The sequence below is a fragment of the Flavobacterium gawalongense genome, from assembly GCF_007097265.1.
Lineage (GTDB): Bacteria > Bacteroidota > Bacteroidia > Flavobacteriales > Flavobacteriaceae > Flavobacterium > Flavobacterium gawalongense.
The window spans coordinates 115,344-230,686 of record NZ_VJZP01000001.1 but is presented as its reverse complement, the minus strand read 5'-3'; the positions used below and the strand labels follow the sequence as shown (position 1 = coordinate 230,686).

99 protein-coding genes and 7 pseudogenes (2 of these 106 cut by a window edge) are annotated in these 115,343 nt (G+C 33.8%); 92 read left to right on the top strand and 14 right to left on the bottom strand.

Annotated features, from left to right (window positions below; genetic code table 11):
• From FNW38_RS01065 to FNW38_RS00925, 29 genes and pseudogenes are all read left to right on the top strand, one after another.
• Positions 1 to 249 carry the 3' end of an acyltransferase family protein gene (locus tag FNW38_RS01065; RefSeq protein WP_144064372.1) on the top strand. The gene continues 738 nt to the left of window position 1, outside the view, so only the last 249 of its 987 coding nucleotides appear in the window; its start codon lies beyond the left edge, outside the window; its stop codon occupies positions 247 to 249.
• Entirely contained in the window at positions 246 to 1,841 is a 1,596-nt protein-coding gene (locus FNW38_RS01060) for a glycosyltransferase family 39 protein (RefSeq protein ID WP_144064373.1), read from the top strand. Before FNW38_RS01065 ends, FNW38_RS01060 begins: the two co-directional genes overlap by 4 nt.
• On the top strand, positions 1,823 to 2,536 hold the full coding sequence (locus FNW38_RS01055) for a glycosyltransferase family 2 protein (protein WP_144064374.1): 714 nt from the start codon (positions 1,823 to 1,825) through the stop codon (positions 2,534 to 2,536). Before FNW38_RS01060 ends, FNW38_RS01055 begins: the two co-directional genes overlap by 19 nt.
• Positions 2,537 to 3,124 carry a PI-PLC domain-containing protein gene (locus FNW38_RS01050; protein ID WP_144064375.1) on the top strand — a complete coding sequence of 196 codons (588 nt, stop codon included), beginning with the start codon at positions 2,537 to 2,539 and terminating at the stop codon, positions 3,122 to 3,124.
• A 230-nt stretch (positions 3,125 to 3,354) separates the two neighbouring features.
• Positions 3,355 to 4,467 carry a GDP-mannose 4,6-dehydratase gene (gene gmd / locus FNW38_RS01045; RefSeq protein ID WP_144064376.1) on the top strand — a complete coding sequence of 371 codons (1,113 nt, stop codon included), beginning with the start codon at positions 3,355 to 3,357 and terminating at the stop codon, positions 4,465 to 4,467.
• Positions 4,468 to 4,672: 205 nt separating this feature from the next.
• Positions 4,673 to 5,503, top strand: a complete 831-nt coding sequence (locus FNW38_RS01040) for a BRO-N domain-containing protein (protein WP_144064377.1) — start codon at positions 4,673 to 4,675, stop codon at positions 5,501 to 5,503.
• Positions 5,504 to 5,530: 27 nt separating this feature from the next.
• Entirely contained in the window at positions 5,531 to 6,463 is a 933-nt protein-coding gene (gene fcl / locus FNW38_RS01035) for a GDP-L-fucose synthase (RefSeq protein ID WP_144064378.1), read from the top strand.
• Positions 6,464 to 6,521: 58 nt separating this feature from the next.
• On the top strand, positions 6,522 to 7,070 hold the full coding sequence (rfbC, locus tag FNW38_RS01030) for a dTDP-4-dehydrorhamnose 3,5-epimerase (protein WP_144064379.1): 549 nt from the start codon (positions 6,522 to 6,524) through the stop codon (positions 7,068 to 7,070).
• Between the two features lie 387 nt (positions 7,071 to 7,457).
• Positions 7,458 to 8,654: an ATP-binding protein gene (locus FNW38_RS01025; protein ID WP_144064380.1), complete on the top strand. Its 1,197-nt coding sequence runs from the start codon at positions 7,458 to 7,460 to the stop codon at positions 8,652 to 8,654.
• A 431-nt stretch (positions 8,655 to 9,085) separates the two neighbouring features.
• Positions 9,086 to 9,940, top strand: coding sequence for a dTDP-4-dehydrorhamnose reductase (rfbD, locus tag FNW38_RS01020; protein ID WP_144064381.1), 855 nt, complete (start codon positions 9,086 to 9,088; stop codon positions 9,938 to 9,940).
• 581 nt (positions 9,941 to 10,521) lie between these two features.
• Complete coding sequence (gene rfbB, locus FNW38_RS01015; protein WP_144064382.1) at positions 10,522 to 11,571, top strand: dTDP-glucose 4,6-dehydratase; 1,050 nt, start codon at positions 10,522 to 10,524, stop codon at positions 11,569 to 11,571.
• A 24-nt stretch (positions 11,572 to 11,595) separates the two neighbouring features.
• Positions 11,596 to 11,994, top strand: coding sequence for a GxxExxY protein (locus tag FNW38_RS01010; RefSeq protein ID WP_143385712.1), 399 nt, complete (start codon positions 11,596 to 11,598; stop codon positions 11,992 to 11,994).
• Positions 11,995 to 12,014: 20 nt separating this feature from the next.
• Positions 12,015 to 12,884, top strand: coding sequence for a glucose-1-phosphate thymidylyltransferase RfbA (gene rfbA / locus FNW38_RS01005; protein WP_144064383.1), 870 nt, complete (start codon positions 12,015 to 12,017; stop codon positions 12,882 to 12,884).
• A gap of 104 nt (positions 12,885 to 12,988) precedes the next feature.
• Positions 12,989 to 13,942 carry an MraY family glycosyltransferase gene (locus FNW38_RS01000; RefSeq protein ID WP_144064384.1) on the top strand — a complete coding sequence of 318 codons (954 nt, stop codon included), beginning with the start codon at positions 12,989 to 12,991 and terminating at the stop codon, positions 13,940 to 13,942.
• Positions 13,943 to 14,451: 509 nt separating this feature from the next.
• Complete coding sequence (locus FNW38_RS00995; RefSeq protein WP_144064385.1) at positions 14,452 to 15,027, top strand: sugar transferase; 576 nt, start codon at positions 14,452 to 14,454, stop codon at positions 15,025 to 15,027.
• Between the two features lie 439 nt (positions 15,028 to 15,466).
• Entirely contained in the window at positions 15,467 to 16,621 is a 1,155-nt protein-coding gene (locus tag FNW38_RS00990) for a DegT/DnrJ/EryC1/StrS family aminotransferase (protein ID WP_144064386.1), read from the top strand.
• Between the two features lie 133 nt (positions 16,622 to 16,754).
• Positions 16,755 to 18,722 carry a polysaccharide biosynthesis protein gene (locus tag FNW38_RS00985; protein ID WP_144064387.1) on the top strand — a complete coding sequence of 656 codons (1,968 nt, stop codon included), beginning with the start codon at positions 16,755 to 16,757 and terminating at the stop codon, positions 18,720 to 18,722.
• A gap of 542 nt (positions 18,723 to 19,264) precedes the next feature.
• Positions 19,265 to 19,638, top strand: a pseudogene (locus FNW38_RS00980) (transposase); the annotation flags it as partial.
• A gap of 70 nt (positions 19,639 to 19,708) precedes the next feature.
• Entirely contained in the window at positions 19,709 to 20,938 is a 1,230-nt protein-coding gene (locus FNW38_RS00975; RefSeq protein WP_144064388.1) for a DUF4856 domain-containing protein, read from the top strand.
• Between the two features lie 204 nt (positions 20,939 to 21,142).
• Positions 21,143 to 22,258 carry an imelysin family protein gene (locus FNW38_RS00970; protein ID WP_144064389.1) on the top strand — a complete coding sequence of 372 codons (1,116 nt, stop codon included), beginning with the start codon at positions 21,143 to 21,145 and terminating at the stop codon, positions 22,256 to 22,258.
• Between the two features lie 2 nt (positions 22,259 to 22,260).
• Complete coding sequence (locus FNW38_RS00965; RefSeq protein WP_144064390.1) at positions 22,261 to 23,628, top strand: HTTM domain-containing protein; 1,368 nt, start codon at positions 22,261 to 22,263, stop codon at positions 23,626 to 23,628.
• Positions 23,609 to 26,044, top strand: coding sequence for a TonB-dependent receptor domain-containing protein (locus tag FNW38_RS00960; RefSeq protein ID WP_144064454.1), 2,436 nt, complete (start codon positions 23,609 to 23,611; stop codon positions 26,042 to 26,044). Before FNW38_RS00965 ends, FNW38_RS00960 begins: the two co-directional genes overlap by 20 nt.
• Before the next feature lie 529 nt (positions 26,045 to 26,573).
• Entirely contained in the window at positions 26,574 to 28,262 is a 1,689-nt protein-coding gene (locus FNW38_RS00955) for a DUF6377 domain-containing protein (protein ID WP_144064391.1), read from the top strand.
• Between the two features lie 218 nt (positions 28,263 to 28,480).
• Entirely contained in the window at positions 28,481 to 31,504 is a 3,024-nt protein-coding gene (locus FNW38_RS00950; protein WP_144064392.1) for a SusC/RagA family TonB-linked outer membrane protein, read from the top strand.
• Between the two features lie 12 nt (positions 31,505 to 31,516).
• Positions 31,517 to 32,998, top strand: coding sequence for a RagB/SusD family nutrient uptake outer membrane protein (locus FNW38_RS00945; protein WP_143385722.1), 1,482 nt, complete (start codon positions 31,517 to 31,519; stop codon positions 32,996 to 32,998).
• 11 nt (positions 32,999 to 33,009) lie between these two features.
• Complete coding sequence (locus FNW38_RS00940) at positions 33,010 to 34,485, top strand: SusE domain-containing protein (protein ID WP_143385723.1); 1,476 nt, start codon at positions 33,010 to 33,012, stop codon at positions 34,483 to 34,485.
• A gap of 64 nt (positions 34,486 to 34,549) precedes the next feature.
• On the top strand, positions 34,550 to 36,310 hold the full coding sequence (locus FNW38_RS00935; protein WP_185963059.1) for an endo-dextranase: 1,761 nt from the start codon (positions 34,550 to 34,552) through the stop codon (positions 36,308 to 36,310).
• A gap of 355 nt (positions 36,311 to 36,665) precedes the next feature.
• A complete protein-coding gene (locus tag FNW38_RS00930; RefSeq protein WP_144064394.1) occupies positions 36,666 to 39,326 on the top strand; it encodes an alpha-L-rhamnosidase-related protein in 2,661 nt (886 codons plus the stop codon).
• A 171-nt stretch (positions 39,327 to 39,497) separates the two neighbouring features.
• Positions 39,498 to 42,014: a glycoside hydrolase family 31 protein gene (locus FNW38_RS00925; protein WP_144064395.1), complete on the top strand. Its 2,517-nt coding sequence runs from the start codon at positions 39,498 to 39,500 to the stop codon at positions 42,012 to 42,014.
• 222 nt (positions 42,015 to 42,236) lie between these two features.
• On the opposite strand, the gene FNW38_RS00920 is transcribed toward FNW38_RS00925, so the two are convergent.
• The 3 genes and pseudogenes from FNW38_RS00920 to FNW38_RS00915 form a co-directional block, all read right to left on the bottom strand.
• Positions 42,237 to 42,977, bottom strand: coding sequence for a tyrosine-protein phosphatase (locus FNW38_RS00920; RefSeq protein WP_143385727.1), 741 nt, complete (start codon positions 42,975 to 42,977; stop codon positions 42,237 to 42,239).
• A 115-nt stretch (positions 42,978 to 43,092) separates the two neighbouring features.
• Positions 43,093 to 43,282 (bottom strand): annotated as a pseudogene (locus FNW38_RS17580) (hypothetical protein); the annotation flags it as partial.
• A 57-nt stretch (positions 43,283 to 43,339) separates the two neighbouring features.
• A complete protein-coding gene (locus FNW38_RS00915; RefSeq protein ID WP_144064396.1) occupies positions 43,340 to 43,858 on the bottom strand; it encodes a nuclear transport factor 2 family protein in 519 nt (172 codons plus the stop codon).
• A 182-nt stretch (positions 43,859 to 44,040) separates the two neighbouring features.
• Between FNW38_RS00915 and FNW38_RS00910 the strand changes: the two genes are divergently transcribed.
• The 5 genes from FNW38_RS00910 to FNW38_RS00890 all read left to right on the top strand — a co-directional run bounded on the left by FNW38_RS00910 (position 44,041) and on the right by FNW38_RS00890 (position 47,646).
• The gene (locus tag FNW38_RS00910; RefSeq protein WP_143385729.1) at positions 44,041 to 44,946 is read left to right on the top strand and encodes a helix-turn-helix domain-containing protein; all 906 of its coding nucleotides are present in this window, start codon (positions 44,041 to 44,043) and stop codon (positions 44,944 to 44,946) included.
• Positions 44,947 to 45,264: 318 nt separating this feature from the next.
• Entirely contained in the window at positions 45,265 to 45,777 is a 513-nt protein-coding gene (locus FNW38_RS00905; RefSeq protein ID WP_143385730.1) for a hypothetical protein, read from the top strand.
• 341 nt (positions 45,778 to 46,118) lie between these two features.
• Positions 46,119 to 46,337, top strand: coding sequence for a helix-turn-helix domain-containing protein (locus tag FNW38_RS00900; RefSeq protein ID WP_143385731.1), 219 nt, complete (start codon positions 46,119 to 46,121; stop codon positions 46,335 to 46,337).
• Positions 46,334 to 46,663 (top strand): HipA N-terminal domain-containing protein, encoded by a 330-nt coding sequence (locus tag FNW38_RS00895; RefSeq protein WP_144064397.1) that lies wholly within the window; start codon positions 46,334 to 46,336, stop codon positions 46,661 to 46,663. The genes FNW38_RS00900 and FNW38_RS00895 overlap by 4 nt, the downstream gene beginning before the upstream one ends.
• Complete coding sequence (locus tag FNW38_RS00890) at positions 46,660 to 47,646, top strand: type II toxin-antitoxin system HipA family toxin (protein ID WP_144064398.1); 987 nt, start codon at positions 46,660 to 46,662, stop codon at positions 47,644 to 47,646. Before FNW38_RS00895 ends, FNW38_RS00890 begins: the two co-directional genes overlap by 4 nt.
• Positions 47,647 to 47,799: 153 nt before the next feature.
• Here FNW38_RS00890 and FNW38_RS17670 read toward each other — a convergent pair.
• Positions 47,800 to 47,933, bottom strand: a pseudogene (locus FNW38_RS17670) (histone H1); the annotation flags it as partial.
• Positions 47,934 to 48,131: 198 nt separating this feature from the next.
• On the opposite strand from FNW38_RS17670, the gene FNW38_RS17870 reads away from it, so the two are divergent.
• The 7 genes from FNW38_RS17870 (at position 48,132) to FNW38_RS00855 (ending at position 54,894) form a co-directional block, all read left to right on the top strand.
• Complete coding sequence (locus FNW38_RS17870) at positions 48,132 to 48,257, top strand: hypothetical protein (protein ID WP_262710381.1); 126 nt, start codon at positions 48,132 to 48,134, stop codon at positions 48,255 to 48,257.
• Positions 48,258 to 48,691: 434 nt separating this feature from the next.
• Positions 48,692 to 49,285 carry a dihydrofolate reductase family protein gene (locus FNW38_RS00880; protein ID WP_144064399.1) on the top strand — a complete coding sequence of 198 codons (594 nt, stop codon included), beginning with the start codon at positions 48,692 to 48,694 and terminating at the stop codon, positions 49,283 to 49,285.
• Positions 49,286 to 49,329: 44 nt separating this feature from the next.
• Entirely contained in the window at positions 49,330 to 49,851 is a 522-nt protein-coding gene (locus tag FNW38_RS00875) for a VOC family protein (protein WP_143385735.1), read from the top strand.
• 224 nt (positions 49,852 to 50,075) lie between these two features.
• On the top strand, positions 50,076 to 50,516 hold the full coding sequence (locus FNW38_RS00870) for a VOC family protein (protein WP_144064400.1): 441 nt from the start codon (positions 50,076 to 50,078) through the stop codon (positions 50,514 to 50,516).
• Between the two features lie 25 nt (positions 50,517 to 50,541).
• The gene (locus tag FNW38_RS00865; protein WP_143385737.1) at positions 50,542 to 50,991 is read left to right on the top strand and encodes an SRPBCC family protein; all 450 of its coding nucleotides are present in this window, start codon (positions 50,542 to 50,544) and stop codon (positions 50,989 to 50,991) included.
• Between the two features lie 552 nt (positions 50,992 to 51,543).
• On the top strand, positions 51,544 to 53,703 hold the full coding sequence (locus FNW38_RS00860; RefSeq protein WP_143385738.1) for a TonB-dependent receptor: 2,160 nt from the start codon (positions 51,544 to 51,546) through the stop codon (positions 53,701 to 53,703).
• Between the two features lie 9 nt (positions 53,704 to 53,712).
• Positions 53,713 to 54,894: an MFS transporter gene (locus tag FNW38_RS00855; RefSeq protein WP_144064401.1), complete on the top strand. Its 1,182-nt coding sequence runs from the start codon at positions 53,713 to 53,715 to the stop codon at positions 54,892 to 54,894.
• Between the two features lie 167 nt (positions 54,895 to 55,061).
• On the opposite strand, the gene FNW38_RS00845 is transcribed toward FNW38_RS00855, so the two are convergent.
• The gene (locus FNW38_RS00845) at positions 55,062 to 55,655 is read right to left on the bottom strand and encodes a TetR/AcrR family transcriptional regulator (protein WP_235890121.1); all 594 of its coding nucleotides are present in this window, start codon (positions 55,653 to 55,655) and stop codon (positions 55,062 to 55,064) included.
• Positions 55,656 to 55,909: 254 nt separating this feature from the next.
• Here FNW38_RS00845 and FNW38_RS00840 point away from each other — a divergent pair, with 254 nt between their 5' ends.
• From FNW38_RS00840 to FNW38_RS00780, 13 genes are all read left to right on the top strand, one after another.
• A complete protein-coding gene (locus tag FNW38_RS00840) occupies positions 55,910 to 57,463 on the top strand; it encodes a SulP family inorganic anion transporter (protein ID WP_143385741.1) in 1,554 nt (517 codons plus the stop codon).
• A gap of 36 nt (positions 57,464 to 57,499) precedes the next feature.
• Positions 57,500 to 58,144, top strand: a complete 645-nt coding sequence (locus tag FNW38_RS00835; protein ID WP_143385742.1) for a carbonic anhydrase family protein — start codon at positions 57,500 to 57,502, stop codon at positions 58,142 to 58,144.
• A gap of 30 nt (positions 58,145 to 58,174) precedes the next feature.
• Positions 58,175 to 59,011 carry a DUF6671 family protein gene (locus FNW38_RS00830; RefSeq protein WP_143385743.1) on the top strand — a complete coding sequence of 279 codons (837 nt, stop codon included), beginning with the start codon at positions 58,175 to 58,177 and terminating at the stop codon, positions 59,009 to 59,011.
• A gap of 8 nt (positions 59,012 to 59,019) precedes the next feature.
• Entirely contained in the window at positions 59,020 to 59,979 is a 960-nt protein-coding gene (locus FNW38_RS00825; RefSeq protein ID WP_143385744.1) for an L-threonylcarbamoyladenylate synthase, read from the top strand.
• A gap of 3 nt (positions 59,980 to 59,982) precedes the next feature.
• Positions 59,983 to 60,168: a sodium-dependent bicarbonate transport family permease gene (locus tag FNW38_RS00820; RefSeq protein ID WP_143385745.1), complete on the top strand. Its 186-nt coding sequence runs from the start codon at positions 59,983 to 59,985 to the stop codon at positions 60,166 to 60,168.
• Positions 60,169 to 60,319: 151 nt separating this feature from the next.
• A complete protein-coding gene (locus tag FNW38_RS00815) occupies positions 60,320 to 61,978 on the top strand; it encodes a peptidase domain-containing ABC transporter (RefSeq protein WP_143385746.1) in 1,659 nt (552 codons plus the stop codon).
• Positions 61,979 to 61,983: 5 nt separating this feature from the next.
• Positions 61,984 to 63,333, top strand: coding sequence for an HlyD family secretion protein (locus FNW38_RS00810; RefSeq protein WP_144064402.1), 1,350 nt, complete (start codon positions 61,984 to 61,986; stop codon positions 63,331 to 63,333).
• Complete coding sequence (locus FNW38_RS00805; protein ID WP_144064403.1) at positions 63,333 to 64,721, top strand: TolC family protein; 1,389 nt, start codon at positions 63,333 to 63,335, stop codon at positions 64,719 to 64,721. The genes FNW38_RS00810 and FNW38_RS00805 overlap by 1 nt, the downstream gene beginning before the upstream one ends.
• Positions 64,722 to 64,742: 21 nt before the next feature.
• Positions 64,743 to 65,552: a DUF2490 domain-containing protein gene (locus FNW38_RS00800; protein ID WP_144064404.1), complete on the top strand. Its 810-nt coding sequence runs from the start codon at positions 64,743 to 64,745 to the stop codon at positions 65,550 to 65,552.
• A 127-nt stretch (positions 65,553 to 65,679) separates the two neighbouring features.
• On the top strand, positions 65,680 to 67,026 hold the full coding sequence (locus FNW38_RS00795; protein WP_144064405.1) for a dihydroorotase: 1,347 nt from the start codon (positions 65,680 to 65,682) through the stop codon (positions 67,024 to 67,026).
• 10 nt (positions 67,027 to 67,036) lie between these two features.
• Positions 67,037 to 67,660 (top strand): dethiobiotin synthase, encoded by a 624-nt coding sequence (gene bioD, locus FNW38_RS00790; protein WP_218043818.1) that lies wholly within the window; start codon positions 67,037 to 67,039, stop codon positions 67,658 to 67,660.
• A gap of 354 nt (positions 67,661 to 68,014) precedes the next feature.
• Complete coding sequence (locus FNW38_RS00785) at positions 68,015 to 68,914, top strand: TerC family protein (RefSeq protein ID WP_235890120.1); 900 nt, start codon at positions 68,015 to 68,017, stop codon at positions 68,912 to 68,914.
• A 188-nt stretch (positions 68,915 to 69,102) separates the two neighbouring features.
• The gene (locus tag FNW38_RS00780; RefSeq protein WP_144064408.1) at positions 69,103 to 69,936 is read left to right on the top strand and encodes a universal stress protein; all 834 of its coding nucleotides are present in this window, start codon (positions 69,103 to 69,105) and stop codon (positions 69,934 to 69,936) included.
• 128 nt (positions 69,937 to 70,064) lie between these two features.
• On the opposite strand, the gene FNW38_RS00775 is transcribed toward FNW38_RS00780, so the two are convergent.
• From FNW38_RS00775 to FNW38_RS00760, 4 genes and pseudogenes are all read right to left on the bottom strand, one after another.
• Entirely contained in the window at positions 70,065 to 70,259 is a 195-nt protein-coding gene (locus FNW38_RS00775) for a TonB-dependent receptor (RefSeq protein ID WP_317129703.1), read from the bottom strand.
• Positions 70,260 to 70,392: 133 nt separating this feature from the next.
• Positions 70,393 to 70,908, bottom strand: coding sequence for a ferritin (locus tag FNW38_RS00770; protein WP_143385754.1), 516 nt, complete (start codon positions 70,906 to 70,908; stop codon positions 70,393 to 70,395).
• 381 nt (positions 70,909 to 71,289) lie between these two features.
• Positions 71,290 to 71,622: a DUF6686 family protein gene (locus FNW38_RS00765; RefSeq protein WP_143385755.1), complete on the bottom strand. Its 333-nt coding sequence runs from the start codon at positions 71,620 to 71,622 to the stop codon at positions 71,290 to 71,292.
• Between the two features lie 12 nt (positions 71,623 to 71,634).
• Positions 71,635 to 72,538 (bottom strand): annotated as a pseudogene (locus FNW38_RS00760) (DUF6607 family protein).
• Between the two features lie 617 nt (positions 72,539 to 73,155).
• Here FNW38_RS00760 and FNW38_RS00755 point away from each other — a divergent pair.
• The 3 genes from FNW38_RS00755 to FNW38_RS00745 are packed head-to-tail and all read left to right on the top strand — an operon-like array spanning position 73,156 to position 75,056.
• Positions 73,156 to 73,521: a c-type cytochrome gene (locus tag FNW38_RS00755; protein ID WP_143385756.1), complete on the top strand. Its 366-nt coding sequence runs from the start codon at positions 73,156 to 73,158 to the stop codon at positions 73,519 to 73,521.
• Between the two features lie 27 nt (positions 73,522 to 73,548).
• Complete coding sequence (locus FNW38_RS00750; protein WP_143385757.1) at positions 73,549 to 74,103, top strand: YceI family protein; 555 nt, start codon at positions 73,549 to 73,551, stop codon at positions 74,101 to 74,103.
• 5 nt (positions 74,104 to 74,108) lie between these two features.
• Positions 74,109 to 75,056, top strand: a complete 948-nt coding sequence (locus tag FNW38_RS00745; protein WP_218043816.1) for a DUF5777 family beta-barrel protein — start codon at positions 74,109 to 74,111, stop codon at positions 75,054 to 75,056.
• 606 nt (positions 75,057 to 75,662) lie between these two features.
• Here the strand turns inward: FNW38_RS00745 and FNW38_RS00735 are convergent.
• From FNW38_RS00735 to FNW38_RS00725, 3 genes are all read right to left on the bottom strand, one after another.
• Positions 75,663 to 75,986, bottom strand: coding sequence for a transposase (locus FNW38_RS00735; protein WP_218043817.1), 324 nt, complete (start codon positions 75,984 to 75,986; stop codon positions 75,663 to 75,665).
• A gap of 34 nt (positions 75,987 to 76,020) precedes the next feature.
• Positions 76,021 to 77,229, bottom strand: a complete 1,209-nt coding sequence (locus FNW38_RS00730) for a DUF4856 domain-containing protein (protein WP_143385760.1) — start codon at positions 77,227 to 77,229, stop codon at positions 76,021 to 76,023.
• Between the two features lie 162 nt (positions 77,230 to 77,391).
• Positions 77,392 to 78,354: a sterol desaturase family protein gene (locus tag FNW38_RS00725; protein WP_144064410.1), complete on the bottom strand. Its 963-nt coding sequence runs from the start codon at positions 78,352 to 78,354 to the stop codon at positions 77,392 to 77,394.
• Positions 78,355 to 78,635: 281 nt separating this feature from the next.
• Here FNW38_RS00725 and FNW38_RS00720 point away from each other — a divergent pair, with 281 nt between their 5' ends.
• The gene (locus FNW38_RS00720; RefSeq protein WP_143385763.1) at positions 78,636 to 79,799 is read left to right on the top strand and encodes an imelysin family protein; all 1,164 of its coding nucleotides are present in this window, start codon (positions 78,636 to 78,638) and stop codon (positions 79,797 to 79,799) included.
• Between the two features lie 67 nt (positions 79,800 to 79,866).
• Positions 79,867 to 81,261, top strand: coding sequence for a di-heme oxidoreductase family protein (locus FNW38_RS00715; protein WP_143385764.1), 1,395 nt, complete (start codon positions 79,867 to 79,869; stop codon positions 81,259 to 81,261).
• A gap of 404 nt (positions 81,262 to 81,665) precedes the next feature.
• Here the strand turns inward: FNW38_RS00715 and FNW38_RS18035 are convergent.
• Together FNW38_RS18035 and FNW38_RS00700 are read right to left on the bottom strand one after the other, a co-directional pair.
• Positions 81,666 to 81,749 (bottom strand): annotated as a pseudogene (locus tag FNW38_RS18035) (tyrosine-type recombinase/integrase); the annotation flags it as partial.
• 85 nt (positions 81,750 to 81,834) lie between these two features.
• The gene (locus FNW38_RS00700; RefSeq protein ID WP_143385765.1) at positions 81,835 to 83,796 is read right to left on the bottom strand and encodes an aconitate hydratase; all 1,962 of its coding nucleotides are present in this window, start codon (positions 83,794 to 83,796) and stop codon (positions 81,835 to 81,837) included.
• Between the two features lie 709 nt (positions 83,797 to 84,505).
• On the opposite strand from FNW38_RS00700, the gene FNW38_RS00695 reads away from it, so the two are divergent.
• The 33 genes and pseudogenes from FNW38_RS00695 to FNW38_RS00535 all read left to right on the top strand — a co-directional run.
• Positions 84,506 to 85,375, top strand: a complete 870-nt coding sequence (locus FNW38_RS00695; protein ID WP_143385766.1) for an ABC transporter permease — start codon at positions 84,506 to 84,508, stop codon at positions 85,373 to 85,375.
• A gap of 318 nt (positions 85,376 to 85,693) precedes the next feature.
• A complete protein-coding gene (locus tag FNW38_RS00690) occupies positions 85,694 to 87,061 on the top strand; it encodes an ATP-binding protein (RefSeq protein WP_218043684.1) in 1,368 nt (455 codons plus the stop codon).
• A 283-nt stretch (positions 87,062 to 87,344) separates the two neighbouring features.
• Entirely contained in the window at positions 87,345 to 87,704 is a 360-nt protein-coding gene (locus FNW38_RS00685) for a DUF1016 N-terminal domain-containing protein (RefSeq protein WP_143385767.1), read from the top strand.
• A gap of 79 nt (positions 87,705 to 87,783) precedes the next feature.
• Positions 87,784 to 88,020 carry a hypothetical protein gene (locus tag FNW38_RS00680; RefSeq protein ID WP_143385768.1) on the top strand — a complete coding sequence of 79 codons (237 nt, stop codon included), beginning with the start codon at positions 87,784 to 87,786 and terminating at the stop codon, positions 88,018 to 88,020.
• Between the two features lie 379 nt (positions 88,021 to 88,399).
• Positions 88,400 to 88,627, top strand: a complete 228-nt coding sequence (locus FNW38_RS00675; protein WP_143385769.1) for a hypothetical protein — start codon at positions 88,400 to 88,402, stop codon at positions 88,625 to 88,627.
• Between the two features lie 143 nt (positions 88,628 to 88,770).
• Positions 88,771 to 89,011, top strand: a pseudogene (locus tag FNW38_RS17655) (ABC transporter ATP-binding protein); the annotation flags it as partial.
• Positions 89,012 to 89,139: 128 nt separating this feature from the next.
• Positions 89,140 to 89,433: pseudogene (locus FNW38_RS00665) on the top strand (BRO family protein); the annotation flags it as partial.
• 48 nt (positions 89,434 to 89,481) lie between these two features.
• Positions 89,482 to 89,712, top strand: a complete 231-nt coding sequence (locus FNW38_RS00660) for a hypothetical protein (RefSeq protein ID WP_143385770.1) — start codon at positions 89,482 to 89,484, stop codon at positions 89,710 to 89,712.
• A 3-nt stretch (positions 89,713 to 89,715) separates the two neighbouring features.
• Entirely contained in the window at positions 89,716 to 90,555 is an 840-nt protein-coding gene (locus FNW38_RS00655) for a BRO family protein (protein ID WP_143385771.1), read from the top strand.
• Positions 90,556 to 90,813: 258 nt separating this feature from the next.
• Positions 90,814 to 92,040: an ABC transporter ATP-binding protein gene (locus tag FNW38_RS17650; RefSeq protein ID WP_235890119.1), complete on the top strand. Its 1,227-nt coding sequence runs from the start codon at positions 90,814 to 90,816 to the stop codon at positions 92,038 to 92,040.
• Positions 92,006 to 92,743 (top strand): class I SAM-dependent methyltransferase, encoded by a 738-nt coding sequence (locus FNW38_RS00645; RefSeq protein ID WP_144064411.1) that lies wholly within the window; start codon positions 92,006 to 92,008, stop codon positions 92,741 to 92,743. The genes FNW38_RS17650 and FNW38_RS00645 overlap by 35 nt, the downstream gene beginning before the upstream one ends.
• Positions 92,744 to 92,777: 34 nt before the next feature.
• Positions 92,778 to 93,848, top strand: coding sequence for a glycosyltransferase family 4 protein (locus FNW38_RS00640; protein WP_185963058.1), 1,071 nt, complete (start codon positions 92,778 to 92,780; stop codon positions 93,846 to 93,848).
• Positions 93,849 to 93,858: 10 nt separating this feature from the next.
• A complete protein-coding gene (locus tag FNW38_RS00635; protein WP_235890118.1) occupies positions 93,859 to 94,650 on the top strand; it encodes a glycosyltransferase family 2 protein in 792 nt (263 codons plus the stop codon).
• 333 nt (positions 94,651 to 94,983) lie between these two features.
• Positions 94,984 to 95,751 (top strand): hypothetical protein, encoded by a 768-nt coding sequence (locus FNW38_RS00630; protein WP_185963057.1) that lies wholly within the window; start codon positions 94,984 to 94,986, stop codon positions 95,749 to 95,751.
• Positions 95,748 to 96,608, top strand: a complete 861-nt coding sequence (locus FNW38_RS00625) for a hypothetical protein (protein ID WP_144064414.1) — start codon at positions 95,748 to 95,750, stop codon at positions 96,606 to 96,608. Before FNW38_RS00630 ends, FNW38_RS00625 begins: the two co-directional genes overlap by 4 nt.
• Positions 96,608 to 97,519, top strand: a complete 912-nt coding sequence (locus FNW38_RS00620; RefSeq protein ID WP_144064415.1) for a glycosyltransferase family 2 protein — start codon at positions 96,608 to 96,610, stop codon at positions 97,517 to 97,519. Before FNW38_RS00625 ends, FNW38_RS00620 begins: the two co-directional genes overlap by 1 nt.
• Positions 97,516 to 98,748: a glycosyltransferase family protein gene (locus FNW38_RS00615; protein WP_144064416.1), complete on the top strand. Its 1,233-nt coding sequence runs from the start codon at positions 97,516 to 97,518 to the stop codon at positions 98,746 to 98,748. The genes FNW38_RS00620 and FNW38_RS00615 overlap by 4 nt, the downstream gene beginning before the upstream one ends.
• Before the next feature lie 14 nt (positions 98,749 to 98,762).
• Complete coding sequence (locus FNW38_RS00610; RefSeq protein WP_144064417.1) at positions 98,763 to 99,434, top strand: FkbM family methyltransferase; 672 nt, start codon at positions 98,763 to 98,765, stop codon at positions 99,432 to 99,434.
• Between the two features lie 78 nt (positions 99,435 to 99,512).
• Positions 99,513 to 100,469, top strand: a complete 957-nt coding sequence (locus FNW38_RS00605) for an IS1595 family transposase (RefSeq protein ID WP_144064418.1) — start codon at positions 99,513 to 99,515, stop codon at positions 100,467 to 100,469.
• Between the two features lie 28 nt (positions 100,470 to 100,497).
• Positions 100,498 to 101,496 carry a glycosyltransferase family A protein gene (locus tag FNW38_RS00600; RefSeq protein ID WP_144064419.1) on the top strand — a complete coding sequence of 333 codons (999 nt, stop codon included), beginning with the start codon at positions 100,498 to 100,500 and terminating at the stop codon, positions 101,494 to 101,496.
• Between the two features lie 3 nt (positions 101,497 to 101,499).
• Positions 101,500 to 102,420: a glycosyltransferase gene (locus tag FNW38_RS00595; protein WP_144064420.1), complete on the top strand. Its 921-nt coding sequence runs from the start codon at positions 101,500 to 101,502 to the stop codon at positions 102,418 to 102,420.
• Position 102,421: 1 nt separating this feature from the next.
• A complete protein-coding gene (locus tag FNW38_RS00590; protein ID WP_185963056.1) occupies positions 102,422 to 103,072 on the top strand; it encodes a methyltransferase domain-containing protein in 651 nt (216 codons plus the stop codon).
• Positions 103,073 to 103,303: 231 nt separating this feature from the next.
• Positions 103,304 to 103,972: an acylneuraminate cytidylyltransferase family protein gene (locus tag FNW38_RS00585; RefSeq protein WP_144064422.1), complete on the top strand. Its 669-nt coding sequence runs from the start codon at positions 103,304 to 103,306 to the stop codon at positions 103,970 to 103,972.
• 4 nt (positions 103,973 to 103,976) lie between these two features.
• Positions 103,977 to 105,017, top strand: coding sequence for an N-acetylneuraminate synthase family protein (locus FNW38_RS00580; RefSeq protein WP_144064423.1), 1,041 nt, complete (start codon positions 103,977 to 103,979; stop codon positions 105,015 to 105,017).
• A 36-nt stretch (positions 105,018 to 105,053) separates the two neighbouring features.
• On the top strand, positions 105,054 to 106,175 hold the full coding sequence (gene neuC, locus FNW38_RS00575; RefSeq protein ID WP_144064424.1) for a UDP-N-acetylglucosamine 2-epimerase: 1,122 nt from the start codon (positions 105,054 to 105,056) through the stop codon (positions 106,173 to 106,175).
• Positions 106,175 to 107,572 (top strand): hypothetical protein, encoded by a 1,398-nt coding sequence (locus FNW38_RS00570; RefSeq protein WP_144064425.1) that lies wholly within the window; start codon positions 106,175 to 106,177, stop codon positions 107,570 to 107,572. Before neuC ends, FNW38_RS00570 begins: the two co-directional genes overlap by 1 nt.
• On the top strand, positions 107,565 to 108,653 hold the full coding sequence (locus tag FNW38_RS00565) for a glycosyltransferase family 4 protein (RefSeq protein ID WP_235890117.1): 1,089 nt from the start codon (positions 107,565 to 107,567) through the stop codon (positions 108,651 to 108,653). The genes FNW38_RS00570 and FNW38_RS00565 overlap by 8 nt, the downstream gene beginning before the upstream one ends.
• A gap of 31 nt (positions 108,654 to 108,684) precedes the next feature.
• A complete protein-coding gene (locus FNW38_RS00560) occupies positions 108,685 to 110,118 on the top strand; it encodes an MBOAT family O-acyltransferase (RefSeq protein WP_144064426.1) in 1,434 nt (477 codons plus the stop codon).
• Positions 110,118 to 110,996: a hypothetical protein gene (locus tag FNW38_RS00555; RefSeq protein ID WP_144064427.1), complete on the top strand. Its 879-nt coding sequence runs from the start codon at positions 110,118 to 110,120 to the stop codon at positions 110,994 to 110,996. The genes FNW38_RS00560 and FNW38_RS00555 overlap by 1 nt, the downstream gene beginning before the upstream one ends.
• Positions 110,997 to 110,999: 3 nt before the next feature.
• Positions 111,000 to 112,160: a glycosyltransferase family 4 protein gene (locus FNW38_RS00550; RefSeq protein WP_144064428.1), complete on the top strand. Its 1,161-nt coding sequence runs from the start codon at positions 111,000 to 111,002 to the stop codon at positions 112,158 to 112,160.
• A gap of 179 nt (positions 112,161 to 112,339) precedes the next feature.
• Positions 112,340 to 113,881, top strand: coding sequence for a glycosyltransferase family 2 protein (locus FNW38_RS00545; RefSeq protein WP_144064429.1), 1,542 nt, complete (start codon positions 112,340 to 112,342; stop codon positions 113,879 to 113,881).
• Between the two features lie 6 nt (positions 113,882 to 113,887).
• On the top strand, positions 113,888 to 114,889 hold the full coding sequence (locus FNW38_RS00540; RefSeq protein WP_143385794.1) for a glycosyltransferase family 2 protein: 1,002 nt from the start codon (positions 113,888 to 113,890) through the stop codon (positions 114,887 to 114,889).
• Positions 114,889 to 115,343: the 5' portion of a glycosyltransferase gene (locus tag FNW38_RS00535; RefSeq protein ID WP_143385795.1), read on the top strand. The gene runs 679 nt beyond the window's last position; only the first 455 of its 1,134 coding nucleotides appear in the window; the start codon lies at positions 114,889 to 114,891; its stop codon lies off the right edge, out of view. Before FNW38_RS00540 ends, FNW38_RS00535 begins: the two co-directional genes overlap by 1 nt.

Below are 115,343 nucleotides of genomic sequence, written 5' to 3'. Positions count from 1 at the left end.
TTTATTTTATTTTTAAAAATAAAATCTAATCATATGCTTGCATTTATTGGCACATACTCTTTTCCAATTTTCTTAATGCACTTAATGATTTTATACCGATTACCCATGTTATTTAAATTTGATAATTTAGTTTCAAATTTGTTGTTTATGGTAATAACTTTTATACTGTCAATTACAGTTCCTATTGTTGTATCAAGAGTTTTAATGAGAATAAGTGACAAGTTCAAATATATAGGTCTAGTCAAATGAAAAAAATAGTACCAATAACATGCTTGTTAATAATAGTATTTCTTGTTTTGGCATTCATAAATTATAGATATTTAAATATAGGTTTCTTAAGTATTTATAGCATCGATGAATATGCTTTTCATGGTAGCTTGCTAAATATGTATGAAGGGTTAATAGCACATGACATTAAAAAGCTGTTCTCTTTTGGTTTTTATAGTTATGGTTTTGGATTTTTCTTTTTAAATCTTTTAGCAACTGCTCCTTTTATTGCAACAGATAATATTGAAATGAGTATTTATATTCCAAGAATAATCACTTCTCTTTTTGCCGTTGGTTCTTTTGGATTTATTTATAAGATAGCTAGACTGTACGTTGATAAATACTCTTCTGTTTTAATTTCTTTAGTTGTATTGACAATGCCTGGATTTTGGAAAAATGCTATGTGGTTTCATCCTGATTGGATGATGACATTTTTCATTATTTTATCTATATATCTGTTTGGAAAAGATGATTGGAATTTTAAAAAATATTTCTGGTGGGCGAGTATAGCTTTAGGCTTTGCATTCGCAACAAAGATACAAGCTATAACATTTTTACCTTTTGTTTTTATATACGTTTTTTATGATAATTTCAAGTTTAAGAACTTTGATGCGGTAAAATTTAAAATTAAGATGTTAACTAAGTTTGTGGCTTTATTAATCGCCACATTTATAATTTCTAATCCGTATTTGATTCACCCAGCTGGATTGAGAGCTTTTGCAAAGAGCTTTGTTTTAAACATGAAATCGAACGCTACGAATCATGGCCTAGACGTTAAAGTAACTATTGGAGATAAAATCGCTAATGCGATTGATTCATACTACTTAAACACTTTTCTTTTCCTTTTTCTTTTTTTCTTTTCAATTTTTGTTTTTCTTTTAATTTTTAATAAAGAAAAGAGAAAATCAATATTAAATGTGATAGGCGCGTATTTTATAATAAATATTTTCTATTTGTTTTTAATGGTAAATAAAGATTGGCAACATTATTATTTGACTGTATTTATTGTTGCCCCATTACTTTTATTGGTTTTTGTTGATAAATTATCTAAATATAAATACTATTTGATCAGTGGAATAATTTTATTGCAAATAGGAACCCATTTATTAGAATATAAAAAGATATTTACTACCGGTTATCATCCGGAATATGAGATGACAGTTGCCAAACAAAATGAAATGAGCAATATAATAATAAATGATTTAAAATTTGTAATACATAAAAAATCAAATATATTGATAAGCCCATATCAGCCTTTTGATTATAGAAGCTTGGGATTAAATTATAATAATATTAGTATTATCTATGGTCCTATTTCAAAAGAAATGTTCGATTTAGATTCTTTTTTGAAAATATCCAAATCCAATGATCAATCAAAATTTAAACAAATTGATTTTATTATATTATCTAAGAATGATGTCTATTTTGTTAAAGAAAAATTGAAAAAAAGAGTTGATATTGATGGGTATAAAAAAGCGGTCAAAATAATCGAAAATTTTGATAAAAGGGGTGATTTGGGTTATGAAAAATTTTCAGAAAATAAATACTTTTATATATGGAGACAGAAAAAATAAAACTATCAATAATAGTACCTTGTTATAATGAGGAAAAAAATATACCTCTAATTTTAGAAAAATTTAATGAAGTTATAAAAACAGACGATATTGAAGTTGTTTTAGTAGATAATGGTTCAACGGATAAAAGTGAAAAAGTTTTTAATAGACTAGTTCCTAATTATTTTTTTGCAAAAGTTGTAAAAGTAGAAGTAAACCAGGGATATGGTTTTGGTATCTCTTCAGGGCTCAAAGAAGCAAGGGGTGAGTTTATAGGTTACACTCATGCTGATATGCAAACAGACCCAACAGACGTAGTAAAAGCATTTGAAATTGTCGTAAAACAGATTAATCCTAAAAATTGCTATGTAAAAGGTGACAGAAAGGGGAGGACGTTTTTTGATCAATTTTTTACAATAGGGATGAGTACATTTGAGACTATGTATTTGCGAACTCCACTATGGGACATCAATGCACAACCAAATATATTTCATAGAAGTTTTTTTGAGAGTTTAAATAATATTCCAAAAGACTTTTCTCTTGATTTGTATTTACTCTATATGGCAAAAAAAAGAGGTCTTGAACTTGTCCGATTCGAGGTGGTTTTTCCTCCTCGAATTCATGGTCAATCAAGTTGGAATAAAGGATTTGCTTCAAAATGGAAGTTTATCAAAAGAACAATTGATTTTAGTACAAAGTTAAAAAAAGAGCTGTAAATGGAATTTATTGCACACAGAATTAATACAGTAGAGGAGTTGAAAAATGTCCCGAATGTATACGGTGTTGAAATTGATTTAAGAGATTTTGGAAATAGGTTAATACTTCAGCATGATCCATTTAAAGATGGGGAAGATTTTGAAGAATATCTTAAACACTATAATCATGGGACCATGATATTAAATATTAAAAGTGAAAGAATCGAGTACAAAGTTTTGGAGTTGATTCAACAATATAATATTAAAAAATATTTTTTTCTTGACAGCTCATTTCCGATGATATATCAGCTTTCAGGACAGGGTGATAAAAACATTGCTTTAAGATTTTCTGAGTTTGAAGGAATGGATACAATTTTAAATATGAAAGGAAAAATTGAATGGATATGGGTAGATTGTTTTACATACTTGCCAATTGACAACAATATTTTTCGTATTTTAAAAGAAAATGGGTTTAAGCTATGTCTAGTTTCTCCGGAACTTCAGCAACAAAATGAAAAAATTGAAGAGTATAAAAAATATTTAAATAATCATGGAATCCTATTTGATGCCATTTGTACCAAAACTTATAATATTCGAAAATGGGAATAGATATTTAAGTAGTAGTGCACAAGATAATATGCCATTGGGAACACAAAGGTATGACCTAATTTACCATAAATATCTGAAGGTTTACAAACTGTTATCAGAGAATTATTTGATAAGCATTTCTCGTTGAGAAAGAGGAGGGGCTGTTAAAGACTTTTTGCTCGTTTAGAATATTGAAATAACCATAAAAAATCATAAGAACCAATTAAAATTATCATATTAAAATCATAAGCATGAAAATAGCCCTTATTACAGGAATTACAGGTCAAGATGGAGCGTATCTGGCAGATTTATTATTGAAAAAAGGATATGAAGTTCACGGGATAAAACGCCGTAGTTCGTTATTTAATACAGATCGTATCGATCATTTGTATCAAGATCCACATGAAAAAAACGTGCGTTTCAAATTGCATTACGGAGATTTGAGTGATTCTACGAATTTAATTCGTATAATTCAAGAAGTAAAACCAGATGAAATTTACAATTTAGGAGCGATGAGTCATGTAAAAGTGAGTTTTGATACTCCAGAATATACCGCTAATGCGGATGGTATTGGTACCTTACGTTTGTTGGAGGCGATGCGAATCCTAGGTTTGACAAAAAAGACGAAGATTTATCAAGCTTCGACTTCAGAATTGTATGGTTTGGTTCAAGCTGTACCACAATCGGAAACTACACCTTTTTACCCTCGTTCGCCTTATGCGGTTGCCAAAATGTACGCCTATTGGATTACGGTGAATTATAGGGAAGCTTATGGTATGTTTGCTTGTAATGGGATTTTATTTAATCATGAAAGTCCGTTACGTGGGGAAACTTTTGTAACTCGAAAAATTACCAGAGCGGTATCTAAAATGGCATTAGGATTACAAGATAATTTGTTTCTAGGAAACCTGGATGCACGCCGTGACTGGGGACATGCCAAAGATTATGTTGAAGCGATGTGGTTGATTTTGCAACAAGAGGAACCGGAAGATTATGTGATTGCTACTGGCGTTACTACTACTGTTCGTGATTTTGTGCGTATGTCTTTTTCTGAGGTTGGTATTGCTGTTGAATTCAAAGGAGAAGGAGTGGATGAAAAAGGATATGTGGTTTCTTGCTCCAATCCTGATTATCAAATTGAAATAGGAAAAGAAGTAGTGGCAGTAGATCCTAAATATTTCCGTCCTACCGAAGTCGATTTGTTAATTGGTGATCCAACCAAATCCAATACTAAATTAGGATGGAAGCCTAAATATGATTTGCCTATGTTAGTCAAAGAAATGATGGCATCGGATGTGGAGCATTTCCAAAAAGAAAAAATGCTTAAAGAGGCGGGTTATTTTATTAAGAATCAGTTTGAGTAAATAGGAGAAAGTGTTCAGTGATCAGTTTTCGAGTGATCAGTCACAGTTTTCAAGTTTGGCTTGTCATTGCTTCGAAAGTTTGTATCGATAACTATCAGTAATCGGGGGCGTAAAGAAATTCATACTAATCATAGTAGAATCATAATAGTAAACCAATATATTTGACCATCATACTTTGTAAATGTAAAATTTTAAATTTTCGGTTATGACAAAACGCCAAGCATTGCAGTTGTTTGAAGACAAAAAAGTAAGGACTCTTTGGGATGCAGAACAAGAAAAATGGTATTTCTCAATTGTGGATGCTATTGAGGTTTTGACTGGTAGTTCTATTCCCAAAAGGTATTGGTCGGATTTAAAAAAGAAACTTTCTAAAGAGGGAAGTCAGTTGTACGATACTATCGTACAACTGAAAATGAAATCTTCGGATGGGAAATATTATAAAACAGATGTTGCGGATACCGAACAACTTTTTAGGCTGATACAATCCATACCTTCGCCAAAGGCGGAACCGTTCAAACTTTGGCTGGCACAAATAGCTTCGGAACGCTTGGACGAGATGCAAGATCCAGAATTAACTATCGACCGTGCGTTAGAGCAATATTTGCAATTAGGGTATTCTGAAAATTGGATTAATCAGCGGCTGAAAAGTATTGAAATACGCAAAGAACTGACTGATGAGTGGAAAAGCAGAGGATTAAAAGAAGGAATGCAATTTGCCACACTGACCGATATCATTTCCAAGGCATGGTCAGATAAAACTACTAAAGAGTATAAAATTTTGAAGGGATTGAAAAAAGAAAACCTGAGAGATAATATGACTAATACGGAATTGATTTTGAATATGCTTGCGGAGGCTTCTACTAAAGATATTTCGCAAGCCGTAAATCCAGAAACGTTTGAGGAAAGTAAAAAAGTCGCTCAACAAGGAGGTAATGTTGCCAAAGTGGCTCTCCAAGAATTGGAAGCTAGAACAGGTAAAAAAGTTGTAACAGGATTGAATGCAAAAGAGGTTTTGCAAGATAAAAATAAAAAATAGAAATTTTAAAGATATAGTTCAACAGACATGAACAAACAAGATAAAATATATATAGCGGGTCATCGGGGTATGGTGGGTTCTGCTATTTTGAGAGCTTTGCAGGCTGAGGGATATACCAATTTTGTGTTGCGTACTTCCTCAGAATTGGATTTACGGAATCAACAGGCAGTTGCTGACTTTTTTGCACAGGAAAAACCGGATTACGTGTTTTTGGCAGCTGCTAAGGTTGGGGGAATTATAGCTAACAATACTTATAGAGCGGATTTTATTTACGAGAATTTGATGATTCAGAATAATGTGATTCATCAAGCCTATGTCAATAACGTTAAGAAATTGATGTTCCTTGGTTCTTCCTGTATTTATCCAAAGTTAGCGCCACAGCCGCTGAAAGAAGATTATTTATTAACGGGAGTTTTAGAACCTACCAATGAACCGTATGCGATTGCTAAGATTGCAGGTATTAAGATGTGTGATGCCTATCGGGATCAGTATGGGTGTAATTTTATATCGGTCATGCCAACGAATTTATATGGCCCGAATGATAATTATGATCTTACTACTTCTCATGTTTTGCCTGCGATGTTACGCAAGTTTATCATGGCCAAGCGTAATGGGGATGCATCCGTAACCATTTGGGGAACGGGAAGTCCGAAAAGAGAATTTCTACATGCCGATGATTTAGCGGAAGCCTGCTTGTTTTTAATGGAAAATTACAATGAAGCGGGATTGGTTAATATTGGAATCGGAGAAGATATTTCTATTTTGGATTTGGCTCGATTAGTTAAAGAAGTGGTGGGTTTTGAAGGGGATATCGTAACAGATACTTCTAAACCAGACGGAACTCCCCGTAAATTGATGGATGTTTCTAAACTGAATGGATTGGGTTGGAAGGCTAAAATTTCTTTAGCTGAAGGGATCCAAAAAGTGTATGATGAAATAAGAGATACAGCTTGGGAATAGCAATTTAAAATCATTTTCGAATTGAATAAATTATAAATCTTGAAAAGATATAATTAATATGACTATTGAAAAAACAGCAATAGAAGATTTGGTCATCATCAACCCCACCGTATTTGAAGATTCGCGTGGGTATTTTTTTGAGGCTTACAATCAGGCGAAATTCCTTGAGAATGGGATAAACTATTCATTTATACAGGACAATCAGTCTTTTTCCAAACGAGGGGTGATTCGTGGCTTGCATTTGCAAATCAATCCTTTTGCACAGGCGAAATTGGTTCGGGTCTTGGAAGGGGAAATCCTGGATGTGGCTGTTGATTTGCGTAAAGATTCGCCAACTTACGGGCAGCATGTAAGTGTTATTTTGAGTGCTGAAAACAAAAAACAGTTAATGGTGCCCCATGGTTTTGCTCATGGTTTCTCGGTTTTGAGTGAAACTGCCTCGGTGCTATATAAAGTAGATCAATTGTATCATAAAGAGAGTGAAAGAGGGTTTCGTTACGATGACCCTACTTTGGCGATTGACTGGCGGGTGCATCCGGATGAGGTCATTGTATCGGAGAAGGATTTGATATTGCCGGGGTTTGATGAAATAGACTGGGAGTTTTAGATTTCAGAATTTAGAATTTAGATTTTAGAGTTTGTCTATTGGGGTGTATAAAATAATTCGAATATTGTATAGTGTATAATGAATTTTCAAGTGTTTTTGTACTCTATATCATGATGTCTGATTAAGTTCAAAGGCAAAATTTATTTTGTATTATTTTCTCGCAAAGGAGCAAAGACGCAAAGCGTAGTGTTATTTTTCTTTGTGTCTTTGAGACTTTGCGGCAATATTATTTGATTTCTTAGTGGTAAAACGAACCTGAATAGTCATGCTTTGTTAGATAGATTGAACAATAATTTATTATTTTGTATTGTTGATAGAACAAAATAAAGTTTTTTTGTATTGCCTGCCGAACAAAAATAAGTATTTTTGTATTGTAAACAAAACAATATGGAAGAGTTAGTTGAGAAATTTCGTTTTAAATTAAGTCTTACTTCAACGGATTTCGTTAGGAGTTTGGGGAGTGATATTAATTGGAACGCAAGATTAATAGGGGTTAAAGGGGCAAGAGGTGTTGGAAAAACAACAATGCTCTTGCAGCATATTAAAATGAATCTGACGAAGGTGTTAGATAAGACATTGTATGTGTCTTTGGATTCAATTTGGTTTAGCAATAACACACTGGTCGATTTAGCGGATGATTTTGTAAAAAAAGGAGGTGAGTATCTTTTCTTAGATGAGGTACATAGATATGAGAACTGGTCGCAGGAGTTGAAAAATATCTATGATGATTACCCGATGCTAAAAGTCGTGTTTACAGGGTCTTCTTTGTTGCAAATATTGAACGCTAGAGCTGATTTGAGTCGCAGGGCTATTACTTATACCATGCAAGGGCTTTCGTTTCGTGAATATCTTAGTATTGAAACTGGACAACATTTTGATAAATTGACTTTAGAGTCTATTTTGAGTAATCACTCAAAAGAATCGACTTTGATTAATGCCAAGGTAAAACCATTGCAATATTTTGATACTTATCTCAAGCAGGGGTACTACCCTTTTTATAAAGAAGAATTAGATTTGTACGTGCCTCGTTTGGAAGAGGTTATTAATATGATGCTTGAAATTGAGTTGCCTTTGTTGCGAGGTTTGGATTTGGCTTATGTTCATAAAATAAAGCAATTGTTGCTTATTATTTCCGAATCGGTACCTTTTATCCCTAATGTGAGTAAATTGAGTGAAAAAATTGGAATTGCCAGGAGTACTTTGCTTTTGTATTTTCATTATTTGGCTGAAATTGGTCTTACTATCAACTTGTTTAAAGAGTCGGGTGGTATTAGTAAACTACAGAAACCGCTTAAAGTGTATTTGGAAAACTCAAATTTGATGTATGCTTTAACTTCGAGTGCTGCTAATACTGGAAATATAAGAGAAACATTTTTCGCAAATCAGCTCGGGTATACCCATAAAATCATGTATTCTGACAAAGGTGATTTTTTGATAAATGAGAAGTATGTTTTCGAAATAGGCGGAAAGGATAAATCCAGAAAACAAATTGAAGGTATTGAAAATTCCTTTATCGCCTCAGACGATATTGAGTATGGCTTTCAGAACAAAATCCCATTATGGTTGTTTGGCTTTTTATATTAATTATGATGACTGTCCGCTAAGCGGACTAAATTTACTAAAGAGAAATATTTTTAAAAAAGTTAGCCACGAATTACACTAATTTTCACCAATTTTTTAAAAATTAAAATAGAAATTCGGGGTAATTCGTGTAATTCGTGGCTGGAATAATTGATTGGTATTAGTTACGGACAGTCATATTAATTATTACTTTCTGTAGTCAGGGATTTTTAATTTAATCGCAAAGTTCACAAAGGTGGCGCAAAGAACGCAAAGGTTTTTGATTGTGAGTTGTCTTTTGATGGTTATCGGTTATTAGTTTTATGTAGTTTATTCACTAATCCCATTCCACTGTTCATCTCGAGCGAAGTAGAGAGACACTTCTTAAAAATATTCCTTCTTAAGCTTAAAATAAACCTTGCGATTTAGTGTTTCGAGGGGGAAAAATAAAAAAAATGAAAAAAATATTAGTAACAGGAGCTACCGGACAATTGGGTTCGGAATTGAAAGTGTTGTCCCGTACTTATTCTCAATTTGAATGGATATTTGCGGATAGAACAAAAGTTTCACTGGATGATTTGGAGGTTTTACAGAACCAGTTGGAGGCGATTCATCCTAATATTATTTTAAATTGTGGTGCTTATACTGCTGTAGATAAAGCAGAAACGGAACAAGAATTAGCAGACATTGTTAATCATTTGGCTGTTGTCCTTATTGCTCAATATGCCAAAGATAATTCAGCGAAATTAATCCATATTTCTACTGATTATGTTTTTGATGGGACATCGTCTGTTGCCTTAACTGAGGAAGCAAAAACACAACCTGTTAATGTGTATGGCGCCAGTAAAAGAGCGGGGGAGCTGGCTTGTTTAGAAGCAAATCCTGATGCTATTATCATTAGAACGTCATGGGTTTATTCTAGTTTTGGAAACAATTTTGTAAAAACCATGCAACGATTGATGCAGGAAAGACAAAGTATCAGTGTGGTCAATGATCAGATTGGTTCGCCTACTTATGCCGCCGATTTAGCCCAAGCTATGATGACTATCGTTACAGCACCAGAGTGGATTCCTGGGATCTACAATTATTCGAATGAAGGGGAAATTAGCTGGTATGAATTTGCGTTAGCGATTAAAGAAATTGGAGGGTATACTTGTGAAGTGAACGGTATTCCTTCATCGGCTTATCCAACACCTGCAAAGCGTCCTGCCTTTTCTTTATTGGATAAAAGTAAAATTAAGCGGGTGTATGGGGTTAGTGTTCCGGATTATACCGAAAGTTTGAAAAAATGTTTCGAGTTACTTACATAAATACCAATGCTAAGTCTAATGAACTCGTACTTGGTCTATTTTTTTTAACAGCTGTGATAACTTTACACTAATATCATCAAATGGATATTTTTCTTTAAAAACAAAAAAACACACCCCTAACCCCTCTCAAGAGGGGAATTCGACCCTGCTAACATTAAACCTTCAGTTGTTTTTTATGTAAATAAGTCGAAAAATGTTTAAATGATATAATTTTCGTTTTGCCCCGTCCCTAAAGGATGAAATTAAAAAAGGGAACATACAATTTTCGTTTTACCCCGTCCCTAAAGGGCAATGTCATTAAGTTAAGGAATAATCTCCATGATTTTGTCATTCCGACGAAGGAGGAATCTCAACAAACGTGAGCAACAAACAGAGATTCCTCCTTCGTCGGAATGACAAATAAACTCTTAACTTAATGACATTGCCCTAAAGGGAACCGAAAATCCAGAACTTGTATTTTATATAAGATAAGCGTCTTCTGTAATTTATTTTTTGCCCCCTTTAGGGTTTTGGGGCAAACAAAAAATGAATTTCGTGAGTTCGTTAATAAATAAAATAAATCGAATCTAAAAATCTAAAAAATGAAAAAAATAGTAATCACTGGTGGCGCTGGTTTTATTGGATCCCACGTAGTAAGACGTTTCGTAAACAAGTATCCACAGTATCAAATTTTTAATTTGGATGCGCTTACGTATGCCGGGAATCTCGAAAATATTGTTGATATAGAAGCAGCCCCTAATTATACTTTTATCAAAGGGGATATCGTTAATGCCCCATTTATTGACCAATTGTTTGCGGAACATCAATTTGATGGTGTTTTGCATTTAGCTGCGGAATCTCATGTGGATCGTTCCATAACCGACCCGTTATCCTTTGTGAAAACGAATGTGATAGGAACCGTGAATTTATTGAATGCGGCTAAGGCTACTTGGCAAGGGAATTATGAAGGGAAACGTTTTTACCACATCAGTACTGATGAGGTTTATGGTAGCTTAGGTGCCGAAGGATTGTTTACAGAGACCACTGCCTATGATCCTAATTCCCCTTACTCGGCTTCAAAAGCCAGTTCCGATCATTTTGTTAGGGCTTATGGCGAAACGTATGGTTTGCCTTATGTGTTGACCAATTGTTCCAATAATTACGGCCCTTATCATTTTCCTGAGAAATTGATTCCTTTGTTTATCAATAATATCATCCAAAATAAACCTTTACCCGTTTATGGTGATGGGAAATACACCCGTGATTGGCTTTTTGTGGAAGATCATGCGGTAGCTATTGATTTGGTATTTCACGAGGGCAAAAACCATGACACTTATAATATTGGTGGTTTTAATGAATGGCAAAATATTGATTTGGTGAAATTGCTTTGCAAAATAATGGATGAAAAATTAGGAAGAGCATCAGGAGCCTCTGAGCAATTGATTGCTTATGTAAAAGACCGTCCAGGACATGATTTACGCTATGCCATTGATGCCAGTAAGATCAATAGAGAATTGGGATGGAAGCCTTCCGTTACTTTTGAGCAAGGATTGGAAAGAACCGTAAATTGGTATTTGGAAAATCAAACGTGGCTGAATAATATTACTTCGGGAGCCTATGCTTCGTATTACGAGAAGCAATATGCAAATTAACTCGAATTAATTCGAATTTCACTAATGGATGCTACGAATAAAATACTTTACAAAGAAGAAAGCTTTGCTATAATTGGCGCTTGTATGAAAGTGCATCGGTCATTAGGAGCAGGGTTCTTGGAGGCGGTCTACGAGGAAGCATTGGAAAAAGAATTTCAAATTCAAAAAATTCCCTTTAAAAGACAAGTAAAGTTGTCGTTATATTACGATAAACAGCTTATGAAAAAACAATATAGAGCAGATTTTGTTTGTTATGATAGTATTATTATCGAAATAAAAGCTGTCTCACAAATACCTGTCACATTTTATACGCAGTTGACCAATTATTTAAAATGTACAAATCTGGAATTGGGTATGTTGATTAATTTCGGCACACCCTCATTAACTTATAAAAGAATGATTAATTTGAAAAATTCGAATTAATTCGTAAAATGAGTACAATTATGAAAGGAATTATATTAGCTGGAGGTTCAGGAACCCGTTTGCATCCGTTAACACTTGCCATGAGCAAACAAATGATGCCTGTTTATGACAAACCCATGATTTATTATCCGTTATCCACTTTGATGATGGCGGGTATTAATGAAATATTAATTATTTCTACTCCTCATGATTTGCCTAATTTCAAGAAATTATTAGGAGACGGAACGGCAATAGGTTGTCAATTCAGTTATGCAGAACAAGCTATCCCTAATGGATTAGCGCAAGCTTTTGTTATTGGAGAAGAATTTATCGGAAAAGATAGCGTAGCCTTGGTTTTAGGGGATAATATTTTCTTTGGTTCTAATATGGATGAGTTGTTGCAATCCAATACCAATCCTGAAGGTGGAGTTGTGTTTGCTTATCACGTTTCAGATCCGGAGCGCTATGGTGTGGTTGAGTTTGATGCAGCTTTTAAAGCACTTTCCATTGAAGAAAAGCCAGTAGAACCGAAATCCAATTATGCGGTACCCGGTTTGTATTTTTATGATAATTCGGTGGTGGAAATTGCTAAAAATATCAAGCCCAGTGCTCGTGGGGAATACGAAATCACCGATGTGAACAAAGTATATCTGGAAAAAGGTGCTTTGAAAGTGGGTATTTTAAGCAGAGGTACCGCTTGGTTGGATACCGGAACTTTTAATAGCCTGATGCAGGCGGGACAATTTGTTCAGGTTCTTGAAGAACGTCAAGGGCTGAAAGTAGGTTGTATCGAAGAGATTGCCTGGCGACAGGGTTTTATCACTGACCAACAACTAAACGAACTGGCAGAGCCTTTAAAGAAATCGGGTTACGGAGAGTATCTTTTGGGATTGCTGAGGCATAAGTTGTAGGTTTTAGTGTTCAGTGTTCAGTATTCAGTGATCAGGTGATCAGTTTTTAGTTTCAGGTTTCTGATTTCAAACGGAATTTTAGATAATAATATATAGTTTAAAATATGGTATACATTGCATTAATTATTTTATTGGTTGCGATTGAGCTTCTTTATTTCAAAATTGCAGATAAGTACAATATTATCGATAAGCCCAATAACAGATCGTCCCATACTTCCATCACTTTAAGAGGAGGCGGGATTATTTTTCCAATAGCGATTAGTATCGCTTTTTTTTTGGGATATGTTTCTTGGGCAGTAACCCTCGCAGTGGTATTGGTCGCGGTTGTTAGTTTTATAGATGATATTAAACCGTTGTCCCAGTTGCCCCGATTTGTATCACATGTTATAGCTGTCGGTTTGGTTTTTTATGAGTTAAGCTTGTTTACAGAACCTTTGTGGTTGCTCCCTATTGTATTTGTATTACTGATCGGTTGGGTAAACGCTTTTAATTTTATGGACGGCATTAATGGAATAACCGTTTTATACGCCTTAACGGCTATCGTTAGTTTTTCTTTTTTACCTATCAACAAAGCCAGTTTGCCATTACTAATTACTATGGGATTGTCTTGTTTTGCTTTTGGGCTGTTTAATGTTCGGAAAAAAGCAAAAACCTTTGCGGGTGATGTTGGCAGTATCAGTATGGCTCTTTTTTTAGGCTATTTTATGATTAAGACTATTATTGATTCGGGACAACTCGGGTATATTCTTTTCTTTTCCGTTTATGGGATTGATGCCATTATCACGATCATAAATAGATTACTTAAAAAAGAAAATATATTTCAGCCGCACCGTAGCCATTTGTACCAATATCTAGCCAATGAAATGGGCTATTCTCATATTTTGGTTGCCTTTATTTATGCCGGATTTCAATTGGGAATAAACGGATTCGTTATTTATATGGCTACCAAAGGATATTTAACCCTGTTCTTTATCGGTGGATTTTTAGTACTATTGACCTTTATTTATTTACTGGTCCGAAAGTTTGTTACTCGTAAATTGGTCCTGAAGAATTTGTAATTCGGTTTTTGCTTGGGTTACGGTATTGTTTTTTATGATTATCTGCATTGTTACCCAAGCCGCTTTTTATTATTTCGATAGTATGCAAGATTGTTTTTTAGTCCCGAATGGTGGGAGGTTCAAATATCTCTTTCGAGTTACTTACATAAATACCAATGCTAAGTCTAATGAACTCGTACTTGGTCTATTTTTTTTAACAGCTGTGATAACTTTACACTAATATCATCAAATGGATATTTTTCTTTAAAAACAAAAAACACACCCCTAACCCCTCTCAAGAGGGGAATTCGACCCTGCTAACATTAAACCTTCAGTTGTTTTTTATGTAAATAAGTCGATATCTCTTAAACGTTTTTAATCTCTCGCAAAGGCGCTAAGCCGCAAAGCTATTCGTACGCTGAACCTTGCGTCTTCGCACCTTTGCGAGAAAAATGGAATATATAAAATCCCTTGCTAGGTAAACTACGGATAAGCATATTTTTTTTTAGGAATTTAAGACTTCGAAAGGTATGGCAAAGCGATTTTTTGATATTATTTTCTCCCTCTTCGCACTTCTCTTATTTTTTTGGGTTATATTGATTTCTTGGCTGCTGGCCGTTATAGATACGCATACTAATGGAATCTTCATCCAAGAGCGTATAGGTCAATTTGGTGCACCATTCAAAATTTATAAACTCCGAACGATTCAAGTTTCATCGTCTTCAGGCAGCGCCCGTATTTCCAAAATAGGCAGGCTACTTCGTAGCTATAAATTAGACGAGTTGCCTCAACTCTTTACTATTTTAAAAGGGGAAATGAGTATAGTAGGCCCAAGACCAGATTTGCCGGGTTCTTATGATTTGTTAGAAGGTGAAAATCGTAAAATATTAGAATTGAAACCTGGATTAACCAGTTTAGCTTCCATAAAATATAGCAAAGAGGGATATTTGTTAGAAAAGCAGACATCACCTACTATTTACAACGACAGTGTTATTTTTTCGGATAAAGTACAGATGAATTTAGACTATTACTATCATCGAAGTTTTTGGGGAGATATCATCATTATTTTGAAAACGATTTGGTTTGTTTTTTTTAGAAAAAAATAGTGCAATTAGTATTATAACCCGTTAGTTAGAATTAGTTTTTGATGATAATTTTCGTCAATTCGAGTGATTTTCTCCCGAAGCCTCGGGAAGAAAATTATATCGAGAATTAGAAAATTATTATTAAAAACGGTTCTCGATACACGTCACTTCGAGTGCGAAGCGTATCGAGAAGTTTTGTTCCGTTTTACTCCACAAAAAAACACTACCATTGACGTTTTTATTAAAATACGGATTATAACCACCCCGCCCTTCGGACACCCCTCCAAAGGAGGGGAATTATTGACCTCATTCTCAAAACGTCATTTTATATTGCTTTTTTTAGAATAAAAATTATACCTCGAACTGACGTTTTGAATAATTGCACCCAACTAGCAACCGGAATCTTGGAGTATTTTTTTCTTAATTTAGCAGAATACAATTTTCACAGTTTTTTTAGAAGATGCATAAAAACAAAATTTGGCTTTCGGCTCCTCACATGGGAGGCAGTGAACTGAAATACGTACAAGAAGCATTTGATTCGAATTGGATTGCTCCGGTCGGTTCAAACATAGATTGTTTTGAACACCATTTAGAAGCCTATTTAGGTTCGCGTCATGTTGCCGTTTTAAATTCTGGTACGGCAGCCATTCATTTGGGATTAATCCTTTTAGGAGTTCAGGCAGGAGATACCGTAATTTGTCAGAGTATGACTTTTTCAGCCTCCGCCAATCCTATTTTATATTTGGGCGCAACTCCGGTGTTTATCGACAGTGAACCAGAAACATGGAATTTATGTCCTATTGCACTTGAAGAAGCTATTGTAGACACGATTGCAAAAGGCGCAACCCCAAAAGTAATACTCACCGTTCATTTGTATGGGGTTCCGTATAAAATTGATGAGATAAGAGCGGTGGCCGATAAATATTCTATTCCTATTCTTGAAGACAGTGCCGAAGCTTTGGGAAGCAGCTACAAGGGACAACAATGCGGTACGTTTGGTGATGTTGGAATTTTCTCTTTTAATGGGAGTAAGATCATAACTACTTCTGGAGGAGGGGCGATTGTGACTCATTCGAAAGCACTAAAAGACAGGGCTATTTTTTTGGCGACACAAGCCAGGGATATTGCACCACATTATCAGCATAGTGAAATAGGATACAATTATAGAATGAGTAATATCTGTGCGGGTATAGGACGGGGACAAATGGAAGTTTTGGACTATCATATTGGTTTGAGAAGAAACGTGCATGCGTTTTATGTCGAATTATTTGCAGCTATCGAAGGGGTCACCGTTTTTAAAGTGCCTAATGCTACTTATTTTTCTAATTATTGGTTGAGTACCATTCTAATAAATCCTCTGGAAACCAATGGGATTACGAGAGAAACTTTAAGATTGGCATTAGAAGCAGCAAATATTGAATCCCGGCCTTTGTGGAAACCCATGCACTTACAGCCTGTTTTTGAAAAACATCCTTATTATGGCAACCATATTGCCGAGACCCTTTTTAATAATGGGCTTTGTTTACCATCAGGTTCCAATATGACTCCTGAAGATTGTAATAGAATAAAATCCGTTATCTTAAAATTATTTGGAAAAAAAAGAGGTTATTTCTAAAAAAAGATGAGATAAATTCAGTTTTGTTGTTTAATTGCTTTTAAAACGAAATTGGATTGATTTGTTTCCTTTTATCCATTAATTAATTGTTATTTTTGTTTTCATAATAACAGGAATCTTTAAAAATATTATTTTGAGTGATACTAATACTTCTGGCTCATCGCCTATAAACTCTAATTTTTTTTCAAGAGAAAACTTGAAATTTAATATTCATAATTTGAGCTATCTGCCCAGATGGATTATTATTATGATAGATTTTTCGGTTTTAGTGCTGTCGTTTTTTTTTACGATTCTAATATTTAAAGGAACAGGATTAGACTATATCATTACTCCATACAGCTTTAGATTCATAGTGTCTCTTTTTGGCGTAAATATCTTCTTTTTCTGGTTGTTTAGAACGTATTCCGGAATTATCAGACATTCTTCCTATATTGATGCGGTTAAGCTTTTGTTTTCGCAAATGGCTGTCCTTATTCTGTTTCTTTTTTTTAATTTTGGTTATGAGTTGTTGTATGGACAGAAAGCGTTTTTAAATACGGCTTTTTTTATCAATATAGTGCTTTCCTTTTGTGGGCTATTTTTATATCGCGTTGTCATAAAACAAACTTTCGAATTTTATTTTTCAGAACAAGGGACGAATAAATTAATTAGAACCATTATTTATGGTACGGATGCCAATGCCATATCGGTTGCGAATGCTTTAAAATTTGAGACACCTACCCGATTTAAAATTGTTGGTTTTGTGGATAAAAACAACCAAAATGCAACTAAACGGATGTTGGATTTACCAATATTAATTAAAAAGAAAAAACTACCGCCATTAATGCGTTCCGTTAATGCCCATGCAGTTATTATTGCCGATAAAAGCTTGTCCAAAGAGGAGCAATTAATTATTGTAGACCAATGTTTAGAATTTAATTATACCGTATATACCGTGCCATTGATTTCTGATTGGGAGAATCAAAAAGAGATTTCCCAAAAAGTAAAGAGCATCCAAATTGAAGATTTACTGGAAAGAAAACCTATTGTATTAGACAGTAAATTGATTTCTAAGCAGCTTAAAGATAAAACCATTTTGATTACCGGTGCTGCAGGATCTATTGGAAGCGAAATTGTACGCCAGGTATTAATTTTCAATCCTAAAACAGTAATTATTTTAGATCAGGCCGAAACACCATTGCATCATATGTGTTTAGAAATGAAAAATTTAGGTTCTTATTCGGAAATACATACCGTTATTGCCGACGTAAGAAATAAAGAAGCTATGGATAAGGTTTTTAAACTCCATCAACCTCAAGTGGTTTTTCATGCCGCAGCCTATAAACACGTGCCTCTAATGGAGGAAAATCCTTCTCAGGCAATTCTTACCAATGTGGAGGGGACTAAGAATCTTGCCGATTTGTCTTGCTTGTATAAGGTTAGAAAATTTGTGATGGTATCTACTGACAAAGCAGTGAACCCAAGTAATGTCATGGGAGCCAGTAAGAGAATAGCCGAAAAATATGTGCAATCCCTGCAATTAAAAAATAATAATGAAGAGGAAAAAAATGCTACAAAATTTATTACCACTCGTTTTGGAAATGTTTTAGGTTCCAATGGTTCTGTAGTCCCTTTGTTTACCAAACAAATAGCTAATGGAGGACCGGTCACGATTACACATCCTGATATCATTCGGTATTTTATGACCATACCGGAAGCCTGTCAATTGGTTTTGGAAGCGGGAGCTATGGGGAATGGCGGGGAAATTTATATTTTTGATATGGGGAAACCCGTTAAAATTATTGATTTGGCCAGAAAGATGATTAAGCTAGCCGGGTTTATTCCGGATAAAGATATCAAAATACAGATTGTCGGATTAAGACCGGGGGAGAAGTTATACGAAGAATTACTTAATGATACTTCCAAGACTTTGCCTACCCACCATGAAAAAATTATGATTTCAGAAGAAATTCTGGACGAATTTGAAACCCTGAATACGGATATTGAGGAACTTATAAGAGGTGCAAATCACTTTGAAAATGACCATATTGTAATGAGAATGAAACAAATTGTACCGGAGTTCAAAAGTATGAATTCCACTTTTGAATTATTAGATAAGTAACATAGCTTTTAAAGCGTTGTATAAAAAAAGGTTGCAAAGTACTATTCTTTGTAACCTTTTTTATTTAAAATAGGATTGGTACAGCCAAAAAGGTATCGAGTTCTCGATACCATTTTTAAAGCTTTATGTTTTATTCTTCAAAATACTTTAAGTTTAGCTTTAAAAATCACTCGAACTGACGTTGAGGATGTCGAACTGACCCTTCGATAAAAATTTAGGGCAGGCTATTGTGGTATTGAGAAGATTTGTGTGCATAACGTTCTCGATACAATTTTATAAAAATGCTGTCGCTATTGGGTATTCCGGTCCAAACTGGGCCTATCGTCTGGACATAAGTCTAAAAATAAACACGAATTTCACGAATTGCCACGAATTCATTCGTTGAAATTAATTACACGAACAGTTTGATTCACCGAGTAAAAAAATCCATGTAAATCGGTATAATCAGTACAATCTGTGGGCTAATATTTATGCTTTATAAATGTACAAACGACGAAAATTGTATTCGAAATGATTTTAGTCCGCATTACGGATAGTCATAAAATATAAAACAACAAATGTCTAATTGGGTGCTACTTGGAGACAGAGGCTATTTGTCAGAATCAATTCAACTTATTCCAAACTGTAAATATAAAACTAGAAACACCAAAAAGAAAGAATCAAAAAAATTATAAGCCACAACCATATATCTTTAGAAAATCAAGAAAAAGAATTGAAACATTCTTCTCACAATTATGTGATCAGTTCTTAATCAGAAGAAATTATGCTAAAACTTTTGAAGGTTTTAAAACAAGAATTTTTATCAAAAATAACAGCATTAACATTGGTTCAATATGTAAGTAAATTTATTTTTGATGGACCAATAAATCAAATAATTTATTACCATCAACAGATTATTCATAATAAATCTAAATAAAACACTTGTTTTTTTATAATCTTTTTATATGTTTGCAAAAATTATTTTAATTCAATCTAAATTAACTGAAATGAACTTTAAAAAATTATCTCTTTCCGCATTACCAATTTTATTATTAGCACTTACTTCTTGTTCAAATGACGATGCTGCAGTCGAAGAAACTTTTAATTATACTGTTCCGGCAACTTACACATTCGAAAGAAACGCGGTAACTTCTGTAGATTATTCAGGGCAATCAAGTCGTTTATTAATGCTTGATGAAATGGGGAACTATTTTAAAACAGCAGCAACAAACGGAACAGTGGCTGATGATGCATTTTTGTCTGAAATGTATACAAATACGAACAACCGTTTTACAGGTACAGGTTTAAATACATCAGGGAAACAATTAAAAGATAAAACGGCTGCTTCAAAAGATTATTTTTCTCTATATCTAGGTGGTGGTTCAACTGCTGAACAAGTAAGCGTTCGTGCTTTATTTGAAACCCAATTCGATAATGCTAAAGCTGCCAGTCAAGGTGCGACTGCTGCTGCAGGCGTTGCCGGTGTTTATTTAGATGGAACAAGTAAACGATTATTGGCTTCAAATGGATTAGAGCCACAACAAGTATTGTTAAAAGGAATGATGGGTGCTTGCTTTTTGGATCAAGTGGTAAATAATTATTTAAGTGTAAACAAGCTTGATGGCGGAACCAATAAAGTTGACAATACGAACAAAGTATTATTAACTGGAAAGAGTTATACAGAAATGGAGCATAATTGGGATGAAGCTTATGGTTATATTTATGGTGCAGATAATTTAACTGTTACACCAAATGTTTTTAAATTTTGGAGCAGTTATATCAATCAAGTTAATGCCGATACTGATTTTAAAACCCTTAAAGCAGACATTGAATTGGCTTTCCGTAAAGGTAGAGCGGCAATTGTTGCCAATGATTATGCAACCCGTGATGCTCAAATTGATATTATTAAAGCAAAATTAGCAGTGATACCGGCGGTTAGAGCCGTATTTTATCTGCAAGAAGGAAAAGGTAAATTAGCAACTGATAATGGAGCAAAAGCTTTCCACGCTTTGTCAGAAGCTTACGGTTTTATTATGTCATTGCGTTATACAAATAAACCAGGAACAAACAGTCCTTATTTTACAAAAGCAGAAGTAGATACAATGTTAGCTTCTATGGTAAGCGGAACAAATGGTCTGTGGGCTATCGATACCTTGGGAGCAAAACTAGATGCTATATCAACACAAATTGCAACTAAATTTGGTTTTACAGTGGCTCAAGCAGCTACAGTAAATTAATTCAATAAAAAGCAAAGCAAGAGAAGTTAACTTCTCTTGCTTTTTGTACTTTTGCATAAATTTTTTAAGAAATGAAATGAGCATAACGTAAACTCGATGCAAACACCGACGAAGATATGCGAAACGAAGTTCAATGACACCAAAAAGATAAATAGTATCCGTCATTAATTCCATATTCCTTAAAAAAACAAATATTATCCACGTATGAAAAAGATCCTATTAATTTTAAGTCTTATTGCTCTGGTTGTGGCTTGCTCATCAAATGAAGGAGATAACAATACTGACGGGAATAATTATGATAGAACAGCACTTTTAACCAACTGGGCTGATAATATCATTGTTCCAAGTTATGTAAATTATCAAGCAAAGCTTCAAACATTGGTATCTAATACTAATACTTTTGTTGCTACCCCAACTGAAGCAAATCTTCAAACGGTTAGAAATTCTTGGCTTGAAGCCTACAAAGGGTATCAATATATATCGATGTATAATTTGGGGAAAGCCGAGGAAATCAATCTTAATATGGCTTCCAATACCTATCCAACAAGTACAATTGGTATTGAATCAAATATTTCATCCGGAAGTTACAATTTAGCATTGTTGTCTCAATTTGACAAACAAGGTTTTCCGGCATTGGATTATTTGATAAATGGTTTGAGTACAAATGATGCTTCAATTGTTGATTTTTATGCTACAAATGCAAGTGCTACAAATTACAAGCAGTATTTAACAGCTGTTGTGAGCAAACTAAAAACAAATGCTGATGCAGTTGTAACCGATTGGAATTCAGGTTTCAGAAATAGTTATGTCGCTAACAATGGGACTTCGGTAAGCAGTTCAGTAAACAAAACAACAAATTTATTTGTAAAAAATCTGGAAAAAGATATTCGTACCGGTAAATTAGGAATTCCGGCAGGGATTTTTTCAAGCGGTGTTAAATATCCGGAAAAAGTGGAGGGCTATTATAAAAATGATATTTCTAAAGAGTTGTTAAATGTTTCCATAAAAGCACAACAAGATTTTTTTAATGGAAAACATTTTAATAGTACAGCAACAGGAGAAGGCCTAAAAACGTATTTGGATTTTTTAAATGCTATTAGAAATGGTCAGCAATTAAGCGATATTATAAACAATCAATTTGCTACTATTTATACAGTAAACAATGCGCTTAACAACAGTTTTTCACAACAAATAAATACTGACAATTCAAAAATGATTGCCGCTTATGATGCTTTACAGCAAAATGTAATCTACACAAAACTAGATATGATGCAAGCATTAAACATCACGATTGATTATGTAGATGGCGATGGCGATTAATTATGAGTTTTAGTGTAACAAAATATCTAAATAAATATTCAGAGGCATCAACGCTAGCTTTTTTTAGGCTAGCGTTTGGCTTTATGATGGTTTTAAGTCTGATACGATTTGTCAGTTACGGTTGGATTGATAAATTTTATATACAACCACAGTTTCATTTTACTTATTATGGCTTTGAGTGGGTAAAACCACTTGGGAATTATACGTATTTATTATTTTTTATTTCAGGGTTGGCTGCTTTATTTGTCGCCATCGGATATAAATACAAAGTATCGATTATTATCTTTTTCCTGAGTTTTACCTACATTGAATTTATGGATAAAACCACTTACCTGAATCATTATTATTTTATTACGGTTGTGAGTTTTATACTGATATTTTTACCGGCAAATGCCTATTTTTCTATTGATGCCTATAGAAATCCTAAAATTGCCCATCAGAAAATCCCGAGTTGGACTATTGATATTTTAAAATTGTTGTTAGGGATTGTATATTTTTATGCAGGCTTGGCAAAACTCAATTCCGACTGGCTTTTTGAAGCGATGCCACTCAAAATCTGGTTGCCCAATAATTCAAATTTACCCATAATTGGTTCTTTATTAAACGAGAATTGGGTGCATTATGCTTTTAGTTGGACAGGAATGATTTACGATTTAAGTATTCCTTTTTTATTACTTTATAAAAGAACTCGATTATTCGCCTTTGTTTTAGTGGTAGTATTTCATATTCTGACTAAAATTCTTTTCCCGATTGGTGTTTTTCCGTATATAATGATTGTAAGTTCATTACTCTTTTTTGATGCCAATTTTCATAAAAAGTGTTTGCAAATTGTTTCAAAATTATTCAATTTCAGTATAACTGTCTTTGAGAACGGAAAAGAAAAAATTCAGAATTTCAATGGGATTTATAAAACTAAAATCGCTTTTTTAACTTGTTTTGTAGCTTTCCAGTTATTATTTCCTTTTCGATATGTATTGTATCCGGATGAATTATTTTGGACAGAAGAAGGATTTCGATTTTCGTGGCGCGTGATGCTTATGGAAAAAGCCGGTTACACCCAATTTATTGTTACCGATGCGAAAACGAAAGAAAATAGAATGATCAATAACAGTCATTTTTTAACTTCTTTTCAGGAAAAGCAAATGTCGTTTCAACCGGATTTTATTTTGGAATACGCACATTATTTACACGATTATTATCAAAAACAAGGCATTCAAGATCCGGAAGTTAGAGTAGAAAGCTACGTCGCTCTCAACGGAAGATTAAGCAAATTATACATTGACCCAAAAATAAATCTAGCCAAAGAAAATGAAACATTCCATCACAAAACTTGGATATTACCTTTTAACGATGAAATTAAAGGATTTTAGTTGCATTCTATTTTTATTATTTACGATAAATAGTTTCTCCCAATATAAAATTTCGGGAATAACTACATCTGACTATGGCAAAAGATTGGCTTCCGTTGAAATCTATAATAAAACTTCCGGGACTAAATATTTTTCTAACTCTAAAGGAGAATTTTCAATAGAATTAGACAAGTATGGTAATTATGAACTCGTTTTTTACAAAGAGAACTATGCTGTTTTAGAAAAAACAGTTGCAACATCCGATGAAAGTATTGTTATTATTTTAGATAAAGTCACCAATCTTTCGGAAGTGGTTATCAAGAATCAAAAAGAAAAAATATTTGCACTCAATAAATTAAAAGATATTGATGAAACTGCCATTTATGCCGGAAAAAAAACCGAAGTAATCTCATTAGACAAACTAACGGCAAACAAGGCCACCAACAATGCACGTCAGATATTTGCTCAAGTTGCAGGATTAACCATCAACGAAAGTTCCGATGGCGGTTTGCAATTAAGTATTGGTGGACGAGGATTAGATCCAAACCGAACATCCAATTTTAATACCCGTCAAAACGGTTATGACATTAGTGCAGATGTTCTCGGTTATCCTGAAAGTTATTATGCCACACCCACCGAAGCATTAGAAGAAATACAAGTAGTTCGCGGTGCAGCATCGTTACAATACGGAACGCAATTTGGTGGATTAGTTAATTTTAAATTAAAAACGCCAAGTAAAAAACCATTCGAATTTGCAACAAGAAATACCATTGGATCTTATGGTTTGTTTACCAATTTTACTTCATTAAGCGGTACAAAAGATAAATTCAGTTACTACACCTTTTATAATTACAAACAAGGAAATGGTTTTAGACCCAATTCTGAATTCGAGAGCAAAAACTATTTTGGGAATTTGAATTATCAGTTCAACGATAAAACTTCCTTGCATTTCGACTACACTTATTTTAATTATTTAGCCCAACAAGCCGGCGGATTGACTGATGTTATGTTTAACCAAAACCCAACGCAAAGCAACAGAACCCGGAACTGGTTTGCCGTAAATTGGAATTTATTTGCTTTGCGATTCAAACATAAATTTAATGCTAATGCCGATTTTTCATTGCAATTATTTGGGCTGGATGCAAGTCGAAAAGCTGTCGGATATCGTTCTAATAGAGTTTCAAATCCTGATGTTTTAGGAACGGAAAGAGATTTAATAGTAGGTAAATTTGTCAATTGGGGTGCAGAAGCACGATTTTTAAAACGCTACAAAATAAAAAACAACACCAGTGCTTTTTTAATTGGAGCCAAATATTATCAATCGAAAAATTCAGGAATTCAAGGTCCGGGAAGTTCCGGTAGTGATGCCAATTTTAATGTTGCTGATACAGAATTCCCTTTTTATGCCAACCAATCCAACTATACGTATCCGAATTTGAATGTGTCTGTTTTTGGAGAGAATATTTTTAAAATAACTTCTAATTTTTCTATAACTCCAGGTTTTAGATTTGAAAAAATAAAAACACAAGCCAAAGGTTCTTACCGAAAAATAAATCTGGATTTAGCAGGAAATGTAATACTGGACGAAACGAAGTTTGAGAATAATATAAAAGACCGAAACTTTGTTTTATTAGGCATCGGATTAAGTTATAAACCACAAAACCGAATTGAATTTTATGGAAATGTTTCACAAAATTATCGTTCAGTAACTTTCAATGACATTCGCACTGTGAGTCCAAGTCAGGTGATTGATGAAAATATTACAGACGAAAAAGGATATACTTCTGATATTGGGATTCGAGGACAAATAGGCGACAAAGTAACTTTTGATGCTAGTATTTATGGCTTGTATTATGATGATAAAATTGGTGAATATGAAACTAGAAATCCTAATGGTTCCGCTGCAATTGTAAGGTTCAGAGACAATATTGGAACTGCAGTTACTTATGGTTTTGAAACGATGTTCGATTGGAGTTTAAATAAAACATTTTTCAAACAAAACGACAACTTTGTTTGGAATGTATTCTCCAATATCGCTATTACCGATTCGGAATATCTAAAATCGGACGCGCCAAATATTCAAGGAAACAAAGTGGAATTCGTACCGCTTTACAACATAAAAACGGGAACAGGAATTGGATATAAAAACTTTATTTCGAGCATACAATTTACCTATGTTTCCTCTCAATTTACAGAAGCTAATAACAGTAAAACAGATGCAAATGACAATACGTATGGTATTTTTGGTCAAATTCCAGCCTATTATGTAGCTGATTTTTCAACCTCCTACAAATGGAAAAAATGGAAACTGGAAGCCGGAATCACCAATTTTACAAACAACAGTTATTTCACCAGAAGAGCTACCGGTTATCCAGGTCCAGGAATCATTCCGTCGGATACTCGAACTTTTTACACAACTTTAGAATTTGTGTTTTAATGTTTTATAAAATAAAATTGCGGAAGCTTACAGATAGAGATTTTAAGATAGTTATTATCGGTTAAAATATTTGACTTTATTATGTATTTATAAGGAGAAAGAAAGTTTGAATTTAAATGTTGTAGAAACCTAACGGAATACAAATCGTTAAGTTGTTGATAATTAGTAATTTATAATTTTGTTCTAAACAAGGGTTTTGCACCCATGAATGAGATAATTGTTGTTTTTTCAACTGATTAAAAAGGAGTTCTAATTATCATAGACATAAATCTAGTCACTAAGTTTTGTTAAAAACTTATATATCATATATTTACGTGTTTATTCATTCTGCTTTATTTATTTTAAACAGGATTCAGAGGATTTATAATTCCTAAAACTTTAAAAAAAAAATTAACTATATTTGATTTTATATTGGTTTATAAATAAGTGCAAAATATTTAATTTCAATGTTTTAACTGTGTGTTTTCTCTTCAAAGAATTATTTCCTATGGATTAAATAGATTTAGTTTACTGCTTAAAAAATAATAAAATGTTGATAGAATCTTATTCATTAAAAAATATAAAATTTTTAATTCTTGTTTATTTCTTATCCACTACCATTGGAATAAGTCAAGAAAAAAATATTTTTAAAAACTTAAATCAGATCATTGAAAATTCCTCAAAATATGATCAGAAAAAAAGGTTTGAAATTGATAGCGTTAGAAATATTTTAAAGAAGACTAAAAAGAGTGACTTATTGGTTCGTTATGATTTAAATGAACAAATGTATTACCAATTTAAATTCTTTAAGCGTGATTCGGCATTTTACTATGGTATTCAATCTAAAAATCTGGCACTTAAAATAAAGGATACGTCACTTATAGCTAAAGCCAATATGAATCTGGCTGATATTTGTGTTTCATCAGGAATGTATAAAGAGGCCTTGGATTTTTTAGAACCTTTAAAACGTGATGAATCTAACGGAAATTATGGAACCCTTTATTATGGAGTATTAGGCCGTTGTTATGGCGATATGGCAGAATATAGTAATATTCCCTATTTTCAAAAAGAATACATTGATTTAGCTCGAAAGTATAGAGAAAAAGCGCTTTCATTAACTAAAGAGAGTGATTTTTTTCACTTCTTTTTAAAAGCATTTAACAAGTCAAAGGACAAACGTTTAAAGGAAGCAATTGTTGAATTTAATTTGCTTTTGAAGGGGGATTATAAAGCTCACGACAAAGCTTTGGTTCACTATGTGTTAGGAGATTTATATCAACAATCAGGAAATAAGGACAAGGCCATTATTCATTTTGCAGATGCCGTGATGTCTGACATTAAGACATCTACCAAAGAATCGTTGGCAATCATAAAACTGTCTGAACTTTTATTTAAAAAAGGCGATCTTAAAAATGCTTCAATACTCATTCAAAAGGCAAATGAAGATGCCTTTTTTTATGGGGCGCAACAGCGTAAAATACAAGTTGGAGCAATTTTACCACTTATTGAACAAGAGATTCTTCAAATTGTAGAAAAGGAAAAACAACGTATTTATTGGCAATATATCATTGTAAGTTCTTTTTTGGTTCTTGCTATTTGTTTTGCTGTAATTATATACTTTCAATATCGAAAATTAAATAAAGCGAAGAAAATTATTGCTGATGCGCATCAAAATTTAAAAAGTATCAACAAGCAATTAAGAAATGTGAATGAAAAAATTAAATCGCGAAATGTAGAAATAAAGCAGGTTAATAAACAGCTTTTGGAGGCCAATAAAATTAAAGAAGAATATTTAGGATTGTTTTTTACACAGTATGATGCTGTTTTTGAAAAGTTTAATTTTTTCATGGTCACTATAAAAAAATATATAGACGAAGAAAATTATGAAAAAGCGAAACGTACTATTTCCAGTTATGATTTAAAGAGAGAAAAAGAAAAACTTCTGGAGAATTTTGATACCGCATTTATAAATCTTTTCCCAAATTTCATCAATGAATTTAATTCGCTAATGAAAGAAGAATATAAAATTAAACTTGACAAGGGGCAATTTCTTACAAAGGAGTTACGAATTTACGCATTAATTAGATTAGGAATTACACATAATGAAATTATAGCGCAAATTTTAGGCTATTCTATCAACTCCATTTATGCTTACAAAACTAAAATCCGCAATAATTCCATAATAAATAAGGATGATTTTGATCAAAAATTACTCAAAAACACGACTTTAAAGCTATAAAAAACACCTTTTTTCTATATGATGTTTGGGTTGTTTAAAATGGTAAAGTCAATTAAATCAATACTTTATATGTAAAGTTAACGTAAAATTAACTGTTTTTTTTCTATATGCTTTTTTTGAGCAGTATTCTCATTATGTTATTTATGCATTTTTGTACCGATGGTGTTCAATAAGAATAGTATCAAATGCTAATTAACTTAACTCAAAATTAATGTATTATGAAAATTACTTCATTCGATAGGACAAAATTTGCCCTATTCCTTTTAATTTTTCTTGTCACCCCATTCATTATGATGGCTCAAGACAGAAAAATTAAATTATCCGGTAAAGTTGTGGACGAAACCAACATGCCTTTACCCGGAGCGACAGTTATGCTAAAAAAATCAAGTTTAAGTGTAATTACAGATTCTACTGGAAATTTTGACCTTTTAGTTTCAGAACAAAATCCAGTTTTCATAGTGTCTTATATGGGGTATATTTCCAAAGAGGTAAAGCCAAAAGGAAATGCTTTTTTAGATATTAAACTGCAATTAGAATCAACAACGCTGAATAATGTTGTTATAATTGGCTATGGTGAGGTGAAATCGAAGGATTTAACAGGTTCGATTTCTACAATTAAATTGGCTGATTTAAGTAAACAACCTGTAGCTAATGTTGGAGATGCAATTCAGGGAAGAGCTGCAGGTGTTCAGGTAATAACTTCTGGAAAGCCTGGAGACAATCCAACTTTTAGAATAAGAGGTACAGGGACAATTGGTAATAATGATCCTTTGATTGTTGTGGATGGCATGCCATTAAATGGAGGGTTAAATCAAGTAAACATGAATGATGTGGAAAGTTTGCAAATACTTAAGGACGCTTCTTCTACAGCAATTTATGGATCAAGAGGTTCAAACGGAGTTGTCATTATTACTACTAAAAGAGGAACTCTTGGAAAGTCTTCATTATCATTTGATGTATCCACAGGAATATCTGAAGCTACTGATGTTCTTCAGGTTTTAAATGCTTCTCAATTTGCCAGTTTACATAATGATATTTTGAATAATGCTGATTTAACACCAAATCCTGATTTTCAGAATCCAGCATCTTTGGGTGTGGGAACAAACTGGGTAGACGCTTTTTTCAGAACCGGAATTCAAAATAATTATACTTTATCTTATTCAACTGGAAATGAAAAGTCAAAAGTATATACTTCTTTAAATATTTTTGATCAAAAAGGGATTATAATAAATACGGATTACAAAAGATACATTTTTCAATTCAATAGCGATACTAAAATCTCTGATAATTTAAAATTTGGAAACAGTTTAAAATTGAATCATGATATAAAATCTCAAGGAGATTATAGTATACAAAATGCATTACTTTCACTGCCAACTCAGCCTATTTATAGAGCCAACGGAAATTTCTCAGGTCCTATTGGACAAGCTATTTATTCAGGAGATGTTGATAATCCGATTGGAAAAGCTACTATAATTGATAATTCGACTAAGGGCTATAATATTCAAGGTAATTTATTTGGAGAAGTTACTTTTTTAAAAAATTTCAAATTCAAAACAATTGCAGGTGCTGAGGCTAATTTTTGGAAAAGCAGAACTTGGGCACCTACCTATAGCTGGGATACTAAAGTAGGGCAAAATGCCTTTTTGTCTGAGTCTTCAAATCAATCAATCACTTTGTTATTTGATAATACACTAACTTTTAATAAAAAGTTTGATAACGGATTAAACGTTACAGGTGTAATAGGAACTAGTGCACAGCAAAACAAATTTGAGTTTATCAGTGGATCGATCCAAAATTTCCCTAGTGAAAGTACTCAAACATTGAATAATGGAATATCTCAAAGTTCATTACATGGTAGTGGTTCTGAATGGGCTATTTTCTCCACATTTGCTAGAGCAAATTTTGATTATAAAAGCAAATATTATGCTACAGCTACTGTTCGTAGAGATGGTTCTTCTCGATTTGGAGTAGGAAATAAATACGGTACATTCCCTTCTGCTTCATTAGCTTGGAGAATTTCAAATGAAGATTTTTTTAAATCAAAAAGCGTAAACGATTTGAAATTACGTTTGGGTTATGGAATTACAGGAAATCAAGAAATCGGTAATTATTCATTTTCTTCTAACTATAATACCTATCTATATAATTTTAATGGCAGTTATGTTAGTGCGGCTGTACCAAGCGTTTTGCCTAATTCTAATGTAAAATGGGAAGCTCAAGAGCAATATAATATTGGTGTCGATGCCTCTCTCTTTAATGAGAGAGTTAATATAACCTTAGATGCTTATGTCAAAAATACTAACGATATGTTAGTGCCACAATCAGTACCAGTTACTTCTGGTTATTCCGACATCTTTGTACCTTATATTAATGCTGGAAAAATTCAAAATAAAGGTATTGAGTTAGTCATTAATACTAAGAACATTCAGAAAGATAAATTTAGCTGGAATTCTGACTTCGTTTTTTCAATAAACAGGAATAAAGTAATTGATTTAAATGGTGATGCACCATTGATTACGGGAGGTTTAGGATTAAACTATAATATATCCCGAATTCAAGAAGAGTATCCAATAAATGTGTTTTATGGATTTGTTCAAGAGGGCATTTTTCAATCTCAAGCAGCTGTAGATAATCATGCTGTACAAGTTCAAGGGACTTCATCGAGTAACAGCACTTCAGCTGGAGATGTTCGATTTAAAGATTTAAATAATGACGGTTTAATTACAGATGCAGACCGAACTTTCATTGGAAACCCTAATCCTGATTTTGCAGCTTCATTAAATAATACATTCACTTATGGTGATTTTAGTTTGAGTGTTTATCTACAAGGGGTTTATGGTAATGATGTTTTTAATGCCAATAGACTTTATAATGAAGCAATGTCAATTACCACAAATCAATCAACAGCTGTTTTAGGAAGATGGACAGGCCCAGGAACTGGCAATAGCATGCCTAGAGCCATTTATGGTGATCCAAATAATAACAATAGAGCATCCTCAAGATACATTGAAGACGGTTCGTATATGAGAATCAAAAACGTGACCCTTTCGTATAAAATCCCAACAGATTCTATGAAAAAGAAGTTTTTTGATTATGCAAAAGTTTATTTATCAGGCCAGAATTTATTGACTTTCACAAAATACAAAGGTTTTGATCCAGAGGTTTCAACTAATGGTATTGATAATAATATATATCCAGTTACAAGAATTGTATCTCTTGGTTTAAATGTTGGATTTTAAAAAATAGAAAAGATGAAATTTATAAAAAAAATAGTTTTGGTATCCGCAATTTTTGCTTGTACCCAATGTTCTAGTGACTTTTTAGATAAAGCACCATTAGACACCATTAATACTTCGAATTACCCAACTAATGCGGCAGAACTAGTAACATTAGTTAATGGTGCTTACCAACCTTTACAATGGCCTAAATTATATAATTTGAGAATGTGGACTACTGATATTATGGCAGGGAATAGTATTGTAGGAGCTGGTGGCGGAACGGATGGTATTGAGACACAAGATATGTCAAATTTTGTAACCAGTACAGATAATCAAGGTGTATTAGATATTTGGAGAGGGCCATGGCCAGGTATTTTAAGATCAAATATTGTATTAAGTGTCGCTCCTAATCTAGAGATAGATGAGACCATTAAAAACAGATCTATGGGAGAGGCTTATTTTTTAAGAGCACATTATTATTTTATTTTAGTACGTTTTTTTGGAGATTTACCTTTAATAACGACTCCACAAAATTCGGACTCAGAGTTATATCCAGCTAGAGTATCTAAAGCCTTAATTTATGAACAAATTATAGCTGATTTAGAAAAAGCTGCTGAATTATTACCTAACAAAAGTGAGTATTCAGGAAGCAATATCGGTAGAGCAAACAAAGGAGTTGCTCTTGGAGAATTGGCAGAAGTTTACCTTACCCTTGGAAATAACTGGCAAAAAGTAGTTGATTTAACCACTCAGGTTGAGGGACTAGGTTTTGGTTTGAATACGAATTATGCAGACAATTTTAATCCATCAACAGAAAATTCTAAAGAATCATTATTTGAAGTACAATATGAGAGTAATGGTGGTTACAGTTTTTGGAATAATGAAAATCAAGCTTCTTGGACAAGTCCATTTATGGGGCCAAGAGGAAGTAATTTTGTAGGAGGTGGATTTGGATGGAATCAGCCTACACAAGAGTTTGTAGATTCATATGAAACTAACGATTCTAGAAAGAATATTACTATATTTTATGATGGAGCACCTGCATTTGATGGAAAAACGTATCAAACCAGTTATTCAACAACAGGATTCAATGTTAGAAAGTTTTTAGTACCACTAAGTGTTTCTAGCTCCTACGACAATAGTCCTTTAAACTTTCCAATACTGCGTTTTTCAAATATTCTATTAATGAAAGCTGAGGCTTTGAATGAATTAGGACAAACACTCCAAGCAGAAACTCCATTGAATAAAGTTAGAAATAGAGCTGGATTATCAAATATTACAACAGGTTTAAGTCAGGCTAACTTCAGATTAGCTGTATTAAAGGAAAGAAGAATAGAATTGGCTTTTGAGGGGCAAAGATGGTTTGATTTGGTACGAGTACTCAGTGGACAATACGGGCTTGATTTCCTTCATTCCATTGGAAAAACAAATGCAACACAAAAACATTTATTGTTTCCAATTCCTCAAATAGAAAGAGATAGAAATCCAAAATTAACTCAAAATCCTGGTTATTAATAAATAGCGTTATGAAAAAAAATAATTTTATAAAAACACTTTCTATTCTTTGTGTCTTATTTATGGCACTAATGAATACTTCCTGTGAAGATTTACTGAGCGATTCTATTGTTAATAATAATGATAAATTAACGCTTAAAGTTTCAACTTCAGAATTGGTTTTGGACGAGCGAAAACCGAATGATAATCTAACTTTTAATTGGACAACGGGTACCAATTATGGAACCAGTGCTTCTATTAGTTATGTATTACAAATTGATAAGGAAGGGAATAACTTTGCTACTCCTCTGGAATATGAGATGGGGACCAATAATTTTTCGTTTTCAATCAACTCGGCCTCTTTAAATTTTATCATGCTGAATACTTTTGGTGTTCAGCCTGGGGCTGTTCAAAAATTTGAGGCAAGAATAACTGCTAAGGTAGCCAATTCAAGTGCTACAGCTCAAGTGGCAACAACAACTTTTTCAATTACACCGTATTTACCAGTTTCAAAAGAGCTGTATATGGTGGGTAGTGCCACTGCTGTCGGTTGGGATGTATCCAATGCGATACAGTTAACACCCTCAACTTCATCGCCAGGAAAATTTATTTTTCTAGGGACTTTGAGTTCTGGATCTTTTAAACTTCCCGTTAGCAGAGATGGCTGTTGGTGTCAGGATTTCTATACCAAAAGTGCATCGGCGGATAATATGATGGTACACAATATTGGAGGTAGCGGACAAGATTTACAATGGCAAATAACCCAAGGAGGACAGTATAAAATAACGGCTGATTTGTTGAATCTGACTATTACCATTGAGGCCATAACCGGACCTTCATTTACACAAATTTGGATAGTTGGTGATGCGTCTCCAAGTGGTTGGACTGTCGATTCGCCTCAGGCATTTACCCAAAGTCAGGATAATCCATCTGTATTTACTTATGAAGCCAACTTCGTGGAAGGAGATTTTAAAATTCTTGCGGGTTCTTTAGGAAACTGGTGTGGAGAATGGTTCAGACCGTTAACGAATGGACAGGCTTTATCATCAACAGATGTTGCCCAAAATTCCGGTTGTGACGTGGATAATAAATGGAAAATAACGGCAGCAGAGGTAGGTAGGTATAAAATAACATTGAATACACAAACGAATACCATCAAAATCAAAAAAGTCAATTTATATATTATAGGTGACGGTGGTCCAAATGGTTGGAATATTGCAAGCCCTGTCGCGATGAGTTATAGTAACGGTAATTTTGTCTATAACGGTCCTTTGGGCGACAGTAATGCAACAGGAGAATTTAAAATTTCAAAATTCTATGGTGATTGGTGTGATGGTGATTGGATTAATCCTGCAACAGCAAATCAATCTTTATCGAACGGAAACTATATTATTACCCATGGTTGTAATGGCCCAGATAATAAATGGAAATTACAAACAGGAGATGCCGGTTTATATCAAATTTCTATCAATCTTGATACGCAATCGATGGCTATTACGCATCAATAAAACAATTTTTAGACCGAGTCATTGTTCTAATAACTCGGTCTATTTCAAATCTAAATTTCAAACGATGAAACAAAAAAATGCAAGTATATTAAAGTCGCTATTGTTGGCTTTACTCTTCATCAATTGCGATAATAACGATAAGAGTTTTAATTATACGCCCGAACAAACTACTACAGTAACACAAGTAGTAATTAAAACCGACAAGGTAAAATATGCTCCAGGAGACGCTATTGCTTTTAGTATTGATAAGCTGTCTGAAAACAGTATAATCAGATATAAATATTTGAATACAACCCTGTCAGAACATCCTTTGACCAGTGCAAATTGGACTTGGACTCCGCCATCTGGCGATTATAAAGGTTATTTGGTTGAATTGTATAAAACGGTTGACGGAGTTGAGGTTATTGTGGGAACGGTTGCCGTGGATGTATCTTCTGACTGGACCAAATTCCCGAGATATGGTTTTTTATCTGAATTTGGTGCTATGAGCGAAAGCCAAATTGCGGCAACTATTGATAACCTCAAAAACTACCATATCAATGCTCTGCAATATTATGACTGGGGGAACAAGCACCATTCGCCGTTGAAAATGAACGGAACCAGTCCCGCGACAAATTGGTTGGACATTGCAGGCAGGCAAATGGCTTTTAGTACTGTTAAAAATTATATTGACAAAGCACATGGTATCAATATGGCATCGATGAGTTATAATTTGCTTTACGGAGCTTGGAGCGATTACAGTGCTGACGGAGTTTCAAACCAATGGTTTTTGTATAATGACCAGAATCATTCCAACATCAATAAACATGATTTGCCGGATTCTTGGCAAAGCGACATTTTGGTGACCAATCCCGGAAACACTGATTGGCAAAACTATATTTTCGAAAAAACAAATCTGATATACCAGAATCTGAATTTCGATGGCTGGCATTTGGATCAGTTGGGAGACAGAGGAAATGTATATGGTTACAACGGAAATTCAGTAGCATTGAATGAAACGTTTACTCCTTTTCTGCAAAATCTGAAAGCCAAATTTCCTAACAAAAAAAACATGCTCAATGCAGTGGCACAATATGGACAGTCGAATATTTTAAGCGCACCAGTTGATGTGGCTTACACCGAAGTTTGGGGGCCGCGTGACGGTTACAAGGATCTTGCTGAAATTATTAAAGAAAATAATACGCTTTCAGATAATAAGCTGAATACGGTACTCGCGGCATATATGGATTATGATAAGGCAAACGGGACCGGGTTTTTTAATACTCCGGGCGTGTTATTGACTGATGCGGTTATCTTTGCTTTTGGAGGTTCTCATTTGGAATTAGGAGAACATATGTTGGCAAAAGAATATTTTCCTAATAATAATTTGCAAATGGATGGGGAATTGAAAAAAACGCTTCCAAAATACTACGATTTCCTAGTTGGTTACCAAAATTTATTACGTGATGGCGGTACTTTCAATAATCCGGTTTTAATTTCAGGAGATGGAAAAGTAAGTCTGAATAGTTGGCCTCCTGTTTCCTCAAGTGTTTCTGTAGTAGGTAAAAAAGTGGGGAACAAACAAATTGTTCATCTAATTAACTTTTCTAATGCAAACAGTTTAAATTGGAGAGATACCAATGGAGAGCAAGTGGTACCAGATATAAAGAAGAATTTAACCTTGAATCTGCAAAATAATCAAACCGTTTCTAAAGTTTGGTATGCTTCACCAGATTTGGATGGAGGTGCTTCAAAAGAACTTAGTTTTAGTCAAGTTGGTAGTTATCTGGTATTCAAGATCCCATCGCTGCAATATTGGGGAATGATAGTGGTCGAATATCAATAAGATAATTCTTTGTTCTTCTTTACTGCTTGTCTTCTTCGATTAGTTGAATTGTATTCCCTTTTGTAAAAACGCCCCATTATTTAAATTTTAATTGGTTTGTAATTTGTTTAAATAAATTTGTAGATGAGGATTAGTGGATACATTTGAGAATTATCACTTCAACAATAGAAAAGAAGGAGATAGGCAGTTTTTTTATTAAACCCAGATACAGGAATAGATTTCTATTGCCGTATCTGGGTTATAAATTAACGGATGATTTGTTTTTAAATTTATCTTTATTAATTCATGCTTCAATATAAATCAGTTGGTTCATTTCAAAAAACGTTTAAAATAATACTACACATAAAAACTGCATATGAAAATAAAGATTAATTTTTTAGCGATTTCAGTGATAGCCACTGCCGCTATTGTTGTTTCCTGTAAAAGTGATTCGACCGTTTTATATAATTCCAAAAATTTTAGTGTCCATAACAATAAAGTGATACAAGGTCAAAATGTTGCCGAAGTGTTATCGCCAACATCGATTCAATCCAATTATAAGAGTGCCGAGAATGAGAATTACTCCAATTTAATTTCATTCAAATTCAGCATCAATGAAAAAGACAATGATTTGGCGCAAGGCGTGGACCGTCAAATTTTGGTTACGAATCAAAAAGTTTCGGAAGTGTATGTTTTTGGACAACAACAATCGGATAAAATAGATTCTCCAAAAGGAATTTTACCTGCGGATACCGACTTTACCTTTAAATTGGATATGAGAGCCGTTTTTCAGCAATTCAAAGAAAAAGGATTTTATCAATGTTCCGATGGTTCCAAAATTGCCCAAGCCGATTTCAAAGGCGTGTATATTGCAGGAGGCGCTTTGCCGCTTACCTGGGACTTTGTGAACTTGGAAGAACGCGGTCTTAAAATGACCGATGCCGATACTGATGGTATCTTTGAAATTACTTTAAAACTAAATCCATTAATTCCAGTCGAGGATAAAACATGGAAATTAACCCAAGATATTTCGGCTAAAACTACTTATACTTCACAACAACCTATTGTGGATGCCTTGTATAATCTTTCGTTGGAAGAAGCTAAATTGGCTATTGAACCGGACAGTACTTTCAGAACCGGGGCAAAGTGGGCCGGGGTTTGGACTAGAGACATCAGCTATAGTATTGTTTTGGCTTTTGCTTATTTGGAACCGGAAGTAGCCAAAATCAGTTTATTGAAAAAAGTCAAAAGAGACCGTATTATTCAGGATACGGGTTCCGGTGGCGCCTGGCCGGTTTCTTCGGACCGAACCACATGGGCATTAGCCGCATGGGAAGTTTATAAAACAACGGGTGATGCAGCATGGTTGAAAAAAGCCTATACGATCATTAAGAATTCGGCAGCGGATGATTACAAAACCATTCGTAATTCGCAGACCGGAATGTATTCCGGGGAGTCTTCTTTCTTGGACTGGAGAGAGCAAACCTATCCAAAATGGATGTCCAACATGGATATTTACGTGTCGCAAAATTTAGGAACTAATGTGGTGCACTTTCAAACACATCAGATTTTGTCCAAAATGGCAACCATTTTAGGAGAGCCTCATGGGCAATATGATGCCATCGCTTCGGAAATAAAGAAAGGGATAAACGAACAATTATGGATGGAAGACAAAGGATATTATGCCCAATATCTTTACGGAAGAAATTTTTTGACACCATCCAAACGTTTTGAGGCTTTGGGAGAAGCCTTGGCTGTTTTATTTGATGTTGCCGATGCAAAACAAAGTAAAATGATTTTGTCCCAAAGTCCGTTAACCGAGTACGGTGCAACTTGCATTTACCCGCAAATTCCGGGAATTCCGCCGTATCATAACAATGCGATTTGGCCTTTTGTCCAGTCGTATTGGAATTTGGCTGCAGCCAAAGTTGGAAATGAAAAAGTTTTAAACCACGGTTTGGCTTCCTTGTACAGAGCAGCTGGTTTATTCCTGACTAATTATGAAAATATGGTGGCTGATAATGGGGATTTCAAAGGGACCGAAATCAATTCAGACCGCATGCTTTGGAGTATGGCAGGGAATCTGTCTATGGTGTATCGCGTTTTTATGGGAATGGAGTTTACGGAAGAAGGTATTTTATTTCATCCGGCAATTCCAAAAGAATATAGGGGAACTAAAAAACTGGAAAACTTTAAGTACAGAAAAGCCAATTTAAGTATTATGGTTAAAGGTTATGGTAATCAAATTGCAAGTTTTACGATTGATGGTAAAAAAGCTAATACGCATTTTCTTTCTAATCGTTTAATTGGTAATCATACTATTGAAATTGTGATGAAAAATAACAATTTTAGTGGAAATATCAATCTTGTAGATAATCATTTTTCAACTAATAATCCACAAGTTAAACTGGAGAATGGAGCACTTGGTTGGAATCCAATTGAAAGAGCTGCAGCATATACTATTTATAAAAATGGTACTGTTGTTAGCACAACTATAAATGTTACATATCCTATAATAAAAGATGGTTTTGCAGAATACAAAATTAGTGCAGTGGACGAAAAGGGGTATGAAAGTTTTACTAGTGAACCAATTTTAGTATATTCTGCAGCTGCCGAACAAAAAATTGAAGTAGAAAATTTTGCAGGAAAATCGGACAAACCTTATATTAATTTTGGAGGTAGTGGTTTTGTAGAAGTTTCAAAAACCCAAAACAAGGAACTAATCTTAAAAGTTATAGTAGCCGAAAGTGGATTGTATCAAGTTGATTTTAGATATTCTAACGGCAGCGGTCCATGGAATACGGATAATAAATGTGCGATCAGGAGTTTGTATGCGAATGAGAATTATTCGGGCGTGATTGTAATGCCACAGCGTGGTATAAATGAATGGTCAGATTGGAGTTACAGCAATTCGCATAAAGTACAATTAAATAAAGGAGAGAATAGTATCAATGTTATATTTGAAGACTGGAATAACAATATGAATGTAGATGAAAATACTGCCATGCTGGATTTTTGTCGTATTATAAAATTGTAAAAACCGGATTGTTTTTTAGGATGAATTTACATTTCATTTCGTAGAAAAACAGGAGCAATAATTTCAGAATCTGCATTTTTTAAAAAGATAAATTAACAATGTGTTCCAAAAAAATATACTTGAATTAATTTACAAGGACAAAATACTTTATATTAATAATCAACTTAAATTATGAAAAAAATATCAATTTATTTACTTCTGATAAACCTATTGATTCAGGTTAATCTTAGCGCACAAAATTTAGTGAAAGAGACGCAAACGCTTGGCAATTGTTCCTCTTATAAAATAATCAATAATAAGGTAATTTTTAATTGTGAAAACAATGCAAAAGTACTGTTACAATTCTGTAGTGGTCAGGTGGTAAAAATATGGGTTTCTGCGGATGGTACTTTTAAGCGACTTAACGAATCATTTGCGGTTGTCAATGAAGATCTAGGTTGGTCAGGGAACGTCAATGTTAACGAAGAAACTTCAGCCTATGAGATTTTTACGGAACAATTGAGAATCAGGGTGAATAAATTCCCGTTTAAATTGCAGGTATTCGATGAATATCAAAAATTATTATTCAATGATTACAATGAGAAAGGATTCGTAAAGAATAACAGTCACATTTCTAGTTACAAAACATTAAAATCTGACGAGCAATTTTTTGGACTAGGAGAAAAAGCAGGGTCGCTTAACCGACGAGGTAAGAGTTATAAAATGTGGAATAGTGACCAGCCTTGTTATGGCGTTAATGAAGACCCTCTGTACAAGAGCATTCCTTTTTTTATGAGTAGCAACCACTATGGGATTTTCTTTGATAATACTTATAAGACAGAGTTTAAATTTGGCAGTGAATCAAACGATTATTATTCTTTTGAAGCACCTGCTGGAGAAATGGTTTACTATTTTATGTATGGTAATGATTACAAACAAATCATTCAAAATTATATAGCGCTTACCGGTAAACCTATTATGCCTCCAAAATGGGCTTTAGGCTTTTCACAATGCCGTGGTAATTATACACACGAAGCCCAAGCAAAAGAAATTGCAGCTGAGTTTAGAAAAAGACAAATTCCTTGTGATATTATTTACCAAGACATCGGTTGGGTTGAAGGTCTTCAGGATTTTGACTGGAAGAAAAGCAATTACGACAATCCAAAACAAATGGTAAAGGAATTGGGTGATCTTGGCTTTAAAATGGTCGTTTCACAGGATCCTGTTATTTCCCAAGTAAATAAAAAACAATGGAAAGAGGCCAATTCTAATGGGTATTTCACTACCGATATCCGTACGGGTAAGAGTTATGATATGCCGTGGCCGTGGGGAGGTAATTGCGGTGTAGTTGATTTCACAAAACCTGAGGTTGCCGACTGGTGGGGAAACTATCAGCAAAAGCCATTGAATGATGGAGTGCGTGGATTCTGGACTGATATGGGAGAACCTGCGTGGAGTAATGAAGATGCTACCGACAGGTTAAATATGAAACATAATCTTGGTATGCACAACGAAATCCATAATGTGTATGGTTTGACATGGGACAAGGTGGTCACCGAGCAATTTTACAAACACAATCCTAACAAACGCGTCTTTCAGATGACACGAGCTGCTTATGCCGGGTTGCAACGTTATACGTTTGGCTGGTCAGGCGACTCAGGGAATGGCAATAATGTATTGGAGGGATGGAGTCAATTTGCTAACCAGATACCGGTAGGACTATCTGCAGGTATGGGAATAATTCCGTTTTGGACTTCCGATATTTCGGGATATTGTGGTGACATAAAAGACTATGATGCGATGGCAGAATTATATATTCGTTGGATGCAGTTTGGCGTTTTCAACCCACTGAGTCGTGCGCATCATGAAGGAGGAAATGCTGTAGAACCATGGGTTTTTGGTCCAGAAGCCGAAAATATTACACGTGCGGCTATTCAATTAAAATATAAACTAATCCCCTATATTTATACCTATGCACGTGAAGCACATGATACTGGAATGCCATTAATGCGAGCTTTATTACTTGAATATCCTAACGATACAGAAACGTATCAATTAAATGGTCAGTTTCTTTTTGGCAGGGAATTGTTGGTGGCACCTGTTGTTGAAAAAGGAGCTATAACAAAAGAGGTGTATTTCCCTGAAGGAGAATGGATTAATTATAATGACAAAAAAACTGTTTATAAAGGAGGACAATGGATAACCGTTGATGCCCCACTAGATGTAATTCCGCTTTTTGTAAAAAAAGGATCAATTATACCAACAATGCCAGTAATGCAATACATACATGAAAAACCTTCTTACCCAGTCAGTCTTGAGGTCTTTCCTGGCGTAGCTAATAAAGAAACCTCTTTTTTGTTATATGAAGATGACGGAGAGAGTAGAGATTATGAAAGAGATATTTTTTGCAAAACAAAATTCACCGCTGTAACAAACCAATCTGGATTTACAATCAAGATTAATGCGAGAGAAGAAAAAGGTTATAAACCAGCGGGCCAACGAAATTATATAATAAAAGTGCATACTTTAAATAAACCTAAAGAGATAACCGTAAATACTTCAAAAATTAAGAAAGTTAAAACAGAAGTATTACAAAAAACTGCCGATGCAGACTTTGAAAAAATTTCTTATAGTTGGGATGATATTACAGGAATTATTTATGTAAAAATTCCAGATCATGGTGAAGAAAACGAAATTATAATTAATTAACAATGAGTTAGAGGTAAAAAAACGGGACAAAAGAAGATTTTTTCTCCTTGTCCCATAGAGTGACCCTAAAGGGAGCCGAAAATTTAGGACTTGTGTTTTATATGTATGCGATTTTCGTTTTTTTCTTTCGTATCAAGAAAGATTCAAATAGAAATTCAGGCTCAGGCAACAGAATGTATTGATCAGTTTCAATTTAAAGAAATAGGAGTTGGGCTTTAATATCTATTCAAACTTAAAAAACTGATTGTTGGCTATGGCTTCTTTTAACGGTGCTACGTCTTTTAGTTTTACTTTTTGTTCAAAAGAGGCAATGTGATTGTCATGATGCACATCAGAACCCACATAATTGTACATTCCTTTTTGTAGCAATCGCTCGGCTATTTTAGCGATTTCGGCACCATAATAGCCAACAACTGACAATAAATTTAACTGAAACAAACAGCCAGCAGCTTTTAATTTTAGGTATTCATTAAAATTATAATGGTAAAATAAGTAGCGCTCCGGGTGTGCCAAAACCGGAATATATCCTGCCACCTGCAAGTCAAATAGGATCGTATACAACTGGATAGGTGCATTTATATATGACATTTCTACCAACACATAATTGTCTTTAAGCGTTAATAAATTGTGAGACTGAAAAAGTCGCACAAACTGATCGTCCATCAGGTATTCAGCCGCCGCTTTAAAAGGAACGGTGGTCCCCTGTTTTTTTAATTCCATTACAGTTGTTGTTTCTTTAGATCGAATTTGCTCAGGGGTATTTTCCCATACCTGTTGGATTATGTGCGGGGTAGTGATAAACTGTGAAATCCCAAAACCTTGAAGGGCTCGGGTCAATCGTAACGTGTCTTCAAAAGTTCTGGCGCCATCATCTATACCCGGCAAAAGATGGGAGTGGATATCGATATGGTTATCAGGGATTAGATCCTTAAGTACAGGTTTTGATTTAAATAGTGTAAACATAAAGTAAAGGTAGAGAAAAGTTTTTAGTGATCAGTTTTTTAGTGATCAGTGTTCAGTAATCAGTATTCAGTGATCAGTATTCAGTGATCAGTATTCAGTGATCAGTGATCAATGTTCAGTGATCAGTGATCAGGATAGTAATTAATTCAAGTTGCCAGTTAATTGATTTGTTTAATTGGAATCCAAATACAAACAATGTAAGTTTTATTAGAAAACCTTCCAATGTTACTGCATGTATTTGTTCTTGAAAACATTTTTTTGATGCCGCTTATGGTTGTTTCTACTCTTTTTCTCATTTTTAGTTTTTCATTTTTTTGTTCTAATGTGGTGTATTCGTTTTATTATTTTGCATGACCTCTTTTTTAAGGTTTCATTTCTGTTTTTTCCGTCCATGTAAAATTAGATTGTCTTTTATTGATTAACCAATGACCGTTTTCTTTGACATAGTCATCATGGTAGATTACACCCATTGTGGTTTTCATTTTTTTATTATTTTCAGTTCCAATCAATACTACTTGACAGTATGAAATCCCCGAAGCCTTATTCCCATTTAAAGTAACCGTTTGCTGTCCGTTTATGTGATACACCACATCAAAAAGATTGAGAAAACCAGCAAATGCTTCGCCTATTTGTTTTCTTCCTGTTAATGTTCCGCCCGGCTTACCGTTAGTTACAGAAGAAACTTCGGCATTTTCAGTGAAAAGCAATAGTTGCGTTTTCACATCTTTTACATCAGCTAAAACTGAAAATGTATCTACTAAATTTTTGATGGCAATTCTATCTTCAATTGCTGTAATTTTTTTGTTGTCGTTATTCATTTTTTGTGCGTTTACTGATAAACAAAGGGTTACTAAAGCGAGTGCTAAAACAATTTTTTTCATGTTGATTTTATTTTAATTCTCATAATACTAAATTCTAATTTCTTATAGTACAAAGGTACTAGCACTTTATCCAAAATTTATACCCGTATTACAGAATGACATACCATTATTACAGAATAGATGTAGTATATAGCCAATACAGCAATAGTTTTAATAAATTTGTATAAGATAATTAAAACAATATGAAGCAAATAGCCCACATAGCAACAATAAGTGAGTATAATGATATAGTCGATATTGAAACATTACACCCTTTGGTTAGTTTTATTGATTATTCAAATGTAAAACCAGAAAAGAGAGAATCGGCAGAAGCAGTAAGCTTCGGCTTCTATTCCATTTTTCTAAAAGAGGATAAAAATTGCGAAATAAAATATGGAAGAAATAGTTATGATTATCAGCAGGGAACTTTAGTGTTTATTGCCCCACAGCAAATAGTGAGCATTATAGAAGATGGCAAAAACTATCAGCCAACTGGTTATGCCCTTTTGTTTCATCCTGATTTGATAAGAGGCTCTTCATTAGGAAAAAATATAAAAGAATATACGTTTTTCTCCTATGATGTACACGAAGCCTTGCACCTTTCAAAACAAGAAAAAAAATTGATACAGGAATGTTTCGAGAAAATAGTTTTTGAACTCAAACAATCGATAGACAAGCATAGTAAAAAAATATTGGTATCTAATATTGAATTGGTACTGGACTATTGTACTCGTTTTTACGACCGCCAATTTATTACCCGTGACAATGCTTATACTGGCGTGGTAGAAAAATTTGATACATTGTTAAATAATTATTTTCAATCTGAAAACCCACAAGCAATTGGTATACCAACGGTTGCATTTTTTGCCAACGAATTGAATTTATCCGCAAACTATTTCGGAGACCTAATTAAAAAAGAAGCTGGTAAATCGGCTTTGGAATATATCCATTTAAAAATAATTGAGACTGCAAAGGAGTTATTATTCGATACAGGAAAATCGGTGAGTGAAATCGCCTATGAATTGGGATACAAATATCCACAACATTTTACAAGATTATTCAAGCAACAGGTTGGTATTGCACCAAATGAATATAGATTTCTAAATTAAACAAATTAGTGTAACTTCTCAAACGACTCAGTGTACAATCTGCACCGAATTTAATTTAATAGACCACAATCTACTAAAGCAGTATAAAAGTATTGGCTTTGTATTTTGGGTTTTTAAAAGCGATTTTTAACGCTTTTTACCGTTCGTTTTCTTTTAAGAACTATCAAGTGACTTTTTCTGAAAAGAATTTTATTTGTAGTTTAAATCCAATATATTTACCTTCTAATTAGCTAAATTTAGATTCGTTTGGAGGTTTTATCCCGACGCTTCGAGCGAACTGACGCTAGCAGTAGACTGCTCCCAAAACTTAAAAAAATAATGGAAAAATACTTACGACAATTAATTTCAATAGAATTTGACGACAAAAAAGAAATCTTTAATGGCTTTCTTATTGATTGGACTGAAGATTGGATTTTACTGAAAAACAATCCTGTTGATTTTATAATTGATGGCTATACGATATTAAAAAACAAAAATGTAAAGTCAATTATTCAAGACAAGGATCATGAATTCACAGAAAGAGTAATTAAACTTAAAGGTTTAAAAACAAGCGCAGCGGAAATAATTCCGCTTAAAGATTTGTCTTCAATTATAAATTTTTTAGCAAATAAATATGAGATTTTTCAGATTACAAAAAAGTCAGATAAAGCTGTTTATCTCGGCAAACTCATAGAACTAAATGAGGAAGAACTGGTAATAGATTTTTTGGGAACCGAAGGGGAATTTGAGGGTGAAATGAGTTTTAAGCAAAACAAAATAAGAGTTATAGAATTTGATACTGATTATATCAATTCTTTGAAACTAATTGTTAATGAAGAAAAGAAAAAGTAAGTGGCTGCTACTAACAGATTAGGTTTTTTGGGCTTGAAAAGCCAACAATGAAACCTATGTTTAATGGAACCGAAGTTTTAGGACTTTTAGGCGATGTCGTTTTTCTAATAATTGGTTATTTGAAATTTTTAATAGTGGGAAGAGGTTAGCAGTTTTTTACGACTACTCATATAAGTTAGCATAGTACTCAAAAAAGCAGAGATTAAATAGTGCTTTATAGCGCACTATTTAATAAAAAAAAGCATGAAATAGAATAAAATGTATAATTTAGTGCTTTTTAATGCTCTTTTTATTGTGACTAATAAGATTTGCTATATATTTGTATAAAAAAGAGCCGTATAATGCACTTCGAAGAATTAATAAAAACTATAAAAGAGCGGAGGGAAGTACTGCAGGTGACGCAGGAAACCTTGGCCGAGCTATCTGGTGTTGGATTAAGAACTCTAAAACAGTTTGAAAGTGGAAAAGGAAATCCTACGCTGCTGACTTTAGAAAAGTTAGCTGATGTATTAGGCATGAAGGTTTGCCTAAAGATTAAAAATGTATCTCTTAACAAATGAGAAAGGCTAAAATAGTATACAAGGATGAAGAAGCAGGTGTGTTAACCCAACACGATAATGGTTCGTTTATATTCCGTTATCATGATTCTTGGATGGCAGATAGCAATAAGCCAGGAATCAGTCTTACTTTGCCTAAAAGGGAGCAAGAATTTCATTCAAAATTCTTATTTCCATTTTTTTATAATATGTTACCAGAAGGATCTAATAAACAAATGGTGTGTAAATATAATAGAATTGATCTAGATGATTATTTCGGATTACTGATGACTACCGCAAAATACGACAGTATCGGTGCTGTTAGAGTTATTAAAATAGAAGAGTTATGAGTTTACCTGAAATAAAATATTGTCCAGGTACATTAGCTAAAGGTTTTGATACGTATAGCAGAACCTGTTTAAACAGAGTGTTTCAGGGTAAAAAGGTGCATCATGTATTGCCTTACGATTCACCGGCATCGAATCCTGAAACAGATGCGCTTTTTGAAGAAAACCGAAAACGCATGTCTATTTCAGGAGTACAGGAAAAATTTTCTGTATTGCTTGAAAAAAATAAGTTAAGGCTTATCAACGAAGGTGAACGTGGTACCTATATTCTGAAACCAATTCCAGGTGCAGGTAAAAGACTAAACCAAATGCCCGCTAACGAGCATTTGACCATGCAAATTGCCCGTCAGGCCTATGGAATAGAAACAGCTGAAAATGCATTAATATTTTTTAAGAATGGTTCTCCTGCTTACATTACCAAACGTTTTGATGTAAAAGATGACGGCACAAAACGGGCTCAGGATGATTTTGCATCTTTGGCCGGTAGAACACCACAAACCTATGGAGCGCATTATAAGTATTTAGGAAACTATTTAGAGTTATTTCAATTAATGCAGCAATATTTACCTGCTTACAAATTGGAAGCACCTAAACTGCTGAAAATACTGGTATTTAATTACCTGTTTTCAAATGGAGATGCCCACTTTAAAAACTTCTCTTTGCTTGAAACCCCTATGGGAGATTATAGATTAAGTCCGGCTTATGACCTATTGAATAGCCGTATTCACATAGAAGATAAAGACTTTGCATTGGATGATGGACTATTGCCTAAAAAATTAGCTCAAGGAAAAATCAGCCAACAATTTGCTATACTTAGTGAGCATGCAGGAATCAGTGAAAAGATTTTTAATGATATTTTGGCATTGATGTTATCACAGTCCGAAATGGTAGAAAAAATGATAGCTGCTTCATTCCTCAACGATACCACGAAAAGAAATTATTGGCAGTCTTACCAAGGCCGTTTAAAACAATTGATGAAAGGATGAACTGCGAATATTTAAATATGATAGTTATATACAACAAAATATAAAAAAGTGCTGGTGGTAGCTGTTGAATAATGGCTCCGAAAATTTAAATCGGCATGACAAAAATAAAAACCTCGTTTAAAAAGACTTAAACGAGGTTTTTTTGAAAAAATATTATTTTTTTGATTCTTCTACAGAAACTTTTCTAAACTCTTTTAAAAGTTTTTCCAGTTCCAAAGTTGATTTACGAGCTCTTGTTCCTGCTGCTTGTTTGTTTTTTCGATTTGTAATTCGGCTTCTGTTTTGAATTTAAATTTACAGAGTAGCTATTATAGGTAAAATCGACTATATTTACTTTCAGCATTAACAAAAATAGGTTTCACTGGAGGTTTTTAGATGAACTGACGTCAAACTGTTTAATAACCTCTTTTCCTTCCATTAACTTATTTGCACTAAAAATCCTTCAAAATATTTACGTAATTTATTGAATTTCTGTATATTTAATAATGAAATTCATCATCGGAACCAACAGACAGCCAATTGCGGTTGGGCTTGCAAAGCCAAAAATGAAACCTGTGTTGAAAGGAACCGGAGGTAGTTTAAAAGTACTGTTTTTAAGCTGCGGGTTTTGAAGACTCGAATAATACTATGTAGGAAAAAATGCTGATGAGGTGTCTTTTTTTGCATAAGATTATTATCTTTAAGGTAATGAGAAAGACCATGCAGAATAGTAGAAATGGTTTTGTAGGCTTGGAGTATAAAACTCAGCCAGAGTTGAGTGTATCCAACAAAAAATAAACAGATATACCCAGTTTTCATTCAAAAAACGGAGTATATCTAAGTTAGCCCCAACCGTATGACGACAGTTCAACTTTCAAATTTGACAGCGGACAGTAACCGCAGACAATTTCTGCAAAGCCATTTGGCTATCGCTCGCAAAATGCAAAAGAGCTGCGCAAGTTTTTTATTTTTTACTTTTGGTGTGCAGCACATTTGCATTTTGCCATACACACAAATACAATTTCAATTCAAACAATAATTACTAACAATTAAAAACTGTAATTACATGAGAAAAATAATTGTTTTATCATTTATTACCTTAGATGGGGTAATGCAAGCACCTGGTGGACCTGAGGAAGATACATCAGGCGGTTTCAAATATGGCGGTTGGACTGCATCGTATGGTGACGAAGTTTTTGGTAAGGTCTTGGAAAAACAAATGAAACCTGCAGATCTTCTTTTGGGCAGAAAAACATTTGAGATTTTTGCCAGCTACTGGCCAGAGCATGAAAATGGATGGCCAGGTATTAATGATGTCACAAAATACGTCATGTCCAAGACCATGAAAAAGTCAGATTGGAAAAACTCAGTATTCCTCGAAAGTTTGGCGGATATTAAAAAGCTCAAAAATTCAAAAGGTTCTGACATTCAAGTGTGGGGCAGCGGCAAGCTCATCCAGACACTACTCGAAAATGATTTAGTTGACGAACTCTGGCTCAAAATTTTCCCGTTGACTCTTGGTACAGGAAAAAAGTTGTTTGACAATGGCACGATTCCGGCAGCATTTACATTAATAGAGAGTTTGGTTACACCAACTGGAGTGATTATTGCCAATTACAAGCGAGCTGGAAAAGTCAAGACAGGTACTGTTGGAGCTTAAGGCGGCTAACCTGTTAATAAAATTTACCAATAAAAATTCAATCTATGGACAAGGCAAACAAGAAAGACAGCTCTGGATTAACACCCACTCAAATTGCATGGGTGGTGAAAGATATAGTGAAATCAAAAACTTTTTTTCAGGAAATGCTTGGCGTTACCAATTTTAGCCCGACAGTTACCACTCGCTTAAAAGAGTATGACGGAACCTATTATGGAGAACCATCTGATGCAGAAAACCTTGTTGCAATGGCTTATTCAGGGGGGACATTTATTGAACTCATTCAACCAATTTCAGGGAAAAGTATTTTTAAGGATTACATAGACAATAATCCAACAGGCGGAGTTCAACATATTGCATACAGCACGCCCATTGCAAACCTTGACAAAGTAATTTCAGAGTTTGAGAATAAAGGCTTTACAGTAATAAGCAGCTTTGACACGCCAATAGCTAAAATTGTGTTTTTTGACACACGAGAAGAGATTGGCGTTTTTACGGAAATAATGGGTATTACTAAAGAAGGCGAAAAGGCTGTTCAAGAAATGAAAATTGGAATGGCACAGCAGTGAGTGGACTAATTGGGAATTAAGTAACATGAGAATGAAACAAGTGTTTTTAAATCTATCACTTGACGAAATAAAGATGACTTTAGAAATATATACCGAAGTGGAAATTAAACCCATCATCGGCAGACATGACAATTCATTTATAATGGAGAAGCACAGCAGACATTTTTATTAATCTCGAATTGATAAGAATTAAATAGTAATAACAATAAGCAAAACAAATCATCATGGCACATGTATCAATTTATCTCAACTTCATGGGAAACGCTGAAGAAGCATTTAACTACTACAAAAAAGTTTTCAAAACAGAATTTTCTGCTCCGATAATGAGAATGAAAGACATTCCAGCTCAACCGGGTATGCCCGAACTTTCAGAAGCCGACAAGAACAAAGTAATGCATGTTGCATTACCAATACTTGGCGGGACAGAAATTATGGCAACCGATATGCTTGAAAGCATGGGACATAAATTGATTGAGGGTAATACTATAACAATCAGTTTAAATCCTGATACTAAAGAAGAAGCTGACCACTTGTATAAAGAACTTTCTCAAGCTGGAACAGACGGTGTTGCACCCCACGATGAATTCTGGGGTTACTGGGGAACTTGCAAAGACAAATTCGGAATCCGCTGGATGTTTAATGTTTCAAGTCAGCCTCTTAATTAATAATCACTAACCCAAAATCAATACTATGGCAAACAATAGCGTATCATTACACCGAGTTCTTAAAGCATCTCCCGAAAAAATTTATCGTGCGTTTACTGATGCAAATGCGATGGCATCATGGATTCCACCATATGGTTTTTTATGTGTTGTTCATAGCATGGATGTAAAACAAGGCGGGAACTACAGAATGTCTTTTATCAATTTTTCCACAGGAAATGGACACTCATTTGGCGGAACATACCTGGAATTGAAGCCGAATGAATTTATTAAATATACTGACAAATTTGAAGATCCGAATTTGCCTGGTGAAATGGTCACTTCGGTTTGGCTCAAAAAGGTTTCTTGCGGCACAGAACTTAAAATTATTCAAGAAGGCATTCCTTCAGTTATACCAACAGAAATGTGTTATTTAGGTTGGCAGGAATCATTAGAGAAATTGGCAAAATTAGTTGAGCCGGAAATTCCGGATGCTTAAATCTTTCAGTGACTGGTTTTTTGTGGACAACTTTTTATTCGTGGACAGCAACGCAGTGCCAATAGTTAAGTTTTCGTCGGGCTTGCAAAGCCAACAAAAAGCACATCAATTGCCGACAAAACAAAATTATTGTTTGTACATTTGCGACGGTGAAAGGATACATTAAAATAATACTTCTAATTCTGATATCGTGTTGCTATGTCAACACCGTATTTGAATTTTCGGATACCGAGGAGAAGGCTAATTTTGAAAATGAAAGTCACGCCTATATTCAACAATGTAGTAACCAAATCTTTGCAAACAGCGTAACACAAAGTATTCCGCATTGTAACATCAATTGGGACACGTCAGTTCCATTCCATTTGAACGGAATTCAATCCGTATCTACTAAATGTATTTCATTCTACAAAAGCTCTTTCTTTCCAAAACGGGATAAGCTTTTTATTCTGTATTCTTCTTACTTGATTTGATGATTTTCTGATTTAATTTTTTCGGCAATTGCTACGCAGTTGTCAATTTTACTATTTCAGAACAATTCTATTTAAATTCAAAATGAAAAAAATAATATTCATACTTTTACTATTTCCATTTATAGCAACAGCCCAAAACACTTTTAAAGCAATCATCAAAGATGAAAAAACAAAAGAAGCACTTGACAGCGTTTTTGTATTTCTAAACGGAACTCAAAAAGGTTCGACTTCCGACGAGAAAGGATTTGTAGTCCTTGAAAACATTCCTAACGGTAAACAAACAATTGTGTTCAATTCTATTGGTTATCGAAAAATTGAAAAAAATATTTTATTCCCGCAAAATGAAACTATTGAAATATTTTTAGAACCCACTTCGGAAGAATTGGAAGAAGTTAAAGTTACATCAACAAGAAGTAGCAGAACAATAAAAAATACTCCAACTCGAATAGAAGTGATTGCTTCGGGAGAACTAGAAGAAAAATCTTCGATGCAACCTGGAAACATCAAAATGTTGCTTACCGAAAGCACCGGAATTCAAACGCAACAAACTTCCCAAGTTTCGGGAAATGCAAGTATTCGCATCCAAGGGTTAGACGGTAAATACACACAACTTTTGCAAGACGGATTTCCTTTGTATTCTGGGTTTGCAAGTGGTTTGAGCATTTTGCAAATTCCGCCTTTAAATTTAAAACGTGTAGAAGTGATCAAAGGTTCCACTTCAACACTTTATGGAGGTGGAGCAATTGCAGGATTAATAAACTTGATAACAAAAGAACCAACCGACAAAAGAGAGATTTCATTTTTAGCAAACATAAATCAAACACAAGCGTTAGATTTGAGTGGCTTTTATGCAGAAAAATACAAAAAATCAGGACTTACAATTTATGCTTCAAATAATTCTCAAAAAGCAACCGATGTAAATAACGATGGCTTTTCGGACATTCCAAATTTCGAGAGATATACGATAAACCCAAAATTCTTCTATTATCCAAACGAAAAAACGACTTTTAGTTTTGGTGCAAATGCAGGATTTGAAAAACGAATTGGTGGAGATATGCAAGTAATTGACAACAGATCAGATGCTATCCATACGTTTTTTGAACGAAACAATAGTAATCGATATACAACTCAAGCCAAATTTGAAAGATCATTTGAGAATAAAAACATATTGACAATTAAAAATAGTTTTGGGTATTTTAACCGAAAAATTGAGAAGCAAGCGTATAATTTTGAGGGTCAGCAAATAGCAACTTTTACAGAGGCGAATTATCTGATTCCAAACGAAAAATCAGAATGGAATTTAGGAGCGAATTTAGTTTCGGATAATTTCAAACAAATTAATTTAGTCGCTGACAAATTAGATTATTACAATGCTGCCTTTGGTATTTTTGCTCAAAACAATTTGAACATCAATGAAAAATTTATTTTAGAAAGTGGTTTACGCTTAGACATTACAAACAGAAGCAATGTTTTTGTCTTGCCACGTTTATCTTTATTGTATAAAATCAATGAAAAATTATCTTCAAGGTTTGGGGGTGGTTTGGGGTACAAATCACCAACCATTTTTTCGGAAGAAACTGAAGAAAAATCTTTTCAAAACATAAATTCACTTGATTTCTCAAAAGTTAATCCTGAAAAATCGTGTGGACTAAATGCTGACGTTAATTATAAAACTACCATTTTTGACGAACTAAGTTTTACCATTAATCAAATGTTTTTTTATACCATTATCAAAAACCCGTTGGTTCTTAATCCAGTTCCACTGACAGTAAATTATGCCTTTGAAAATGCCAACGGAAATATAGAAACCAAAGGTTTTGAAACAAACGTAAAACTTCGTTTTGAGGATATTTCTTGTTACATCGGTTACACTTACATTGACGCTCAGAAAAATTTCGATAATAATTCTACAGTAAATCCATTAACAGCAAAACATCGAATAAACGCAAACATAATGTATGAATGGGAAGAAAAATTGCGAATTGCTTACGAGGTCTTTTATGTTGGAAATCAGTATTTGACAAACAACGAAAAAGTTAGGGATTATTGGGTTATGGGAGTTTCTGGAGAATACAAATTCAAATATTTCAGCATATTTTTGAATCTTGAAAACTTTTTGGATAGCCGACAATCAAAATGGGAAAATATGTATTCTGGAACAATTCAAAACCCACAATTTAGAGAAGTTTACACCCCAACAGACGGATTTATTTTAAACGGTGGAATTAAAATTAAGCTGTAAAAAAGCCAAATGAAAACAAAAATAATCACACGAACCGTCTGGATATTATCCATAGTCAGTTTGTTTACCGATACGGCGAGCGAAATGCTTTACCCAATAATGCCAATTTATTTAAAAACAATCGGATTTTCCATTGTATTAATCGGTGTTTTGGAAGGTTTTGCAGAAGCTTTGGCAGGTTTAAGCAAAGGATATTTCGGAAAATTATCGGACAATTCCGGAAAACGTGTTCCGTTTGTTCAACTCGGTTATGCTTTAAGTACTATTTCAAAACCAATGATGGCAGTTTTTACTTTTCCACTTTGGATTTTCTTTGCACGAGCTATTGACCGCTTCGGGAAAGGAATTCGCACAGGTGCAAGAGATGCTATTTTATCGGATGAGGCAACATCAGAGAACAAAGGAAAAATCTTTGGTTTTCATCGATCAATGGATACTTTTGGGGCAGTTCTTGGACCCGCAATAGCATTAGTGTATCTATACTTTTATCCACAGGATTACAAAACACTTTTTTATGTCGCTTTTATTCCTGGGTTACTTGCTGTATTGGCTTCCTTTTTTTTGAAAGACAAAACTAAAGCCCATTCAATAGAAAGAAAACCGACACCTTTTTTCTCCTTTCTAAATTATTGGAAAACAAGTCCGTTACAATATCGAAAATTAGTAATCGGATTATTGGCTTTTACATTATTCAACAGTTCCGATATTTTTTTATTGCTAAAAGCAAAACAAGCAGGACTAAATGACACGGCAGTAATTGGGGTTTATATTTTTTACAATTTGGTTTATGCGCTTTGCGCTTTTCCAATAGGAATTTTTGCAGACAAAATAGGATTAAAGAAAATGTTTGTTTTTGGGCTTTCTTTATTTGCAATCGTATATTTTGGGATGGCTTTTAGTACTAATATTTATGCTATTGCAATGCTGTTCTTTATTTATGGAGTTTATGCAGCAGCAACTGAAGGGATTTCCAAAGCTTGGATTAGTAATATTTCCGACAGAAAAGATACTGCAACAGCAATCGGAACCTATTCGGGTTTTCAAAGTATTTGCACAATGTTAGCAAGTTCATTAGCAGGCTTAATTTGGTATCAATTTGGTGCAAATGCTACATTTATAATTACTGGAATAGCAACAATTTTTATTAGTATTTACTTCTCATTTTTTGTGGAAAATAAAACAATATTATGAAACTAAAATCAAACATAGACAAATTAGGAGTGTTTGGACTTTTCTTTACAGCTCTATTTTCACCTTGTTGTTTCCCTTTATTTACCTTCACAGGATCAGCTCTTGGGTTAAGCATGTTTTTTTTTGAATTGGATGGAGCTCCTGCAAAACAGAGATCTCATCGACAACTAAATTTTATTTATGCTGGAAAACACCAAATCATCCAGAAAAGAAATGATTTTTGCCTCGTCCTTATTTATCCCAAAATCGGTAAGTGAAGGCAGGTTGTTCATGAAAAAATTCTGAAAATGCGCCATTTCAATGATAGTGGAGGCTAATGATTTCGGGTATTTGTATTTCGGATTGCATTCTGAAATTAAATCCCCGATAACGGCACAAAGATCTTTGTATGGTTTAAAAAAATGGTGTCTATTGTCTTCGCTTACATGCTTTGTTAAATATGCTTTTGAACCTTCCGAAATAACAATTTGATGCAATAGGCTCTCGTTAACATAACTTGTTTTTTCATCATCTTTTACTGTTGTGGCTAATAATTTGATTACCATTTTTAATCTAATCAAGGGGTCATTAATATTATTGGTATGAAAGCTTATCTGGTATTCAAGCCAACTCCAATACCAAGCTACAAGATATAACAGCAAGCGATGTTTGTTTTCAAAGTATCGGTAAATACCCGCTTCGGTTGTACCAATGTCTTTTGCCAATTTTTTAAAGGTAAAGGTTTCGAAGCCGTTTTTATAGATCAATTGAATGCTGTGCATAAGAATCTTTTTTCCCAACTCCGTCTGTTCAGGATTACGGAGAAATAACGCCTCATTCATTTTTATTTGCAACTGTAGCTCCATTTGTATCCTTGTATTGATTGGTCTTTGTATAATAAATGACTGAAAAAGAAGTTGCTTCAACTTTCTTTGGCAAATATAGCTAAAATTTATTTTACAATTATTAATGATAGTAATACTATCATTAATAATATTATTTCTATCTTTGGCGTATCTGACTAAAAAAAACGATTATGGAATTAAAAAATATGTTTAAAGAACTGAAAAACGATTTGCCCGCAAGCATTGTTGTATTTTTTGTAGCGGTTCCTTTGTGTCTTGGAATTGCATTGGCCTCTGGCGCGCCATTGTTTGCCGGTATCATTGCAGGTATTGTTGGGGGCATTGTGGTAGGCGTTTCCAGCGGTTCTCCTCTGGGTGTTAGCGGTCCCGCTGCGGGATTGGCAGTTATTGTTCTAACTTCTATTGCTTCGCTTGGGGGTTCATGGACAGCATTTTTAACGGCCGTTGTTTTGGCTGGAATTATCCAGCTCATTTTGGGATATGCCAAAGCGGGCTTTGTTGCTTACTTTTTTCCGTCTTCTGTGATTAAGGGGATGCTTACCGGTATTGGTCTTTTGATTATATTAAAGCAGATACCTCATGCATTGGGTTGGGACAAAGACGCTGTTGGGGATGATGCTTTTTTGCAGGCGGATGGACAAAACACGTTTTCTGAGATTTTTAAAGCATTTGAATTTATAACGCCAGGGGCAGTGCTTATTGGAGTAATATCCTTGGCTATACTGATATTGTGGGATAAGGTATTGACAAAAAAACATAAAATATTCCAATTGATACAAGGGCCAATTGTGGTAGTGGTATTGGGTATTGTGATGAATTATTTTTTTCAAAGCGGGATGCTGGATTTTAGTTTAGCTGCCGACCAAGTGGTACGGTTGCCGGTGCCGCATTCCGTTTCGGAGTTTTTCGGGCAGTTTACTTTGCCTGATTTTACCGCGTTATCTAATCCAGAAGTGTATAAAGTCGCTATTATAATCGCTGTTGTGGGTAGTTTAGAAACTTTATTAAGCGTTGAGGCAACCGATAAATTAGACCCGGATAAAAGAATTACGCCAGCCAATAGAGAGCTAAAAGCGCAAGGTTTAGGAAATATAATTTCTGGTTTAATTGGTGGGTTACCTATTACGCAAGTAATTGTTCGAAGTTCGGCAAATATATCTTTTGGAGGAAAAACAAAAATGTCCGCTATCCTTCACGGTTTCTTTCTGCTGTTAAGTGCCATTACTATTGCAAGTGTATTGAATATGATACCATTGGCAAGTTTGGCGGCTATTTTATTGATGGTGGGTTATAAATTGGCCAAACCAGCTCTTTTTAAAGAGATGTATAAATTAGGTTGGGAACAGTTTATTCCATTTGCGGCAACTGTTGTGGCTATTTTGGCAACCGATTTGCTAAAAGGGATTACCGTAGGGATGCTATTGGGTGGCTTTTATGCTTTACGCCATAGTTACCGAAATTCTTACCAATTGAGAGATGTTACTACTACCGAAGAGGGACATGAAGTACACCATATTGTTTTGGCCGAAGAAGTTTCATTCTTTAATAAACCAAGTGTGATACAAGCTCTGGATAGTATCCCTGTCAATTCAAAAGTGATTATTGACTGCTCTAACTCTAAATCCATTGATTATGATGTGGTTGAATTCATAAAAGACTATCAGATTAATGCCAAGACCAAGAACATAACGGTTGAAAAAATAAACTGTATCGAACCTGCATAAAACAGAAACTTTTTTAAAAATAAAAAACAGAAAACAATGAAAACATTAAACAAAGAAATGCAAGATGCCATTACCCCTACAATGGCGATTGATATATTAAAAGAAGGTAATAAAAGATTTGTGAATAATCTTAAAATAAACCGTAACCTTTTGCAGCAGGCTAATGAAACATCGGATGGGCAACACCCTTTTGCCGTTATTTTGAGTTGCATAGACTCTCGAACTTCGGCGGAGTTGATTTTTGACCAAGGTTTGGGAGACGTTTTTAGTGTTCGTATTGCGGGCAATATTATTAACGAAGATATTTTAGGCAGCATGGAGTTCGCTTGTAAAGTGGCTGGATCGAAAATAATTGTAGTTTTGGGGCATACAAAATGTGGTGCCATAAAAGGTGCTTGTGATCATGTGGAAATGGGTAACTTAACCGCTCTGTTAAGCAAAATCCAACCGGCTGTTTATGATGAAAAAACCGAAACCGAAAATCGCAGTTCAAGTAATGGGGAGTTCGTAGAAAAAGTGGCTACCATAAATGTAAAAAGAACGGTGCATGCCATAATGGAACGCAGCCCAATTCTAAAAGAAATGATAGAAAAAGGTGAGATCGGAATTGTAGGAGGAACGCATGATATTACAACTGGTATAGTAACTTTCTATGATGATACCATGATTGTAAATAGATAAGATTGAAATAAGTTTTAACGAATAACCAGTATGTTTCAAGGCAGAAAACTTCTTATCGCAACTAAGCATAAAAAAGAAAACGTGATTGCACCAATTTTTGAAAAAGAATTTGGAGTGAGTTGCTTTGTGTCCGATAAATTTGACACTGATACCTTGGGAACTTTTTCGGGAGAAATTGCCAGAAAAGAGGATGCGCTAACAACTCTTCGCAATAAATGTCTCCTTGCCATGAAAGAGAATGATTGCGATTTAGGGATTGCCAGCGAAGGGTCTTTTGGTATGCATCCCACGATTTTTATTGCTCATGCCGATGATGAAATGTTAATTCTTATTGATAAAAAAAATGAGTTAGAAATTATAGCAAGAGAAATCAGTACGGATACCAATTTCAATGGCAGCGAAATTAAAAATGAAGCCGGGCTACTGGAATTTGCGACTCAAGTAAAATTTCCATCTCACGGGCTTATTTTAAAACCATCAGAAAAGGATATTTCTAAAATAGTTAAAGGAATCACTGACGAAAGGATTTTAAACGAAAGCTTTCATGAAATGATGAAAGAATTTGGGAAAGTATATGTCGAAACCGATATGCGCGCACTGTACAATCCAACACGGATGAAAGTGATTGAAAAAGCCACGCTAAAATTAGTAAATTCAATTCGGTCGCTATGTCCTATGTGTGAAACTCCGGGATTTGTGGTTTCTGATGCCAAAATGGGATTACCGTGTGACTGCTGTAATTCGGCTACGCGTTCTACTTTGAGTTTTATTTATGCTTGTAAAAAGTGTAATCATACTTCTGAGGAATTTTATCCACATAAAAAAATGACCGAAGATCCTACGTACTGTGATTTTTGCAATCCTTAAAATAAATTATGACAATAGTTTCAAAAGACATTTCAAAAGCAGCCAAGATTTTAATCCAAGAAGATTTGGTTGCCATTCCAACAGAAACAGTTTATGGGTTGGCCGGGAATATTTACAGCGAAAAAGCCATAAAAGCGATTTTTGAAATGAAGCAAAGGCCTTTTTTTAATCCGTTAATTGTTCATATTAAATCGGTAGAACAATTAGACGAATTAGCAAAAGAGATTCCGGAAAAAGCCAGATTATTAGCTGATAAATTTTGGCCGGGTCCTTTGACAATGGTGTTGAAAAAACAAGAGTCGGTTCCCGATTTAGTTACTGCCGGAAAAGATTCCGTGGCTATTAGAATTCCAAATCATGCTACGACTTTGGCATTGTTGGAAGTCTTAGATTTTCCGTTAGCTGCTCCAAGTGCCAATCCTTTTGGGGCGATAAGTCCAACAAATGCTTTGCATGTTGCTGAATATTTTAGCGAAAAATTACAGATGGTTTTAGATGGAGGCGATTGCCAAAACGGAATAGAATCTACGATAATTGGTTTTGAAAATGAAGAACCGGTATTATATCGATTGGGTTCCATTTCTGTGGAAGATATTGAAGGAGTTATCGGAAAAATTCAAATTAAAAACAAAAAAGAAAACGCACCGGATGCGCCGGGAATGTTATCACGACATTACGCACCGGCAACCACCACTTTTTTAGAAAGTGATGTAGCGCAATTCATCAAGGGATTTCCTGACAAAAAAATCGGATTGTTGCTTTTTAAGGAGCGAATCAAAAATGCTTGTGTAATCTATCAAGAAATTTTATCCGAAAAAGGCGATTTAAAGGAAGCTACGTCACATTTGTATGCTGCAATGCATCGATTGGATAAAATGGACTTAGATATGATTGTTGCAGAACGATTTCCGGATTTTGAATTAGGAAAATCCATTAACGACAGATTAGAACGCGCCACAAAAAAATAAAAAATGAATTTAGATTTACTGTTAGACAATTTACCAAATCGGGCTTTATTGTTTTTATTTCTGGGGATAATTGCCGCAAGATTGAAAAGCGATATAGAAATTCCTTCCTATGCATCCAAGTTTATTTCTTTGTGTTTATTGTTCTCTATTGAATCTAAGGAGGGTAAATTTTCTAAAAACGTATTGTAATAAAGAACGTATGATAACCGTAAAAAAGTTTTTTGTTCTAACTTTGATTGCATTTCTGTACAATAATTTCCTTTCGAATTATTGACAGATAGTAATAAGTTCGACCGATTTTAATATAAATCTTGTTTAAACAGTTTTTAAAAATAAAATGATGACACCATTAAAAAGATTTTGGGATTTATTAAAATTAGACAAAAAAGATGTTTATCAAATTTTCTTCTATGCTATTTTTTCGGGTCTCGTAAGTCTATCGCTGCCTCTAGGAATTCAAGCCATTACCAATTTTATTCAGTCTGGAAGAGTTAGTGTTTCCTGGATTGTTCTAATCATACTTGTAGTTATTGGAGTTGCCTTTGTTGGGATCTTGTCACTAATGCAATTGCGAATAACTGAAAATTTGCAACAGAAAATCTTCGTTCGTTCTTCGTTTGATTTTGCGGTAAGATTCCCAAAAATAAAATTTGAAGAATTATATAATACCTATCCGCCAGATTTAGCCAATCGTTTTTTCGACACAATGACTATCCAAAAAGGAATTTCAAAACTGTTAATAGACTTTTCAGGAGCAATGCTACAAATGTTTTTTGGAATAATTCTTTTATCGTTATATCATCCGTTTTTTATTGTCTTTGGGGTTTTGTTGTTTTTCCTTTTGTATATCATATTCAAATATTCTTATAATACCGGGTTAGAGACCAGTTTAAAAGAATCAAAATTCAAATACAAAGTCGCCAGTTGGTTGCAAGAAATGGCGCGTAACAATTTCAGTTTTAGAAACGAGAATAGTTTTGATTACGCTTTACAAAAAAACGACAATCTAGTCAGTGATTATTTAAATTATCGTGAAAAACATTTCAACGTCATTAAAAAACAATTTAGCCAGCTGATTGTTTTCAAAATGATTATCACGGCAAGCTTATTATCTATTGGTGGTTTTTTGGTCATCAATCAGCAAATGAATATTGGTCAATTTGTTGCTGCGGAAATTATTATTTTATTGGTTATTAACTCTGTAGAGAAAATAATTCTGGGATTAGAAACTTTCTATGACGTTTTGACTTCGGTCGAAAAAATTGGACAAGTAACCGATAAGCATTTAGAAGAAGATTCGGAAACTGACATTGCATGTTACAATACCGATATTTTTTTAGAAACAGAAAATATAGGGTTTAAGTTTCCGGATTCAAAAAACAACATTTTAACTGCTATTACCTTGAAAATTAATCAAGGTGAAAAGATAGTAATTGACGGGGAAAATGGTTCCGGGAAAACAACTTTGATCCGAATATTATCAGGATTGTTGGGTCAAACTTCAGGGTCTTTTTATATTAACGATGTTACTTTCAGAAAAATAAATCTCAAAGAATATCGTTCACAAATAAGTTCCATTATTTATAATGAAACCCCTTTTGAAGGGACAATTCTTGAAAACATTACTTTCAATGATAAAACCATTTCGGACAAAGATTTAAAATGGGCAATTGATGCGGTACAGCTTTCGTCATTTATCAAAACTTTGCCTAAAGGTTTGGACACTAAAATTTTTCCGGAAGGGAGACAACTTTCATCGTCAAATGCACAAAAGATTCTATTGGCAAGAAGCATTATTCACAAGCCAAAAATACTTTTCTATGAAGACCCAACCGATACAATGGATGAAGAAGTTGCCAACGAAATTATCGATTTTATAAATTCGGATAAAAATCAATGGACTGTAATTGTTTCTTCCAAAAACCCGTATTGGGAAACAAAATGCAATAGAGTAATCACGATGCATAAGGGTACAATTGTTCTTGATACAAAAAAATAAAAAGGATGTTAAATATTTCAAAAGAAAACAGAATATTGCTTGAACCTCTTGAAAAATACAGGACTGTCAAGAATTTGAGCAATCGTCCACATTATAAAATTCTAAACCGAATTATTGCAGGAGTTTCTGTTATTGGAGTAATTGCCCTTTTTTTGCCCTGGACACAAAATATTTCGGGCTCAGGATCAGTAACTACTTTAAAACCGAGCCAAAGACCACAAACCATTCAAACCGTGATTTCTGGACGAATAGAAAAATGGTATGTTCAGGAGGGCGATTTTGTCAATAAAGGGGATACAATTTTATTCATTTCTGAAATTAAAGAGGATTATTTAGACCCGAATTTGGTGAAAAACACTAAAAATCAAGCCGACGCAAAAAAATTATCGGTTGAGTCTTATGGTTCAAAAGTAAATACACTTTCAATTCAAATTCAGGCCATTGAAAGCGAAAAAACATTAAAACTGGAACAGGCAAGAAACAAAATAAAACAATCATTGCTGAAAGTAAAAAGCGACAGCATGGATCTTGTGGCTGTAAAAACACAACTCAAAATTGCCAATACACAATTTAATCGTTCGGTTCAGTTGAATAAAGAAGGTTTAAAGCCATTGACAGATGTTGAGGAAAAGCGTTTGAAACTACAAGAAGTTGATGCGAAAATTATCACACAAGAAAATAAATTTTTGACCAGCAAAAACGAATTCATCAATGCAAAAATTGAAATAAATAGGATTACGGCTGAATATTCCGAGAAGTCCTCAAAAGCAAAAAGCGATCAATATACCGCTTTGAGCAACAAATACGATACCGAATCACAAGTCAATAAACTGGAAAACCAATACGTGAATTACTCCATTCGTAACGGAATGTACTACATTAAAGCGCCGCAAAGCGGTTATGTAAATCGTGCTTTGCAATCGGGTTTGGGCGAAACAATCAAGGAAGGGACGCCAATTGCGGGCATTATGCCATCAAAATATGATATTGCCGTCGAAACTTTCGTAAAACCGGTCGATTTGCCATTAATCAAAAAAGGGGAAAAGGTGAGGATTTTCTTTGACGGTTGGCCGACAATTGTTTTTTCCGGTTGGCCGGATGTGTCTTATGGGACTTTTGGAGGAGAAATTGTAGCAATCGAAAATTTCATTAGTGATAATGGAAAATACCGAATCTTGGTTGCTCCGGATCCCGATGAAGCAAAATGGCCAAAACAATTAAGTATAGGGTCAGGAGCACAAACAATTGCTTTACTGAATACTGTACCCATTTGGTATGAAATATGGAGAACTCTGAGTGGGTTCCCCCCTAATTATTATAAGACAGATGTAAAAAAAAATAAAGAAAAAAAATAATGAAACATCTATTACTATTTTTTCTGTTTTTTGGATTCTCGATTTATGGACAAGAAAATAATGACAAAGAATTTACTTATAATGAGTTTTTGGGTTATGTAAAAAAATTTCATCCATTAGTGAGAACTGCTAATCTTGAGCTCAATAAAGCACAAGCCAATTTGATGATGTCACGTGGTGGCTTTGACCCTAAAATTGAAGTCGATTTTTCGAAAAAACAATTCAAAAACAGCGAGTATTATTCTATTTTGAACAGCAGTTTCAAAATTCCAACTTGGTACGGAATTGAATTGAAAGCAGGTTTTGACAACAATGAAGGTATTTATCTTAACCCCGAAAACACGGTTCCAAATCAAGGTCTGACTTCGTTTGGGATTACTATTCCGTTAGGTCAGGGATTATTTGTCAATCAAAGAATGGCAGATCTTCGAAAAGCCAAAATACAAATTAAATTGAGCCAAGAAGAAAGGAAATTACAAGCTATTGTTGTTTTGTATGATGCTTCGGTGTCCTATTTTAATTGGAAGAAAAACTTTAACGAAGTGGCACTTTATAAAACATATGTTTCCAATGCACAAATCCGTTTTAAAGGAATAAAATCCTTAATCCAACAAGGGGACAAGCCAGCGATTGATAGTATTGAAGCCGGAATAATCGTAAAAAACAGATTACTCAGTTTAGAAGATTCTAACTTAAAACTAGCAAAATCAAAACTGGAATTATCAAATTTTCTTTGGTTAGAAAACAATATTCCATTTGAACTTTCGGAGCAATTAATTCCAGAGGAAAAATTGGAATTTACAATTCAGGAAACTTTAAAAACCAACGATTTAGTAAACCGGGATTTTTCGATTTCAAAGCATCCAAAAATTAATGCATTACAAAGCAAAGTCGATATTTTGAATGTGGAGCGAAAACTAAAAGCCAATTTGCTTTTGCCAAAAATTGATGTTGGCTATTCCTATTTAGCAGAACCAAGTTATATTGATAACTATCAATTCAAAAATTATAAAATCGGTTTGGATCTTTATTTCCCTTTGTTTTTAAGAAAAGAACGGGGCAGTTTGAAATTGGCACAATTCAAAGTTCAAGAAACTCAATTTGCACTTGATTTAGAAAAAGTACAATTATCAAATAAAATAAATGCACAAAAAATAGAAATCCAATCTTTAGAAAAACAAAAGCAATTTATAAATGATTTGGTGAAAGACAATTTGACTATGCTAAGTTCCGAAGAAAGATTGTTTTCATTCGGAGAAAGCTCCATTTTTTTAATAAATTCAAGAGAAAACAATTTGGTTAGTGTGCAACTTTTACAAATTACCTTAGAAAATAGATATTATATTTCCAACTCTGAATTGTTTAAAATTATGGCAAATCCGTATTAAATAAAAAAACTGTAGTAACACATGAACATTATAAAGAAGGCAAAGATAGATTGCCTAAAAACGAACTATAACAAAGAACTTATGACAACTGGAAAGTATTTAATTTTTATTCTAACACTATTTCTACACAATTATACTTTTTCGCAAGAACAAAGAATTACGGATAATAACAGTATTGGCTGGCTTGCCTATACCGGCACTTTTAAAATAAGTCCAAAAATTGCTTTGCATACCGAATACCAATGGCGAAGAGTAGAAGGACTTAAAAACCCGCAACAAAGTTTGCTGCGAACAGGGGTGAATTATGCCCTGAGAAAGGATGTGAGTTTAAATGCAGGCTATGCTTTTGCCGAAACGGATCCTTATGGCGATTATCCAAATGCAAATGCTTTTTCCGAACATCGCATTTTCGAGCAAATAGTTTTGAAAAACCCAATAGGGAAAGTGGATGTGTCCCATCGGTTTACCTTGGAACAACGATTTATTGAAAAGTTTTTGATTCAAAATGGAGAAACTAACACAGACTGGGTATTTCTGAACAGGATGCGATACAGGCTAAGAACGGAGATTCCTATATATAAAAACAGCTGGAGCATCATTTTATTGGATGAGGTTTTTGTTGGTTTTGGGAAAAATGTTGGAGTAAATGTTTTTGACCAAAATAGACTGGCTGCGTTAGTCGGTTATAAAGTAAATAAAAACATAAAAATTGAAGCGGGTTATTTGAGTCAAATTTTGCAACAAGGGAAAAGGGTAAACGATAAATCGGTATTTCAATATAATAGTGGGTTTATGCTCACTACGCATTTGTCTTTTGATGCCGTGAAATAAGCATAAAGGGAATTAGATAAAGTGAAATAGTCCTGATTTAGAAAGTGCAAGCACCGATGAAAACTTCAAAAGGTAATTTCCAATTTAACCAAAGTAGCAATTAACCAAATTAACGAATTAGCTACCTATGAAACATCCTATATTAATAAAAAATGTCAACATCGTAAACGAGGGACAAATTAAAATTGCTGACGTTTTTATCCAAAATGGCGTTATCGAAAACATTGGAAATCTGTCCGGAGAAATCACAAAGGATGCTAAAATCATTGATGGAGCCGGCAAGTACCTGTTTCCCGGTATTATAGACGGGCAAGTGCATTTTAGGGAACCCGGACTAACCCATAAAGGAGATCTCTATACAGAAAGCAGGGCGGCTGTTGCGGGTGGCACGACTTCTTTTATCGACATGCCAAACACAGTTCCTAATGTATTGACCACTGAAATTCTCGATGAGAAATTCCGTATTGCCTCAGAAAAATCTTGGGCTAATTATTCTTTCTTTTTAGGGGTTAATAATGACAACTTAGACAAAGTGCTTCAAATGAACACTTCCCAATTCATTGGGGTTTCTGATGATGGGCTTTATTTTACCAAGAAGGGAAATTTGCTTGCCGATAGCCCTGATACCATGGAAAAACTTTTTTCGAAATGTAAATCCATTATCGCCATTCATTCTGAATTGGAAAAAACCATTGAGGAAAACGAGGAGATTTATATGGCCAATTACGGTGAAGACGTGCCAATTGCATGTCATCCGTTAATTCGTAGTGAAGAAGGATGTTATCAATCTACCAAAAGAGCCATTGCCATTGCCGAAAAGCACAAGGCAAGGTTACATATCCTACATTTGACCACAGAGGCGGAAACCCATTTGTTTCGAAACGACATACCGCTAAAAGAAAAGAATATCACCACCGAAGTATCGGTTCAAAATCTTTGGTTTTCAGACAAAGACTATCAGCGATTGGGAACTTTAATAAAATGGAATCCTGCTATAAAGACCGATAAAGACCGAAAAGGACTTTTGCAAGCCTTGCTTGACGACAGAATTGACATTATTACAACCGACCATGCACCTCACACCTTGGAAGAAAAGCAAAAAAACTACTTCCAATCCATGTCCGGCGCGCCAATGGTGCAGCATTCCTTGTATATTATGCTTGAATTATACAAGCAAGGACTTATCTCGTTAGAGAAAATTGCAGAAAAAATGTGTCATAATGTAGCGATACTTTATGGTATCGAAAAAAGAGGCTTTATCTGTGAGGGTTATTTTGCCGATTTAGCGCTGGTTGACTTGAATTCGCCTTGGACAGTTGGAAAAGAAAATATTTTATACAAGTGCGGTTGGTCGCCATTAGAAGGCCAAACATTTCAATCAAAAGTGACCCATACGTTTGTTAACGGAACTCTTGTCTATGAGAATGGTAATTTCTGTGAATTCATTCCGGGGCAAAGATTAGAGTTCAATTAAAAAAAACAGCATAATGAAACGATACTTTATAACAGGTATTGGTACGGATATTGGGAAAACAATCGTATCAGCCATTCTCGTTGAAGCGCTAAAAGCCGATTACTGGAAGCCTGTTCAATCAGGAGATCTGCACCAAACAGATACAATGAAAGTGCAGGGACTCATCAGTAATTCTACTTCTCATTTTTTTCCTGAAGCGTATCGCCTTACAGAACCAATGTCTCCGCACGCCGCTGCCGCTATTGATGGTGTTACAATTAATTTAGATTCTATTAAAGTTCCACCAACCAGCAATAATCTCATTATTGAAGGAGCAGGTGGTTTGATGGTTCCACTCAATGGTGATTCTTTGGGAATTGACCTTATTGAAAAATTAAAAGCAGAAGTTATTCTGGTCTCCAGGAATTATCTCGGAAGCATAAACCATACACTGCTTTCTGTCGAAGCCCTTCAAAGCAGAAACATTCCCATTAAAGGAATAATATTTAACGGGAATCCTGTAAATTCCAGTGAAAAATTCATTTGTGAATATACTGGGCTGAAATCTTTATTTCGCATTGATAATGAACAAACAGTTGACAAACAAACCATTTTAAAATACGCCTCTGAACCAAATATAAAATCACTGTTCTAAAATTTAGGGAGTTTTTCATTTTTAAAAACAACCGTAGTGTTTTGCTGGCGGTAACATAGGTATCACAAACTATGAAGGGTTCGTGTAAGCTGCATGTGCTTTTTTTGTGGTATAACATTTTGCTTGGTATTTGCCATAAAGTTTATTACATTTAAGAAGTGTTTTCGCATAAGACATATTATACAAGAAATCCCGAACAGCTTGTAGACGCAAACCGTCAGACCATAGTTATCGGCAATCATTTTGGCAACATTCAACAGGCAAACATTTTGGTAAACCGTAAAAATTGACCAAATGAATTTGGTAAAACAAGAGGAGTCGAAAAATTAAACAAGTACAAGTATGCAAACGGATTTGAGTTTTTGGATTGGTTTTAATGTATTTGTACTGCTGATGCTGGCATTGGATTTAGGGGTGTTTAACCGCAAAGCACATGAAGTAAGCATTAAAGAAGCCATGATTTGGACAGGGGTTTGGATGACGCTTGCCATGTGCTTCAATGTGCTTATTTATTATTGGCAAGGTGAGGCAAAAGCATTGGAGTTTTTTACGGGCTATGTGATTGAAAAAGCATTGAGCGTAGATAATATTTTTGTATTCGTTTTAATTTTTTCTTATTTTAAAACTCCGGCTATTCATCAGCATAAAATTTTGTTTTGGGGAATTATCGGGGCTTTGATAATGCGGGCTGCTTTTATTTTTGCGGGAGTGGCCTTACTCGAGAAATTCCATTGGACGATTTATGTTTTTGGAGCGATACTGATTTATACAGGATATAAGATGCTTACGCAAAAGGAGATCATAATTGAGCCGGAAAAAAACCCCCTGATAAAATTATTCAGAAGAGTAATGCCTGTTACCAGTGATTTGCATGGCGGAAAATTTTTTGTAAAACAAGACGGGAAACGGTTTGCAACGCCTTTATTTTTAGTTTTGGTGTTGATTGAAACCACCGATTTGATTTTTGCGGCAGATAGCATTCCTGCAATACTGGCAATTACGCAAGACCATTTTATTGTTTACACTTCAAATGTGTTTGCCATACTTGGCTTGCGCTCTCTGTATTTTGCACTGGCGGGGATGATGGATAAATTCCGCTATTTGTCGAAGGGGCTAGCTTTGATATTAATGTTTGTCGGGCTGAAGATGTTGGTAGTTGATTTCTACAAATTGCCGATACAAATTGCTTTGTTGGTGATTGTTGTTATTTTAATCTTGAGCGTTGCAGCATCGTTAATGGTTAACAAGAGATGATATGCCCACGCTTTTCATGATAAAATAAAATAAGAAAAAATGATTCGCTTTTTTTAAAGTGAGAAAGTAGAAATAGCGCAGCTCACTGAAGCGAATGAAAGAGGATTAGGCTTTATATAGTAATACCATTGGGTTTGATTAGCCAATTGAATAGTTTTTTGTCAAAATAACAATCAACATAAAAGATAATGGATAAAATTCTTGTTACCACCGATTTTTCTTCTAATTCAAAAGCAGGTTTGCGTTTTGCCATTCAATTGGCAACCCAACATAAATTTGAGTTGACTTTTTTTCATTCCTATTACATTGCAAATCTTACGTCAATGAGCGATGCCGCCTTTGCTGATTATGAAAGGAAAGAAGCGGATAAAATTCAAAAAAAACTGAACCAATTTGTAGCATCGGTTCATAGGGACATTGGTGTTGTTTCCAAAAACAAAAAGTGTGTAATAAATAGTGCTGTTTTTGCAGACAGTAATGTCAGGGAATATGCCCAGGAAAATAAATTCAGTTTTATCTGCATCAGCACCAGAGGCTCGGGAAAGTTGAAAAAAATATTCGGAACAAACACTTCCAGTCTAATCTCCCATTCAATAGTCCCTGTTATAGCCGTACCCCACAATTATCGTCGAAGTGAGATAAAGAGCGTCATTTACGCCTCAGACCTTGTAAATTTTGAAAATGAACTGAAAAAAGTAATTGAATTCACAAAGCCATTAAAGGCAAAAGTTGAAATACTCCATTTCAATTACCCCACTGAAATAACAACCAATAAAAACACCATAAATGAATTGGTAAAAAAAAATGCAAAGCATAATATTAAACTGCATATCGAAAATATCAATCTGGCCAAGAGTTTAATTTCAAACATAGAAGCGGTAATTAAGCAGTCAAAACCTTCCATGATGATTATGTTCACGCAACAAAACAGAAGTTTTTTCGAAAAAATATTTTTCTCCGGTAACTCAGCCAATTATTCCTTTAAAGCCAAAGTACCGTTGCTCGTTTTTAATAAAATATAAGTGCAAGAAATGGAGAGATGAAAAAGAACGGTAAAATACTCATAGGCAACTTCCAGTAATTTACTGATTTTAATACTTACCAACAACTTTAGGAGAAGAGCCGGGTAGGCTTTTATTACTCTAAAACATTAAAAAACAAATTCTAAAGTCGTGTAAAAAGTTCTAGTATCAGAAGGTATTATTCCTGGTCCTGGGTAGCCAGTTGCTCTTCTTGTAAAATAACTATTGTTTGTAAAATTGGTGATTCCAGCTTCCAATTTCCATTTTTTCCATTTGTAGGAGGTTGAAAAATCAGCCACATAATAGGATGGGATTTGACCCAAAATACCATACGTATTGTCATTTGCATCTGTTTCACTGTTGTTTGCTTCCGTAAATTGAGAGGAAACATAGGTAAATTGAATACTTGAAATGAAGATACGTTATTTTTAGGTGTTCTAAATGGTGTTTAGCTATTTAGTGCCCTTTGGATGTGGAGCCGTTTAAGGTTAATTGTTGCACGTCCCTGTCAAACAGATATAAACCGCCTTTATCATCGCCTATCAGGTTGATTTTGTCTAAAATAATTTTAGCTTGGGCTTCTTCTTCAATTTGTTCGGCTACGTACCATTGCAAAAAGTTGTGTGTGGCATAATCTTTTTCAGAAAACGCAATGTGAACCAATTCGTTTATGGAAACAGAAACAAAAATTTCATGTTTGTAAAGTTCTTCAAACATTTCTTTGAATGTTCCGTAGCTTATTTTTGGTGCTTTCAATTCGCTTACTTGTGCATGGCCGCCACGTTCATTTATAAATTTCATCAACTTGAGCATGTGCATGCGTTCCTCATCGGATTGGGCATACATAAATTTTGAAATTCCTTCCAGACCGTGAGTTTCAGCCCAAGAGGCCATAGAAAGATAGATTTGCGAAGATTCAGCTTCGATGCGAATCTGATTATTTAACGAATTTTCAATATTTTTTGATAGCATGGCGTAGTATTTTTATATAAAATTAAAAAAATATATGGATATCTTTACATTTTTGGCTAAAATACTTTCTGCAATTTGAATGAATTTTGATTGTTTTTTGAAGAATTTTAAAAGAGATCTACTCGGAAAATCTGGTGACTATCGGGAGTAAAGACGTGAAATTTTAGGTGATACTTTTTATGCAGTCAGGCAAGTTGTGCGATTTTAGTTTGAAGGAATCGGTATCAATCCTTCAAAAAACCTTGTGTTAGGTAGAAATAGACGCGAATGGTTAAAAAAAGCCCTGTGTCTGCAAGTGCATTTCAGGGCTTCAAAACAAAAAGAAAAAAATGTGATTTTAAGAAAACACTATACTTTGACTGATACTAATTCATCATAATTTTAATAGTCAATTTCCCGGAAGGTGACATATTTTGTTTCTTTGGTTTTATAGTTCAACAGTTCGCGTAGTTCATACAAATCAACCAAATCAAGCAAGATCATTAAATTGGCTTGAACCGACGGAATAGGAATACGCTTGTCATAAACAGAATTTTTATATTCTTCTTCCCAATATGATTCATTAACATTTTCAATATAATGAACAAAACGCTCCAATTCAAAGAGCGTTAAATTATAGTTGATGTTTTTAAACAGCAATTGATACTTATCTGAACAATGGCAATACAATAAAATTCCGTCTTTTGTTCTTTTTAAAAAATTGATTGCACACATAATTTTCAATTATTATTTTACAATATAACTCTCTATTATTTTATTGATTTCTTCTCTTGAGGCATCCGGTTTTAAATCAAAAAGCTTCATGAAAAGGGGTTGGTTATCAACTGCTTTTGCCAGTGACAAATCTTTATTTTTCAAGAAAACCAATTCCCATTTGTCTCTTACTTTTTTCCAAACAGGATTATTTTCTTTCCACCAATTTTGTGCTATTTTAGATTTACTATCGTCAACTTTTATGTAAACGTCGTGTCCTTTTTCCTGAGCTAATAAAGTATTTTCCCCGTTATCAGATCTGATTATTTTGTCATTATCTTGGTTATGAATCCAACCCGATGCGGTTATTTCGTGTACATTGGTTCTTTTAAAACATTATAATCGTCTCTTTTGGTATGTTCCCTTCTTGGCAGCGGTGCATCCGTCGTGTTTTCCCAAAAATGTCTCCCGTCATTGTGTACCCAAGTTGCCGTCCCTTCGTATCTTGGACTGTCATCTACCTGATAGACCTTTTGGGTCCATTGTCCTTTAACTTCTTTTGAGGTTAATTTTTTGAAATTCCAAGTTCTATCTTTAAAAAACGAATAGAAATCGGTGTTTTCATATAGCCAATCTTGTCTCCAATGTTTTATGATGTCTTTATCTGTTTTTCCGACTATCAAAAGATGCTGCATCACAATTTTGTTGGGTTGGTCTTCTACTAATTCAACCCATTCCAAACCGTAATCATGCTTTTTTTGATGGTTTATAGTTAACAGTATCTTTTGAATAGCTAAATGTTTCAGTAAAATTGAATTTCACTTCATAGCAGCCACACATGGATTTGATGGCTTTGATGTCTTCACTTTTTTTGTTTTGACTGTAAGTATTTAAGGCAAAATGATGTTGCCAAAATCAGGAATGTTACTTTTTTCATATGTAGATACTATTTGTTTTTTAAAGGAATATGGTATCCCCATGAACAAAATCTTAATTAGTGATTGCGTTTAACGAATCATGGGGATTTCATAAGGTTAAAAATGAGTTAAAATTTATTTCGTAAAAACAGTATTTTTATTTAGAATAATTAAAAATAACATATATATTTGCAAATAATTATTAAGAACTAATCTAAATAAAATAAATAACTTCTTTTAAATTGATGAAATACGGTAGCATTTTTAGTCTGATATCTTGATCAAAAGAAGGTTATTCTATTGATGATAAAAAAGTATTCGCATCTCCTGAAATCACAACGGAGAATGTTAGCCATGAAAACTATGTAAAAACTTCTTTTGACAAAAAACGTGCCACTTGTTATGATGTTACAAGGATGTTGTTACATTGAATAATAGTAAGTTTTCGGTATCAACACAAGTAATATTGTGAGAAAATATGAATGTTAGGATAGTTGCAGGGTAACCATTTTCGAGTTTAAAAAAGCATAAAATATTAGATTAAGTTCAAATTATCTGATTTTTTCGGTATAGCTATGTATTTTTGTCTAAAAAAATATTTAGTTTTGTCTAAAAATAAATTTACTATAATATAAAAATGAATAAAAATTATCCTGTACACTTTGTATTTCTATTGTTTTTGTTTTCTTGCTCAAAAGAAGGTGATTATATTAATGATAGAATAGTATTTGCATCTCCTGAAATTACATCGGAGAATGTAACCTATCAAAATTATGTTAAACCTCTTTTAACAAAAAACTGCGCAACCTGTCATGGTGTTGACGGCTCTGCTGAAACATGGTGGTTAAACACTCATAGTTATGAAAATGCCCTTCGATTCGCTAATCCAATAGCAACCACAATTATTAATGGAACGATGCCACCGCCACCAAAATTTCCTTTTTCCCAACGCGATCGCGATTTAATGGCCGCATGGATTGCAAAAGGAATGCCTGAAAATTAATCAATTACTTATTTAAATATTTACACAATGAAACCAAAATTATTTTTTGCTGCATTAGCAGCATTGTCCATTACTTCTATGTTTTCACAAGACATTTTTACCACTTCAAACGCAAAAGTGAGTTTCTACTCTAAAACGCCTATACAAGATATAGACGGAACGAGTAATAAAGTAGCTACCGTTTTAAATAACACAACTAAACAGGTATATTTTAAAATTCAAAATACCACTTTCCAGTTTAGAGAAAAATTAATGCAGGAGCATTTCAATGAAAACTATATGGAAAGTGACAAATTTCCGGTATCTGATTTTAATGGTAAAATTTTAGAAGATATTGATTTTGCAAAAAACGGAAATCATAAAGTAACCATCGTTGGGGTATTAAATATACACGGAAAAAAGAAAGAATATAAAATAGCAGGAACGCTCTCCAGTAATGAAAACGGTTTAGTTTTAACTTCCGATTTTAAAATTAAACTAGCCGATCATGGTGTGGAGATACCAACGGTGGTCTTTACCAAAATTGCAGAACAATTAGAGATAAAAATTACAGCAAATTATAAGCCTTACAAAAAAGTATAATGAAAATGAATCAAAGACTTAGAATCGTTTTGGTTGTGATGTTACCTGTATTTAGTGTCACGGCTCAAGACAATATGGAAAACTATTTACCCTCCGAAACGACAAGTGAAAAAGACACTATTCCAGTTTATGCCACTTTTAAATCCTCCAAAATTATTAATGCTCGATCCAATGAACTAGTTCATAAAGGAGAGCTTGATTTTATAATTTCCCATAGATTTGGCGATGCCGGAGGTCATTATGGTGGATTTAAAACCTTCTATGGAACCGATAATGCTGCCGATATTAAAATTGCTTTAGATTATGGACTTTCAGACCGTTTAGCTATTGGAATCTCCAGAACAAAAGGAGCAACCGCTATTCGTCAGTTGCTTGAAGCAAATTGTAAATATAAGCTACTCGAGCAAACCGAAAAAGACCGTATTCCATTAGGGATTACTTTCTTTGGTAACGCTGTTGTTTCCACAATGAGCTCTAATGTTAATCCTAAAGTTCCCGATCATTTTGATACGTTTTCTGATCGTTGGTCGTTTGTGGCCCAAACGATTATAGTTAGGAAATTTAGCAGTAATTTTTCATTAGCATTGCTGCCAACCTACACCCACTATAACCGTGTGGGATATAGAGATAGTAACGATGTTTTTGCTGTCGGAATTGGCGCAAGAGCTAAATTAACTAAAAGAATGGCGCTAATAGCCGATTATTTTTATACTTTCGATAGTGGAAATCGTAAAGCTTATTTTGAAAAAAACGGACTGCCTTTTTATAACCCTTTGGCGGCTGGTCTTGAAATTGAAACAGGAGGCCATGTTTTTCAATTGACATTTATGAATAATACGGCTCTTTTAGAAAATCAATTTATTCCTTATACCACAACTTCTTGGAAAAAAGGTCAATTTCGATGGGGATTTAGTATTTCCAGACCTTTTTCATTTAAAAGGAAAAACAGGTAAAAAAAAGAGGCTGTCACAAAACAAAAAAGAGACAGCCTCTTTTAAATATATCGTCGGATAGAATTTTACTTATATACTTTATAGTTAATCTTTACAATAAATCTATGTTAGATTACTCCATATTAATTCTTGAAAAAGTTAGTTTTAGCCCAAATCTTTTTTCTAAAGAGCTTAAAAAAGCAATAAAAATGCTTTTACCCAGCGAGATTGAACAACTGGTAATATGGTTTTTTAGTTTTACAAGAAATAGAACTGAACTTAAGAAATTTAAGATCTGTTTTGAAAGTTAATTAATTTTGAGGCTGTCTCAAAATAAAAACAAGACAGTCTCTTTGATTTGTGTTTCAAAAAATATAAAACAAGATTTCAAAAAACCTATTCCACTCTTGTTGAGTTGAAGTTGAATAAAAATGTAAAAAGCAGCCTAATGAGCTACCGTCTGGACACAAATATTCAGACGAAATTTTAGCCACGAATTTCACTAATTTTTACGAATTAATTAGAGTAAATTAGTGAAATTCGTGGCTGTCTTTTTTATAATATCATAAAATCTCTGTAAATCTTTTTAATCTGTGTCCTATTTTAAACTTGTGTCCAGACGGTAGCCTAATGGGCTGTTTTTTTGCGTATATTTTGTGCAATTGCTAATAAACCCCACTCAATTTGCACTTTTTTGGTACTTCGAAGCATAAAGCGTTGGAACCCATGGTTCTGCTTAATGTTTCCAAAAACTGGTTCCACATCGCGGCATCTTTGTTTACGCCTTTCAATACCTTGTTCGCTATTGAGCAGTTCGTGAGCCTTGTGTTTGAGCTTTTTTAGATTAACATTTATTTCTATAACACGATTGCTTTTTGATTTATGGCAAACACCATTTAGCGGGCAATTTGAACAGTTTCTGGCTTGGTATTTTCTTGTCGTTTGCTCGATCCTGTGCTTGTTTTTCGTTTCGCATCACCTTGAATTAATTTACTGTTGCAGCTTGAGCAACTGTAAAACCAAATTTTGTTGCAATTTGTATAGATATAGCATCTAGTTTTGCTCCCAATGTATCGATCGCCCACAAACCATTTGTTCCGCTTGTTAATGAAGCCAACATGGCATCTACCTCAGCTTTTGTAAAATATGGACTGTTTGTTCCCGGTTTGTTTGTATAACGCAATGACATTATAAAACCGTATCCTTCAGAAAGGTCATGAAATGCAGCAGCGCCATTATCGGTAACCAATTTTGCTTTACCAGTTTGCATATAGAATACAGATCTTACAGCAACCACTAACGCCAATTTTTCTTTGATGATTTTAATTTGAGCATCACGAGTAGCGTAGTCATTTGCAACTATAGCAGCTCTTCCTTTTCTAAAAGCTAATGATATATCATTTTTAACCGTGTTAAAATCTACATCAGCATTTACTTTAGTAATGTATTCAGATAGGAATTTATCACCAGTAGCACCAAAAACATATCCATAAGCTTCGTCCCAAGTATGCTCCATTGCTGTATAGGATTTACCGGTTACTAAAACTTTAGCGGTATTGTCTGCTTTATTAGTCGATTCGTCAAGTTTGTTTAAACTCAAATAATTATTGACTACCTGATCTAAAAATGTAGCTCCCATCGTTCCTTTCAAAAACACTTGAACTGGTTCTAAACCATTAGCTTTAAAATATCTGGTGGAAGAACCTGTTCCATATTTTCCGGCAACACCGGCACTTGCATTCGCACCTTGACTAGCTGAGTTCAAATCAGTAAAAGTACTTTCAAAATAAGCTCTAACAGCCGTTTGCTCTGCTATAGAACCACCACCTAGGTATAGTGAAAAATAATCTTTTGAAGCAGCCGTTTTGTCTTTTAATTGTTTCCCTGAAGTATTTAGACCTGCACCTGCAAACGCACTGTTCGTATTGGTGTACATCGATTGCAGTTTTACGTTATCAACCGCAAGACTTGAGATAGCTTGTGTTTTCACATAGGCACTCATTTCATCAAGCATCAACAATCGGCTCGATTGTCCTGAGTAATCCACAGAAGTTAGAGCGTTTCTTTCGAATGTGTATGTTTCAGGAACAGTATAATTGAAAGTTTCTTCGGCTGGTGTATCGTCATTTGAACAAGAAGCAAGTGACAATACTAAAATTGATAATGCAGAAAGAGATAATTTTTTAAATTCCATATTTAGTTAATTTAGATTGAATTAAAATAATTTTCCGCAAATATAAGAACGTATTTTAAATTGTCAAACGTTATTTAGAATAAATAAATATAAATTTTTAACAAATTAATATTCAGTATTTTACCGATTATTTTTTTTGTGTTAAACTACAAAAACAGCATTTTAGCGTGTAACTTTATTCGTAATTGCCTTGTAAATACCTACAAAAGGGAGAAACAAATTATTGGAAAACGATTCATATTTTTTTTGCAGGTCAACTTCTTTGCTAATTCCGAAGGTTATTTTGTCCACTTGTTTCGAGCGCAACAAGGTGCCAAACATCCAATCCCAAATGGCCAGCTTTGATCCCATATTATGATCAAAATGTTCCGGATGGTTGCTGTGGTGAATCTGGTGTTGGTATGGACTCATGAATACATATTCTATAAAGTTAAAATATTTGAGTTTCACGCTGGAATGACGCAAATTAGCTCCCAAAAACATAAACAAAAAGGACAAAATATTGATGCCCAGATAAGTAATCGCATGGACCTGATGTGCCGACAAATAATCGAAGAGTCCCATAACCAATCCAAAAACAAGGGTTTCCTTGATATTTACCAGAATCAGTTCTACGGGGTGAATGCGATATTGGGTTACAGGATTGAGCGTGGTCGCCGCATGATGAATCTTGTGAAATTCCCATAGAAATTCAAATCGATGCATGAGATAATGAATGACATAAGTCGTGAAATCACCCAATAATGTTATGGTAAGGGTATATAAAACCAAGGTTTGGGTTGTGCTTAAAGTTCTCGTTTCGTAGCCAAAAGTTCGCGCCAAAAAATCATCGGTATAAAATGCCAGATAAAATCCAAAGGCCAGATAAGGGCCAATTAGTACCACTTTAATAATGCTGTTAAAGAACAACATCAAATAATCAACTTTGGCGGATTTACTTAGCCATGTTCTTTTATTAAAAATATAGTTAAGAAAAGCCCCCTGATGTTTGGTTTTGAAATATACAAAATAGGCAATCACCCCCGAAGAGATAAAGTACAAAAAATAAAGTCGGTTATCCGAATCCGTAAAATTGCCCAAGGTAACTTTAATTACTTCTTTCAATGTTTGGAAAACCGCTATCATTATTGTTCTTGTTTTATAATTAAATTCAATAAAACGAACGGAATTCTATTCGTTTCATTTATTGAGCTAATTTACTATAATCAAATAATAGCTTCTTTTTACCACATCCAGAAAAATCACATCTATAAAAGGAATTATGAAAAAGGAATTTAATTTTTGCAAATGTACAAATCAGTAAACAAAAACAAATATCTATTTAAATTTATTCTAAATAAAGTTTGGTAATTTAACAAAAGATAATATTTTTGCCTTAAATTTAATTATTCTAAATAAAGCAAAATATGAAAAAAGTATTTTTAAAAGTGTCATTACTTTTGATAACTGGGGTTTTAATTACTTCTTGCAATAATGATGATTCTTCCAATAATTCTAATGTTACAAAAAAACAAGTTGTAGAAAACTACGCAAATATTGCTTTCGCAAATTATAAAAAAGCTTATGATGATGCCGTAATATTAGAAACAGCAATAAATACTTTTACAACAACTCCAACAGAAGCCAATTTTACAATAGCTAAGACAGCTTGGAAAACATCAAGAGAAAGTTATGGTACAACCGAAGCTTTCCGTTTTGCCGATGGACCAATTGATAATGCCGATGGACCGGAAGGATTATTAAATGCCTGGCCATTAGATGAAAATTATGTTGATTATGTTCAAGGAGCAACAAACGCAGGGATAATTAATGATTTAGCAACATTCCCAACAATCAACAAAGCTCTTTTAGAGAGTTTGAATGAACAAGGTGGAGAAAAAAATATTAGTGTAGGTTATCACGCCATAGAATTTTTACTTTGGGGACAAGATTTAACTGCTCCTTCAGCAAATCAAGCCGGTTTGAGAGCATATACAGATTATGTTGTTGGGGGGACAAATTCAAACCAAACCAGAAGAGCTGCTTATTTGAATGCCTGTGCTGATTTATTAACCGATAATTTAGAGTATTTAGTAAACCAATGGAAAGTTGGCGGTACCTATAGAGCCACATTCCTTGCACTATCTGATGATGTTGCTATTAGAAATATTTACCTGGGAATAACTACACTTGTATCAGCAGAATTGCCTGTAGAGCGTATGGATGTTGCATTAGGAAATGCAGATCAGGAAGACGAACATTCTTGTTTTAGTGACAATACACATAGAGATATTGCTTTAAACCTTCAAGGAGTAATCAACGTATATAAAGGGAATTACGGAACGGTTGATGGAGCGTCATTGGAAGATTTAGTTAAGCAGTCTAACACAAATACATACAACAGTACTGATGTATCTTTGAATGCAGCAGTAACTAAAATTAATACTATATTAACCCCTTTTGATTTAGCTATTTCAGGCGGTTTATCATCAACCGAAGGAGCAAAAGTGAGGGTAGCGGTTTTACAGCTGAAAGATTTTGGCTCTAATTTACTTGCCGGTGCTTCAAATATCGGTATCACTGTAAATTAATGAATCAGTAAATTCAAGTTTAATTAAAGTGTCCTTTTTAACTGGACACTTTTTTCTATTTAACAAAATGAAGAACACTCTTAAAGGTCTCGCTTTTTTAATTTGCTTTCAACTCTTTAGTTGTGCTAATAATGATGATGAATATATAGCATTAACTCCGGAAGAGAGAGAACAATATTCCGGTGGAGAAACTACTGTTTTTAATACTTCGGAAGAAGCTTTTGGCTTTTTTGCTCCCAATTTGACATTCGATGAACAATCCGATTTTGGTATCGGAAACTCCTTTTTTAGACAAAGCTGGATTTCTGCACCCTCTTCTACAACTGCAAGAGATGGTTTGGGGCCATTTTTTAATGCAATAGCCTGTGCCAGTTGTCATTTTAAAGACGGAAGAGGAAGAGCTCCTCTATTTGATGGTGAACTTGGTCACGGATTATTATTAAGGTTAAGCATTCCTGGTACAAACAGTAATGGGGGGTCACTTCCAGATCCAATTTATGGAGGACAATTACAAGACAATGCCATTCTTGGACAAACTGTAGAGGGTAAATATATGATTACCTATCAATCTATCACCGAAACTTTTACAGATGGAACTACTGTAATCTTGCAAAAACCAATCTATCAAATCAATAATTTGGGGTATGGATTATTGGCTAACAATGTACAAATTTCGCCAAGAGTTGCAAGCCAAATGATTGGTTTAGGATTATTGGAAGCCGTTCCGGAAAGTACTATTTTAAGTTTTGCAACCAATAATAATAGCGATGGTATCTCAGGAAAAGCAAACTATGTTTATGATGTTGCTTCAAATAGTCAGAAGCTAGGTCGTTTTGGATGGAAAGCAAATCAACCCAGTGTTCGTCAACAAGTTGCTGGTGCTTTCTTAGGAGATATGGGGATAACAACCAGTTTATTCCCTAATGAAAATATACCAGCCGGAGTTGATGCAACAACAATTCCAAATGGTGGTACACCCGAAATTTCAGATTTAAATTTAAACCGAATAACTTTATATTCCAGTACATTAGCAGTTCCGGCAAGGAGAAACTATTCCAATCAAAATGTGCTAAAAGGAAAAAAAATATTTGAAACTATCGGTTGTATTGGTTGCCATATTCCTAAAATTCAAACAGGAAATAATCATCCAATTACAGCTTTACGCAATCAAACCATTCGTCCATTTACGGATTTATTATTGCACGATATGGGAGAAGGATTGGCGGATAATACTCCCGATTTTCTAGCCACAGGAAACGAATGGAGAACACCTCCTTTATGGGGTATCGGACTTATTCAAACCGTGAATAATCATACCAATTTATTACACGATGGTAGAGCAAAAAATTTAGAAGAAGCTATTCTATGGCACGGTGGTGAAGGTCAAAATGCCAAAAATAAATATAAACAACTTTCTGCAAAAGACAGAAATGATTTGTTGAGTTTTATTAATTCTTTATAATGTATTATCCTGATATGAGTTGATATAATAGTCTTCTTATATCAGGAAAAAACAGACTTTGCTTCTAAAGAATTATTACTTGGGTCTTTTACTAAATTGAGTTTTGTCTTCAAAATCATCATATCCTCACTCACTTTTTTATCCAAAATTTTAGCATAGTGTTGTGTGGTTCTAATATTTTTATATGACAGTCCGCAATATGTTCCAAAGGATAAAATAGGACACACAGATAACACGGATTGAACAAATTAACACAGATTTAAATTTGTTTGATTCACCAAGTAAAAAAATCCGTGTAAATCGGTATAATCTGTACAATCTGTGGGCTAATATTTATGCTTTATAAATGTACAAACGACGAAAATTATATTCGAAATGATTTTAGTCCGTATTACGGATAGTCATATATTTTTATGTCCCAACATTTTGCTCACGCTTTCTATGGGAACACCATTTGTGAGTGTTACAGTCGTCGCAAAAGTGTGTCGGGTAAATTATTTCCTGGTCTGTTAAATCTTGTTCGTTGTTATTGCTAAAACGTTGAAAGTATATTTTAAATCTTTTTTAAGTTTTTCACAGATTGATGCGTTTCTTATCCTTTACATAATTTATAGCACCACCCTTTAAGATTACTTCAATTTGCCGGTCACTTATATTCAAGACGAGCGGAATTTCCATTTGCTTTCCAATTACTTTTGCATTCAAAACTTTCCTGTTTTTTATTGCTGATCTCAGTCCTTCGATTCTTAGTACATCACCCTGTTCCAGTTTGTCAAAATCATCTTTATTTTGGAATTCAAAAGGGATAATACCAAAGTTAATCAGGTTCTGCCAACCAATTCGGGCATACGATTTTGAAATGGTAAATAGTTGGCCTAAATATCTTGGGGCCAATGCTGCATGCTCTCTGCTGGAGCCCTGTGCGTAATTTTCGCCTGCTACCACACAAAAACCATTGTGCTTGTTTTGGTTTTCTATAGCCCGATCGTAAAAGTGCTGGTCAATCACATAATAAGAATATTTGCTGATTTCAGGAATATTAGAGCGTAACGGCAATACATCTGCACCCGCTTTTAATATTTCATCTGTAGAAATGTCATCTCCCATTTTTAAAAGAATGGGGATTTCTAATTCGTCAGGAAGTTCGCCAAACTCGGGGAGCGTTTTAATATTCGGGCCTTTGATCAATTCAACCGATTTTCCATTGGGAGGAATCAGCATTTGCTGATTCACATTAATGATGTCCGGTTCTTTCCATTTTGGATAAGTAATATTAAATTGTTTTTCGAGATCTCTTGGGTCAGTAATCTTTCCTGTGAGTGCAGCGGCGGCGGCAGTTTCCGGACTACAAAGGTATACCTGATCATCAAGCGTTCCGGAACGTCCCGGGAAATTACGAGGCATTGTTCGGAGACTGATGCTATTGGTAGCTGGTGCCTGCCCCATACCAATACAACCCATGCAACCTGATTGATGAACGCGGGCACCGGCAGCAATCAAGGAAGCAAGAGCCCCCATTTCTGTCAGATTTTGTAATATCTGACGGGTGGAAGGGTTGACATCAAAAGAAACCTCCGGAGATGAAAATTGTCCTTTTACAATTTGGGAAACAATCCAGAAATCACGCAGCCCCGGATTGGCTGAAGAACCTAATACAACCTGCGATACAGGTTTGCCACTCACTTCTCTGACCGGGACTACGTTACCGGGGCTACTAGGAATTGCGATTAAAGGTTCTAATTCAGATAAATTAATTTCTTCATCATGATCATAAGCAGCTCCTTCATCTGCTTTTAGTCCCATCCATTGGTCTTTCCGTCCTTCTTTTCGAAGAAACTCTTTTGTGATTTCATCAGAAGGGAATACCGAAGAAGTGGCACCCATTTCGGCACCCATGTTGGCAATAACATGCCGATCCCAAGCGCTAAGGTATTGGAGTCCGGGGCCATAATATTCTAAAATATATCCGCGTCCGCCATTTACATCATACCGTCTTAACATTTCTAAAATCACATCTTTTGCACTGACCCAATCCGGTAATTTGCCTGTAAGCTTAATCCCCATTATTTTTGGCATCTTCACAAAATACGGTTCGCCGGCAGCTGCAAGAGCCACATCCAATCCGCCGGTACCGATGGCCAGCATTCCGATACCACCCCCTGCGCAGGTATGACTGTCAGAACCTAACAGCGTACTGCCGGGTTTGCCAAATCTTTCCATATGTACGGCATGACTAATTCCGTTCCCCGGTCTACTAAACCAATACCCAAAGCGGGCAGCAGCCGATTGCAGAAAAAGATGATCGTCCATATTTTTGTAATCGGTCTGCAGTAGATTATGATCCACATATTGAACAGCGACTTCAGCTTTGGCTCTTTCTAATTGAAAAGCTTCTAATTCAAGCATGATTAAGGTTCCGGTAGCGTCTTGTTGCAGCACATGATCTATCTTTAATCCAATTTCGCTTCCAGGCTTCATTTCACCTGAAAGAAGATGACTGCTAATCAATTTTTGGCTAACGTTTTGATTGTTCATGATTATTTTCAGATTTGTTTTATGTAATGTATCTGTTTTAAAGTGAATGATTTGTATGTTATTTTAGAGTGTATTAAAGTTACTCATTTTTAACTTACGTTAAATTATATTTATTCCTTTTATAACAGTGTTCTGTTATATATTTTAATCCAATTCAAAATTAATTCTATATTCCCGCTCCCTTTTTTATCTGGTTTTTTTACATAAGTAAAGATTGTGAAAATGTGATAGGCCTATTGCATTTTTATATTTAGGAGTTTGTTTGTAGTTCTAAATCCCTAAAAGTTATAGAATATCAGGAATGTAATCCTTAAAAGTTATAGAATATCGGGAATGTAATCCGTAAAAGTTGTATTTTTATTATTCCTGTATCGTTTAGGACAGATAATTTTTTATAATATAAAACAATTTGAACGGAAGGATGATGGTGATTTTCTTTGATAACGATTCTTTAAATTAGCAAGGTGCTTTAAGTTTATTTTTCTAATCGTAGTTCAGATCGATTGCATTAAATGAATAAAAGCTAATTCGAAAAAGAATTAATCTGTCAAGCGATTTTTAATGCAATACCAAGAGCAAATTATTTATATTTGCTTCGTAATGATAGTATTTAACGAATAAAGAAAAGTGCGCTCGACTGCAGCCTGTCCTGAGCGAAGCCGAAGGGCTCGAGAAGACAAAATCAACACTAGGATTTTAGTACAAACCCATGAGCCAACCCGAACATACAAATACCACTTGGCTGTTTGAAATAACACCCAAAAATAAATTCTTTTCTCTTAATCTTAAAGAGGTTTGGCAATACCGTGATTTGCTGATGCTTTTTGTGAAGAGAGATGTGGTGACTGTTTATAAGCAAACTGTTTTAGGACCCCTCTGGTACCTGATTCAACCTTTGTTTACTTCTATTACTTTTACCATTATTTTTAACAACGTGGCAGGAATTGATACGGGAACAGTACCTCCGTTTTTGTTTAACTTGGCCGGAATTACGGTTTGGAATTATTTTACTGCTTGCCTCAACGATACCTCGGACACCTTCAAAAGAAATGCAGCTATTTTTGGCAAAGTCTATTTTCCTAGAATTATTATGCCTCTTTCTATAGTTATCTCTAATTTGCTTAAATTTGGAATTCAATTTCTGATATTTATTGCTTTTTATATTTATTATTACTCTCAGGGTGCAGGGATTAGCTTAAATGGAACGACCCTTTTTTTTCCTTTACTAATTGCCTTGATGGGTATTTTAGGGTTGGGATTGGGAATGTTTATTTCGTCCTTGGTTACCAAATACAGGGATTTTAGTTATCTCATCAGTTTTGGCGTACAATTACTGATGTATGTATCGGCCGTAATGTATCCCATGGCATTAATCAAGGAAAAAATCCCCAATTATAGTTGGTTGGTTCAATATAATCCGTTGGCTTATGTGATAGAAACCACACGCTATATGTTGCTGAATGTTGGTCATATTTCTATTTCAGGATTAGGCTATACGTTCTTAGTAACGGTAATTGTGTTTTTTGTGGGATTGTTGGTTTTTAATAAGATGGAGAAGAGTTTTATAGATACGGTTTAGGGAGTAGTGGTCAGTATGCGGTTACAGTTATTCAGTTTTTAAAACTATTGCAATCAAAAATCGTTACCCGAGCCTGAAAGTGCGAACTGGGGGAGCAATCATCATTCAACAATCAAAAAAATAGTGATCGGTAATCAGGTTTCGGAAGGTAGGTAAATGATTTCAGATAACAGGTTTCAGATGGCAGTTTTCGGGTTTGACATTGTATTAAACATTGCTTTTTTTTACAGAGGACAGGATTTTTTTAATCGTCAGACATCAATAATCACATAATTAGTGCTATATTTGTGATTAAAAACACATAAAACATATTAAATAGTGGGAATTGCATTCAAAAGAACCTTAGAGGCCGATTTAATCCGGTGGAGTACTGCGCCAAATCATAAGCCATTGATTCTAAATGGTGCACGACAGGTTGGGAAAACCTACTTAATGAAATGGTTAGGAACGCACCACTTTAAAAAGATGGCCTATTTTAATTTTGATGAAAAACCCGAGCTCACGCAATTTTTTGAAAACACAAAAGACGTCCATCGAATTTTGGAAAATTTATCCATTGTTCATGGAGGGGAAATTGACTCTGATACATTGGTTATTTTTGATGAAATTCAAGAATGCCTCCCCGCTTTAAACACCCTTAAATATTTTTTCGAAAATTTACCTCAAGTATATGTTATTAGCGCCGGCTCTTTATTGGGTATTTCACTTGGAAAAGCGCATTCTTTTCCGGTAGGGAAGGTTCAGTTTCTGACGCTTTATCCACTTGGATTTACGGAGTTTTTGGACCAATGCGACCCTAAATTAGGAACCTATTTAAAAGGGATTAAAAAAATAGAACCCATACCAGATCTCTTTTTTTCGTCAATCAAGGACAATTTTAAAAAATATTTAATCACAGGCGGTCTGCCAGCTGTAGCTTTAACATTTTTGGAGACCAAAGATTTTGGGCAAGCTGATGCGGTTCTGAACGACTTAATTCGTTCCTACGAACTTGATTTTGCCAAACATCCTGTTATGAAAGATATAGCCAAAATTAGTTATGTATGGCATTCTCTTCCTTCTCAACTTGGCCGAGAAAATAAAAAATTTGTCTATCAATTGGTGAAACCCGGGGCAAGAGCAAGAGAGTATGAGGATGCTATACGCTGGTTAGAACAAGCTGGATTAGTGTATCGTATTCATTTGTGTAAAATTCCAAAACTGCCTTTATCTGCCTATGATGATTTGAGCGCTTACAAAATTTATGTTTTCGATGTTGGGATATTGCGCAAACAGTCTAAACTTGATCCCATTGCATTTACGGAGGGGAACAGACTGTTTGTTGAATTTAAAGGAGCCCTTTTGGAAAACTATATTTTACAAAGTCTTATTCCTCAATTTGAGGTAATGCCCCGCTATTGGACATCGGGGAATGAAGCCGAGGTTGATTTTATTATTCAATCAAAAAATGAAATCATCCCTATCGAAGTAAAATCGGATGAGAATGTAAGAAGCCGTAGTTTAACGTTTTATGCCAAAAAATACAGTCCTCCCCTTCGAATAAAATATTCCTTAAAAAACCTATCCTACCGAGATGGATTGCTAAATATACCGCACTTTATGGCCGATTATACTACAGCACTAATTGCATTAATTGATACTGTAAGTAGTTTTGAAAATCAGGACACAAAAATATTGAATAATTGAAATAGCTTCCTTAAATTTGGCAAATGTCATTAGGTGTTCAGTGATTAGGCAGCAGATTTCAGATTCAGGATTATATCGCTATTGAAATTATTGTTATTTTTTATTTTTATTGAAATTGCCATTACTATTGAAATTAGTATTGATATTGCGAATTAAACAAATAAACAATTACACGATTAACCAATTAACCATTTTCAACAGGTATAACATCTGGCAAACTTTAGAAACTGATTTGTCAAGTATTAAAAATAGGTAAGAGCAACTTTTCGAGAAAAAATGTAGAATGAAAAATGGATTAAAACATGGCGAAGATGTACTACTATCCGATATTAGGTCAATCATCTATCAAACAAAAGAAACGGTAAGTAAAATTATCACGTCAAATGTTGCCACAATGTATTGGAAAATTGGAAACAGTATAAATTCCGAAATACTGGACAATCAGAGAGCTGAATACGGGAAACAAATTGTCGCTACACTGTCACGACAATTGACAATCGAGTATGGCCGTTCCTACGAAGAGAAAAACTTGCGCAGAATGATACAATTTGCTACTCAATTTTCTGACATAAAAAATGTCGCTACGCTGTGGCGACAATTGAGCTGGTCTCATTTCAAGATAGTAATTCCCAATACTGATTAACTATTGCTTTTTTAGGTTGTAAATCGACTGTAAAATAAAACTATTTGTTACATTTGTTTATAAACTAAAAAAAGCAAAAATGAATGCGATACGACAATTTGTTGAGGTAAAAAACCATACTTTTACCATTGTGCTTCCTGATGATTTTGATGCCAGCAGTGTTGAAGTTATTATTTTGCCCAAACAACAAAATAAAATTGAACTTTCGGACGAAACAAAAATAGTACTTGATTCTCGATTAAATGATTACATGCAAAATCCAGATGAAGTGAAAGATTTTGATTTGTTGCTAGATGAATTGGAACAAAAATTATGAAATGGAAGATGGTATATAGACCATTTGTAAAACATGATTTGCAAAAGGCAATACATTATTTCGACTTATTTACATAAAAAACCACTAAAGGTTTAATGTTAGCAGGGTCGAATTCCCCTCTTGAGAGGGGGTTAGGGGGTGTGTTTTTTGTTTTTAAAGGCAACATCCATTTGATGATAGTAGTGTAAAGCGCTTAATTCTACAAATAACAGCATTTTTATTTGGGCGTGACCCTCCGTAAAAACTACGGGTCGGGCTTTCCGTTCCCGCTTTTTTTTATTCGTTGCCTTCGACAAGCTCAGGCAACAAATAAAAAAAGAGCTCCACTACAATCCCTCACGCAGACCAACTGCCAAGAAACAAAATTACTGTAATCAAAATGCTGTTTATTTTAGAATATAGCCACAAATACCAACTAAAGATAGAAATGATGCGTAAGATAAAAATAATAGAATTAGAAGTAGATTTCATTGGAGGAGAGGGTTCATTGACAATTGAAGAAGAAAAAAGCTTAAGTGACTTTTTTAAACAACAAAAATTGACTTTGGCTAATCCGGAAATTAAAAAATCGGTACGAAAAGCAAAACAGAAAAACACGGCTAAATAACAGCGTTCAGATTTCAAACGTTTAACTGTTTAACTTGAGAGCCTATAAAAAAGAATTTCAATAGCAATAGCAATTTCAATAATAATGGCAATTTCAACACATAACCAAATAAACAATTACACGATTAACCCATTAAACCTCCATTGAAAGACATCATCCTTAAAGCCGAAAACATCTCCGGCGCCATACCGCTTGGGGCAGGTAGGGACAGGCACGCTGAGTCATGACCTGAACCGTTGGTGGCATCAGGTGCGTGGTAAGGAAAATCCGTATTAAAAAATAGGTGACACTAACGACCGCAGTACCAAAGGAACGAGCAATTATGTTTGGGCATTACAGGATATTAATTTTGAAGTGGAACGTGGCGAGATTATGAGTATATTGCTGTTGTGAATTTTTTTTTTGGGAGAAGTAATAAAATTTTAAAAAAATTATAGCTGTGTCTATAGAAAATAATGAGATAAGTTAAAGTTATAGATACGTTTTCTGTTTGAGGAAAAAAAGTTCGGTCTGCTTGGAATGAGCAAGAAGAGAAATGGTGTTTTTTAGTTACAGATATTATTGAAGTATTAACCGAAAGTACAGTTCCCAAAAGGTATTGGAGCGACTTAAAAAAGAAGTTAATCAAAGAAGGAAGTCAAGTGTACGATAAAATCGTACACTTGAAAATGATAGTAGAGGATGGTAAAAACCGACAAACGGACACAGCTGATACTGAAACAATTCTTCGTCTCATACAATTCATTCCTTCTCCAAAAGCGGAATCTTTCAAACAATGTTTGGCACAAATTGGAATACTTTTGTAGATTGGAAGAGTTTTATAAAGATAAAATTATAATTTGATTATATTTAAAATGAGCCAAATAAAATTATTCGAAAGTAAACAAATTAGAAGTCAATGGGACGAGAAAGAACAAGAGTGGTTTTTTGTTGTTGTTGATGTAGTTAGTGTTTTAACAGATAGTTCGGATCCAAAAGATTATTGGTATCGGATGAAAAAACGAGAAAAAATATCGGGTTACGAGTTATCGACAGTTTGTCGACAACTAATGATTATCGAAGATTTAATAAATATGAAAAGCTAAATAATGATGAGTGATTTAAAATTATTTGAGACAGCAGCAATACGTTCTTACTATGATGAGGAAAGAAATAAATGGTATTTTTCAATTGTAGATGTTGTTGAAGTCCTCACAAATTCAATCAACCCGACGGACTATTTAAAAAAACTTCGAAAACGAGATGCTGAACTTGGTAGTTTCCTAGGGACAAATTGTCCCCAGATAGCCATGATAAATAAATCAGGGGTAAAAAGGAAAACATTAGCAGGCACCAATAAAGATGTGTTAAGATTAATCCAGTCCATCCCTTCTCCAAAAGCGGAACCTTTCAAACAATGGTTGGCACAAGTGGGAGCCGAAAGAATTGCCGAAATTGAAAATCCTGAGTTGGCACAAGCCCGCATTAGAGCCACCTATAAAGCCAAAGGCTATAGCGATGAATGGATAGAAAAACGCATACGTGGAATTTTAGTCCGTGATGAACTCACTAATGAATGGAAACAAAGAGGCGTTAAAGAAGGGAAAGAGTATGCGATTTTAACTGCCGAAATCAGTAAAGCAACATTTGGGATTATTCCAAGTGAGTATAAAACACTAAAAGGGTTAACAAAATCATCCGACAACCTTCGGGATCACATGACGGACTTGGAATTGATTTTTACAATGCTTGGCGAAGCTTCAACTACCGAAATAGCCAAAAATAAAAATGCCAAAGGGTTTGTTGAAAACCATAAAGCAGCTAAAGCGGGTGGAAGTGTAGCCGGAAAAGCGAGAAAGGATTTGGAACAAAAGTCAGGTAAGAAAATTGTGAGTAAAGAAAATTTCAAACAGCTTTCAGATAATCAGAATACGAAAAATTTAGAATAATAATAATAATAATAGTAATAATCTAAAAATCCAAAAATGGATGCTATTGTTGTTTTTTAATAAGAAGGTGCTTTTTAAGCAAATTTTAGATAACAGATGGCGGGTAGCAGATTTCAGGTTTCAGATTCAGGATTATATCGTTATTGAAATTATTGTTATTTTTTTATTTTTATTAAAATTGCCATTACTATTGAAATTATTATTGATATTGCGAATTAAACAATTAATCATTTCAACACATAACCAATTAAACCTCCCTTGAAAGACATCATATTAAAAGCCGAAAACATATCTAAGCAATACCGCCTCGGACAGGTAGGGACAGGCACGCTGAGTCATGACCTGAACCGTTGGTGGCATCAGGTGCGCGGTAAGGAAAATCCGTATTTAAAAATTGGAGATACCAATGACCGAAGCACCAAAGGAACATGTGATTATGTTTGGGCCTTGCAGGATATCAATTTTGAAGTGGAACGTGGTGAGGTTTTGGGTATCATAGGCAAAAACGGAGCAGGAAAATCGACATTATTAAAGATATTATCCCGCGTTACTGCACCCACTACAGGGAACATCAAGTTTGGTGGCCGTGTGGCTTCTTTGCTCGAAGTTGGGACGGGATTCAACGGCGAAATGACTGGTCGTGAAAATATATTTCTGAATGGTGCCATTCTGGGAATGACCAAAAAAGAAATTGCCTCTAAAATAGACGAAATTATTGATTTTTCTGGTTGCGAGCGCTATATTGACACGCCGGTAAAACGCTATAGTAGCGGGATGACCGTACGTTTGGCTTTTGCAGTAGCTGCTTTTTTGGAACCAGAAATCTTGGTTATTGATGAGGTTCTCGCCGTGGGTGATGCCGAGTTCCAGAAAAAAGCGATTGGCAAGATGCGGGATATTTCTCGTCAAGGAGGAAGGACTGTTTTGTTCGTGAGTCATAATTTGACAACTATACAAGATTTATGTAATAATAGTATTTTAATGGATAAAGGTTTTATTACAAGTTATGGAAAAACAAAAGAAATATTAAGAGAATATCAAACTGCAATTAATATTGTTCAAAAAAATGATAGAATTGTATTAAAATTTGATTTTGAAAATAACAATAATATTTGGGGCATTAATGAATATTTGACAATAACTTTAAATAATATTAATATTGAAAAAGGATTGATTATGGATATTTCATTGAATGATTTATTTGGTAAAAAATATTTTTCAATTGAAGGAAGTAAATTAATTAATAAATTAATTTTTATTGATACATTCCAATTCAAAATCTTAAACCCAGGAATTTCTGATACAATTTTATCAATGGATATCGGTTTTAGAAAACATCAATTGCACAATTATGAAATTATTCTCTCTAATTTGTGTCAAATAATAACACCAGAAATTTCTTTAATTAATCCTATAAGAGGATTTATAATACCTAAAATACTTGTAAAACATGAAACATCTAACGACTTTAGATTATTGGACTAAAGCACATGGCAATATAAATATAGAATTAAATTCAAATGATTTGATAAAAAAATGGATTTCAAATTATATTGATTTTAAAAAGATAAAAAGTGTTTTTGAAATTGGATGTTATCCTGGCAGATATCTTACGATTTTTGGAGATCAAGGCGTTGAAGTAAACGGTGTTGACTATATCAAGGATGTTAGTAAATTACCTGATATGTTTAAGTTAAAAAAATATAAAGTAGGGCAATTCTATAATTCTGATTTTTTCGAGTTTACACCAGATAATAAATACGATTGTGTTATGTCATTAGGCTTTATAGAACATTTTCATAATTGGGAAAAGACTATGATTAATCATTTTGATTTTATTAATGACAATGGTTATTTAATTATTGAAGTGCCTAATTTTAGAGGACTGTTACAAAGAATTCCAAGAATGTTATTCGATTATAAAAATTATAAAAGACATAATTTAGATTCGATGAATTTAGAAGCTTGGAACAGAATATTAATTGAAAATGATTTTGAAATTATTTATAGCGGTTACTTTGGGGGTTATATACTATGGTTTGAAGTAGAGCAGGAAAAAAGAATAAACAGACTATTTAAAAAATATATAATAAGATTTTTAACATTTATAAGAAAAATATTTTTCCATTCTAAAGATGAAAGTTCATGTTTTTCTTGCGCAATTGGAATCATTGCCAAAAAGAAATAACCTTTTCATTGTAGAAATATTAAAAAGATATATTGTGAAGCAAAAAAGATTTAAGTTAATATTGTTTTTTATTCCTTATCATCATATCGGTGGAGCGGAACGGGTGCATTTAGAAATAATTAAGTCCTTAAAATATAAACCTATTGTTATTTTTGACCGCACAGATGGTACTGTTTTATCGAAGGAATATCTAAAGAATGCACATTGTTTTTTTGTGACAAATCAAAAGAGAAAGAAAATTTTGATTTATTTAATTCAAATAATTTCCTATTTACTGCCACTTACTTTATTTGGTTGCAATAGTGGTTTTTACTATCAAATTCTTTCAAAAATTAAAAATAATGTTACGACTATTGATTTAACTCATGCATTTTCTTTTCCAGAACATGGCATGGAAATTACATCATTAAAGTATATTCATTTATTGGATAATAGAGTCGTAATAAACAATAAAACTCTAGAAGATTACCAACAACTATATGCTGAGAACAATATTGATGATAATTATTTAGATAGATTTAAAGTAATTCCTAATGGTGTGCAAATTGGCGAATTTATGTCAGATACTATTTTTTCGAGATTTAATGATTTTACAATTGGTTTTGTTGGTAGAAATTCAAAAGAAAAAAGACCTGAAGTTTTTTTTGAACTAGTAAACTGTATTGAAAATTCAAATGTAAAAGCAAAAGTTATTGGAGATAATTTTAATGATTTTAAAGAAAATTACAAACAAGTAAAATATTTTGAAGGCTGTAATAGTCCTGAACTGGTAAGAAAAGAATTTTCTGAAATTTCTCTTTTGATTATCCCTTCAAGTCGAGAAGGTTTTCCTTTGGTCATTATGGAAGCTATGGAATTAGGGATTCCAGTAATTTCGATAAATGTAGGGAGTGTTTCTGAGCATGTGATTAATGATTTGAATGGGTATTTGTCTGTAGATAATTCAGAAAGTGAATTTATAAAATTTGCCTTGAATAAAATTTTGTTACTTTCGTCCAATAAAGAATTATATAGTAGATTGTCAATTAATGCAAGGGAATATGCTGTGAATAATTTTGATTTAGATACATTTCAACAAAAATATAGGAGTTTATTTTATGATTAAAGTCTCTATTATGGTTCCCTGTTACAACCAAGCTCAATATTTGGATGAGTGTTTACAATCGGTTTTGGATCAAATATATCCGAATTGGGAATGCATTATTGTAAATGATGGTTCACTGGATGACACAGAAGCAATAGCTCAAGAATGGATTCACAAAGACAACCGGTTTATTTATTTAAAAAAAGAAAATGGGGGATTGAGCAGTGCGAGAAATTACGGAATTTCTTATGCCAAAGGTGAATTTATATTGCCTTTAGATGCTGATGATAAAATAGCATCTCATTATGTTGCGCTTGCACTGAAAGAATTTGAGAATAATAGTGATACTAAAGTTGTTTATTGTCAGGCAGAGAAATTTGGAGAAGAATTTGGAATTTGGCAATTGTCGCCATTTTTTATCTTAAATTTAGCAAGACGTAATATGATTTTTTGTTCGGCTATGTATAGAAAAAAAGATTGGGAGTTGGTTGGGGGATATGATATTAATTTGATTTATGGTTTGGAAGATTGGGAATTTTGGATTGCGATTTTGAAAAATGGTGGAGATGTAAAGTGTTTAGATGAAGTAGGATTTTATTATAGGATTAGAGAGAAATCGATGGCAAGGATAATCAATCTTGAAGAAAGAAATTTTTCAGAGCGGTACGTTGCAAAGAAACATATTGATTTTTTTCTGTCTAATTATGACGAATTGTTAGGAATTAACGGAGAATTAAATAGTAAGCTGAAAAGTGAAAAAGTATTGTTAAATGAGTTGTGTTTTCAATTATTTGGTTTTAAAATTTTTAATTTAAAAAAATAATTATTCTACTACTCTTTATAATAATTTGTTCATTAATAAGTAATCTCTCTGGAGAATTGTCAACAATATAGTAACCTGAGTTCGATTATTATTTTTTAAGTGACAAACTGTTTATTAAATGATTTGTTATTTATTACGCATCCTGCAAGGTCTTTTTTTGACCTTGTAGGTATAAAATTTACAATCAGTCCTACAAGGTCAAAAAAACCTTGCAAGACTAAAATTACTATTAAAAATCAATATTTTAACAATCGAACTCAGGTTAGTGATAAAATTGACTATTAATGTTATGACGATAAGTATGTTTGCTTAGCGAAATTTAAAGATTTGTTTATGAAGGTTACATTTGAAATAAAGGTTTATGAAAATGATTGGAAATATGTCCTGTATGGAAACTATTTGGAAAAATTGATTAATAACTGTAATCATAATTTTTATTGTAAACAGCTAGTAATTAACAATGTATTGGATGTTGCGGCAGTAAGAAAGTATGCTGAAAAAAAAATAAGAGAAGGGATTATTGATAGGATAGTTGTCGTGGAAGAAAACGTATCTACAGTCTTGAGTTATTTTGATTTGAGTCCAGAATCATTTAAAGACGGTTATAAATATTCAATTGCGGAGTTAATGGGAATATATTTCTGTGAAACGGAATATTTATTTCATTTTTCGAGTGATTCATTTGTCAGAAAATTTGAATTCGATTGGATTAAAAAAACAACAGGTTATTTGGAAGAAGCAGATAATTTTGTTGTTGCTAATCCAGTTTGGAATAACAAATATGATGAGGCTAAGAAAGAGTCTAAATATGAAATTGATAATTTTTTTGTTGGTTATGGTTTTTCTGATCAATGTTACTTAATTAAAGCGGAATACTTTAGAAAAAATATTTATAATCATACAAATTTAGAGTCTGAAAGATATCCGAAATATGGGGGGGAATTGTTTGAAAAAAAAGTTGATAGTTTTATGAGAAATACTGAACTTTTTAGAATAACCTCTAAGGAACTAAGTTATTTTCATGTAAACTTTCCCAAAAGATCATTTTGGTATAATTTTAAACTTTATATTTATTATGTATCTAAAAAAAGATTGAAATGAAAATAAATGTAAGTTATTTGCTGTCATATGATTATGGTTTGTTTATTACTTCTGTTAAGCAGTTATATGATCATGTTGACAAGATTGTTGTTGCTATTGATAGTGAAAGAAAAACTTGGAGTGGTAATATTTTCCAGATACCAGAATCATTTTTTGAAGAGGTTAAAAGATTTGATATAAAAAACAAAATTGAGTTTTACTTTGATATCTTTTATTTGCCGGAATTGTCACCAATTGAATGCGATACAAGGGAAAGAAATTTAGTTTCAAAAAAAATGGGTAAGGGCTGGTTAATTCAAATAGATGTTGATGAATATGTATATGATTTTAAAAAAATTGTTAAATATTTGAAGTGTCATTGGTATTTATTGATTTTTCCAAAATTAACGCCTATTGTGTTTAGAGCTAAATGGATAACATTATTTAAACAACTTCCTCAGGGATTTTTATATATTGACAATAATGAAACTTTTCCATTGATAACTAATATTCCTTATTATGATTATTGTAGAGAGAATAAAAAAAATAGAAATCATCAAACTTTCTTAGCTGTAATTCATCAATCTTGGGCAAGATCAGATGATGAGATATTGATGAAAATGAAGAATTGGGGACATAGAGATGATTTTGATATCATTAAATATTATGAGTTTTGGAAAAGTATTAATTTAGAAAATTATAAAAATTATAAAAATTTTCATCCTGTAGCTCCAGAAGTTTGGAATGAGTTACATTTTTTGAAATCAAATTCAATAGATGATTTTATAGAAAAATATGCTTCTCATAATTTTCAAAATTTGTTTTACATAGAGGCGAAAGTAAAGTTTAAAGCAATATTTAATAAATTACGCATGTAATGCTCGCCATAATAATCCCATACTATAAACGTATCTTTTTTGAAGCTACATTACTTTCGTTATCCAATCAAACTGATAAGCGGTTTAATATTTATATTGGGGATGATGCTAGTCCAGAAGATCCAACTTTTTTACTAGAAAAATTCAAAGGACAATTTGATTTTACTTATCGCCGTTTTGAAAGTAATCTAGGAGGTGTTTCTTTGGTAAAGCAATGGGAACGTTGTATTGCTCTTTCTACTAATGAAGAATGGATTATGATTTTGGGTGATGATGATATATTAGAAAATAATTGTATATCCTCATTTTATGCTCATATTCAGGAAATTGAACAAGAAGAAATTAATGTGGTTCGATTTGCAACAGTGGTCATTGACCAAAATAATGAAAAATTATCAGTGATTCACGTGCATCCTAAATTAGAGAAATCTATTGATTTTTTGATGCGAAAATTCAAAGGAGGTACAAGAAGTTCTTTGAGTGAATTCATTTTTAGAAAAGCGACTTTGTTAAATATTAGATTTAAAGATTTGCCATTAGCTTGGTATTCGGATGTTTTGGCTATTTTAGAATTTTCAGGGTTTAATTATATATATACCATTAATGAAGCGGTTGTCTGTTTTAGATGGAGCGAATTGAATATCACATCTAAGGGCGATAATCTAAAACAAAAGAATATAGCCTCTTTTAAATTCTATCATTATTTACTAAATGAAAAAAAATTTTTTTTTGATTTACAACAAAGCGGAATTTTATTATCCAGAATGGAGAAAACTTTTCTGGATAATAAAAAGAATATATATTTATGGACTCTCTTTACAAAGTTATATATCTCAAATTGTTATCTCAAAAAGTATTTAATTTTTATGGGCAAAGTGGTACAATCTATTTTAAAAAAAAGTAAAGCATGATGAGGTTTTTAGTAATAGCTCAAGATTTAAGAGTATCGGGAACCAGTGAAGGTATTGTCTCTCGTTCTTTTTTGTCAAAATTAAGAGTAGCTTATCAAGATGCAGTGATTAATGTGCTTTATCTTAAGCACCATCCTAGCGATGATCAATTGGATTTATTACCCGTTGATTCGATTGAAACGCATCTTCTAAATTTAAAAATACCTTTTTTTACAAAATGGGTTAATAAAATCTATTGGAGGTTGTTTCATGTTTCATTGAGTAAAAAGCATATTGATAAAGTGTATGGATTGTATATAGGAAAAATTGATTATCAAAAATATGATCATATTTTTATTAGAAGTTCAGGATTGGGATATGAGACTATTTTAGGAGCTAAAGATTTGCCTATTCTTAAAAAAGCCATTATCAATTTTCATGATCCGTATCCCGTTTTTTGGGACACAGGCTCAAAAAAAAAGATTTCCAACTTAGAACTTTTTAGATTCAAAGAAATGTATGAAGTGGTTACACAAGCAAAGATTTGTATAGCCCCGGCAAGTTTACTCTCAGAGGATATGGAGCATTTGTATGGCTCGAACAAAAAATTTTATACATTACCACATCAATATAATAAAAGTGTTTTTGATTTTTCAGATACTAGTAAAGTAAGACTAAAGAGCAAGGAAATAACGATTTCCTATCATGGGGCGATTCAATTTGGTAGGAATATAGATATTCTTTTAGATGCCTATCAAGAATTAATAGAAAACAATTTTTTTTATAAGGAAAATACGGAACTAGTTCTACGATTAAATGGACAGCAAAATAAAAGATTGAGAGAAAAATATTCTAAAATTGAAAATATTTTTGTTTTAGACACACTGAGTTTTTCAAACTCCTCTTACGAACAAATCCATCAATCGGATGTAGTAATAATTTTAGAAAATTGTTCAACACACAGTAATATTTTAGTAGGGAAAGCTCCCTTTTTAGCATCATTGAATAAACTATTGCTCTCTCTTTCGCCAGAAAGAAGTGAAATGAGAAGGTTAATACAAGATAATAGTTATACTGCTCATTGTAATGATAAAGAAGAAATCAAGCTAAAACTGGAAAATTTAATTATTAATAGAATGAATTCAAATAATCCCGTTTATCCATTTGGGGATTATTTTGATGATGAAAATTTCAAAAAAATGTTAGATATTGTTTTGTTCGAAAAAAGGATAAGTACTGAACTATATTAATCTTTATAATAAAAATGCTAAACAGAATTAGAGAACTTATTCGACAACGTTACAATATTAGTTTTTCTAAAACAGGGGATGATATTCAACTAATGAAGTTAATTAATAATAAAGTTCCTGGGGTTTATGTTGATGTTGGATCATGGCATCCTATAAATACTTCCAACACCTATTATTTTTATTTAAGAAATTGGAAGGGGATTTGTATAGATCCAAATCCAGAACTAAAATCATTATACAATAAATTTAGACCGAAAGATAATTTTATAAATGCTGGGATAGGGGAGCCAAACACTTCTTTAGAATATTATATGTTAGAGGAAAGTTCAATGAATACTTTTAGTAATGATTTTTTGAAAAAACATCAGTTGGAATCAAAAATTATGAATAAAATTAAAGTACCATTGTATTCCTTAAAAGAAATTTTAGATAATGCTTTAGATGAAAATGACCGATTGGATTTTTTTGATATAGATGTTGAAGGTTTTGATTTGGAAGTTTTAAAATCAAATGATTGGGATAAATACAGGCCAAAAGCGATTCTAATTGAAACGGATTTACCGATTCAAAATGATGTTAATTCTGAAATTGTACAATATTTAAAATCAGTAGATTATAGACTGGTTGCTAAGTCAATAATTAGCGGTGATTTAGGCAATCTGTTTTTAATTGACAATCAAAAATAATTAATTATGACTATCCGTTACTCGTACCAACAATAAAAAAAGTGTATATTTGAGGTGCCAACATATAAATGATTAGCTATGAACCTGCGTAAATTTTTTGAAAAATACCCCGATGAATCTGCCTGCATTGAAGGGTTTAAGGCAAAGCGTCTTGAGATGGGAGTTGTCTGCAAAAAGTGTGAACACACAGAGCATTACTTTCGCAAGACAGATTTGAAATTTCAATGTAAAAAATGTGGTAGTCGTATCAGTCTTCGTTCAGGCACTGTCATGGAAAATACCAATTTGCCATTTCAATATTGGATGCTTTGCATTGAACTCATGACTCTGTCAAAAAAGAGTTTTTCAGCATTAGAGATGCAACGCATGTTAGGTCACAAGCGTTATGAGCCCATTTGGTTTATGATGCACAAAATACGCCGAGTGATGAGCAAACGTGATGAGAAATATCAATTAAAGGGTTGTATTGAATTTGATGAAGGATTCTTTGAAAGGGTTGACAACAAAGATATTATTGAAGAAAAAGGCAGCGAAAATAGTCAAGAACCTACCCAGAATAAAAGAGGCCGTGGAAGTGAAAGACAAGCAAAAGTATTGGTGATGGTTGAATCTGAACCCAGTATCGCCGCACCAAAAAAAGGCAAGCCAAACAGAAAAGTTGGTTATCTAAAAATGGTAGTTATGGAAGATTTAAAATCAGAAACTATTAATAAAGAGGTTGAGAAATCAGTAGATAAAACAGCATCTGTATTGTCTGATGGCTATACTGGATATGCCAAACTTAAAGAAGTTATAACAAACCATTATGTTGTAGTGGAACCAAACAAGCAAAAATCGGCAAAGGTATTTCCTTGGGTAAACAGAACAATCAGTAATGCCAAGAAAGTACTTTTAGGCATCCATCATAATTGCGTAAATCAACAATATGTACAGAATTATCTTGACGAGTTCTGCTACAAATTTAACAGAAGATATTTTGGGGACAAACTATCGGATAGGCTTATGATTGCTGCATTAGAAACAACTTGGTATTAGTTACGGATAGTCATATAATTAATTATAAATGAGAGTCGGATCCAACCCCCAAAAACAAGAAAGAAAAATAAAATTGTCTACACATCACAGAGTGGTGGTTGTGGTATATATTCCTAATGAGGAAGGGTTTTACAAAGATTCTTTCGATGTTTTTAAATTATGCATCGATTCATTGGTCTCCACAATAAATTCAAATGCTGCCTTGACTATAGTTAATAATGGTTCCCATAAAAAAATATCCGATTTTTTAAATCTATATTTAGCAGAAAAGAAAATAGATACCTTGATTTCACACAATACGAATATCGGTAAAATAGATGCTTTAATTGGTGCTGCAAGAGGAGCAAGAGAGCAATATATTACCCTTACAGACTCTGATATTCTTTTTGTCAAGGGCTGGCAGGAAAAAGTAGAAGAAGTTTTTACTGTTTTTCCGAATGTGGGTTCTGTTTCTCCAATACCGGTACGAACAGGTTTGTATGCTGGAACAAGCTCGGTATTGAAACAAATATTGTTGAGAAAAATAAAATATATGTGTGTTTCAATACCAGAAAACTATGTGAACTATAATAAATATCTGGAAAGTATAAACTGGGACTTAGATATCCGGGAAGATGAAAATTGGCCTGTGGTTGAAAAAAAAGGAGTTAGGGCAGTTATTGGTAGCGGGCACCAAGTTTTAACAGTTGATAGGGACGTCTTATTTAAGACTACGCCTTCAAATCCCTCATTGACACTGGTGGGTAGTAATTCAGAACATAATTATGTTGATTTGCCTATTGATAAGGCGGGCAAGCTGAGATTATCAACCTACAATAATTACGCTTTCCATATGGGAAATACAATAGAAAAATGGATGATTGATGTACAGGGAGTTAATGTTAATGTCATAAAAAACACAGAAAACAATATAGAAATAATAGCTCCCTCTCCGGATTTATTTAATTCAAAAAGCAATAGTAAATGGTATGGTTTAAAGAAAATGATCATAAAGAAAATATTCTCTTTTTTTATTACAAAGAATTAATCAATGATGACAGAAGCCTCTTTCTCTATATTAATTACTACCAAAAATCGTAAAAACGTTTTGGCTTTTACCCTGGATAAAATAAAACATTTGTTGGAGAGGAAGGATGTAATCTGTATTATCTGTGATGATGGTTCAACAGATGGCACAACAAGTTTTTTACAAGCAAATTATCCTTTTATTCAACTCATTCAAAACGCAAAAAGCGAAGGGTTAATTTTTAGCAGAAATCGATTGTTGAATTTAACAAAAACAGAATTTGCGGTTTCCATAGATGATGATGCCCATTTTATTACGGAAAGGCCATTGGAATCAATAAAAGTTCATTTTGATGAAAATGTCAATTGTGGCTTGATTGCTTTGCGTATTTTCTGGGGATTGGATGAGCCTATAAAAACAGAGTGTTGCGAAAAATCACATCAGGTACAAGGATTTATAGGTTGCGCACATATATGGAGAATGTGTGCTTGGCGTGACATTCCCAATTACCCGGCTTGGTTCGTTTTTTATGGAGAGGAAGAATTTGCGTCCTATCAATTGTTTAAAAAAAATTGGGAAATCCATTATTTTCCTGAAGTCTTGGTTCATCATAGGGTAGATGTAAAAGCGAGAAGGAATAACCCCGATTATATTCTTCGATTGAGACGATCGTTACGTGCAGGTTGGTATTTGTTTTTCTTGTTTTATCCCATTGCCATCATTCCAAAGAAAATAGCCTATTCCCTATGGATGCAGTTCAAGCTAAAAGTGTTCAAGGGTGATTTGAAGGCCTTGCAAGCCATTTGTTTAGCACTGATGGATTTGGTGGGATCAATCCCGAAAATCGTAATAAATAGTAACCGATTGACTCAAGAGGAATATGAAGCCTATCAAAAACTTCCCGAAACTAAAATATATTGGCAACTGGAAAATAATCAGAAATAGAATGAAAAATTATAAAGATTTAAATAGGGGACAATGGGCAGAGCTCAAATTGAACGAAGTAAGTAATAAATTACCTAATAAAATAGTCAGCGATATTGGTTCTGGATATGGTTGGTTTAGGCCAACTGTCGAGAAATTTAATTTGCAATGGCAACCTTTTGATTATATAAGTAAAATTGAAGAATCAACTATTTGGGATCTTAATAACCCTGCTCCTGAAAACAAGAAGAGGCCAGGTTTTGTAGTTTTTATGGAAGTCTTAGAGCATCTTTCGAATCCGGAATTGGGAATAAAGAATATATCAAATCATATAGAAAAAGGAGGATACATGGTTTTAACTACACCCAACCCTTTGAGTGCACAGAGTAAATTTTCATTGTTTTTCAAGAATAATTTATATGCATTTCAGCCCAAACATTTAATTGAGCATCATGTTTATGTTCCTTTGCCCCATGTGGTTAAATTTCATCTTGAAAATAATGGTTTCGAAATACTTGAAGTCGCAACAATAGGACGATTAATCGCTCCAAAATTTACGTTTGGATTTAATTATATAAAAGGGTTAGTGCATTATTTTTTTTTGCAATTATTAGTTGTATTTATACCAGAATCAAAAGGACATACCCAAACTTTCTTTGTTGTTAAAAAATAATTTTATTGAGCTAACACTCTAGTGCATCTTAAAATGACCAGTCTGTAATTTGAATCTTGATTTTTTTATTTCTTAGAACTTATTTTGAAAATGAAAGGTGTTGTGATTGATGGAAACTATTCTCCTTGATAGTGGATTTAGGAATAAGTTCTTATTAATTTTAAAAGCACTTTAATAAACGTTATCTCGAACCAGAAAAAAAAGTATTTTTACAGATCTATAAATTTTCAAATGAAAACTATCGCAATAATTCCAGCTCGTGGCGGTTCTAAACGTTTGCTCAACAAGAATATCCTAAAATTAGGAGCTATTCCGTTGTTGGTTCACAGTATTTTATACGCTAAAGCCAATAGTAAAATTATTGATGCTATTTATGTTTCAACAAATGACGAGGGAATAAAAAAAATTGCACAAGAATATGGGGTGCAAGTGATTGACAGACCGGAATATTTATCAGGGGAATTTGAACCTACATTGACTGCACTACAGCATGCGCTGGAAGTTATCGAAGATAGTACTGTTGAAAATGTAATTTTATTACAACCGACAAATCCTTTGCGGCCTGAAAACTTGCTTCAAGAAGCTTTTGAAAGGTATCGAATGACTGATTCGGATAGTTTATTTACCGTTACAAGAAATCATCAAAAATTAGGGAAGATAGCAAGCAATTGTTTTGAACCTTATAATTATATTATAGGGCAACGCAGTCAGGATTTGGAACCGCTTTATTTTGAAAATGGTTTGTTGTATATCAGTAAATCAAGATTGATAAGAGAAGGTAAAATTATTTCAGAAAACAGCATCCCTTATGTAGTAAATCATATTTTTGCCAGTATTGATATTGATACTCAAGATGATTTTGATTATGCGGAATATTTATATCAAAAACTCATAACTTAGTTTGATGAATCCATATATAGAAATAGCAGGCAGAAAAATAGGATTGGATTTTCCACCTTTAGTCATTGCCGAGATTGGCATCAATCATGAAGGGTCTTTGCAAGTGGCTAAAGAAATGGTTGATGCAGCGCACAGAGCCGGTGTTGAAATGGTGAAACACCAAACGCATATTGTTGCAGATGAAATGAGTGGTGCGGCCAAAAAAGTTATTCCTGGTAATGCGGATGTTTCTATTTATGAAATTATGGAACGTTGTTCACTCAACGAATCTGATGAATTAGAACTAAAAAACTATGTGGAAAGCAAGGGGATGATTTTTATTTCGACTCCTTTTTCCCGTGCGGCGGCAGATCGCTTACAGCGATTTGATGTTCCGGCATACAAAATCGGTTCAGGGGAATGTAATAATTATCCGTTGTTGGAGCATATCACTTCTTTTGGGAAGCCTATTATTTTAAGTACTGGAATGAATACGATAGAAAGCATTACAAAAGCAGTTGCCATATTTGACAAACATAATATTCCGGTCGCCTTGTTGCATACTACCAATTTATACCCTACGCCAGTACATTTAGTGCGTTTGGGCGCCATGATGGAAATGCATCAAGTTTTCCCCGATAAAGTTTTTGGTTTATCAGATCATACCTTAAATAATAATGCCTCTTTGGGAGCTGCAGCTTTGGGAGCCAGTATTTTGGAACGTCATTTTACAGATCACATGAACCGTACCGGCCCCGATATTGTATGCAGCATGGATGAGAATGTTTGTGCAGAACTTATAGTTTCTTCTAAAGAAATTTGGCAAATGCGAGGTGGGAAAAAAGAACCAGCCCAAGAAGAGCAGGTTACTATTGATTTTGCTTTTGCTACGGTTTGTACGATTGCTGCTGTTACAAAAGGAGAAAAATTTACTAAAGAAAATATTTGGGTAAAACGACCTGGAACAGGAAAAATTGTGGCCGAACATTTTAATGGTTTGATAGGAAAAATCGCTGCGAGGACTATTGAAAATGATGAGCAGTTGGATTTTTCTGATTTTGAATAATAGCGTCTCGACTGCGCTCGATAGGACAAATAATAAATGAAAAAAATAATATTTCTCACCGGAACCCGAGCTGATTTTGGTAAAATAAAATCATTGATTTCAATTCTTGATTCCCATCATCAGTTTGAAGTATATGTTTTTGTTACGGGTATGCATCTACAAATGGAATATGGATATACGCTTTTAGAAATTGAGCGTTGTCAATTCAAAAATATCCATACTTTTGAAAACCACACTCACGAAACCACAATGGATTTAACATTAGCAAAAACCATTGAAGGTTTGTCCAGTTATTGCAAAAAAGTAATTCCTGATTTAATTGTAGTGCACGGAGATAGAGTAGAAACTTTGGCAGGAGCCATAGTGGGCTCTTTAAATAATATTTTGGTGGCGCATATTGAAGGTGGAGAATTATCCGGAACTGTTGATGAATTAATTCGCCACAGTGTCAGTAAATTAAGTCATATTCATTTTGTTTCTAATGATGATGCAGCAAAACGATTGCTCCAAATGGGTGAAATGGAATCTTCAATATTCACTATTGGTTCTCCTGACATTGATATAATGTTTTCAGATTCGCTTCCGGATTTAGAAAAGGTGAAACGTTATTACGAGATAGATTTTAATGACTATGCCATAGTGATGTTTCATCCGGTGACAACTGAAGCTAATGAAATGCAAAAGTTTGCTAAGAATTTTGTAATTAGTTTATTAAACGATTCTCACAATTATGTTGTGATTTATCCTAACAATGATTGGGGTAGTCAATATATCTTAGATGAATATTATACTTTAAAAAAGCATCCAAGATTTAGAGTTTTTCCTTCCTTGCGGTTCGAATATTTTTTGACATTGCTCAAAAATGCACAATATATTTTAGGAAATAGTAGCGTCGGGATTCGAGAAGCGCCTTATTATGGCATTCCCATTATAAATATTGGTACACGGCAACAAAATAGGGCAATTCATGCCAATATCATCAATGTGGATTATGACGAACAAAATATCACGGAAGCGTTAAGAACAATTGATTCCCATCAGGTTTTACAATCAAATTCCGATTTTGGACAAGGGAATAGCGCACAATTATTTTTAGAGTCCATAAAAAATCAAGAAATATGGGCAATCAATCATCAAAAACAATTTAGGGATATATAATGAAAAAACTAGGAATAGTAATTACCGATGGAGTGGGTTTTAGAAATTTCATTATGAGTGATTTCGTTACTGAAGCCACGCAACAATTTGATGAAATTATAATCTATTCAGGTTTGCCGATAAGTGCCTATTATGGGATTCCTCCATCTGGTATATCAATTAAGGAATTAGATGTTTTTGTTGAAGGGAAACTGACTTGGTTTTTAAGAAAGTGGAAAGAAGTGGCCCATTTGCAAAAACATCAGTCTTTTTATGGAATGAAAGACAATCTGGTTTCAGGTTATCCCCAAAATAATTCAGTACGATCCTTATTGGTCAAGAGTATTTATCTTCTTACCCGTTTTATCCACTCGGATAAAAGTATTTTGTTTGCTGAAAAATTGCAATTCCTATCTTTTTCCAAAAATAAAGTTACCCTATCCTATTTACAACTGCTCAAAGAGGACAAGCCCTCCCACGTCTTTTTTACGCATCAAAGGCCTCCTTATTTAGCCCCTTTTTTATACGCTGCAATTCAATTAAAAATAGCGGTAAGCACTTTTATTTTTAGTTGGGACAATCTGGCTTCCAAAGGCAGAATGCTGGGGCCTTTTGATTATTTTTTGGTTTGGGGTCATTTGATGAAAGAGGAACTGCTTACTTTTTATCCCAATGTAAAAAAGGAAAATGTAAAAGTGGTTGGAGCACCACAATTTGAGCCTTATGTAATGGATAAATACAAAACAGAGAAGCAAGATTTTTATAAAAAATTTAATTTAGATTGGAATACGAAAACAATTTGTTTTAGCTGTGCGGATGCCAGTATTGGCCAAAATGATCCTTTAGTAATACGTACTATTGCCAATGGGCTTAGGGGGAATAAAATAGGGATGTCTTGTCAATTTATGGTTCGTACTTCCCCAGCGGAGGATTCGTCCCGATTTGCTGCCGTTAAAAAAGACTTTCCGGAAATTATTTGGAATGATCCAAAATGGATATTGACCCGTGAAAAGCATGCTGAAAGTTGGTCGCAAAGAGTGCCAAGCGAAGAAGATATTAAAGATTTACGCTCCTTATTAGAAAATGTCGATTTGAATATCAACATGTGTTCGACCATGAGCCTGGATTTTATGTTGTTTGACACTCCCGTGATCAATACCGTTTTTGGTGACCCAGAAAATGGTTTGTACAACGACCAACGGTTTTTAAATTATGATCATTTCAAAAAAGTGGTCGATAGCCAATCGGTGACCATTGCCAAAAATAAGGTAGAATTGATTAATCAAATCAATGAGGCATTGAGTAATCCTAAGTCCAGAACAACAGAAAGAAAAGCAATGATTGATTTACAGATTAGTGAACCCTTATTGCAGACCAGCAAAAGAATAGCGGAAACTTTATCCCAATTCCATGATTGAACATCAAAAAATAGCTGTACTCTGTAAGTATGAACTGTTGCCTGAACGGGTAGGTGGAATGGACTACTTTTTTTGGCTTTTTGATCAGCAATGCAAAGAAAATGGTATTCAAGTGGACTGGTTTTTTCCGAATCAATCCGGCCATGGAGCGTATTCCAATCTGAGTATTCATGACTGTAATTATAATGTGGAAAACTTTTTTTTTACTTTTTGTAAGCAAAATAAAACGGACTATTCCCATATTATTACTCATTTCTTGGAACTGTGTACGCCTTCTTTTTATAAAATAAAACAGTTTTCCAAAGCTGAAATTATTGCAGTAGACCATAATCCCAGGCCGTTAAATGGTTATTCTTTGAAAAAGAAAATTGAGAAAAAAATCAAAGGGATTTTATTTTCAAGATACATTGATGTTTTTGTTGGGGTTTCCCAGTATACCGTAAATGAAATTATAAAAGATTTTGGAAATCATTTGCAAAAGAAAACCAGAACTATTTATAATGGTGTTGTAATCGAAGGTATTACTGAAAGAAACCAGCGTAACATTATAAATCCTCTTTTTTTGGTGGCATCTCATTTAAGGGAATCCAAAGGAATTCAAGATTTGATTGTTGCTGTTTCACTTCTTCCCATCGAAATAAAAAATGAAATTAAAATAGATCTTTACGGGGATGGCCCTTATAAAAACAATTTGATTGAAAGCATAGACCAATTTAATTTACAAAATTGCTTCACTTTTATGGGCAGTAAACCCAACTTAAAACAATTGTTTTCGAATTATGATTATATGTTGCAGCCTACCCATATGGAGTGTTTCAGTTTGTCCATACTCGAGAGTCTTGCTGCCAATGTGCCAGTAATTACAACAAATGTAGGAGGGAATGAAGAAGTAATTGTTGATGGTGAAAATGGATTTATTTATAAAGCCAAAGATATTTATGAATTGAAAGATATTCTTGAAAAGGTTTGTTTAGGCCATAAAAAAATTGAATCAAATACAAGAGTAGTTGTGGAAAATTCTTTTTCTTTGACAAAAATGGTTGCCAATCATTTGGCTTTGGTATTGGAGAATAAACCTTAATTTTACATTCTTAAATTAGTTAAAGTAGTCTATGTTTTTTAATTCATTATCCTTTGCGGTTTTCCTGCCGATTGTATTCTTGCTGTATTGGTTTGTATTTAATAAAGCCAAGAGTGCACAAAATGCAATCCTCATTGTAGCGAGTTATTACTTTTATTCCTGTTGGGATTGGCGGTTTTTGTTTCTGTTAGTTTTCTCCACTTTTTTGGATTACTATACCGGTATTCGAATCGAAAAGGCTAAAACTGAAACTGCCCGAAAATTTTGGTTTTGGTTGAGTATCATAATGAATCTGGGATTTTTGGGTATTTTTAAATACTATAATTTCTTTGCCGCTTCTTTTTCGGAATTATTGAATGGTTTTGGATTACAAACAAGTCCGTTATTACTAGATGTTATTCTTCCTGTCGGTATCTCTTTTTATACGTTTCACGGATTGTCGTATGTAATTGATATTTATTTAAAGAGGATTAAAGCCGAATACAATTTTGTGGATTATTCTCTGTTTGTCAGCTATTTTCCTCTTTTAGTGGCAGGGCCTATTGAAAGGGCGACTCACTTACTGCCGCAAGTAAAAGTAAAAAGAACCTTTGATTTTGAAAAAGCCAAAGAAGGTGTGTATCAGATTATTTGGGGATTGGTCAAAAAAGTGGTGATTGCCGATACTTGTGCGACCTATGCCAATGCCATTTTTGACAATTATACTTCGATGAACTCGTTGTCGCTGTTGTTGGGAGCTTTTTACTTTGCTTTCCAGATTTATGGAGACTTTTCGGGTTATTCGGACATGGCGTTAGGAATGTCCAAATTGTTTGGATTGGATTTGTTACGTAATTTTAATTATCCTTATTTTTCCAGAGATATCGCCGAGTTTTGGCGCCGTTGGCACATTTCCTTGTCTTCTTGGTTTAGGGATTATGTTTATATTCCTTTGGGAGGGAGTAAAGGAAGTAAATTAAAACAGGTTCGGAATGTATTTGTTATTTTTTTATTGAGTGGTTTTTGGCATGGCGCCAATTGGACCTTTATTGCTTGGGGATTTATCAACGCCCTTTATTTTTTACCCTTATTGCTTCGAGATAAAAATCGGTCTAATATCGAAACGGTTCAGTTGCAATGGGATTTTAGTTCCCTTAGAGTATTAGGAAGTATGTTTGTTACTTTTGCTTTATGCTGCTTGGCGTGGGTCTTTTTTAGGGCAAAATCGATAGATGCTGCATTTGACTATATAAAGCGTATTTTTACTAACAGGAATTTTCAAGCACAGTATCTGGAAAATGAGCGATATAACTACGAAATTATAGTGTTGATTCTTGCTTTCATTCTTGTAGAATGGAATAGCAGGAATCAAATAGAGCCTATTTCAGGAAGATATAGTGGATTGAAAGTAGCATTGTGCATTATGGCGATTCTCGCTTTAGGAACCTATTCGGATTACAAAGAATTCATCTATTTTCAATTTTAATGAAAAATTTTTTACGATTAACTAGCCAAATTTCAGTTACCATATTTTTATTATTGGTTGTTTTAGATTTTTTTTATACGACTGTTTATTTACATTCTTCCAAAAGAGGAAAAATTGAAGAGGTGTTCAATTCAAAGTCTCAACGGTTGGATGTAGTTTTTTTGGGGAGCTCCAGAGCCAACAATCATTTCGTTGCTCCAATGTTTGCTGACAAGGGTTTAAAAACATTTAATTTTGGCATGAGTGGAGGTCATTTGTTTGAAGCATCGTTGTTGTTGCAGCTAATGATAGAGCGTAAGTACATAATTAGAAATGTGATTGTAGAAGCCGATTTGAATCTGTCTTATGAAGGTAGAGCAGATGGTGTTGCGGCCAAGTTTTTGCCTTACATTCATCAATCAGAAACTATTAAGAACCATTTTTCAGGAGAGTCTGATTTTTTTGCTTGTTATTATGTTCCTTTTTACCGCTATATTGCATATGAGACTAAGATTGGTTTTAGAGAAGCATTTTTCACAGCAATTCATAAGGAGGGAGTCGGATTTAAAAATTTGGGATATTATCCGCTGGGAGTGAATCCTAAAGCCAATATGAAAAATGATATAAGAAACTTAAAACCTGTCCGCAATAAACATTACGAAAATATTAAACGTCTTTGTAAGGAAAACAAGATTAATCTAATTGCGATTATGACGCCCATGTGCTCTAATACTAAAGGATTGGATTATTTTCAGAAAGTCAATACCATCTATCCTGAAATTCACAATTATGAAGATGTCGTTCAAGGAGATCAGTATTTCTCGTCCTGTGGACATTTAAATGATTCAGGGGCACGATTGTTTACAAAGATAATTTTAAAAGATTTTTTCAAAAAATAAGATATGAAAATTGCCTTTTTAACTCCCGAATATCCACACCCGAAAACCGGAACCTCCGGGGGTATTGGTACGAGTATCCAAAACCTGGCTTTGGGATTGATACAGCAAGGCTGTTCGGTTCGGGTTTTGGTCTATGGGCAAAAGGAAGACGGTGTTTTTTATGATAACGGCATCTGCATTCAACAAATAAAAAATGTAAAACTAAAAGGGTTATCCTGGTACCTTACTCGAAAAAAACTTCAGAAAATAATCGATACCTTATATCAAGAAAAAGAAATTGATTTAGTCGAGGCTTCTGATTGGACTGGAATTACGTCTTTTATACGCCCGAAAAAATGTAAGATTGTTATTCGATTGAATGGTTCGGATACGTATTTCTGTCATTTAGATCAACGTCCGGTAAAATGGATTAACAAATTTCATGAAAAAAGAGCGTTGCAAAAAGCCGACGCCTTGCTTTCGGTAAGTCAGTTTACGGCTGATAAAACGAATGAAGTTTTTGGATTAGAAAGAAAATTCACGATCATCCCAAATTCGATTGATATGGGGCTATTTAGTCAGAATAACAATGACAGTGAAAATAACAAAGGCAATAACACCATTCTTTATTTTGGCAGCTTAATCCGAAAAAAAGGATTGTTGGAATTACCCTTGATTTTTAATGAAGTAATTAAAAAAAAATCAGATGCAAAATTAGTTTTGGTGGGTAGAGATGTTTCTGACATACTATCCGGAAATGTTTCAACTTGGCACATGATGCAGGGACTGTTTACGGAACAGGCAAGAACGAATGTGAATTATTTGGGAAGTGTACCCTATCAGGACATAAAAAAACAGATTAATGCAGCAACAGTATGCGTTTTTCCTACATTTGCTGAAGCTCTTCCTGTATCCTGGATAGAGGCTATGGCGATGCAAAAAACAATTGTCGCTTCCAATATAGGTTGGGCAAAAGAAATTATTGATGATGGAATAAACGGATTTTTAGTACATCCAACGGATCATACTGTTTATGCAAATAGAATTATTGACTTACTTGAAAATAAAGAATTGCAAAAAGAATTTGGGCTAAAAGCAAGAGAAAAGGTGGTTCAAAAATTCAGTATGGAAATAGTGGCACAACAGAGTTTGTCTTTTTATCAACAGCTCATAAATTCAAAATAGTGGATAATAAATATAGTTTTTTTTTAAAAAACAATTGATTAACTGAATCTAAGTAATGAGATTGAAATAATGTCATATTTGTTTTTTAACTCAACCTCAGTCTTTATTGAGGGTTTGACATTATAATATGCGACAATATATCGTTCCTATTACTTAAGCTTAAGATATTATATATAAAAATGAAATTTAAATTAAAGGAATATATCACACAATCTGAAGAAATTATTCTTTACAACGGTAATCCTGATTTTGAAAAATTAGAAGAGTTGTCAAAAGGAGCTGGTGACATTTGGCATAGTTCTTTTGAACAAGGATATAAAAATGCTTTTCCGGAATTAGTTTATCAAACAGCAGTTTTCTTTTGGTATCTGAATGATTTTGATGATTTAGATCAATGTGTAAGTTGGAGAGTCAATCCCAATGCATTTGCAGTTCGTAAATCTGTTTGGGAAATCGCAAGAGGTTTTGATTTAGATTATGAAAATATTCAGATGCAGGCTTTGGATTTTGGTTTTCAATGCATTCGTTTTCTTGGAGGGGTCCCTTTGTATGTTAAGGATTTATTCGCTTATACAGAAAAAGAAAAAGTAATAATTTCGTGTAGGGACCGGCATCTTTTTTTTAGGAAAAATTACAAAACTACTCATGCTATCTTTATGATTTATAGATTGGGGTTTTGGAAAATTTCGGAATGGAAGTCTTTGTTACAAGCAAAAAAGAAGTGTCACAAGCGTAATTTTACTGTCAAAATTCCCGTAAGAGAACTTCATAAGATTAAAGGAAATCCATCGATAAGTTATATCATACCTACTATGTTCAGGGAAGAATATACCTTGCAATTATTGGACGACTTGTCTTTACAAAATTATAAACCGAGTCAAGTTGTGGTAGTGGATGCAACTCCGAAAAGGGATAGGCAAGAAACTGTATACCAACAAAAAAAATATCCCTTTGAATTGAAAGTGATTTGGCAACAATCTAAAGGTAGCTGTCGGGCAAGAAATCAGGCCATTGCTTTGTGTACAGGTGAATATATTGTATTTGGGGATGACGATATTCGAATACCTGCGGATTTTATAGAAAACCATATACGATTTTTGCAAACTTATAATGTGGGCGCTTGTAATGGATTAGATATACGTGCGGATCATCATAGGCAAGATTTAAACGATTTGCAAAACAAATTGATAAAATTATATCGAAGTCAATTAATTGCTGGTAGTGCTCATATGTTTAGCAATGCAAATTCTTGTGTAAAACGAGAGCTAGTGAATCAATTGGTTGGTAATGATGTCAATTTTGACGGAGGCTATGGAGAAGATAGTGATTTTGGAATGTCATTAATAAAAATTGGTGTAACAGTATTAGCTAATCCATTTTCTGTCAATTTGCATCTGAAACCACCAAGCGGCGGCTATCGTTTTTGGGGAACGCAGGCTAAAATTATTGGAAAAAAAAGAAAATCACAACCTTGGGAACTGGACACTCCAGTAAAATCAGTCAGGCCTGTACCCAGTCCTACAATAATGTACGGAATTATTAAACATTATTCTCCTCAACAATTGATAGAATACAAGTATAAACATTTTAGTTATTATTTGTTTACCGGGTCTAAACTTGTTTTTTTTTATCGTCTTCTACGACTACCATATAAGAATGCTCAATTTAAGAAATCGGTTTTTTATGCACAAAAACTTATGAATTTAGGAATCAGACACTAATAAGAAATGAAATTTGCACTAATTATTTGTACTTACCTGCGTCCTCAACCCTTGTTGCAATTATTGCAGTCGGTTCGGAAACAAACCCTATATCCCGATGAGATCCTTATTGTTGACGGTTCAACGAATCCTGAAAATGAAATTGCTTTACAAGAAAATCATTTTGTAAACCTATCCTATTTTCTAGTTCCACCTACTCATCGTGGTTTGACCAAACAAAGAAATTATGGGATTGAGCGAGTTGGAAATGATGTAGAAATTGTTTGTTTCTTGGATGATGATACTGTTTTGGAAAGTGATTATTTGGAACAATTATTAAGCACTTATCAAATACATCCTGAAGCCTTGGGAGTAGGCGGTCATATCATTAATGAGACAGAATGTGAGTGGGTAGGACATAATTACAAAGCAAAAATAGGCGAATATTTTTTTGATGGCTGGAAAAGAAAAGATGGAAGCCGATTTGTATTAAGGAAAAAACTAGGATTGGATAGCGATTGCCCGCCGGGGTTTTCTCCTTTGTTTTCGCATGGACGGAGCGTAGGTTTTTTACCACCCAGTGGAAAAATATATGAAGTGGAATTATTAATGGGAGGGGTCTCGTCTTTTAAGAAAAAAGTATTTGGAACGATGCAATTCTCTACCTATTTTGAGGGGTATGGTTTATATGAAGATGCAGACTTTACGTTGCGAGTAGCTAAAACTGGAAAATTATATGTGAATACTTCGGCCAAATTAACACATCATCATGATGCTTCTGGTAGGCCTAACCAATATCAATATGGGAAAATGGTGGTACGAAACGGATGGTATGTCTGGAGAACCAAGAATCCAAAACCTTCATTGGATGCCAAACTAAAATGGCATTCCATCACAATTGTATTGACAATGATTCGATTTAGCAATACATTTACTTCCGGTAAAAGAGCAGCCGCTTTCACTGAAGCGTTAGGAAGAACTGTAGGATGGTGGAGTTTGTTAATTAATAAACCAAAAATAAAAAACTAATGACTCTTGTTATTATTACTCATGTAGCTCATTGTATAGAACAAAATAAATATTTTGCATATGCTCCTTATGTTCGAGAAATGAATATTTGGACGCAATATGCTGATAGAGTCATTATTGTTGCACCAAAAACGGACTTAGAAAAAACACCAATCGAGAGTGCTTATGAACATAAAAATATCGAATTAGTGGCTATTGATAGCTTTGATATATTGAGTTTAAAAGAAATTTTTAAAACAATCATAAGTATTCCAAAAATCAGTTGGAATATTTTTAAGACCATGAGAAAAGCGGATCACATCCATTTGCGATGCCCTGGAAATATTGGTTTATTAGGCTGTTTGATTCAGATTTTGTTTCCTAATACTCCCAAAACCGCTAAATATGCAGGTAACTGGGATCCCAAATCGAAACAATCTTTGACCTATAAATTGCAGCAGCTAATTTTGAGAAA

Bases quoted from the DNA above. Each gene is read 5' to 3' on its own strand.
- FNW38_RS00900 (WP_143385731.1), top strand. From the start codon at position 46,119: ATGCACTTCGAAGAATTAATAAAAACTATAAAAGAGCGGAGGGAAGTA.
- FNW38_RS00645 (WP_144064411.1), top strand. From the start codon at position 92,006: ATGAAACATCTAACGACTTTAGATTATTGGACTAAAGCACATGGCAAT.
- FNW38_RS00865 (WP_143385737.1), top strand. From the start codon at position 50,542: ATGGCAAACAATAGCGTATCATTACACCGAGTTCTTAAAGCATCTCCC.
- FNW38_RS00805 (WP_144064403.1), top strand. From the start codon at position 63,333: ATGAAACATCTATTACTATTTTTTCTGTTTTTTGGATTCTCGATTTAT.
- FNW38_RS00675 (WP_143385769.1), top strand. From the start codon at position 88,400: ATGCTGTTTATTTTAGAATATAGCCACAAATACCAACTAAAGATAGAA.
- FNW38_RS00590 (WP_185963056.1), top strand. From the start codon at position 102,422: ATGAAAAATTATAAAGATTTAAATAGGGGACAATGGGCAGAGCTCAAA.
- FNW38_RS01040 (WP_144064377.1), top strand. From the start codon at position 4,673: ATGACAAAACGCCAAGCATTGCAGTTGTTTGAAGACAAAAAAGTAAGG.
- FNW38_RS00880 (WP_144064399.1), top strand. From the start codon at position 48,692: ATGAGAAAAATAATTGTTTTATCATTTATTACCTTAGATGGGGTAATG.
- FNW38_RS00660 (WP_143385770.1), top strand. From the start codon at position 89,482: ATGAGCCAAATAAAATTATTCGAAAGTAAACAAATTAGAAGTCAATGG.
- FNW38_RS00950 (WP_144064392.1), top strand. From the start codon at position 28,481: ATGAAAATTACTTCATTCGATAGGACAAAATTTGCCCTATTCCTTTTA.
- FNW38_RS00890 (WP_144064398.1), top strand. From the start codon at position 46,660: ATGAGTTTACCTGAAATAAAATATTGTCCAGGTACATTAGCTAAAGGT.
- fcl (WP_144064378.1), top strand. From the start codon at position 5,531: ATGAACAAACAAGATAAAATATATATAGCGGGTCATCGGGGTATGGTG.
- FNW38_RS00835 (WP_143385742.1), top strand. From the start codon at position 57,500: ATGAAAACATTAAACAAAGAAATGCAAGATGCCATTACCCCTACAATG.
- rfbD (WP_144064381.1), top strand. From the start codon at position 9,086: ATGAAAAAAATATTAGTAACAGGAGCTACCGGACAATTGGGTTCGGAA.
- FNW38_RS00870 (WP_144064400.1), top strand. From the start codon at position 50,076: ATGGCACATGTATCAATTTATCTCAACTTCATGGGAAACGCTGAAGAA.
- FNW38_RS00770 (WP_143385754.1), bottom strand. From the start codon at position 70,908: ATGCTATCAAAAAATATTGAAAATTCGTTAAATAATCAGATTCGCATC.
- FNW38_RS00845 (WP_235890121.1), bottom strand. From the start codon at position 55,655: ATGCACAGCATTCAATTGATCTATAAAAACGGCTTCGAAACCTTTACC.
- FNW38_RS00940 (WP_143385723.1), top strand. From the start codon at position 33,010: ATGAAAAAAAATAATTTTATAAAAACACTTTCTATTCTTTGTGTCTTA.
- FNW38_RS00595 (WP_144064420.1), top strand. From the start codon at position 101,500: ATGATGACAGAAGCCTCTTTCTCTATATTAATTACTACCAAAAATCGT.
- FNW38_RS00635 (WP_235890118.1), top strand. From the start codon at position 93,859: ATGGTTCCCTGTTACAACCAAGCTCAATATTTGGATGAGTGTTTACAA.
- FNW38_RS00555 (WP_144064427.1), top strand. From the start codon at position 110,118: ATGAAAAATTTTTTACGATTAACTAGCCAAATTTCAGTTACCATATTT.
- FNW38_RS00795 (WP_144064405.1), top strand. From the start codon at position 65,680: ATGAAACATCCTATATTAATAAAAAATGTCAACATCGTAAACGAGGGA.
- FNW38_RS00970 (WP_144064389.1), top strand. From the start codon at position 21,143: ATGAAAAAGATCCTATTAATTTTAAGTCTTATTGCTCTGGTTGTGGCT.
- FNW38_RS00655 (WP_143385771.1), top strand. From the start codon at position 89,716: ATGATGAGTGATTTAAAATTATTTGAGACAGCAGCAATACGTTCTTAC.
- FNW38_RS00720 (WP_143385763.1), top strand. From the start codon at position 78,636: ATGAAAAAAGTATTTTTAAAAGTGTCATTACTTTTGATAACTGGGGTT.
- FNW38_RS00810 (WP_144064402.1), top strand. From the start codon at position 61,984: ATGTTAAATATTTCAAAAGAAAACAGAATATTGCTTGAACCTCTTGAA.
- FNW38_RS00560 (WP_144064426.1), top strand. From the start codon at position 108,685: ATGTTTTTTAATTCATTATCCTTTGCGGTTTTCCTGCCGATTGTATTC.
- FNW38_RS00840 (WP_143385741.1), top strand. From the start codon at position 55,910: ATGGAATTAAAAAATATGTTTAAAGAACTGAAAAACGATTTGCCCGCA.
- FNW38_RS00820 (WP_143385745.1), top strand. From the start codon at position 59,983: ATGAATTTAGATTTACTGTTAGACAATTTACCAAATCGGGCTTTATTG.
- FNW38_RS00545 (WP_144064429.1), top strand. From the start codon at position 112,340: ATGAAATTTAAATTAAAGGAATATATCACACAATCTGAAGAAATTATT.
- rfbB (WP_144064382.1), top strand. From the start codon at position 10,522: ATGAAAAAAATAGTAATCACTGGTGGCGCTGGTTTTATTGGATCCCAC.
- FNW38_RS00925 (WP_144064395.1), top strand. From the start codon at position 39,498: ATGAAAAAAATATCAATTTATTTACTTCTGATAAACCTATTGATTCAG.
- FNW38_RS00750 (WP_143385757.1), top strand. From the start codon at position 73,549: ATGAAACCAAAATTATTTTTTGCTGCATTAGCAGCATTGTCCATTACT.
- FNW38_RS00935 (WP_185963059.1), top strand. From the start codon at position 34,550: ATGAAACAAAAAAATGCAAGTATATTAAAGTCGCTATTGTTGGCTTTA.
- FNW38_RS00625 (WP_144064414.1), top strand. From the start codon at position 95,748: ATGAAAATAAATGTAAGTTATTTGCTGTCATATGATTATGGTTTGTTT.
- FNW38_RS00715 (WP_143385764.1), top strand. From the start codon at position 79,867: ATGAAGAACACTCTTAAAGGTCTCGCTTTTTTAATTTGCTTTCAACTC.
- FNW38_RS00600 (WP_144064419.1), top strand. From the start codon at position 100,498: ATGAGAGTCGGATCCAACCCCCAAAAACAAGAAAGAAAAATAAAATTG.
- FNW38_RS00565 (WP_235890117.1), top strand. From the start codon at position 107,565: ATGATTGAACATCAAAAAATAGCTGTACTCTGTAAGTATGAACTGTTG.
- FNW38_RS00930 (WP_144064394.1), top strand. From the start codon at position 36,666: ATGAAAATAAAGATTAATTTTTTAGCGATTTCAGTGATAGCCACTGCC.
- FNW38_RS00630 (WP_185963057.1), top strand. From the start codon at position 94,984: ATGAAGGTTACATTTGAAATAAAGGTTTATGAAAATGATTGGAAATAT.
- FNW38_RS01060 (WP_144064373.1), top strand. From the start codon at position 246: ATGAAAAAAATAGTACCAATAACATGCTTGTTAATAATAGTATTTCTT.
- FNW38_RS00815 (WP_143385746.1), top strand. From the start codon at position 60,320: ATGACACCATTAAAAAGATTTTGGGATTTATTAAAATTAGACAAAAAA.
- FNW38_RS01000 (WP_144064384.1), top strand. From the start codon at position 12,989: ATGGTATACATTGCATTAATTATTTTATTGGTTGCGATTGAGCTTCTT.
- FNW38_RS01050 (WP_144064375.1), top strand. From the start codon at position 2,537: ATGGAATTTATTGCACACAGAATTAATACAGTAGAGGAGTTGAAAAAT.
- FNW38_RS00685 (WP_143385767.1), top strand. From the start codon at position 87,345: ATGAAAAATGGATTAAAACATGGCGAAGATGTACTACTATCCGATATT.
- rfbA (WP_144064383.1), top strand. From the start codon at position 12,015: ATGAAAGGAATTATATTAGCTGGAGGTTCAGGAACCCGTTTGCATCCG.
- FNW38_RS00615 (WP_144064416.1), top strand. From the start codon at position 97,516: ATGATGAGGTTTTTAGTAATAGCTCAAGATTTAAGAGTATCGGGAACC.
- FNW38_RS00730 (WP_143385760.1), bottom strand. From the start codon at position 77,229: ATGGAATTTAAAAAATTATCTCTTTCTGCATTATCAATTTTAGTATTG.
- FNW38_RS01055 (WP_144064374.1), top strand. From the start codon at position 1,823: ATGGAGACAGAAAAAATAAAACTATCAATAATAGTACCTTGTTATAAT.
- FNW38_RS00695 (WP_143385766.1), top strand. From the start codon at position 84,506: ATGAGCCAACCCGAACATACAAATACCACTTGGCTGTTTGAAATAACA.
- FNW38_RS00965 (WP_144064390.1), top strand. From the start codon at position 22,261: ATGAGTTTTAGTGTAACAAAATATCTAAATAAATATTCAGAGGCATCA.
- FNW38_RS00725 (WP_144064410.1), bottom strand. From the start codon at position 78,354: ATGATAGCGGTTTTCCAAACATTGAAAGAAGTAATTAAAGTTACCTTG.
- FNW38_RS00780 (WP_144064408.1), top strand. From the start codon at position 69,103: ATGGATAAAATTCTTGTTACCACCGATTTTTCTTCTAATTCAAAAGCA.
- FNW38_RS00620 (WP_144064415.1), top strand. From the start codon at position 96,608: ATGCTCGCCATAATAATCCCATACTATAAACGTATCTTTTTTGAAGCT.
- neuC (WP_144064424.1), top strand. From the start codon at position 105,054: ATGAAAAAAATAATATTTCTCACCGGAACCCGAGCTGATTTTGGTAAA.
- FNW38_RS00910 (WP_143385729.1), top strand. From the start codon at position 44,041: ATGAAGCAAATAGCCCACATAGCAACAATAAGTGAGTATAATGATATA.
- FNW38_RS00765 (WP_143385755.1), bottom strand. From the start codon at position 71,622: ATGTGTGCAATCAATTTTTTAAAAAGAACAAAAGACGGAATTTTATTG.
- FNW38_RS00860 (WP_143385738.1), top strand. From the start codon at position 51,544: ATGAAAAAAATAATATTCATACTTTTACTATTTCCATTTATAGCAACA.
- FNW38_RS00905 (WP_143385730.1), top strand. From the start codon at position 45,265: ATGGAAAAATACTTACGACAATTAATTTCAATAGAATTTGACGACAAA.
- gmd (WP_144064376.1), top strand. From the start codon at position 3,355: ATGAAAATAGCCCTTATTACAGGAATTACAGGTCAAGATGGAGCGTAT.
- FNW38_RS00945 (WP_143385722.1), top strand. From the start codon at position 31,517: ATGAAATTTATAAAAAAAATAGTTTTGGTATCCGCAATTTTTGCTTGT.
- FNW38_RS17870 (WP_262710381.1), top strand. From the start codon at position 48,132: ATGAAATTCATCATCGGAACCAACAGACAGCCAATTGCGGTTGGGCTT.
- FNW38_RS00960 (WP_144064454.1), top strand. From the start codon at position 23,609: ATGAAATTAAAGGATTTTAGTTGCATTCTATTTTTATTATTTACGATA.
- FNW38_RS00915 (WP_144064396.1), bottom strand. From the start codon at position 43,858: ATGAAAAAAATTGTTTTAGCACTCGCTTTAGTAACCCTTTGTTTATCA.
- FNW38_RS00855 (WP_144064401.1), top strand. From the start codon at position 53,713: ATGAAAACAAAAATAATCACACGAACCGTCTGGATATTATCCATAGTC.
- FNW38_RS00680 (WP_143385768.1), top strand. From the start codon at position 87,784: ATGAATGCGATACGACAATTTGTTGAGGTAAAAAACCATACTTTTACC.
- FNW38_RS00755 (WP_143385756.1), top strand. From the start codon at position 73,156: ATGAATAAAAATTATCCTGTACACTTTGTATTTCTATTGTTTTTGTTT.
- FNW38_RS00570 (WP_144064425.1), top strand. From the start codon at position 106,175: ATGAAAAAACTAGGAATAGTAATTACCGATGGAGTGGGTTTTAGAAAT.
- FNW38_RS00610 (WP_144064417.1), top strand. From the start codon at position 98,763: ATGCTAAACAGAATTAGAGAACTTATTCGACAACGTTACAATATTAGT.
- FNW38_RS00585 (WP_144064422.1), top strand. From the start codon at position 103,304: ATGAAAACTATCGCAATAATTCCAGCTCGTGGCGGTTCTAAACGTTTG.
- FNW38_RS00605 (WP_144064418.1), top strand. From the start codon at position 99,513: ATGAACCTGCGTAAATTTTTTGAAAAATACCCCGATGAATCTGCCTGC.
- FNW38_RS00700 (WP_143385765.1), bottom strand. From the start codon at position 83,796: ATGAACAATCAAAACGTTAGCCAAAAATTGATTAGCAGTCATCTTCTT.
- FNW38_RS00540 (WP_143385794.1), top strand. From the start codon at position 113,888: ATGAAATTTGCACTAATTATTTGTACTTACCTGCGTCCTCAACCCTTG.
- FNW38_RS00920 (WP_143385727.1), bottom strand. From the start codon at position 42,977: ATGTTTACACTATTTAAATCAAAACCTGTACTTAAGGATCTAATCCCT.
- FNW38_RS00550 (WP_144064428.1), top strand. From the start codon at position 111,000: ATGAAAATTGCCTTTTTAACTCCCGAATATCCACACCCGAAAACCGGA.
- FNW38_RS00825 (WP_143385744.1), top strand. From the start codon at position 59,020: ATGACAATAGTTTCAAAAGACATTTCAAAAGCAGCCAAGATTTTAATC.
- FNW38_RS00875 (WP_143385735.1), top strand. From the start codon at position 49,330: ATGGACAAGGCAAACAAGAAAGACAGCTCTGGATTAACACCCACTCAA.
- FNW38_RS00800 (WP_144064404.1), top strand. From the start codon at position 64,743: ATGAACATTATAAAGAAGGCAAAGATAGATTGCCTAAAAACGAACTAT.
- FNW38_RS00955 (WP_144064391.1), top strand. From the start codon at position 26,574: ATGTTGATAGAATCTTATTCATTAAAAAATATAAAATTTTTAATTCTT.
- FNW38_RS00580 (WP_144064423.1), top strand. From the start codon at position 103,977: ATGAATCCATATATAGAAATAGCAGGCAGAAAAATAGGATTGGATTTT.
- FNW38_RS00745 (WP_218043816.1), top strand. From the start codon at position 74,109: ATGAATCAAAGACTTAGAATCGTTTTGGTTGTGATGTTACCTGTATTT.
- FNW38_RS00995 (WP_144064385.1), top strand. From the start codon at position 14,452: ATGGCAAAGCGATTTTTTGATATTATTTTCTCCCTCTTCGCACTTCTC.
- FNW38_RS01010 (WP_143385712.1), top strand. From the start codon at position 11,596: ATGGATGCTACGAATAAAATACTTTACAAAGAAGAAAGCTTTGCTATA.
- FNW38_RS00830 (WP_143385743.1), top strand. From the start codon at position 58,175: ATGTTTCAAGGCAGAAAACTTCTTATCGCAACTAAGCATAAAAAAGAA.
- rfbC (WP_144064379.1), top strand. From the start codon at position 6,522: ATGACTATTGAAAAAACAGCAATAGAAGATTTGGTCATCATCAACCCC.
- FNW38_RS00975 (WP_144064388.1), top strand. From the start codon at position 19,709: ATGAACTTTAAAAAATTATCTCTTTCCGCATTACCAATTTTATTATTA.
- FNW38_RS00895 (WP_144064397.1), top strand. From the start codon at position 46,334: ATGAGAAAGGCTAAAATAGTATACAAGGATGAAGAAGCAGGTGTGTTA.
- FNW38_RS00990 (WP_144064386.1), top strand. From the start codon at position 15,467: ATGCATAAAAACAAAATTTGGCTTTCGGCTCCTCACATGGGAGGCAGT.
- FNW38_RS01025 (WP_144064380.1), top strand. From the start codon at position 7,458: ATGGAAGAGTTAGTTGAGAAATTTCGTTTTAAATTAAGTCTTACTTCA.